This is a genomic window from Mucilaginibacter sp. P4_C11 (assembly GCF_056402115.1).
On sequence record NZ_JBFUIA010000015.1, the window covers coordinates 57672 to 173014 of the forward strand.

A 115343-nucleotide genomic window follows, 5' to 3' on the forward strand; every position below is an offset into this window, starting at 1 on the left:
CTTACGCGCCGTTCCCTAAGTTCAACAGCACTTATTTAATTGAGGATGATTTTGCTTACCCAATATCTATCAACGGTAAAATGAAAATGAACCTTAACATCCCGCTAAGCCTGGAAGTAAAAGAGATAGAAGAAACCGTATTGGCCAACGCAGATGTGCAAAAATACCTTGACGGCAAAGCCCCTAAAAAGGTGATTGTTGTTAAAGGCCGGATTGTGAATATGGTGGTGTAGGTCCCCTTTAGATGTGCAGATGTGCAAATTTCAGATGTGCAGATGACGGATTAAAATGGGAATAAAAAGAGAATGTCATCGCGGCTTGAGCTACGATGACATTCTCTTTTTTATGTCATCCTGAGTGGTAAAATTTCGCGAAATTCCGAAGGAGAAATGACATACTAAAGAGCGTTGTCATGCTGAGCCTGTCGAAGCATGGCGGGCAAAGGCCTCTCCGCGCGACCCTTCGACAGGCTCAGGGTGACAGGCCTACGCACCTCTAAAAGAAAACATATCATCGGTAGGCATAAAGCAATCGCGAACTATGCATATCCAAATGAATAGTTCAAGATTGCCGCGCCACGCTGCAATGACATGCTTTTTTCAGCTTTCAGCTTTACGCCTTAAGCTTTCGACTCTTACAAAACATCGCCCCAGGTGCTTTTGTCTTTCAGCATAATTTCTCTTAGCATACCAATTTGCGGCATACCGTGGTCAAGTACGGCATCATGGAATTTTTTGAGGGAGTAATTTGCGCCCTCCTGTTTTTGGTAATCATCGCGAAGTTTCAGGATTTCCAGCTTGCCAATGGTGTAAAACAGGTAGCCCGGGTCAAAGGTACCGCGTATGGCCTCCTGGCGCGATGGTTTATCGCCCTGGTACCAGTTGTTCATGAAAAACTTGGTGGCATCATCTACATTCATGCCCTGGGTGTGGGTTTTGATGGATACGCATAACCGGCAAAGCCTCAACAAGGCATCGCCCGATTGTGCCAGCCGGTATTTGGCTGCCTTTACCGGGTCGCCGTTGTGTCCGTAGCCTTCGTCGGCCATCATTTTTTCGCAATAGTGTGCCCAGCCTTCCACGAAAGCGTAGCTGCCGAAGATCTTTTCAATTTTGGTTGCCGATGATGCATTCAGGTGCAAAAACTGGGTATAGTGGCCCGGGTAGGCTTCGTGGATGGTTACATTATCGGTGGTGTAATAGTCAAACTGTTTCAGCCAATCTTCTTTTTGCTGGGCTGTCCATTTAGGGTCAACCGGGGTTATATAATAATAGGCCTCGGTAGCGGTAGTTTCAAACGGGCCGGGCGTATCCATTGATGCGGTGCCGGTGGCTCGGGCGTATTGCGGTGTTTCCTCAACCTTCACCCGCACCTGCGACGGCATGGTAACGATGTTTTTATCTATCAAAAACTGACGGATCTGCTCCAGGTTCTTTTTGGCATCCGGGATCAGGCTTTCGGCAGTTGGGTGATCCTTTTGCAGGTCGTGGTACACATCAACCGGCTTTTTATTGGGGTTGATAATCCTGGCCGCGGCATTAAACGAATCCTGTTCTTTTTTTAACTGGGCCAGGCCAATTTCCAGCACCTTATCAGGCGAAAGCTTTATTCCCTCACTGTATAACAGCATTTTTTGGTAGCTGGCTGTACCAATGGCGTATTTGTTATTGGCTTTGGGCAATTTTACTTTTTTCAGATAAGCGGCAAAGTCATTTACTGCTGCTATGGCTGCTGCGTTAACCTTGTTGAAGGTTTTCAAGAGCGTATCGTTCTTTACATCTTTTAGGGCCACCTTCAGGTCCCCGCCCAAAAAAGCAGCCGAGCCTTCTGCTATCTGTATAGCGGTTTCTACGTACGGTTTCGCCAGGGTATCGTTCAGATTTAGTTTGGCATCGGCCATCATTTTAGGGGCCTGTTTTTCTATGGCGATGATGGATTTTACCCTATCGGCTATCGGTGCAAAATTGCGCTTTACATAAATACTTACATCAACCGCGCCGGCATAGGTCATGGGGTTTTTAGTAAAAGTACCCAGGTCTTCAAAAGTCCAGAGTTCCTGTTTAATAGCCGAGCGTAAAATGCGGTAATCGTAAAATATTTTAGGGCTAAAGGATGCCGTATCGGCTGAGTCCAATTTAGCAGCAAAATCTTTTAACCGCGCCAGTTCTTTTTCGATAGAGGCCTTACTGATATCGGTAACCTTGCCATCGTATTGGTGATACCCAAGGGCAACGCCATTGGCCGGCCGCCAGGCCAGGTAACCGTCGAGGTAGTCGTCGGCAATTTTTTGGAAAGCAGCATCGCCGGATACTGTATCACTGTTATTAGCTGCGGGTTTAGGCTTGCAACCGACGAGGATGCAAAAAGGAATAATCAGCAAGGATATTTTTTTCATGATGACTGTATTGTAAAAACCTAAGTTAATGGTTTTGAAAACAATTAACAGCCAACTTGTATTATAACTGTAAAACATACCACTATGAAAAAGAAATTCACCGGCATACTGTTGCTTGCAGCAATGGTTGCCACCTTAGCTACCAGCTGTGCTCCGCCAAGGAACATGCCGCATCCGCCAACGCCGCCAAAACCGGCAGCGCCATAATAAAAAAAGCCTTTAACTGTAAAAAGTTGAAGGCTTTTTTGCAGTGCAAACGTATATAATTGGGTTAACATAACTTAACACATTTCAGATAAAATATTTACAAATACTTAATAATCAATATTTTATACTTTAATCATGGTTAACACTAAACTGATAGCGCAATTTAGGCGCACCCAATTATTTGTGCCTGTTGTTGGCCAACACAAGTCCCTTCGGTACCTCAATCATTTTACCAGTATCAGGCAATAAAAACAAGGTGGGCTTTTAACATGGCAACCTGCTACAAAAACACAGGCAACCTGGCCGATTATAAAACCTGATGCTGAAAGCCAAAGAGTTTGCCCTGCCCGAATCGCCCTATTACCAGCAGATCATCAACGCGGTTTTTTAATAAAATGCCACCCCGGTTAATCCTTTTCAAAAACAAATCGTCATACATATGTACGTTGTTTAATTAACAGCTACCATTAAAATTAAACACCATGAAAAAGAGATTTGTTGCATTTGCACTATTAATATCAGCAGTAGTAGTATCGGTATCATCGGGTTGTGTGGTACGCGATGGATATGGAAGAGGGTATCATAACGGCCGCGGCCACGACCGCGATCATGACGACCACGGACGTGGCCACGACCATGATTACAACCAGGGTGGCTATAACCACTACTAAAAAAAAATATTGTTTTGAGTGATTGTTTGTGAGTGATTGATGACAAGGCGGTGAGTAATCACCGCTTTGTTTGTTTGATGCTTTTGGGTTTTAACGTAACTTGCTTTAAGTTTAAACCCGATATGATTACTTATTTCCCCTTGGACAACCATCACACACCTTTATTTGCTGAAATTGGCCAGGCTATCAAAAACCTCTATCCTATTGGGCTGCATGTAGATGACCCGCAATACAACGAGTATCCTGGCATAAAAAAGATTGCTGCTGTTATTGAACAGAACATGACAGATAATAAGCGTTTTAATGAACCATGGAAGGCATTTTTGAAACAATTAAAAAGCACGGCAAAAAAGAGGGTACAAAACTGTGGCTATGCCCATGAGCTTGCATTTAGTGGCGAATTAATTTTAGAACGATACCAGGATAAATCTTTTAGCAGAACAAAAAAGATAGTTTTTTCGGTCAGCCTTATATCACCATATTATACTATCTATGGGCTTGACGAAACCGGCATAAAAGATATTTTGCGCGAAAGACCAGTTGAATATCGGGCAATAAACGTGATCACAGTATCGCCTTACAAGGAATTTGAAGACAAATTCAATTTTTTAAAATCGGAAATCGAACAGTGGTTTTCAGGGTACAAATTTATTCCCGTAAGAATTTGTTTTTCTTATATAAAAGAGCTGCGAACACCTTCCAGCTATCCTAATGAGTGCACCGTTCATAATGCGCTGTTTAATAATCCTTTTGATTATTACGATAAGCCTCATTTTCGCGGTGAGATATATTATGGAAGCGAATAAAGAATATTATTGAGGTCGAGTTACCACGCACTTATTTAAAACACCACGAAAATCAAACTAAGATTTTCGATTATATAGCCCTCTTATTTACCCAAGCCCCGCAATAGCGATGGACGTGAATACCGGCCAATGTGGCTAAGGCCGGTGCAGTATGAACAAACAGCGCGGGCCGCAGGCATTGCCATTATTTAGATAAAGGGCTTTTTTCTTTATATATTATTTTAGATATAGTAGTAACGAGTAGTCAACTTGGTAATTGCCTCTGCACATCGGGGATTGCTTCGTTCCTCGTACCGACGGTAAGTTTTGAATATTTGATTAACTACATTTATTGCACGTCACAAGGATTTTTCCAGGTTTCACCTGATGGATACACAGCCACGACGATGCTACGAACAGCGGTTTCAATAAGTCGCTATAACGCCTAAATTATCAACCAATTATCCCTCAACGCCCCCTTCCATCCTCCAAACCAACCCTTTACAAAACTTTTTCTATCCAATCCCTTGAAAATCAAAAAATACTCCGTACCTTTGCAGTCCTTAAAATAAGGATAAAACTGTAAATACAAAAAGGAAAAAATGCCTACTATTCAGCAATTAGTTAGAAAAGGTAGAGTAGCTCTGGTTGACAAGAGTAAGTCGCCAGCGTTGGACAGCTGTCCACAGCGAAGAGGAGTATGCACACGCGTGTATACCACTACCCCTAAAAAACCAAACTCAGCAATGCGTAAAGTTGCCCGTGTGCGCTTAACCAATGGTAAAGAAGTAAATGCTTACATACCAGGTGAAGGTCACAACTTACAGGAGCACTCTATTGTTTTGATCCGCGGTGGTCGTGTTAAGGATTTACCAGGTGTACGTTACCACATCATCCGTGGTGCTTTGGATACATCGGGTGTTGCCGGCCGTAACCAACGTCGTAGTAAATACGGAACAAAACGTCCTAAACCAGGTCAGGTAGCTGCACCTACTAAGGGCGCACCAGCTAAGAAGAAAAAATAATTAAGGAGGATAGAAAGCAATGAGAAAGTCAAAACCAAAAAAGAGAATTATCCTTCCTGATCCAAGGTTCAATGATACCCTGGTTACAAGGTTTGTAAATAACATGATGTATGATGGTAAAAAATCTACTGCATACTCTATATTTTATAACGCAGTTGATATTGTTGAAAAGAAAACCAGCGAAAGCGGTTTAGAAACCTGGAAAAAGGCTTTAAACAATGTAATGCCTGCAGTTGAAGTTAAAAGCCGTCGTGTTGGTGGTGCTAACTTCCAGGTACCAACCGAAGTTCGTCCTGAGCGTAAAATCGCTTTAGGCATGAAATGGTTAATCAGCTATGCCCGTCGTCGTGGTGAAAAAACCATGATGGAGAAATTAGCCGGCGAGATCATATCAGCAGCTAAAGGTGAAGGTGCAGCAGTTAAAAAGAAAGAAGATACGCACAAAATGGCTGAAGCCAACAAAGCGTTCTCTCACTTTAGATTCTAATTAGTGAATTATTGAATTAGTGAATTATTGATTAGATAACATTATGCTAATCAGTAATTCATTATTTCGCCAATCACTTTCTAAAAATATAAGTGAATGACTTAATTAGTGAAATTCAATTAAATCACTAATTCAATAAATCAATAACTCAATAATTACCATGTCAAGAGATCTAAGATTTACAAGAAATATAGGTATTGCCGCTCACATTGATGCCGGTAAAACTACCACAACCGAGCGTATACTTTACTATGCTGGTGTAAGCCACAAAATTGGTGAAGTACACGAAGGTGCAGCTACCATGGACTGGATGGCACAAGAGCAGGAACGTGGTATTACCATTACATCTGCTGCTACCACAGTTAACTGGAACTACAGAGGTCAAAAATACCATATCAACATTATTGATACACCGGGCCACGTGGATTTTACCGTTGAGGTAAACCGCTCGCTACGTGTATTAGATGGTTTGGTATTCCTTTTTAGCGCGGTTGATGGTGTTGAGCCACAATCAGAAACCAACTGGAGACTTGCAAATAACTATAACGTTGCCCGTATAGGCTTCGTAAATAAAATGGACCGTAGCGGTGCCGACTTTTTAAATGTTGTAAAACAGGTAAAAAGCATGTTGGGCAGCAACGCAGTGCCTTTGCAATTGCCAATTGGTTCTGAAGAGAAATTCCAGGGTGTGGTTGATTTAATTAACTGGAGAGGTATTGTTTGGAATGAGCATGATAAAGGTATGACCTTTACTGAAGTGCCTATCCCAGAGGATATGATCGAGGAAGCTACAGAGTGGAGAGAGAAATTGCTTGAATCAGTAGCTGAGTATGACGAAAGCCTGATGGAGAAATTCTTCGATGCTCCTGAAACAATTACTGAGCGCGAAGTACTTGATGCATTGCGTAAAGCAGTTTTAGATGCTAAAATTGTTCCTATGGTTTGTGGTTCATCTTTCAAAAACAAAGGTGTACAAACTATGCTTGATTACGTGATGGAATTATTGCCTTCGCCAATGGACGTTGAAGGTATTGTAGGCCACCACCCTGATACAAACGAAGAAATTTTACGTAAACCATCTGAAAAAGAGCCATTTGCAGCATTGGCGTTTAAAATTGCAACCGATCCTTTCGTAGGTAGGTTGTGCTTTATCCGCGTATACTCGGGTAACCTTGAGGCTGGTTCATATGTGCACAACATGCGTTCAGATAACAAAGAGCGTATATCACGTATCTTCCAGATGCATGCTAACAAGCAAAACCCTATCCCTAACGTGGGTGCAGGTGATATTGCTGCGGTAGTAGGCTTTAAAGATATTAAAACAGGTGATACCCTTTGCGATGAGAAATTCCCGATCATCCTTGAATCGATGAATTTCCCTGACCCGGTTATCGGTTTAGCTATTGAGCCTAAAACTCAGGCTGATGTTGATAAATTAGGTATTGCTTTAGGTAAATTATCTGAAGAAGATCCAACCTTCCACGTAAAATCTGACGAAGAAACCGGTCAAACCGTTATTAGCGGTATGGGCGAGCTTCACTTAGATATCATCATGGACCGTTTGAAACGTGAGTTTAAAGTAGAGGTTAACCAGGGCGCGCCACAAGTTGCTTACAAAGAAGCAATTACAGGTACTGTTCAGCACCGCGAAACTTACAAGAAACAAACCGGTGGTCGTGGTAAATTTGCCGATATCCAGGTTATACTTTCACCAAATGACGAAGGTAAAGAAGGTTTACAGTTTGTGAACGAAATTAGCGGTGGTTCAATCCCCCGTGAGTTTATCCCATCTGTTGAAAAAGGCTTTGCAGCTTCAATGGCAAACGGTGTATTAGCCGGCTTCCCTTTAACCAGCTTAAAAGTACGTTTAATCGATGGTTCGTTCCACGCGGTCGATTCAGATGCGCTATCTTTCGAGTTAGCAGCTAAGATGGCTTACCGTGAGGCATTGCCAAGGTGTAAACCAGTATTGCTTGAGCCAATCATGAAAATCGAGATCCTTACCCCTGAAGAAAACATGGGTGATGTAATCGGTGATATGAACCGTCGTCGTGGCCAGCTGTTAGGTATGGATTCACGTGCAGGTGCACAGGTAATTAAAGCTACTGTACCACTTTCAGAAATGTTTGGCTATGTAACCCAGTTACGTACCATCACATCTGGCCGTGCTACTTCAACCATGGAGTTTGATCACTATGCTGAAGCACCACGTAACGTACAGGAAGAAGTAGTTGCCAAAGTAAAAGGCAAAAAAGCTGCTGCAAACGCATAATTAAGTTGAATGGTTGATTGAGTGAGTGGTTGATTAAGTTTTAAAACCTAATCAACTTAATCTAACTCAATCAACCTAATCAACAAATAAATAAACAATCAATTACCCTAATAAATAGCTCTTAGGGTGGTTAAAATCAAATTAACATGAGCCAAAGAATCAGGATCAAATTAAAATCTTACGATTACAACCTGGTAGATAAATCTGCCGAGAAAATCGTAAAAACAGTAAAGCCAACAGGCGCTGTTGTTAGCGGACCACTTCCGTTACCAACCGAAAAGAAAATTTTCACCGTTTTACGTTCACCACACGTAAACAAAAAGGCACGTGAGCAATTTCAATTATGCTCATACAAGCGCTTATTAGACATTTACAGCTCGAACTCGAAAACTGTTGATGCCCTGATGAAGCTTGAGTTGCCAAGCGGCGTTGAAGTTGAAATCAAAGTTTGATAGATGCCCGGCCCACTGAAAGGTGTGGGACAACATAAAAAAACACCATCCGGTTTCGGGTGGTGTTTTTTTGTTATATAGTTTTTTGGGAAGGTTCGCTACCCTTCCACATCCGTTATTGCGAGACACGAAGCAATCCCTAACTGTACACGTCGAATCTGCAAAACTGCTCTGAAAGTCGGGGGATGCTTGGTATCTACCCATTACATATTCAATTTCCCTGTCATCCTGAGGAACGAATGATTTATTCTACGGCCATGAATTGCCGCCCTGTAAAGTTTGCGAATAGATGCTTCGTTCCTCAGCATGACAGTTTCTTATTGTCTGTCATTTTCCCTTCGGAGCGCCAGAATTTACCCACTCAGYCAATGACGCGAGGGTATTGACGATCAAAAAATCTTACTACTTGATACTAATTACTTACTACTAAAAGGGCGATGCCTGCGGCCCGGGCTCTATGCTCATACTGCACAGGCCTTAGCCACATTGGCCGGTATCCGCGCCGATCCCTATCGCGAAATTTTGTCTGAACCGGAATTTTCAGAATTAAAGAATTAACAGGATTTTATACTCTTAATTCTTGGCTCTAATCTCTTGACTCTGCTCAGCCCGGCAGCTGGCTCATGTCCATGTACGCAAACTCCCATAGGTGGCCGTCAAGGTCCTGGAAACCCCAGCCGTACATCCAGCCATGGTCTTGCTTGTCGTTTGGTGTGGTAGCACCCGAAGCAACGGCTTTGGCTATCATTTCGTCAACAGCTTCGCGGCTATCTAAGGAGATGCAGTTGATAGTTTCAGTTACTTTAGTTGCATCAGCAATTTCCTTTTTGGTAAAAGTTTTAAAAAAGGGCTCGGTTACCAGCATAAAGAAAATAGTATCGCTTATCACTAACGAGCCGGCTACTTCGTTGGTAAATTGTGGATTGAAAGAATAGCCCAGGCTGGTAAAAAATTCGATGGATTTGTTAAGGTCTTTAACCGGTAGGTTTACAAAAATTTGAGTTGCCATGATAGTTTGTTTGTTATTGTTATGATACAAATGTAGCACCCCAATGTTAAAACAATGCGGTGCAGATACGACAATTAAAGGGTGTTTATTCCCCGCCTGTATGAAGTTGTTTTTTTACCCTGGCCGGCAGTTTATCAGCTATAAGCCGGTACGATTGTTTGATATAAAACTCCCAGGCGCTTTCACTGAGGCAATTGATATCAGCTATATGCACCCATTTATAGCGCCCAATGTAAGCTTGTGGCGAAAAGCATTCCTTTTGCAGGGTTTCTTCAAAGTCCTCATCCGGCACTTTAACCGATGCTGTTACCGGCACCGAATCGGGACCGGTAAACAGGAAGGTTTTACCGCCAACGTTAAAACACAGGTGATGATCCAGTTTGATATCCTCGGTAACACCGGGCAATTGATGGCAAATAGATTGAATGGTTTCTATGTTCATGCTGCGATGTTAATCTGTATCATAATTATATTTTATAAACCTCTGCTTGTCAAACGCGGCTTTATGATACACGTCTTGGGTGTATTTTTTGTCTTCCTGAACATCGTCATAAGACACCCCGGCATCACGATGCAGTACAAAATCTTTTTTTACCAAATCATATTTAAACGTCGTGATCCGGTTCCAGCGGTAGCGGCTGCCGCCATAATACTCCAGCGAAAAATATCGCCCTTTAATGGTTATACCTTCAAAGGGATCGCCAAACATGCCGCCGCAGCCTTTACAAAGCACCGCACTATCGTTACGGGCATAAAGCGACAAGCCGCCACCTTTTTTACCAAAAAGTATCAACAGCGGCCTTGCTGTTTGGGCGCTGTCTGTTTCGTGGTTATATTTTAAAGCTAATACAACATCAGGGTAGGTATCCTGGTTAAAGTCGCCGGTTTCATAGGCCAGTACCGAGTAGTCTTTCGCTATAAATGGCCTCAACTTAGCAGCGACAATCTTTTTTGATTGAGCGAAAGTTGAATTACCTATTATCAATAACACGGATAATATAAGTAGCTTTTTCATCTTACTTTTTATACAATTCAATTTTCCGGCCATCGGGGTCAATAACAACGCTCATAAAGCCAAATGCTGTTGATACCGGCTGTGATACAAATACAGTGTTATTCTCCTTTAACAGTTCAATGGTTGTATCAAAATTATCAATCTCAAAACCTAAGCGCAAGCTTTTATCGGCCTCGGTTTGGCTTTTTGTAAGCGGATAAATTTCAATAACGGTTTCACCAACGGTAGCTAAATAATGATAAGGAGCATCGCCGTGCTTATGATAATCGAAAGCAAAACCTAACAACTCATAAAACGTGGCGAGCTTTTGCATATCGCCTGTTCTGATTACCAATAGTTTTATTTTCATGATGAATTACTCCCTCCGCCCTTGTAGTAAGCAATTACGCTCGTCGTGAATTTATAAATCGACCCATATTTTTACATTTGCCGGCGGCCGCCGGCTCTTTTTATGCTCCATATATGCCTTTATTTCCGCGGCGTCTTCGGCATCGGGTTGCAGCCTTAAATACACCTGGTAACTGGCAAACATCTGGTCGGTCTCGGCATATGTTAATCCTTCTGTTTTTAGCAGGTTGGCGTAGCATTTACCTATATACCAGTTGGCCGAGTAATACTGCCCACTCAGCTTATCAATCAAGGGTAAGGCCTTTAAAAATTCATTAACCGATTTTCTGTCCTGCGCATTTTCAAAATAACCTATTCCGCTGTACCAACGGGCTGCTACATTATTTGAATCTGCTTTTAAAACCTGTTGAAGCACGATTTCTGCTGCTTTGTACTTTTTTTGCTGAATCAGGGTAAGCCCCAGCTGGCATTGATAAATAAGGTTTGCCGGTTCGGCCTTGATACCATCCCTAAACACGCCTTCGGCCTTTCTTAACTGGCCCTTATCTAAAAAGGTATTGCCTTTTTCCAGGTAATCTTCCTGCGCTAAACATCTTATGGTAGCAGTGATTAAAATCAACGTCAAAAAGGTATATTTTGCAAGGCTTTTCATCTGATAAAATTTGGTTTAACGGGGATATTTTTTTTGAGCTATTATGATGTAGTGAAGCCCCCTCACTCTTTTTGTAGTTCTTTACCGCCTCATCGAGATATTTTGGTGTACCCATTTTGCCTCATCTTCGGGCGTCACTTTGTCTGCAGAACTATTTGTTCTGCTGAATGTGGCCTGTGCAAAATGATAAGGCTCACTATCGTCAAAAAACGGACCGACAACACCCAGCATCCATCCATTTTTTGCGGCCCAGTGRGGGACATCAACCCGATATTTAAACACCTCATAGTGTACAAAATTGCTGTTTCCGTCAAAATCAATTGTAACCCGTTTTATATGTTCAATTTCGTCGGGGCAGGCATCAAGTTCTGTCGGAAACTCGAGCCAGACTGCCAGGGCGCTTTCTGCACCCTTTAAAAGCGTAAAATATTCTGCGGGGAAAAGCGCGACCTTATCATATTTTTTTAAAAGATGATAAGCATCATGCCTTGAGAGGATGTTTTGTGCAAATGGCAAAATATCATCTGTTGATATCTCGGTTTCGCTGTTCAACTGATCAAAAAGTGGCTGGATTCTGTTAAACCGGAGGCTTTCGAGTTTTTTTCGTTGAGCCCTTACTTTTAAAAATCGGTATGCAACAAAACCGATAAGGGCAAAAACAACAGCTGCGATGATGATAAATAGCATTTCCATTTTAGTATGAATATAAATTTAAAAAATGAATAATTTATATCGGGAAAGCATATCTTTCTACCTAAAAACCGCGCGGCCTTAAACTCCAAAATGCCCGCGGTTTACAATGATGTTAACAGACATTAATTACCGTAGATTACAAACTAAACAACACACAAATATGACTACACAAAATTTAAAGGATGGAGACGACTGCAAAGTTATCGGCGGCACCCATGCCGGAAAATGCGGCAAAGTACGTGATATAAACACAAGCAAAACCGGGCACATTACCATTACCGTTGTACAAGAAAACGGCGACCGGTTTAAAACATTAGGAAAGAATGTAGTTGTGGTATCTAAAGAAAATCCCTGAAATATAGCCCCAATTCTACCCCATCAACATTTTGACACTCCCCTCACCCATCGTCAGTCACAAAATGCCTATCTTTGCCCCTATTAATTGACGACCCATTATGCTTAAAGGATTTTTTAATGTCCCGGCTCCTGTAAACGAGCCGGTTTTAAACTATGGACCCAGAAGTTTAGAGCGTGTAGCCCTCAAAGCCGCTTTAGACGAGGCCCGCGCACAACAGTTAGATATACCTATGTACATTGGCGCACAGGAAGTACGCACCGGCACCAAGCTGGAAATTCGTCCGCCGCATGATCATAAACACCTGTTAGCTACATTTAGCGAAGGTGATGCCAGCCATGTAACCGCTGCCATTGATGCAGCCCTTGCCGCCAAAGCCGACTGGGAAAACCTACCCTGGGAGCAACGTGCCGCCATATTTTTAAAAGCTGCAGATTTAATTGCCGGCCCGTACCGCGCTACCATCAACGCGGCTACCATGCTTGGTCAATCAAAAAACGCTTACCAGGCCGAGATCGATTCGGCTTGCGAACTGATAGATTTTCTGCGTTTTAACGTAGAATACATGACCGAAATTTACAAGCAACAGCCACCTGTATCGGGCAAAGGCGTTTGGAACCGCTTAGAGCAACGCCCGCTGGAAGGCTTTGTGTTTGCATTAACCCCGTTCAACTTTACAGCAATTGCCGGTAATTTACCTGCATCGGCTGCTATGATGGGTAACGTTGTAGTTTGGAAACCTGCTTACCCGCAGATTTACGCTGCCAATGTGATCATGAAAATATTCAAAGAAGCCGGTGTACCCGCTGGCGTTATCAACCTGATTTATGTTGATGGCCCGGTTGCAGGCGAAGTGATTTTTAACCATCCCGATTTTGCAGGAATCCACTTCACCGGATCAACCAAGGTTTTCCAGAACATCTGGCAAACTATTGGTACCAACATCCACAAATACAAAACCTACCCGCGCATTGTAGGCGAAACCGGTGGTAAAGATTTTGTACTTGCCCACCCAAGCGCCAATGCCGACGTGGTGAGCACAGCCCTTGTTCGTGGTGCTTTTGAATACCAGGGACAAAAATGCTCTGCAGCTTCAAGAGCTTACGTCCCAGCTTCGTTATGGCCAGCGGTAAAAGCAAACATGCAGCGCGATATCACCTCATTTAAAATGGGCCCGGTTGAGGACTTTGAAAACTTTATCAATGCCGTTATTACCGAAGTATCTTTTGATAAACTGGCCAAATACATTGATGCTGCTAAAACAGACGAAGGTGTTGAAATTGTTGCCGGTGGCAGCTACGATAAAACCAAAGGCTGGTTTGTGGAGCCAACTGTATTAAAAGTTGATGACCCTTACTACGTAACCATGTGCGAAGAGCTGTTTGGCCCCGTATTAACCATTTACGTATACGAGGACGATCAATTTGATGAGGTACTTAACATTGTAGATAAAACATCCATCTACGCGCTTACAGGCTCTATTATCTCGCAAGACCGTTATGCCATTGCCAAAGCAACCCAGCACTTACGCAACGCCGCAGGTAACTTTTACATTAATGATAAACCTACAGGTGCCGTTGTTGGCCAGCAGCCATTTGGCGGCGCCAGGGGATCGGGCACTAATGATAAAGCAGGCTCCATGATTAACCTGTTGCGCTGGGTTTCTCCTCGCACTATCAAAGAAACCTTCGATCCGCCGAAAGATTACAGGTATCCGTTTTTGGCTAAGGAATTGTAGAAGAAGCCCCACCCAAACCCTCCCCTGAAGGGAGAGGGCTTAAAAAAAACAAGAGGTTGTATCTTTCGATGCAGCTTCTTTTTGTATTATGTTTTATGTTTGAATATTGCCGTAGAAAGGCGCTTACTGCAACTTCTTCAAAATATTTATCCCGACCATATCTACTGTTTCACCGCAGTTTGATAGCACCACTACAGCAAGATTCTTCTCGCGGTTAAAAGCTAAAAACGAACTGCTGCCAAACGTACCACCGTTATGAAAAATGTACTCTATACCGTTAACGGTGATAATATGCCAGGCCAGGCCCAGTTTAGCGTCCTTTTTAAAAGTTAACTGATGGGTTAACTCCATAGCCCTGCCCAATTTATCGTCGGGCGGATCCATATTGGCTTTAACATAGGTCAGCAAGTCGTTAACCGACGAATGTAAAGCTCCACAGGGTGCCAAAGCGTCAAATTCCCATAAAGGCGTTACATTACCCTCGCCGTTATAAACAATAGCTTCACGGGCCTGCAACGCAGCTGTTAAATACTGTGCTGTACTCTCCATTTTTAATGGTTTGCAAATCACATCGGCCACCAGCTGATTGTAAGTTTTACCGCTTACCTGCGCAAGTATGGTTCCTAACAAGCCCACTGCCAAATTGGAATACGCATACTGTTCGCCCGGCACACTGTTTAGCTTACAGGTTTTTAGATAAGCGAACAGGAACTTTTTATTGTATAGCTTATAGGGATTAAGAGGATCAGTGTTGGCTGGCAAATTATCGGGCATCCGTTCCAGGCCAGAAGTGTGGTTGCTTAAAGTAAGCAGTGTAATACCCTTTAAATTGGGATTGGCCGCCACAGAATCGGGCAGGTATTTGGTGATGGGGTCGCTCAGTTTTAACTTGCCTTCATTTACATAGTAGGCCAAAATAACCGATGTAAAAGTTTTGGTGATAGAACCAATCTCGAAGATGGTGTTGGCGTCGGGCAGGTTACTTTTGCCTTTGGCTGTTTCGCCATACCCGTAAGTGCTAATGTTATTATCTTTTAAAACACCAATACTGAGGCCGGCGGTATTAGCCTGCTCAATGTAAGGGGAAACAGACTCTGCTACCGCGTTATCTATAATGGTAAGCATTTTGTTCGACGTTGCAGCCCGTTCTATCCTGTGGGCTGTAGCCTCTTTAAATGGCTGAAAAAGCAAAATATCAATCTTGTTAGCCTGGTCAAGGCCTATCAGCAATTGTAACGTAACGCTGTTGAAGATCACTTTATAGGTAGCTACCTTATTATTTACAAAACTGACCAACGATGATCCCCTGATCTCGCCCAGCGGAAAAAGCTGTTTCTCGCTCACATTCCCAAAAGCCGTGCGGCTTAGCTGCGCTTTGAAGCTATCGCCAGCAAGGGCATATATGGAATCGGCCTGTTTGGCATTAAAGTAGTGCTTTACCAAAGCGAATACCGAATCGGTTTTGCGTTGCTGGATGCTTTGGGCAGATGCGGTAGACGAAATCATCGAAAATACGATGAATATAATTAAACAATGAAGCGATTTGGATTTCATCTGCGAATTTTTAGTCGGGTTCCTGGAGTGTCTTTAATGAGGACTCATGATTTAACGGATCTGTTAACCTGTTAAACCTGCGCTCTTTTTTTGGCCAAGCTATCCTGTATATGATAACGGAAATAACAGTAGCCAAAATATAAGTAAAACCAATAAATTGGAACATGATTGCAGGGCTTTCCTCCACCCATCCCACAAAGTTGAACACCAGCAGAAATGCCAGCAAGCTTAATATCAGGAACAATATCGATCCGCAAATTGCAGCTCCGTCTTTGAGACAATAACCCCAAGGACCTTTTTTACGGGTTTCCTGCCACTTCTTTACAAATTTTATATTGTCGACATCATCGAGTGTGAGGCATTTTCCCTTAAGATCAAAAGCCCGACGTTTTCGGTGCCGTATCCCAGCTATAATCCAGAGTACAAAAACGGCACTGAAAATGACATTTTCCTGCAACCTTGTATACCTGATGAACATGCTGGCCAAAAAAGCGACGTTAACAAAAGCCATTATCAATTCAAAAGCACTATTTTTTACAAATACAATAGCTTTTTTCATGACATTTTTATGGCGTTTGTCCGGCCAGCAAATACAGCACGGCCATCCTCACGGCCACACCATTCTCTACCTGGTCTAATATAATAGATTGTTTGCTATCGGCTACATCACTTGTAATTTCCACCCCGCGATTGATCGGGCCAGGGTGCATTACCGTGATCTCTTTATCTAACGAATCAAGTATCGTTTTATTGAGTCCGAAAAGCATGGTATATTCCCTTAAAGATGGAAAATATTTAATATCCTGGCGCTCCAGCTGAATGCGCAGCATGTTGGCTACATCGCACCAGTTAAGGGCTTTGATCAGGTTATGCTCCACTTTAACACCTAATGAGCCAATATATTTAGGGATCAGCGTTGTGGGCCCGCACACCATAACCTCGGCACCCAATTGCTTAAGGCAAAGGATGTTTGATAGGGCAACCCTTGAGTGCAAAATATCGCCCACAATTACCACCTTTTTGCCGGCTACGTCGCCATATTTTTCGCGGATAGAAAATGCATCCAGCAACGCCTGCGTAGGGTGCTCATGTGCGCCATCGCCTGCGTTTACTATCTGGGCTTTTACGTGTTTAGACAAGAAGATGCCTGCACCTGCATAAGGATGCCGCATTACCACCATATCCACCTTCATGGCCAGGATGTTATTCACGGTATCAATTAGCGTTTCGCCCTTACTTACCGACGAAGATGATGCCGCGAAGTTCACCACATCTGCCGAAAGGCGCTTCTCTGCCAGTTCAAACGACAAACGGGTACGAGTGGAGTTTTCAAAAAATATATTGGCAATGGTTACATCGCGTAAAGAAGGCACTTTCTTTATCGGTCGGTTTAAAACGGATTTAAAGGTATCGGCGGTTTCAAATATCAACTCAATATCTGCCCGGTTTAAATCTTTTATGCCTAATAAGTGCCTTGTGCTTAGTCCTGCCATGATTTTTGATTTCGGATTTCGGATGTTCGATTTCGGATTTTTTTATTTTTGATTGTCCGATTTCTCATTCTCTGATTTCAGAATTTATTTTTTGATTTCTAATTTATTAATCCGCTGTTTCTCTTTTGCAGTTTTACCAATTGCGGTAAATATTGCTGTGAGTTCATTAGCTTCTTTCTTTAATGCTGTTATACTGTTTGGATCTATAAGCGCTGATTCTTCCATTAATTCTAACCAGTAGATAGACTCGTCTGCCTCTTCTTCAACTATAACTATCTTATTTATAAAATCAGCTGTTGATTTCCCTCTGCATGCCGACCTGTAATTTGCCCCAACAGATGTAGCGCATCTTATCAGTTGGTTTGATAAAATATCCAACGAACGATTTCGGGGAAGTCCTTCTATAAACTTGATAACATCGATAGAAAATTTACTTGTCCTTCGTTTTAGTTCTATTTTATCCATGCATACAAATCAAAAATCTCTGCTCCCTTAAATCCGAAATCGAACATCCTAAATCCGAAATACCTATTGTGCTTCCGATACCAGCACAATCTTATCCTCGCCATCGGTATCTTTCCAGCTTACCACCACCTTTTGACTCGCAATAGAATCTACTTCAATTCCTACGTAATCTGCCGCTACCGGTATATGTCTTGAATATCGCCTGTCAACCAATGCCAGCAGTTCTACCTTCTCGGGCCTACCAAATGCTTGCATGGCGTCCATGGCTGCACGGATGGTACGGCCTGTCCACAGTACATCGTCCATCATGATCACTTTTTTGCCTTCGATAATAAAATCAATTTTAGTTTGATTGGGCACCAATGGCGATCCCTGGCGGCGGAAATCGTCGCGGTAAAAGGTGATATCCAGGTCGCCCTGCATAATTTTACTTTCGGGGAGGATCTTGCGGAGCTCTTCGGCAACCCGGCGGGCCAGATAAATGCCCCTTGGCTGAATACCAATCAATACAGAGCCCGAAAAATCGTTATGATTTTCAATTAACTGGCGGCACAAACGTTGTATGGTGATCTGAAATTTCTGTCCGTCGAGCAGCGTTAGATTTTGCATCGTATGGGTGGATTTGGGCAAAAATAGTAAATAGTTTTGAGTTTTGAGTGATGTGTTTTGGAAGTGGATGTTGCTGCAATAGATTGGCCATTGCTTTGTTTCTACTCATGACAAAGCCTATCACGTCATTTTTTAATTCAGATGTCGCGGATAGTAGTATCCTTTGTTTTATTGCTTTGCCAATTGCTTCAAGGCCTCCATTGCCCGTTCTGCATCCTTTTTAGCTACAAAAATATGGTCGTGATAATAGGCGGCAACTACGTTACAGCTAATTCCTTCTTTGGCCAAAGCGGCAGAGAAAGCGGCGGTAAGGCCGGTGGCTTCTAAGGAAGAATGGATAGTTAACGTAATCCAGGCGGCAATGTATTCGTATTTTAAACCCAGTTGGTCGGCAATTTCCTTTTTAAGGATAACTGTAACGGCTTCCTCTTCTTTAAAAATACCCAAAACGTTTTTGATATCAATAGTATCAATATCGGTAACAGTACAATAAACATAATCCCCCTCATTCAATAAGGGAGTCATATTTCTCAATAGGTTGTCGAGGTTGGTTTCTCCGGCCATGGTTTAAACTACTTTTGTTCAATTTTAAGATATTTAACCGGGATATTGGTAGTTAGCCAAACGTTCTCGCTTGTTTGATAAAACACCCACCCGTCGGCCGATAAGGCTGCAGCATCAATTTCTATAAGCAAGGGCTTGCCGTGCCTTTTTCCAACCGACACCGCTACTTCCCTATCTGTTGATAAATGTACAAACTGTCGCTGCATAGCAAGCAAGCCATTTTCGCTGATAGCGTCAAACTTATTTGACGATGTACCATGATAAAGCAAAGCAGGCGGCTTAACAGCCTTTTCATCCAAAATCACTTCGATGGAATGGCCGTGCGTAGCCCTTATCTTACTGCCATCGTCACTAAATTCCCACCTCACTTTATCAAATGATTTGCTTAGTTCCACAATTTCGGCATGGGTAAAAACGTGGCCCTTTGTGGCGAGTGCTTTAATCAGCTCATCAACCGACGCCCAGCCAAAATCGTCTATGCTGAGGTTGCCATCTTCAGGGTGATGCCTGAGCCAGTAGCTAATGAGCTTACTGGTTTGTTTTGTATCCTTCATTGGTATTTAAGGTTATAAAAAAAGCCCTTCCGAATAATCGGAAGGGCTTAAGAATTGCTTAGTTTAAAAGCTTATGCTTCTTCGCCTTCAGATTCTTTTTTAGCAGCAGGGGCTGGCGCAGCTTTACGGGCTTTGCTTTCAGCACCTTCCATTTGCTCTTTTAACTGAGCTAATACGCTAAGGTCGCCTAAAGTTGATTTTTCAACTGATTCTTTCACTTTTTTAACCGCGTTGCTTGCAGATTTTGCTTCTTTTTTGCGGTTTTCAAATTCCTGAACACGAGCGTCAGCGCGAGCTTCTTCCCATATACGTGAGTGTGAAATTACGATACGTTTGTTTTCTTTGTTAAATTCAATGATTTTGAATTCAGCAGCTTCTTCAGCTTTAACGCTTTTGCCATCTTCTTTAACCAGGTGTTTGGTTGGCGCAAAGCCTTCAACACCGTAAGGTAAAGCTACGATAGCACCTTTGTCGGTTACTTTTAACACGGTACCTTCATGTATTGAATCAATAGTGAAGATGGTTTCAAAAGTATCCCAGGGGTTTTCTTCAAGCTGTTTGTGGCCTAAGCTTAATTTACGGTTATCGATATCAAGCTCTAAAACAACCACGTTTAATTTTTCACCAACTTTAGTGAATTCATTAGGGTGGTTAACTTTTTTAGACCATGATAAGTCGCTGATGTGGATTAAGCCGTCAATTCCGTCTTCCAGTTCAACAAACACACCAAAGTTGGTCATGTTTTTAACTGTAGCAACGTGAGTTGTGCCGATAGCGTATTTCTCGCCAGCGTTTTGCCATGGATCAGGAGTTAATTGTTTAACACCTAAGCTCATCTTGCGTTCGTCGCGGTCAAGTGTTAACACTTGTGCTTCAATCTCGTCACCAACTTTCAGGAATTCCTGAGGGTTACGCAGATTTTGTGACCATGACATTTCTGATACGTGGATTAAACCTTCAACACCAGGGATGATTTCAAGGAATGCACCGTAATCAGCAACAGTAACAATACGTCCTTTTACTTTCGAGCCTACAACGATATTCTCGTCAAGCGACTGCCAAGGGTGTGGAGTTAATTGTTTCAAGCCCAGAGCAATACGTTTTTTCTCGTCATCAAAATCAAGCACAACAACGTTGATTTTTTGATCCAATGCAAGAATTTCGCGCGGATGCTCAATACGGCCCCATGAAATATCAGTAATGTGTAATAAACCATCAACACCACCAAGGTCAATAAATACACCAAAGTCTGTAATGTTTTTAACAGTACCTTCCAATACCTGACCTTTTTCAAGGCGGGCAACGATTTCTGTTTTTTGGTTTTCCAAATCGTCTTCAATCAGCACTTTGTGCGATACCACTACGTTTTTAAACTCGTGGTTGATTTTAACAACTTTGAATTCCATTGTTTTACCAACGTACACATCGTAATCCCTGATAGGTTTGATATCGATTTGTGAACCTGGTAAGAAGGCTTCAACGCCCATGATATCAACAATTAAACCACCTTTAGTTCTGCTCTTCACAAAACCAGTGATGATCTCATCATTATCAAGTGCTGAATTAATGCGCTCCCATGATTTTTGAGTTTTTGCACGTTTACGTGAAAGTACTAACTGACCGTTAGCATCTTCTTGTGACTCTACAAATACGTCAACTGAATCACCGATCTTAAGATCAGGTGTATCACGGAATTCTGAAACTGAAACTAAACCGTCTGATTTAAATCCTACGTTCAGAACTACATCTTTGTTGTTAACGTTAACAACAATACCGGTGATGATTTCGCCTTTGGTGATAGAGCTGAAAGTTCCATCATACAATTTCTCAAATTTTTCACGGTCGCTATCGCTGTAGTTACCAAATTTTTTGTCGTCTGCATCCCAGTCGAAATCTTCGCTTGGTGTAGCTGCAATTTTAGATTTGATCTCTTCGATCGAGATTGAATCAGCTTCTGATTCAATAGTTTCTTTTTCGCCAGATGCGGTAACTGTACCCAGTTCAGCTTCTTTCGCTTTTAATTCTTTTTCTGCTTCTTGTTTTTTTGCCATTAAATAATTTATCTCCTTTTCCCAATTTGTTAATTGGGACTGCAAAGGTAAGGACATAATTTTATTAAAAAAAGAATTATTTAATGTTAATTGCTGATATTTAAGCCTTTTTGAGCCGATGGATTCATTTTTTGAGCAGGCGATTAAAGCAACGGCATCTTTTTTATTGAAAACGCGTTACATCAACCTGTTAGATGCGTTATAATTTGGCCTCTATCTCGGCAAAGATTGTCATAAAGTTACCTTCCAGGTAATCGCGGTATATACCTAACACGTCATTCATCGCCTCTTCCTGCTGCGGCGTAAAAGGATCTTTCCATACCCGCATACAAATACGCTTAAGCGCATAGGCTATCTGGTGGGTTTCGGCATAGGTATGCAGGTATTTGCTCGCTTTAAATTTTTCGTAAAATTTAAAAAACACTTCAGTGTTTTTCAGACCGGAAAAGGTCAGGAACTCGTTTATAGTTTCTGTTTTACAGCCGGATAGATGATCGTAAAACTCATCAACCTTTACTTTGCCCGTGGTTAATAGCAAATTATCAATAATAAGCTCCAATGCTATGTGGCCCAAAAAGAAAGGCTTTACCGGCGAGTCTTCGATAGCAGGGCGCAGGAGTTTTTTTAACTCGTGCGAGTGGGTTGCAAAAAAGTCAGAAGAGTGAAAATACCTGTCGACAGCCAGGTGCTTATTCCAGCCTACTATAATAGAATTAACATCGCTATCAGGGTGTTGCAGTTTTTCGGGGTGCAGGATAATGTGTTTATCAGCATTCTTCAACAGGTCGGGCAGTACCGTTCCCAATACGTGGTAACAGTTGCTGGTATCCCTGTCGAAATAATAATGCGATAAAAAATTCATAAGCATTGAGTTGCAAAATACCCCGTTTTGCTCAAGATACAAAGAATAAGTAATTATTTGAAATAGATTTTACGTGTAGTTAACGGTTGACAAAAAGTTTCCTAAAGTTACATTTTGGTAACTTTGTGCTTTAGCTTTATATCTTTGCAACCTTTGAAACAACACTTAATATGAATTTTGTTGAAGAACTAACCTGGCGCGGCATGCTGCATACCATTATGCCAGGCACCGAAGAAATGCTTAATAAAGGTATGGCTTCGGGATATATAGGATTTGACCCAACTGCAGATTCGCTGCACGTAGGCCACCTTACACAGATCATGACCCTGATCCACTTTCAGCGCGCGGGCCATAAACCATTCGCGCTGGTTGGCGGTGCTACCGGCATGGTGGGCGACCCTTCGGGCAAATCGCAGGAACGCAATTTATTATCTGAAGATGTTTTGCAACATAACCTGGAGGCTGTAAAGGCGCAACTTACCCGTTTTCTGGATTTTGACAGCGGCATGAACAGTGCCGAAATGGTGAACAATTACGATTGGTTTAAGAATTTTACTTTCCTCGATTTTATCCGCGATGTTGGAAAGCACATCACCGTAAACTACATGATGGCCAAAGATTCGGTTAAGAAACGCCTGGAAGGTGATACCGGGATGTCATTCACCGAGTTTACTTATCAGTTGGTGCAGGGATATGATTTTTATTACCTATGGAAACACCATAATTGCACCATACAAATGGGTGGCAGCGACCAATGGGGCAATATTGTTACCGGCACCGAGCTGATTCGCAGGAAAGATGCAGGCGAAGCTTTTGCACTTACTACCCAATTAATAAAAAAAGCAGATGGGACCAAATTTGGCAAAACCGAAAGCGGCGCCGTTTGGCTTGATCCGGAACGTACATCGCCTTACCAGTTTTACCAGTTTTGGTTAAACACTACCGATGTTGACGCGAAGGCCTACATCAGGATATTTACCTTGTATGATCGCGAAGTGATTGAAGCCTGGGAAACCGAGCATGATGCAGCACCACATACCAGAGTGTTACAAAAAGCATTGGCAAAAGATATTACCATTCGCGTGCATGGCGAAGCCGAGTATGAAAAAGCGATTAAATCATCAGAGTTTTTATTTGGGAATGTTGGCATAGAGTTTTTAAGCGAACTAAACGATGCCGAGGTATTGGCTTTATTTGCTGGTGTACCCAACTTTGCAATTTCGTTAACTGAATTACACGAGGGAATCAGCATTACCGATTTGTTAGCTGTTAAAACCACCATCTTCCCATCAAAGGGCGAAGCAAAGAAAACGATTGTTGGTGGTGGCGCATCAATAAACAAGGTAAAGATTGCAACGGCCGATGACGTTTATAATGCAGATGCTCTGTTAAACGGAAAATTTATAGTGGCGCAGAAAGGGAAAAAGAATTACTTTTTGATAGTGGCCGAATAAGCACATGATCAGGCTTGCGAAGTTTTTGAAAGTTCACAAGTCTTCTATTAAGTAAAGAAGCGATGAGTCGAAAACTCATCGCTTTTTTATTGACTAATATTTGTATATACGACAAATGGTAATTATATTTGTATATATGTCGTACAAAACAAAAAAAGAAACGCAAAACGTGCTCCACGAGCCTATGGTAGCCTATGGCAGCATGGGTACTATGCATTCGTTTTATAACTTGCTTGGAGGTACAAAAGCATTAACGCTCAACTCCGATTTTGACATCATTAACCTCGCTCGCCAGGGTTTCCCTAAAAGTGCGCTACTTTCACTGGCAAAAAAAATATCTTTAACTCTACAGGAGTTAGCCGTTATCTTACACATTAGCGAACGTACTTTACAGCGTTACGAAGACGATGCCATTATTAAAACTGAATACGCCGAAAAAGCCGTTGAGCTTGCCCGCCTTTATACCCGTGGGCAGGAAGTTTTTGGTTCGATGGATAAATTCAAAACCTGGATAAAAACTCCGTCACTTATATTCAAAGGCGAAGCCCCGGTTACCATCCTGGATACATCCGCAGGTTTTGATATGGTTTTTAAAGAATTGGGGCGAATTGAGCACGGTATTTTTGCCTGATGACAGTTTACCGCATTGCCAACTGCAACTATGCCGGTGATTTAACAGGCACAGGAGCCCATTTATATGGAGGCCGCTGGAACAGTGAAGGTAAATCGATGCTTTACACGGCTTCATCACGGGCGCTGGCGGTGCTTGAAGTATTGGTCCATTTGCCTCCCCTATTAGTACCTGACAATTTTTGCCTTGTAGAAATTGAGATCCCCGAAGATAATATCTATACCCTAAACCCGGCATTGTTGCCCCCACACTGGCGGGATATACCTGCCCCGGTGGCATTACGTCAATTGGGGGATGAGTTTTTAAAAAAACGCGAATACCTGGTAATGAAAGTTCCCTCATCCATTGTGCCTGCCGAATATAACTACCTTATAAATCCATTACATCCGGCTGCATCAGCGGTAAAACTAACAAACACAGAAACATTTAGCTTTGATGAGCGGCTTTTAAATTAGCTATTACTTTTTTAGCTGATTAAATACTTTAAATATCCCTAAATAAAACTGTACCCTATAGTTGGTTTTAAAATCTCGCCTCCTACTGTATTAGCACTCGGTCCCCTACCCTCTGGCAAACAAACTCAAATAAAAAAACCAATTATTTTATCTTTTACTACAGGTAATTGTAAAAACACTTGCAATTACTATAACTAAAATATTAGTTTTACAAAACCTCGAAACAAATTATAATAACCGATATGAAAACCTTTACAGTATTACTCATAAGTATATGCTTTTCAGTTTACAATGCATTGGCCCAAACACCGGATTTGGCAATTGCAAAAACCACTTACGAGTTTACTCATATAAGGGATACAACTAACCGCACCAAGCCCTATAAAGAAACTATGGTTTTACTAACTGGCCGGAATGCAAGTGTTTACCGAAGCCTTACCAAGCAACAACAGGAAGAAAAAATGGCCAACGAAATTGCAAACCAGGTTAAAGGGGCCGCCGACCCTAATCATCTTTCTTTAACTATTACCGGAGGCGGCGTGATAAGCAATGAGGAGTACTACCAATACACGGCCCCAAAAAAGCTATACACCGAAGAAAAGATTATTAACTTTTATTTGACAGAGGAATCACTGCCCGTTATTAACTGGACGATACAAAATGACACTTTGAACATCGGCACACTACATTGCCAAAAGGCTACTGCTCATTTTAAAGGGCGCGACTATGAAGCATGGTTCTGTGCCGACATTCCGTTTAAAAACGGCCCATGGAAACTAAATGGTCTCCCCGGTTTAATTGTACAGGCAGCTGACGTAAAAAAAGAAGTTGTTTTTAAATTTATGGGTTTTGAGGACATTAGCCAAAGCAAGCAAACCATACAGCCCCCCGCTGATGACATTAAAACACAGTCAAAAGAATTAGCCCGGCTAAAAGAAGCGAGGGACAAAAATCCGCAAGGGTTTATGAAAAGCGCACATGGCAATGTCAGCGGTGGTTCAAGAAACACAGGGCCGTCCCTTGCTAATATCGACCCTAATAAAATATCGTCTATAAATATTACCAGGGGCGACAATTTAAACTCCAAAACAAACAACAACCCGATAGAATTACCGGAAAAAAAGTAAACCTGCGTTAGGCAGGTTTACTTTTTTTTTAAAAATCGCTTAACAAATCAAGCTTTTTGGCATTGTACTCTTCCTGCGATATCAGCCCATTATCAAAAAGCATTTTAAGCCTCTTTAGCTTTTCAGTAAGTTCATCCGGTTTTGGGGCGGCAGCTTGTTGTACAACAGGCTCAGGAGCTGGAGTTGGAACGGGCGGAGCAACTGGCGCCGGCGTTGGTATTTGTGGCACGGCTACCGGTGGCTGGGCAGCAAACACCTGCTGAGTGGGTGCTGTACGAGCAGCGTTGTCAAACTGAACAGCGCCAGATTCTGCGCGTTTTTGTTCAAGGTCGCGTTGGCGGCGGGCTTCGCGTTCAACTTCTTTACGTTCCTGGGCGTACTGGTATAACTTACGGCCCTGCACTTTAGGCAGGTAATCAACAGCCATTTCGGCGCCGTTTGTGGTTTTTACGCTGAATATAGCGCCAATAATTTCTTCTTTTGTATATACATCAACAATATCCTTCCATACAAAATCAACAAATTTGATGGACAGGCCCAGGTTGGCCGGGGTAAAAAATAAGATACGTTTATTGGTTATGGCAATGCAATCCGGAAATAAATTCACCAATGGCTTTTTCTGAACCGCTATGTAAATGATCTCTTCACCAGAAGAAAGCAGGTCGACCAGGCGGAAATAAACTTTCTCAACCGTTTTTGGATCTTGTTCCTCGTTTAAAAATTTCTCAATCATGTTTTCAGCATTTATGATGCGTGCAAAAATAACAATAATACTTAAGTTGGCTATAAGTTTTAAGCAATCAGCAAATTACACCCACGAATATCGCTTTGATCAAACCGACCCAACACCTCAAACGAGCCATCGGCATAGGTTTTACCCAAATCCTGGGTGGCTATAAACGAGCAGGAATTGATATTGGCCAGGTCGATCACGTTAATTCCACCTGTTTTTCCATTGCTTAACGTAGTGATAGGATCGTTAGTATCGCGGATGATGATTTGCATCCAGGGCGGGCAATCAAAAATGCCATCGCCTTTTGAGTAAGCTTGTGATAACAATTCCGTCATCCCGTATTCGGAATGTATAGTACTTACTCCGAACCCTTTACACAAAACCTGGTGCAACTCCTCGCGGATCATCTCCTTGCGGCGGCCTTTCATTCCCCCTGTTTCCATTACAATCAATTCGGGGAAATGAATATTGTACTGCTCAATAAAGTCAAGCAACCCAAAGGTAACCCCTATTAATAAAGTAGGCTTTTGAGCTTCCTGTTGTTTTATAAGCTGTTGATAAAGTTCATCGTGGTTATACAAAAAAAAGCCACTATCCGGGTTATCAGACTGTTTTATCAAATCATCAACCATATAAATAAGCGATGAGCCTTCACGCTCCAGATAAGAAGGCAACAGCGCTAATACCGTATAGTCCTTAATATCACCATAAAACAACCTGAAGGCATTCCTGAAGCTATCTTCATACCACGTTTTATCAGTTACATGATGGCTACTGGTTATCATACCCGTAGTGCCCGAACTGGTAAAGGTGACCTCAACTGGGTCATTTGAACTAACAATGGCATGCGATTTAAAAAACTCAATGGGCAAAAAAGGAATTTTTTCAACCGTATCAACCTGCACTAAATCGATTTTTAAACCTTCGATAAACTGCCTGTATATGGCGCAATTTTGGGCCTGGTATTTAAAAACCTGCAGAGCTGTTTGCTCAAACTGCTCTTTACTATTTATCGAAAAAACCTGTTGTTTACCGGGCATCGTCATCAGGCGCAAAGATATGGAATCGGATGGGCAGATTTCAAATTCAAGATGTGCAGATGTTTTTATCTATCTATAATCGTTAAACTGCCCAACAAAATGGGACGAATGATCTGCTCATCTGGAATCTACACACTTGCACATCAATTTCCGCAAGTTCCGGGTTTTAATCCGCTGCTCTTAGTACCACCTTTGATCTAAATAAAAAAAACGCCATGAACAACTTTAAAATCGTGCCGCTATCCAAAGCGTTCGTCCAAAAAATAAAAACAACCATGACCGATGATTTTGGCAACCCCGTTGTTGAACAACCGGCAACCGGCCTGGGCCCCTGCCGCATCTCCTTAAAACCGTTTAACAAAGGGATTGACAAACGGTTATTATTTAAACACTCGCCCTTTGAACTTGAGAATGCTTACAACCAACCCGGGCCGGTATTTGTGAATGCAGAAGACGTAGAAGAGTATACCGACATATTCCGCTTCCCGCCCGAGATTAAGGCGAATAAACAAAGCTTCCCGCTATCACTTATTGGGTACAATAAAGACCAGATGATGGCCGTGACCCGTTTGGTTGGCGATGCTGACGTGGAGGAATTGATAAACGAGTTATTTGACCAGTATCCCAACATCGAATACCTGCATGCGCGCAACGCCCAGGCCTGTTGTTTTATATGCAAAATTGAACGCAGATAACAACACAGTTAAATAATTTAATTTAAAAACAACCAATGGGGTATATGGGTTGATAATACATCAACAATAACATTAAAAACCATACCCCATGAAAACATTAAAATTTTTGGCTATCCCATTGATGCTTGGCCTATTCTTTGTATTGATATCGGCAAAAGCCGGCGACAAGGAAAACGAACGTGTGCACAGCGCTTCAAACGTATTAAAAGACTTTTCTAAAATGAAGGAAAGCATACCGCGCCAACTGCTTCAACAATATGAGGGCATCGTAATTATACCCAAACTAATTAACGCTGGCCTGGGCATAGGCGGCAAGCGTGGTAAGGGTATAGCTATGGTAAAACTGGCCGACGGTAAATGGAGCAACCCCGTTTTTGTTACTTTAACCGGTGGCAGTTTTGGTTTGCAAATAGGCGTACAATCAGTTGACCTGGTTTTGGTATTCCGTCATAAAGGAGTGCTGACTAAAGTTAAGAACGGCGACTTTACCATTGGTGGCGATATCTCGGCAGCAGCCGGCCCGGTTGGCCGCAGCTCGACAGCCAGTACCGATTACAAACTGGAAGCCGAGGTATACTCCTACTCGCGCAGCCGGGGCTTATTTGCGGGCATTACCATCAATGGCTCAAACCTTGGTATCGACAAAACGGCCAACGCTAATTTTTATGGAAATAACGATTCGTCGAAAGATATTTTCGCTATGTCTAACAGTAAAAAAGAGTCGGTTGTTGTGTTAAAGGAAACTTTGAGCGCTTTTTAAGCATCGAAATTTCAGCAAAATGCCTGATCGTTTTTCCGCTAAAAAAAGCAACTGCGTTAGTTTTTAGCTAAAACAAATCAATGGCGATGAGTTATTTAACATCATCGCCATTGATTTATAAGCTACAGTTTTATTTACCGCTATTTCCCCGTAAGTCATACAAAGGTTAATAAATAACACAAACAACTGCACGTTTTATGAGTTGCTTACGTTAATTGCTAACATTGCATTTAATTTACACACCCCATGAAAACGTTAAAACTGTTAAAATTCCCGTTAATATTAAGCCTGTTTTTTGTGCTGATATCGGCCAAAGCCGATGATAAAGAAACGGAGAGGATCCAAAATTCGGCCACCGTGCTCAAGAACTTTGCCGAGATGAAAGAAAGCATCCCGAGCGAATTGATGAAAAAATATGAAGGCATCGTAATTATACCAAAATTGATTAATGCAGGCCTGGGCATTGGCGGTAAACGCGGCAAGGGCGTGGCTATGGTGAAGCTTGCCGATGGTAAATGGAGCGACCCGGTTTTTGTTACCCTTACAGGTGGTAGTGTTGGTTTCCAGATAGGTGTACAATCTGTTGATCTGATCCTGGTGTTCCGTCATAAAAGTGTGTTAACCGATATCAAAAAAGGCAATTTTACTATCGGTGGCGATATATCTGCTGCAGCCGGCCCGGTTAACCGCAATAAATCGGCAACTACCGACTATAAACTGGAGGCCGAAATTTATTCCTATTCGCGTAGCCGTGGTCTTTTTGCAGGCATCAGCCTGAACGGCTCGGGCCTGAATATCGATAACAATGCCGACGAAAACTTTTACGGCAATACCGATTCTTCGCAGGACATTTTTGAAAGCGCTAAAAACGATTCGGAAGAAGTTAAAGACTTGAAAGATGCTTTAAAAGATTTTAAATAGTCTCAAGTTCTAAGTCTAAAGTCCGAAGTCTTAAGTTTAAAGTCGAGAAAACAAATCAGACTTTAGACTTCGGACTTTAGACTTAGAACTATTTCTTCTTCAGGCTTAGTATCGAAAAATCGTCCTTAGCCTTTGTGATTATATTACCAAGCATACCCAGGCCGGTAACTTCCATTTCTACCAGGTCGCCATCCTTTAGCCACTGAGGCTGATACGACGGATCATTTGCCCCCCCCGTTCCGTTAAGTTCCAGGAAACAGCCGGTACCAACCGTTCCGGATCCTATTACATCGCCGGGCAACACATCGCATCCATAAGCGCAACGTTCGATGATCTCGGCAAAGGTCCATTCCATATCAGCCATATTACCTGCCGATACTTGTTTACCGTTTACCACACATTTCATGTCCAGGTTATAAACATTACCCGTATGGCCTTGTTTAGCCGGTACCTTATATTTTTCCAGTTCATCGGGCGTTACCAGCCAGGGGCCAATCACGGTCGAAAAATCTTTTCCTTTTGCGGGCCCAAGGTTTAGCAGCATCTCTTCCATTTGCAGGGTGCGGGCGCTCATATCGTTCATGATCATGAACCCGGCAATAAAACTATCAGCATCTGCCGCCCTGATGTTGCGGCCTTTTTTATTAAGCGCAACCGCCACTTCCAATTCAAAATCAAGCTTATCAAAATGATCGGGCATGCATTCAATTTCGCCGGCGCCTTGTATGGCGTTATGGTTAGTAAAATAAAATATAGGGTATTGATCAAATTCCGGGATCATGGCAACACCCCGGTTACGGCGGGCGGTCTCAACATGCTGCCTGAAAGCGTAGGCGTCGCGGCATGATGATGGATGAGGCACGGGGGCCATTAACTCAAAAAACAATTCTTCTTTTGCTTCCATACTACCGCTACTGATTGCGGCGTGTACCCTGCGTGCGTGATCCATCAGCTCATCGCCGCCCCACAAAAACTCGTTCATATTATCGGGTATCAGCTTATCGCAGGAGTTGAGGTTATAAATATGGCCGTTTACAAAAACGCCCAAATGCTCCCGGTCTTCGGTTTTGTAGGATACTAATTTCATGGATTTTTGGTTTTATAAGTGGTTAGAAAGGTCTTTCGGAGATATAACAAATGAAACATCACATTGCAGGTCGCTATGGTGAGTAAGGCAATGCCTAAATCCAATATCAAACAGGGCGCAGAAAAATATTCATGATACTGATGATCAACTGTTTTTGCACCAAGCTTCCAATAAACAAGCCAAGGGAAGCCCATTGATGTTACACCATCAACGGGAGCGTTATTTTTGGAGTAAAATACGGTCAAAAAAACAAAAACTAAGATGGCAAGTAACGTGGGTATTACTCTTATCCTCATGTTTGGCTGATTTTATAAACGGTTATATCAAAGCTAATGAATTTTAATGAGGGATTAACAGAAGGATACCGCTTTGATAAATTTTATGATGAACAGCGTTTTTTGGCCAATCGCAATTTCTACCCAATTAAATAATATAAGCACGGAAAACTACAATCTTATTTTAGGCGTTGATGTTTCTTACCGGCACCCTTATGAATTTCGATATAGACAGGCAAACGCTCAATGATTTGGCAATTTTTCAAAATAACAATTCCCGCCAATCTATATATAATCTTTTCAGCCAAACCAATACAATTGGTGGCAGCGAAGCGCTGCATGACATGTTCAACACTCCGCTTACCAATCCTGTTCAGATAAGAGAAAGAATCGAGGTGTTTTTATACATAGCAGAACACAATATTACCATCGACCAGAATAGAAATGATTACGATTTTGTAGAATTTTATCTCAAAAAGCATTATCATGCCAAGCCATTTTCAGTTATAACCGGGTTTTTAGAAAAAATCATCCACACATTCAATAACAATAATGATTACTATATAATTCAAACCGGCATAGAAAGTACGCTGGCAATACTCCATAGCTTAATAAATTACGCTGACGCGCTACAGGGGCATTTGCCTAAAAAAATACAGGAATTCCGCTCCACTATTTTAAACACTTTCCAGCCTGAAGAACTTGTATGGCTCAAACAACTGATAAAGAAACCTAACCGCAGCGCTACGGATATGGCAAAGGCAGACCGCCTATTCAGGCAACTAGCGTACGACAAAATGAAGGCTTTGTTACACGTTGCCTATCAGTTAGATGTTTACCAATCCGTTAGTTTAAGCGGCAAAAAGCTTGGCTTCACGTTGCCGATGATTAATGAAAATAATGCAAGAGGGTTAACTATCCAGGGATTGTTCCACCCGTTTATTGCCAGTCCTAAAAGTAATGACTTAGCATTCAGTGCCGACAAGAATGTTTGCTTTATTACCGGAACCAATATGGCGGGCAAATCATCGCTGCTTAAATCAATTGGAATTGCTATCTATTTATCCCAAATAGGCTTTCCTGTACCTGCAAAACGTATGGTCACCCCGACCTTTAATGGACTCATTACAACTATAAACCTGGCCGACGATGTTGAACAGGGACATAGCCACTTTTATAAAGAGGTTTTGCGGGTAAAGCAGGTGGCCGAAAAATTAAATCAGTCAAAAGGTATCTTCGTCATTTTTGACGAGTTGTTCAGGGGTACAAATGTTAAAGATGCCTATGATGCCTCCCTGGCTATAATTGCTGCCTTTGCAGAAGTAAAAACCTGTTTCTTTTTAGTTTCTACGCATATTGTTGAGGTTGCCCATGAATTATCGTCCATCGAAAATATTAATTTCAGGTATATGGAAACTATTTTTGAAGATACCAACCCGGTAAACACTTATAAACTAAAAGAGGGCATTACCGAAGAGCGATTAGGCATGTGGATTGTAAAAAATGAACGGATCCTGGAAATAATAAAAAATGCTTTAAAAACTTAGGGTTCAATTTTAGTGCCTGTGTGATTTGGGTAGATGATTTGTAATCGGTTTACCTATCGTGAAGATGCGGGGAATATTAAAATGAGCCGTGTCGATGGCACTCAAACACTATTGTTTATATATCCAACGAGTTGAAACCCGTTGTTACAAAATGTGTCAGTGATACGCCCTTGAGAGATTAAACGGGCATGCAAGGGTTCAAAATTTGCAAAGCCATCATCTACTCTAATTCTAAAACAATTGCCGAATGCTCACACAAAGTAATAGCCCGCCAGTCGGCCAGCGCTTGTTGTACAGTCTGGTGGTTTGTTGCGGCAAGGCCAATGTATCGCCCACTATCCTCATCAACTTGTAAATCATGGTCATGATCGGTGTGCGCAGTGCCTTCGCTGCATTGTTTACAAAGCATCCTCACGGTCGACCAATCTTCCATCTCAACACCGGAATTGCGACACAACTCTCCCAGCTTATTGATGTCATCCACGGTGTTGATATAAGCGCTAACCGAAAAAGTTTTGTATGCGGATTTAGTTAAAAGCTGAAGTTCATTAAATACAGGCACGTCGGTTCCATCTTCCAGCTTTCGATACCCTACGGCAGCGCCATCGTTAAGTAACATATCACCAAACCTGTGGCCTGATTTACCTAAAGGAATATTTTCAATGACTGTTCTTGCCGGGTCTATGCGCTTGCACCAAACAACCTCGCCATCGGTATCGGGGTTTAATCTTATAGGTACCGCGCCTAATACAAGATCAGGTTCTTCGTCGTTAATTTCTACTTTGACACCAAATTTACTCCAGGATGTTCTTGCGGTTTCCCAATCATGCAATGCAGTTGCGGCTATACCCAGGTTCCAAATCGCGGCCTTGTCATCTTCATCCAGTTCAACTGCAATTTTATTATGCTCATATGATAAATGCCAATTGCACTGATATTTGTATAACAGGCCGAGATTATAATGAGGTACCGCCCAACTTTCGTCGGCCTTAATGACCCGATGATAACAAGCTATAGCATCGGCCGTTTCGCCACGTTCTTCATGGGCAATAGCAATTTTTAATAATTGTTGTGCCGAATTTTTAGATATACTAATATTACGCTTCAGATAATTTATTAATCCCATAAACTTACGCGTGTATATCGGCCTCCTTTTCAAAAGCCTTTTTTACCAGCAACCCCGATAAAGCAGCAAACCCTGCCATCAAACCACCAACGATACCCGTGATAACCAATATTAACCACCACGATGGCAAATGGAACAGCGCGGCTATGCGTTTGGCCAGGATATGATCGTTAGGGATACTTTTAAACAGGGCCAGCACCACCCAAACAATAAACACAGCGCCAAAGCCCGAGATAAAAGCCTGCCTGGCTGTTTTGCCGGCAAACAGCGCGGCCAAAAAAGCGGCTATGGCCACTACCCACCAGGGTAAAAAGAAACCGCTTGCAAAGGATAATATGAGGATAATGAGGAATAACATAAGCTTATTTTTGATTGCTGATGGTTAGGGTTGTTTTAATACGGCTCGATTTTTCGGCAGGCGATTGCATAAACAGCAACTCCTTCAACTCTCCATTTTGCCAGGTTTTGAGCATATCATCGTAATAAAAGCTGCCGGGGTTGCCGCTTTCGCCGCCAGGGAAAATACCGTAGCCTTTTACAGTGGGCCCCATTTGTACTACCATACGCCATGACGGGCCGTGCCCGTTATTTAAGGCGTTGATGGTTGATCCTGTTCCGCCCGATTCAAAATTGCCCGAGCTTAGGGCTTCCTGGTTGGTAAGGTGGGCTATCTCCATTTTCTTAACCTTCCCCCACTCCCATGCCTGGCCGGGTTGGCCATATTTGTGCACCAAATCATCAACCACGTTGGTAAATGCCGCGTTGATGATCTCGGTACAGGTTTCTTTAACAGGCGTGCGGGTATCGTCAAACCATTTGGAGTTGGGTTCCTTCGCTATCAGTTTTTCGGTACGGTCCATTGATGGGTAATTGTCCCGCAGGTTTTTGGCGGCAAAATCATCACTCCATATCATATCATATATTTTAAGCCACCACGCGTTAAAAATGCTTGCACCTACTGAGTTTACAGAGAAGTTTTTATCCCAGTTTTTTACTGTGTTATAAGCTATGGTTTGGGTTTTATCCAGTTTAGTTGCATCAAGATATTTGAGCAGCACGGGCATCATATCCTGGGCACGGATGCTGTATACGTCCGTCTGTAATATCCGCATACTATCTACAGTGGCGTTGTGCATCACGCTAAGCCTGTCGTTAATTCGCTTGCCACGCTGGTATGGGGCAAACTGCCAGTTAATATAGTACGGGTAGGTTTGATCTGTTGATGATTGGTTGGCCGAACTTACAAACCCCCGGGGCGGATTTTTAACCGTTGGGTTTTGATCAAACGGAATCCAGCCGTGCCAGTCATCGGCCGGGTCGGTGCCATCCAATATAAACTTTCCCTGGTCTTTATATTTCAGCGGGAATTTACCGTTGGGGGTTATAGCTATGTCTTTATCGCGGCTGGCAAATACAAAGTTTGACGCAGGAGCATTAAAATAAGTAAGCGCCTTGCGGTAATCATCGTAATTTTTACCGTGGTTCAGGATGTACATGGTCATCAACTCGTTTGATTGGTCGTGCGCTATCCATCGTAAGGCATCGCCAATGGGCACAAAGCCGGGCGTATGCGCGGTGGTTTTACTTTTATCTTCGTAAACTACCGGCCCATGATGGGTGTAAATAACGGTATCAATTAATGATTTTTCGCCGCGGATATTAATCACCTCTACCCTGCGGGTGGTTTTGTTCCACCGGTTATTGTACCAGTACTCGTTCTTTTTATCATCTTTAAATTTAACCTGGTACCAATCAAGCACATCGGCATCTACGTTGGTAATACCCCAGCTAATGTTGTTGTTAAAACCCAATATGATGCTGGGCGCGCCCGGCAAACTTACACCATACACATTTATCCCCGGCGCCGAAAGCTGCAGCTGGAACCAGATGGATGGATAGGTTAAATTTAAATGCGGGTCGTTAGCCAAAATAGGGTAACCATTAGCAGTTTTGCTGCCTGCAACCGCCCAGTTGTTACTGCCAATACCTTCCTCTTTTACTACGCGTTTGGCGCTATCATTCATAGCTGCCAAGAAACTGCCGGATGGTTTTGGGATAGACAACGGCTTAAAGTTCCATTTGGTACCTGCGGGAATAATAGGATCTTCGCGCATCGGATAATCCGGAAACAGATCGTTAGTGGCGTTGGCGCCAAACTTTTTAAGCACATTGCTCATGGCAAACTCGTTGGAGCCGCCCGCCAGCGTTTCGGACATTAGCTTCAGTAAAAACGCGCAGTTAATGGGTTTAAAATCTTCAGGGGCGTAGTCCAGCAATTTAAACTCCAGCGGGTATTCGCGCGGCCCAAGCTGATGTATGTAAGCGTTAATGCCATCTGTATACGCTAAAATCATTTCGCGAATGGGTTTGGCGGCCATCATTTCTTTCAAAGAATTTTCGGCACCGTAAACCATCCCCATGCGGCGGTGGTAGCGGTCAATCTCCAAAGCCTGCGGGCCTGCAATTTCGGCAAGGCGGCCTGCGGCACTCCGGGTTTGTATGTCCAGTTGCCAAAGGCGCTCCGTAGCGGTTACATAACCCTGGGCGTAGTACAAATCATGTTCGTTATCAGCAAATATGTGGGGGATTCGGTTTTCATCGTACTTAATAATAACCTTCCCGGTAAGGCCAGGAAGATTTAATGTACGCGAAGCCAAAATATGTTTGCTCTCGGCATTTTGCCAAAAACCGTCTGCGGGGCTTAAAAACCTCCCTACCGGTGGTACCGGGCCGTGTTTGGTTTGCAATAACCAGATAAGGGCAAGGGTAAAGGCTATGGAAAAAAAGGCTTTTATAAATTTCATCAGTCAAATGAGGGGGATATCGACTATAAAGTTAAGGTTTTAATATGCTTCTTCAAGCTTTGCCTTACGCTTGCGATAATGTTTTTTTGGTTTTTGCTGCAGGCTGTCAGGTTGGGCTGTCAGAGCACCCGCTTTTTTCTCGCGCCTGTACTCCCATGGCGGTGTCGGGTTGCCATCGGCCCAAAGGCCCAGCCTGCTTTGGCGGGCTTCCTGCTCATACCCGGCCAGCTGGGCACTTTGCGAATATTGTTTGTACTGCCAGGCGTAACCGCTTTTTACCAGCTGGTAATTTACATTGGTGCCATCCTCCAAAATAACCAATGCTACGGTGCGGCCATAACGGTCATGCACGTTACCTACCAGTTTTACATACTTGCCAAAGCACAAATCCGAAGTAAACTTTTTAGCCGCCTGCCCAAAGGCCTGTGTTTTTTCGGGGCAATCCACTTCGGCCAGCCTTACTGTCACTTGTTGGTTATCGCTGCTCARCAAACCTATGGTGTCGCCATCTTTAATTTTCACCACTTTATACAGGTAGTCGGGCTTGGGGTTACAGCCCCAGAGCAGGACAACAATGACAAGGAATAGCGAGGAATATTTTTTGAACATGAAAATTGGATGTGCAGATTTCAGATGTGCAAATATGCAGATGATGAGCGTATTTTTTTACCGATTTTGATTTTTTGTCTGAGCCGGAATTCATCGAATTCAGGAATTTTTAGAATTTTGCTAATTCATCAATTCCATAAATTCCGGTTCAGAAACATTTGAATTTTGATCGGATAACTATGTTCTTATGAGGATAATCTTTTATCGGTTTTGAATTTAACTTTAATTAACTATATCTTTAGTTAATATGAAAACATTAGCCCTTCTACTCTTACTTTGTGGATGCTTTGATCTCCCTTCATCAGCCCAAACCAGCAAATTGAACCCTGCATTAATTAAAAAAATTGACTCGATGTTTAAGGACGACCAATTTTGGCGGGTAGAAGATCAAAAACTGCAGCGAAATCAAAAATCGGCTTACAGCGCCGAAACTATCCAGCAAAAATGGGCCGAAACAGATAGTATCAATGAGGTTAAAGCAAAGCTCATCATCAAAAAATACGGTTTCCCCGGTTACGACCAGGTTGGCGAAACAAGCAACCATTTTTGGGCAATAGTACAGCATTGCGATGATGATATTGCTTTCCAGGAAAGGGTACTGATACTACTAAAAAAAGAAGTGGATAAAAACAATGCCGACAAAAGCAACTACGCTTTGCTAACCGACAGGGTATTGGTAGGCAGAAATCAAAAACAAATTTACGGTACCCAAATAAAGCGCGACCCTAAAACAGGAAAATCGGCACCCTTCCCGTTAAAATACCCTAAAATGGTCGACAAGCTGAGGAAGCAAATGAATTTAGGGCCGCTGGCCGATTATGTAAAGCAATTTAACAGATGATAATTCCGATAGTCAACAATTAATATAATTTACCTAACTTATCTGCTATTTTGCCAATGAACCAATGAACCAATGAACCAATGAACCAATGAACCAATGAACCAATGAACCAATGAACCAATGAACCAATGAACCAATGAACCAATGAACCAATGAACCAATGAACCAATGAATAATTTCTAAAACAATTTCACAGTTAATATCATTTTAATATCTGCTATTCGTTTAGTAACGTTGTATACATCTTTCTATAGCTTAAATGGCTTTAAAACACAGTTCTGCATTACCCCCGGAAATGTTAAGGGTTTTTGAGACCTTACCTCAACCCTATCTCGTACTCTCGCCTGCGTTATACATGCTCGCGGCCAGCAATGTTTACTTGCAGCTTACCAACAAAACCCGTGTTGAAATTGAAGAGCAATATCTTTTTGATGTATTCCCAAAAATTCCGGATTGGTCGTCAGAAGAAGGCGGGATTGCGCTTTCGCTGAGTAAAGTATTGGAAACCTTACAGCCACATCAGCTGCCTGTGATGCGGTTTGATATACCAACTCTTAATGATCCGCTGCAGGTAGAAGAGCGGTATTGGAAAACGTCGCATACACCGATTTTGGATGCCGAGGGTGAAATTTGTTATATCATTCATCATACCGAAGATGTTACCCAGCAGGTGCTTGCCGAACGCGCTTTAAAAGACAGCCTGGATAAAGAAACCCAGGCAGCCGCTACAGCCGAAAGATTAAGCAGGCAAATTGAAAAACTTTTTGCCGAAATTCCGGCCCAGATAGCGATAGTTACCGGGCCCGACATGGTGTACGAATTTATAAACCCACGCTATAAATCGGAGCTTTTTCCCAATCGGGAAGTATTGGGTAAGCCCTTATTATATGCCCTGCCCGAAGTGGCCGGTCAGCCAATTTGGGATATCCTCCAGCACGTGTACAAAACCGGCGAAACCATTGCAGGTAACGAGATCAATATCCCGCTGGCCGATGAGCCGGGCGGCCCGGTTAAAGAGCATTATTTTAATTATGTATACCAGGCCGTGCGCAATGACGATGGCGAAATAGCATCCGTTTTAAGTTTTAAATATGAAATAACCGACCTTGTTTTGGCCCAAAAGCGCCTGGAGCAAAACGAGGCAGAATTATTAGCTTTAAACTATGGTTTGGCCAATGCCCATGAAGAAGTACAGGCCAGCAATGAGGAGCTACAATCGGCAAATGAAGAGTTACACACTACCAACGAAGAGCTTTTCAAGGCGCAGCAAAATATACAGCTGCTTAATGATGAATTGGAAGAAAGGGTTCAGCAGCGTAATATAGAACTGTTTAATGCCCAGGCCGAGGCCGCCAGGGAGCGCGACCGGCTGAAACGTTTTTTTATGCAGGTACCAACCGGCATTTGTGTACTTGACGGCCCCGAAATGGTATTTGAACTGGTAAACCCTCCTTATCAGCAGCTTTTCCCGGGACGCGATTTATTAGGAAAACCCATTAAAGAGGCACTGCCGGAGCTGAACGGCACCCCCATTATTGACATATTAAAAAGTGTGTATTACACCGGCAATACTTTTGAGGGCAAGGAGCTTTTAGTACCCCTGGCACGCAAGGCCGACGGCAATATTGAAGATCGTTATTTTAATTTTATTTACCAGGCCAGGTACGATGGCGACGGTGTTGTTGACGGTATTTTAGTTTTTGTTTTTGAGCTGACCGAAACCGTACTTACCCGCCAAAAAGAGAAGGAAAACGAACAACGTTTTCGCTTTTTACTTAACGCCATGCCTCAACAGGTTTGGACAGCCCGGCCAGACGGCTCGCTGGATTATGTAAACGAAGTGGTTTGCGACGATTTTGGCCAAAGCATGGACCAGATATTGGGTCGCAGCCTGCAGGAATTTATCCATCCCGATGACAGGCAGCTCAGTTCGAAAAGATGGAAGGCCGCGCTGCAAAGCGGCACTGAATTTATGGTGGAGTTTCGCCTCAAGTTTCACGATGGACAGTACGTTTGGCATTTGGCCCGTGCGCTTCCGCTGGTGGAGAACGGACAGATCAGGTTATGGCTGGGTACAAATACCAATATCGAAATTCAAAAAAATAACGAACAAAAGAAAGATGAATTCCTATCTATTGCCAGCCACGAACTAAAAACGCCGCTTACCAGCATCAAAGCGTTTAACCAATTGATGCAGCGTACGGCAGACCCGCAGAAGCTTGGCAGCTTTGTTCAAAAATCTGCTTCGCATGTATTACGGTTAGAGAAGCTGATTAATGACCTGTTGGATGTAACCCGTATCAACGCAGGCAAAATAAAGTATACGATGGAGCCCTTCAACTTCCTGGAGATGCTTAAAGATAGTATAGAGAGTGTGCAGCAGGCTACCACATCGCACCGGATCATTCTTGAAAAAGCTGACGATGTAACTTATACCGGCGATCGTTTCCGGCTGGAACAGGTGGTAAATAATTTACTGAGCAACGCCATCAAATATTCGCCCGAAGGCGAAAAAGTATTGGTTAATTGCAGCGTACATTCCGATGGCAGCATTATAGTTTCTGTAGAGGATTTTGGCATCGGCATCGAAGAAAAGAACCTGATGCGGCTGTTTGACCGTTACTACCGGGTTGATAACACCGCTATGCGTTTTGAGGGGCTTGGCCTTGGCCTGTTTATATCGGCCGAGATATTAAAAAGGCATAATGGCAGCTTTTGGATTGAAAGCACTCCGGGTAAAGGCTCAACTTTCTTTTTCAGGCTGATACCTGATACGGTTACCAAAACAAAGCCCCTTGCAGATAACGATACCCATTACCAGGATGATACCATTACCATCAAATTAAACCCGCAGCATAGCCGACTTGATGTTGATTGGATAGGGTTCCAAAACCTCGAATCGGTACAGCACGGCTGTTTAAAAATGCAGCATATGCTTGTTAAAAACAAAGTAAGCAAAGTACTCAACAGCAACATTCATGTTTTGGGCAACTGGTCGGAAGCATCTGACTGGGGAAATACCGAATGGTTCCCTGACATGGAGAAGGCAGGATTACGTTATTTTGCCTGGGTACACTCGCCAAGTGTTTTCAGCCAGCTATCTGCCCGTAAAAGCATTTACACACTAAAAGGCAAATTAGTGATTGAGTTTTTTACAGATGTTAAATCGGCAGCGGAATGGATAGAAAGCGTGTAATGTTAAGACTTTCGACTAAAGACTTCCCTTCAAAGGCTCATGTAACCCATCAATTCGTCCTGTAATTCCTTTGCCTGGTTTAATAGGGATTTATCAGTAATATATGGGTTTATATCAATATCCTGGCCTATCAGGTTCTCTTTAAACACATCCTTAAATTTTGAATAGGTTAACGAAAAATTCCATTTGTTTTGCAGGTGCCCAAAAACACAAGTATCCTCTTTGCTCAACATATCGTAATTAACTACAACAAAAGCCTCGGGAGCCAGCTTTTTAATGCACGCTAAAATATCACTGGTATAGTTAATCCAAACTTTTAAATAGGCTTCGGTATTTATCCGGTAAAAAGCATTTTTTCTGCGTGCCCGTCTAAAAATCAGCCATATTAACCTCGATAGGTATTTACGGCCGAGGTACTTTCTGTCAACAATTTTAAACTCCCGCCGCAACAATGAACTGGTTACCGCCCGGTAATCGCGTACAATAACCAAATAGCAGGCATCCGGGATAAGTTCCTTATAAACATCAAGAAACATACACGTGCGGGGGTCTTTCCAGCCCCATTGATCGTACAGCTGTTGCTTAACCCTGATAACGCTTTTAACTTTCTCTTTCTCGTAAATAGAAAAAGCATCAACATGCCCGTCTGTTAACCCGGTTTTGGGCAGGTTATTACTGGCCAGTATCTCTTCGTGCATTTTTAAAAACTCCACATCTTCAAAATGCCCATCGGGGTTCCCGGGCCCTGGTTCAACCAGCTTCTCGCCCAGTTGCATACCACATTTGGTAAGCCAGTGCGCTATAAGCGAGGTTCCGGAGCGGTGCATACCGGCTATAATAAGTGTTCGTTTCTGCATAATGAGTTTTGCAATAAATAGTAGCTACCTACAGATTTTAACTATCATGGGCTACTTTTTTTTCAACCCTATCAACCGGATGAAGATTATTCAGGATAAAATAAAGCAAAGAGGAAGTGCTTTGTATAACTGTGTTTTGGCTGGTATTTATGTATAAGTCGGGAGCATATGGAACATCAAACTGCGCGTTAATACCTGTAAGGTTGCTCAGTTTATCGGGGTGCCCGTCGGGTAAAAATGCTTTCCTGTAAAGCCCTTTGGTATCGCGGCTGATGAGTTTTTTTACCGGGCAATCAATATGCACAATGTTTACATGTTCATATTTTTCGGCTAGCTCGCGGCGCATTTCGTCATAGGGGTTTATAGCGCTCACGATAGTTACAATACCATGAGCCGAGAAACGGCTGGCAATAAAGCCCAGCCTTCGGATATTTTCACAGCGATCTGCCTTACTAAAGCCCAAATCGCGGCAAATTTCGTTGCGATACTCATCGCCGTCAATTATTTCAGTTCTTATCCCCAGTTCGGTTAATTCATTTGCAACATTTTTAGCCAATGTTGTTTTACCAGCCCCAGATAATCCGCAGAATAGAAGTATCATATTTCAATAATTTATGTTTATGATCAGGCCCAAAAGCACTGCAGGTTGCCTTTGATGAGGTGAACATAATAAATTAAATTACCGGTTAATTTTATTACAATGTAAATAGTTAATTACATTGTAACAAGCCCCGTTACCATGGAGATAAAAAACCCTTAAATTAGGCTAAAAGGGCATTTTTGCATGAAACACCAGCGCTACGGACAAACACAGGCGCATGCTACACCTAACAAAAATGTTACCTGATTAATATAGTAATACAGAAGTATTTTAGGGAAATAATGGCTTAGTGCAGTATTTTAAACATCAGTTCTTTCATCAATTCGCCATGGGGCGCGTTTGATTCAACACCTTTGCTTTTCAGGTCATATTCGCGCAGATAGCTAATGATTTGCATTGTTTTGGGGTAATTGTAACTGCGGCCGGCCAACTCATAATCCTTCACAAAATAAGGATTCACCCCTATCTCTCGGGCTACGTTCTGGGGCGATTTATCTTTTACATAATGATAGGCCAACACCTTGCTGAAAAAGTTATTCAGGTTGCCCAGTACCAGCACAATAGGATTTGCTTTGGGGTTTGCCTCAAAATAATTAATAATCTGGTTAACCTTTAAAACATCCTTTTTGCCAAGGGCGGTTTGCAGCTCAAACACATTATACTCTTTACTGATACCTATATTATCCTGCACCAGTTTCAGGGTAATTTCTTGCCCGGCTGCTATGTTAAGCATTAGCTTCTCCAGCTCATTAGCTATTTTAGATAGGTCGTTGCCCAGGTATTCAGATAACATGGCCGATGCCTGCTGGTTTATTTTATAACCTTTATCGCTTATAAAGCTCTCTATCCAGGCCGGTATCTTACTATCATATAAAGGTGCCGACTCAAAAATAAGCCCGTTTTTTTCTATCGCTTTGTAAGTTTTCTTGCGCTTATCAAACTTGCCATACTTATAACAAAACACAAGTATGGTACTTGGCAGGGGCTTTTCTAGGTAGCTCAATAAAGGGTCGATCCCTTTTTTGCTGTCATCATCCTTGCCCCATTTCATATCCTGAGCTTCTTTTACCATTACTACCTGGTAATCGGCCATCATGGGGTAACGTTTAGCCGCGTTAAGCACAGTCATCATCTCTGTATCCTTACCGTATACCACGGTTTGGTTAAAACCTTTCTCGGCCTCGGACAGCAGGTGGTGTTCAATGTAGTTGCTCACCACATCAATAAAATAAGGCTCTTCGCCGTGCAGCAGGTACAGGGGTTTGTATTTACGGTTCTTTATATCCTTTACTATATCGGCGGCTCCCATAAGTCAAAATTCAAAAGTCAAAATTCAAAAATGAATTCCTGGCTGAACATTCAAAATTAAAAAAATCAAAGCGGTAATGCCGCATAATGATGTAAATGTGGAAAGTAATATTTTGAAAAGTGCCGGGTTTGTGGCCATATGCCACACTTCCTTTGTTGAATTTTTAATTAAGCAATAAAACAGGCCGATGTTTCAGATATTCCTTTTTACTTTTGGCTTTTTAATTTTGAATTTTGAATTTACCTCCTCTCAATCTCCCCCCCTATCCTTTTAAAATAAGCGACGATAACGGGCAGTTGAGCTTGTTTGACGAGATCCGTAAAAAAAACATCATCCTTACCCCCGAAGAGTGGGTACGGCAACATTTTGTACAATACCTAATCAGGCAAAAAGGATATCCACGGTCACTCATCCGGCTCGAGGGTGGGCTGAGGCTTAACGGGTTGCAGAAACGTACAGATATAGTAGTATTTAACAGCAGCGGGCAACGGATTTTGATTGTAGAATGCAAAGCGCCATCCGTTAGTATCGATCAAAAAACTTTCGACCAGGTGGCCCGGTATAATATGGTGCACAAAGTATCGTTATTGGCGGTAAGTAACGGCTTGCAGCATTATTATTGCACAATCAATCACCAACTAAGAAACTATCAGTTTATTGAAGAACTGCCGGTTTACAGCAAACCGGTTTAAGCTGCGTGTACCAGCAGCTGCATTTTTTCCAGCAATTCATCGGGCTTAAATGGTTTTGAAATATAATCATTCATACCTGCCTCAAAAATTTTCTCTTTAATATCCAGCAACGCCGAAGCCGTAAGGGCGATAATTGGAATAAGCGACTTTTTAGGATCGGCCATTTTCCTGATTTCCATGGTAGCGTCAAGCCCGCTCATCACCGGCATCTGCAGGTCCATCAATATAATATCAAAGTTACCGTATTGCATCAGTTCAACCGCGCGCAAGCCGTTTTCGGCAACGGTTGGTGTTATATTCCATTTAGATAATAGCTTTTTCATCAGCATAACATTTACAAGGTTATCTTCGGCAATAAGCACGCGGATACCCGATATAACATCGGTTTTTTCCTGCGGCTGTACCAACGGAGCTATCGCTTTTTCAATAGCCACTTCTGTTGATACCGGGAACTCCATATTAAACGAAAACTCCGAACCTGAGCCGGGTTTGCTGGATATGTGCATATGCAGGCCCTGCAAATCAAGTAAGCGTTTCACAATAGCCAAACCCAGGCCGGTGCCACCGTACTGGCGGGTTGTTGTTAATGATTCCTGGGTAAACGGTTCAAAAATACTGGTAAGGTTGTGCTCCTCGATACCAATACCTGTATCCTTTATCGAAAATTTCACCGTAACCCTATCGTGCCTGTCCTCAAAACAGGTAGCCTTAACCCATATATTGCCGGTTGCTGTAAATTTTATAGCATTACTCACCAGGTTATAAATAATCTGGGTAATACGGGTGGGGTCGCCAAAAATTATCTTGTTGTTCAGCGTGCTATCCACATCCAGCTTAAACAACAGTCCTTTTTCCTCGGCCTTAATTATTTGTGCGCCGCAAATATTATTCATCAACTCAACCAGGTTAAACCTGATATTTTCAAAAACAACCTTGCCCGATTCTATCTTATTAAAATCAAGCACATCATTTACTACCGCTAATAGATTATTGGCCGAAAATCTCAGTATCTCCAGGTTTTCTTTCTGATCGGCCCGCGGGTTGCCCATCATGAGCAGGTTGCTCATGCCAATTACCGCATTTAAAGGCGTGCGGATCTCGTGCGACATGGTTGATAAAAATTCAGATTTGGCCTGGGTTGATTTCTCGGCTTTGCTTATTGCTTTTTCGAGTTGGGCGTTTAGCGCAACCTGATCCTCGCCGCTTTCTTTCAGCTGTTTTATATTTTTTAAAAACGCCGTATAAAAATGGCTGTGTATAAATATCAACAGGATAAAGTTGGCAAAAAGGGTAATAATAATAGTTGATTGATCTATCCTGTCTGGCTTAATTCCGATAACGTACCCCTTTGTAAATTCAATAATCATGAAAATCAACACAGGTACTGTGTTTAACAACGAGTAAATCAGCCCGCCCGTTTGCCCAAGCATATAATAGCTAAATACGATAACCAATATAATTACCTGTACCGTAACTATATTCACGGTTTGCAACGTAATATAAACTATGCTAATGTTAACAATAGTGCCTGCACTAAGCAGTAAATGAGATATTAAACGCCATTGAGGCCGGTATGTTAAAAATTTAAACAGTGCGGCAACACAAACCATTAATGCGCCTGCCGTATAAGCCAGCATAGTTTGCCCCTGGAAATAAACGCTCATCAAAACGGCCCCTAAGGCAATGAAAACCAAAGGAAACCCAAAATACAGCAAGCGGATACGCGCCTGATCAAGAAAAGACTGCTCCTTTGATAAAATGCTAAAAATTGAAAAATTGAAAAAGTTTACTCCCTTACTCATGATTAAAGCACATTGCTAATACCAAACGCTATAGCCAGTCAATTAAGATTGAAAGCTATTTTAGTTTTGTATTTCGCAGCTTCTCATTCATGCAATTAGCAAGCCAAATCAATCATATTTTGTTCAATGATGGCTAACTTGGCTTCGGCATCGGCCTTTTTGCGTTGCTCAATCTCAATAATTTCGGGCTTGGCATTGGCCATAAAGCGCTCGTTACCAAGCTTTGCGTTAACAGATTTTAAAAAGCCCAACAGGTATTCCTTCTCTTTTACAAGCCTGGCACACTCGGCAACCGGATCAAGATTTTGACTTAACGGAATAAAAAATTCATCGGTTGAAGCAATAAAATTAACTGCCCCTGAAACTTTATCGGTAACCATAGCAAACTGGCTTATGTTTCCCAATTTGGCTATAATAGCCGCGTACTGGCTGTAATTTATACCCGAGTTTGATTTACATGAAAGCTCCAGCGCCTCTTTAGGCGAAATTTCATTTTTATTGCGAATGTACCTGATTTGCGTAAGGACAATTTTTATGATCTCCACTTCCACAAGTAGCTGTGTATTTATTTCCCCAATATTTGGCAATTGAGCAACAATGCAACAGTCTTTTTCGGCTCGTTCGCCAAATATTTCATCATGCCATAATTCTTCGGTGAGGAATGGCATAAAGGGGTGCAGCACTTTCAAAATATTTTCAAAATACTGAACAGTAGCGGCATAGGTAACTTTATCAATAGGTTGCTGGTAAGCGGGCTTAATCATCTCCAGGTACCAGGCGCAGAAATCGTCCCATACCAGCTTGTAGGTAGCCATTAACGCTTCTGACAAACGGTATTGCCCAAAGTTATCTTCAATCTCGCCCAGGGCCTGGTTAAAACGGCTGCCAAACCATTCAATCGCTATCTCATTAGGATTTTCAAGGCTGTTATCTACTTCCCAGCCTTTTATCAGCTTAAAGGCATTCCATATTTTGTTGGCAAAATTACGGCCCTGTTCGCAGTAACTTACATCAAACATTAAATCGTTACCTGCAGGCGAGCACAACAGCATACCCACACGTACGCCATCGGCGCCGTATTCATTCATCAAATCAATAGGATCTGGCGAATTGCCCAATTGCTTCGACATTTTGCGGCCCAGCTTATCCCGTACAATACCGGTAAGATATACGTTTTTAAAAGGCAGCTCTCCCCTAAACTCATGCCCGGCCATAATCATCCTGGCTACCCAAAAAAACAGGATCTCGGGTGCGGTTACCAGGTCGTTAGTTGGATAATAGTAGTTAATATCCGCATTATCAGGGTCTCTAAAACCATCAAAAACAGATATCGGCCACAACCACGATGAAAACCAGGTATCAACCACATCTTCTTCCTGCGTCAGGTCTTGAGTTGTGAGTGACGAGTTTTGAGTGATGAGTTTAGCTTCAATTAAAGCTTCATCAATATTTTTAGCAATAACATATTTACCGTTTGGCATATACCAGGCGGGAATTTGCTGCCCCCACCAAAGCTGCCGGCTAATACACCAATCCTTCACGTTTTCCATCCAGTGGCGGTAGGTGTTCGTGAATTTTTCTGGTATCAGTTTTATGTCGCCATTCAATACATAATCCAAAGCTGGTTTGGCCATCTCGTCCATTTTGCAAAACCATTGCATCGATAATTTTGGCTCAATAACGGCATCAGTACGTTCGCTGAAACCAATTTGCGATTTATAGTCTTCCACCTTAGCTAAAGCGCCGGCTTCCTCCAATAAAACGGCAATTTTTTTACGGGCGATAAAACGATCCTCACCTACCAAAATCTGCGCTTTCTCGTTCAGCGTACCGTCATCATTTAAAATATCAATAACAGGCAGGTTATGTTTTTGGCCGAGCTCATAGTCATTTAAGTCATGGGCCGGGGTAACCTTTAAACAACCGGTACCAAAATCCATGGTAACATACTCATCCAATATTACCGGAATCTCGCGGTTAATTAACGGAATAAATACCCGTTTGCCATGCAAATGAAAATAGCGTTCATCGTTGGGGTTAACACAGATTGCAGCATCGGCCATAATTGTTTCCGGGCGCGTGGTGGCAATGGTTAAGTAATCAGTATCAAGTATCAAGTCGTCAGACTTTTTTTCGTCTGTTTCATTGACTTGATACTTGATACTTGATACTTGATACTTAATATAGTATAGCTTTTGATTTACTTCTTTACGGATAACCTCCTCATCGCTTACCGCCGTTTTCCCCTGTGGGTCCCAGTTTACCATGCGTACGCCACGATATATCAGGCCTTTTTTGTACAGGTGGATAAAGGTATCTATTACCGCTTCAGACATTTCGGGGTCCATGGTAAATTTGGTACGGCCCCAATCGCATGATGCGCCTAATTTTTTAAGCTGATCGAGGATGATGCCACCATATTTTTCTTTCCACTCCCAGGCATAAGTTAAAAACTCGGGGCGGGTAAGGTCTTTTTTGCTGATGCCGCGCTCTTTAAGCATGGCCACAACTTTGGCCTCGGTAGCTATACTGGCATGATCGGTACCGGGTACCCAGCAGGCATTTTTGCCTTTCATACGGGCGCGGCGTACCAGCACATCCTGTATGGTATTGTTTAGCATATGCCCCATGTGCAAAACACCGGTAACATTTGGCGGCGGAATAACTATAGTATAAGGTTCGCGCTCATCGGGCACCGATTTAAAAAAATCGTGCTTTAACCAGTAACTGTACCATTTATCTTCGGTTTCTTTAGGCAAATATGTTTTAGCAATATTCATAACGCGCAAAAATACGATAGTTAGGGGTTCATAGCAAATAGGTTTTTGCGGTTCGGGTTGCGAGGTTCGGGTTGCGAGGTTCGGGTTGCGGGGTTCGGTGTTGGAGGTTTGGGGCTGCGCGGTTTGAGGGCCAGGCTATCGAAACAAAGTTTAGATAACCGATGCGTGTAACCGGCAACAGATTCAAGCTATAATTTATCCACATTTTAACCGGCAACAGGCAACCCGAACCACGCAACAGATTCAAGCTAATTTGTCCACATTTTAACCGGCAACAGGCAACCCGAACCACGCAACAGATTCAAGCTAATTTGTCCACATTTTAACCGGCCACAGGCAACCCGAACCGGGCAACAGAAACACCTCACAATATTTTTACAATTAAAAAGTTATTATACTACGCAAACATTATTAGTCATGAAATCACTGCATATACACCGTTTTTGGCTCGATGTTTTAAAAAGGTCAAAACTGGGCTTTGTTATAAACTGGTTTAACCGTTAAAAGGTCCGGGCCATCGTTCTGTACATCTTTGCTGTAATTTACTACCTTTAATTTTCAAATAATAGCTATGAAATTAAAGTTCTGGTGTTTCATGTACATGGGTATTTTGTCACTTTCGGTAAATGCACAAACAGCTCATAAAACAAAATCCCAAAAACAAAAACACCAGGCTACCGCACCAACAAAATTCATCGATCCGGCCAATATGGATATATCCGTGAAACCCGGGGACGATTTTTTTGAGTACGCCAACGGCAACTGGATTAAAAACAACCCCATACCGGCCAAAGAAAACCGTTGGGGCAGCTTTGCCATACTACGGCAGGAAAACACCAAAAAGCTTTTGGCCCTATTGGACAGAGTGAGCCGCCAATCTATAACCGAACCTAAAGGCAGCATTAAACAACGCGTTGGCGACCTTTACGCCAGCGGTATGGATAGCCTCACTATCGAAAAGCTGGGTTATTCGCCAATAAAGCCCGAACTGGAGCACATCGACAAAGTCAAAAATCTTGATGACCTTATTAACGAACTAGCTTTTGATCGTGTTAATGGCATATTCGCCCAGATATTCCGGCTGGAGGTTGACCAGGACGATAAAAATATATCAAAGTATATTGTTCGCATCAGCCAGGGAGGCACTACACTACCTGATCGGGATTTCTATTTAAAAAACGACAAGCGATCAAAAAATGCCCAGGACGCTTTAAAAACATTCGCAGCAACGTTGTTCACCTTAACTGGCAGCACAACCAGTGAAGCTGAAAAGAATGCGGCAATAGTTTATAACATTGAAGCTGCTTTGGCAAAAGCGCAGCTTAGCCGTGTGGCCATGCGCGACCCGCATGTTATCTACAATAAATTCCGGTTGGCCGATTTTACTAAAGTTACCCCACATTTAAATTGGACCACACTATTGCCAAAGCTAAATGCCCCTGGCCAGGACAGCATATTAGTTAGTCAGCCGGCATTTTTCAAAGCCGCCGATTCGTTATTGGCGGCCACACCTGTTGAAAACTGGAAAATATATTTTAAATGGAATATATTAAGAGCTGCTTCAGTAAGCTTAAGTTCGCGTTTTGTACAGGCTAGCTTTGCTTATAACAGCGCCTTAACCGGCGAAAAAGAACAAGCACCACGAAACGAGCGGATGAGCTATGTTGTTGATGCAACACTTGGCGAATTATTGGGACAACTGTTTGTAGAAAAATATTTCACCCCGGCTGCCAGGCAGCACATGATAGCGCTTGTAAACAACCTGAAAACAGCCATGGGCGACCGAATTAAACACCTGGATTGGATGAGCCCTGAAACAAAGGAACATGCGTTAAAAAAACTGTACGCCTTTACAGTAAAAATAGGGTATCCTGATAAATGGGAAAAATACAGTGGGGTAGTTATAAACCGTGATAACTATGTAGCCAACTTGCGCAGCGTATCCAAATGGCGCTACAATTTCATTGTTAGCCACCTGGGCAAACCTATTGATAAAACCAGTTGGGGAATGACGCCGCAAACCGCGAACGCTTACTACTCTGAAACCAACAACGAAATTGTTTGCCCGGCAGGTATGCTGCAATTCCCTTTTTTTGATTTAAGGGCCGATGATGCCATAAACTATGGTGCGATAGGAGCAATAATGGGCCACGAAATAACGCACGGGTTTGACGATAAGGGCCGCCAATATGACGCCGACGGCGCACTGCGCGATTGGTGGAAAAAAAGCGATGCCGAGAAGTTTAAAGCGCTTACCAACCGGCTGGTAGTGCAATACAATAAACTTACTATATTGGATACCCTGCGTATAAATGGCAAACTCACCCTTGGCGAAAACCTTGCTGATTTAGGAGGCTTAAACATTGCCTATGAGGCTTTCCTGAAAACAAAACAAGGCCAATCGACCGATACGATAGACGGTTTTACACCCAAACAGCGTTTCTTCCTGTCATGGGCACAGGTATGGCGCAGTTTGCAACGCCCCGAAGCAGCAGCCAAGCGCATCCTTTCAGATCCGCACTCGCCCGATAAGCACCGCGTTAACGCCACCTTAACCAACATTAGTGCCTGGTACCAGGCCTTTAACATTAAGCCGGGGGATAAAATGTACAAAAAACCAGATGACAGGACGGAGATTTGGTAACTTTTTTAGTAGCAAGTAGCAAGCATCAAGATAGGGCCCCTGCGGACAACACCTCCTTAATAAATATTTTTTCAAGCTTTAAAGGCTAAATCATAAAACTATTTTATACCTTGATCACCTAATAAATAACTTTTTTACCTTAAACCTGATTACAATATGGGACTCGGCGCACCTGAAATCATTTTAATTATTATTGCATCGCTCATCTGGCTTATTCCTGCAATTTGGGGGTACAACGCGGGTTCAGCAAGAACCATCGGGTCAGTTGGCGGGTTGTTATTAGGTTTGTTTTTTAGCATATTAGGTGTAATTATAGTTTATTGCACCAGGCGAATAGATGAAAAACCATTTTATGGCTTCCCCAATCAATCGCCAGCCGATGAATTGCAAAAGTATAAGCAGTTGTTAGATAGCGGCGCAATCACAGAAAACGAATATAATGTTCAAAAGGGCAGAATTTTAAATTCAAACTGAAAAGCTTTCGGGCAAAGTGGCCTCCCAAACTTTACAGCCTCCAAACATTTCAACCTTAAAACATCCCTGCCAAACAGTTATCTTTGCGGCTGTTATGATTATCCAGCAGTTCTACGACAAAGGTTTGGCGCATGCATCGTACGCCGTTATCCGCACAGGTAAAATGATCCTTATTGATCCGGCACGCGATCCTTTGCCATATTATTCCCTTGCAGCCCAGCACAATGCCGATATCGTTGGCGTTATTGAAACCCATCCGCATGCCGATTTTGTAAGTTCTCACCTGGAAATTCACCAGGTTACCGATGCCGTTATTTATTGCAGTAAGCTTACCGGCGCCACCTATCCCCATGAAACTTTTGACGATGGCGATGTTATCCAGCTGAATGATGTAAAGCTGAAAGCCATAAATACCCCCGGCCACTCACCCGATTCTATTTGTATTTTACTGGTAGACGAAGAGGGTAAAGAAACAGCCGTTTTTACCGGCGACACCCTTTTTGTAGGTGATGTTGGCCGCCCCGACCTGCGCGAAAGTGTGGGCAACATTACAGCTAAAAAAGAGGAACTGGCCAAACAAATGTACCTGAGCACCCGCCATAAGCTAATGACGCTACCCAAAAACGTTATTGTTTACCCGGCACATGGCCCCGGATCATTATGCGGCAAAAACATGAGCACCGAACTGCAAAGTACCATCGGCCGCGAAATACAGGAAAACTACGCCCTGCAACTGATGGACGAGGCAACCTTCATCAAAACCCTTACGGCCGACCAGCCTTTTGTACCAAAATACTTTGGTTATGATGTGGAGTTAAATAAAACCGGCGCCGCTAAATTTCAGCAAAGTATTGATAACATCGTAAAATTCGAGGCCGATATTCAATTACAGGAAAAAATCGCGGTTATAGATAGCCGGCCTAAAACACTTTTCAAAGCCGGCCACATTCCAGGCGCTATCAACCTGCAGGATGGCGATAAGTTTGAAACCTGGTTAGGCTCGATACTGCAGCCCGACGAAAAATTTTACCTGGTTGCAGAAGATGACGCTACTGCCGATTTACTGGTAAAAAAAGCTGCCAAAATAGGTTACGAAACCAACATCATGGCTATACAGCTATCGCCCCAAAATACAAGCGATAACCTCCTCAACCTGGATATTGAAGATTTTAAGGCCAGGCCCGAAAATTACACCATCATAGATGTCAGGAATACCAACGAAGTAAACGACGGCAAAATATTTAAACAGGCTATAAGCATCCCCCTTCCCGAACTGCGGGAGCGAATTGACGAAATACCTGTAGATAAACCCATTGTTGTGCACTGCGCAGCGGGTTACCGCTCGGCTGCCGCAACAAGTATTGTAGCAGGGGCCATAAGCGAAGTTCCTGTTTATGACCTTGGCGAAGTTGTGACAGCGTTTAACCCCACCCAATCCACTCCGCTGGTAAGCGGAAGGGCTTTGGATCATGCAGGAAAAGTCTCTCCTACAGGTGGAGATTTAGAGGGGGCCGAATGAACCATCAACTCTCAATAGTTACAACCGCCGATGGTTCAAAAACCATTTACAACGCCGAAGTAGGCGAGCTTTACCACTCGCGCAACGGGGCGCTGCAGGAGAGTCTGCACGTGTTCATAAACGCGGGGCTTAACTATTTTCTTGATCAAAATGATACAACAGGGGTAAGTATATTAGAAGTTGGCTTTGGTACAGGGCTCAATTTTTTATTGAGCGCAGATGCTTGCACAACAAAGCAAATCGATCTTAACTACACCGGTATTGAAGCATACCTGCTTACAGCACAAATGATGAGCCAGACCGGTTATGATGATTATACCCCTGCCGAATTGTGGGAGTCGTACTTAACAAATTACCGCGCGGCTTTAACCGGTTCTGTAAACATTAACGATAATTGCCGGCTACAAATAGCCAACTGCAAATTATTGAATTTTCCATCCGGCCGGCAATATGATATCATTTATTTCGACGCTTTTGCAGCATCCCACCAGCCCGAAATGTGGGAACAGCAAGCCATTGGCCATGTTGCCGGTTTTGTAAAGCCCGGCGGTGTATTTGTTACCTATGCCATAACCGGCAACCTTAAACGGATGCTTAAAGCGCTTGGTTTTAGCATACAAAAGGTACCGGGCGCCGCAGGCAAACGCGAAATGCTGCGGGCAATAAAACTCCGTTAAGTCAATAGTACTAAGTCGTAAGTCCAAAGTTGATTTTTTTGACTTGGAACTTAAGACTTTGGGTTAAAGACTATCCGTCAATTTATCGATGACACGACACTACCAGCTTACATAAACCGGAAACCTACATTAAATTTAAGGGTAAAACCATTATTGGCCGGTAGCTCGCGGTAAGCAGAAAACTGGCCCTGGGTGTTGGCGCTCCGGGTAGCATATATAATAGGCCCGCCGCAAAGGGTAAAAGCAAAACGCGAATTTGTTGGTGCATAATTAATAGATGGGCCAACCATTAAACGGGCACCGCCTTCGGCCTCATCGGTTTCCCAAAAGCCTTCTAAGTCCTGCCCTACCGCTTCAAAGCCACCAAAAAACTGGCCGGTAATATGCCTGTGTACACCAACGCTTGTAACAATATCAAGGCCATCGCGGTTGGTAGCAAAGGCTTTTTCTAAGCGAACGTTAGCCCCTATCTTCCACCGCGTAACGTCGTAGGCGGCGGTTATCCTGCTAAATGCCACGTTATCGTTATTAAACTCATGCCTGAAACCCAGGCCTGCCCCTATACGGAAACCCATAGGCTGGTTACCGCCTATAAAATCGCGCAGCAATTCGGCCTGCTCCAAAGTATGCACGCTGCCATTGTTGCTAAAACCGGTACCTAAAGTGGCCAAAAAGGTAAATTTTGCCCCTAAATAGCCTTTTGCAGATATATTTTGGTCAACCCCGTCAAAACCCAGCGGTGTAACGGTATGCTCGCCGTAACCGCCCGAGTAATTCACGCTCCAGTTTCGCCCCGATGGGTTTAAGGTGTTAATGGTATATAAAAATGGCTGCGGCTGTTCAAGCGTACTGTTTTGCGGCGAGGTTTGCATCAATTGCTGTGCCTGGCAGCATTCAATTATCAGCATTAAAAAAAACACAGAAAGGTAGATTTTCTTGATCATGGTTTTACAGTTATGAGTTGGCCAATAAAGTTAATTAATATTACCTTTAAATTAATACCGGGATAAGTTTGCATTAAAGATGTTATCATACCTTTGCAAAAAACACCGCACCATACTATGCCTTTAAAAGCCCCTGAAATTGCACCTACCTCAACCATCGCCTTTCAACGCCTGCTTATTATAATGGACGACCTGCGGGCCAACTGCCCCTGGGACAAAAAGCAAACGCTTGAAAGCCTCAGGCACCTCACTATTGAAGAAACCTACGAGCTAAGCGATGCCATTTTGGGCGATGATAAGCAGGAAATTAAAAAAGAGCTGGGCGACATTATGCTGCACCTGGTTTTTTACTCAAAAATAGCTTCAGAAACCAATGATTTTAACATCACCGATGTATTAAACGGGGTTTGCGATAAACTCATAAACCGTCATCCGCATATTTATGGCGATGTGGAAGTACAAAATGAGGAAGACGTAAAACGTAACTGGGAGCAAATTAAGCTGAAAGAGGGCAATAAATCGGTTTTGGGTGGTGTACCATCCTCATTACCAGCATTGGTAAAAGCATCGCGCATACAGGAAAAAGCCCGGGGCGTGGGTTTTGACTGGGAAGAGAAAAACCAGGTATGGGCCAAGGTAGAAGAAGAACTGCAGGAATTTAAAAATGAGTTTAACGCCGAAGACGAAACCACCATTGATCATGAAAAGGCCGAGGGTGAATTTGGCGACTTGTTATTCTCGCTTATTAATTATGCCCGCTTTATTAATATTAACCCCGAGAACGCGCTTGAAAAAACAAACCAGAAATTTATAAAACGTTTTCAATACCTGGAGTTAAAAGCCAAAGAACATGGCAAGCAGCTACAGGATATGAGCCTTGCCGAAATGGATATTTTTTGGAACGAAGCAAAAAAACTATAAAATTTCGCATCCGGCTGTAGCGTTTATATGCTTATATTCGTAATGACAACAAATAACAAAAATATGAAGCGTAATTTATTTTACTTACTCCCGCTGTTGTTAACCTTACTTGCAGCCTGCGCCAAAAACTCAGGAACATCAGTTGTAGTATCTGCACCGGTAGGAACTTTTAACGGCCAGTTTAGGCTCCTGACTAAAAACTCCACCGGTAAATATGATACCTTGAAAGATTCGATAATCTTGAAAATGACCAATGCATATCATTTTGCGGTAACAGCCGATACCATCGTAAAACATGCAGGCAGCCACGGTACTTTTGCTTTTGATGGTTACTACATCCAGTTTAACGATAGCACTTTTAAATCGGGCGTGCCACGTACCAAAAATCATTTGGTAGGCGTTTACCAATATATTTACGATGGCACCAACTTTAAAATGTTACGTGCAAGCTCATCTACCAGCCCAGATACTATAGGCCGTTATGACCTTGTAAAAACTGCAAACTAATTATTATTGTTTTTAACTGAAACGCCGTCGCCCATATTTTGGTGGCGGCTTTTTTGGTAAGTCGGGGTAACCCGGTTTAATAATTAGCTACTACTATTGATGCCTGTATATGGGGTTAATAGAAGTTTAAAGCAGAATGCACAAAGCTTAAAGCTAACACATTGATTTTCTATCGCTAAAAGCAATATATGATGAAATTAATTAATAGATTCTATATAACAGGAAAATCTTTTTTATTTGTATCAATAGGGTTGTTTATTGCGTAAGTACATAAAAAACAACACAATATTTAAGCGGAATTAAACACACTTAATGCATCCACCCAAAGGCATTACTGAAGAAGAAATTATCAGCCAATGCAAAAAAGGCAGCCTTAAATACCAGGAAATGCTGTATAAGCAGTTTTATGGCTACGCCATGGGTATAAGCCTGCGTTACAGCCTTAACCGCGATGACGCTTTGGAGGCTGTAAATGATGCTTTTATTAAAGTATTTAATGCCGTGCATAATTACAATACAGACAAACCCTTTAAAGCCTGGCTACGTACAATTGTAGTGAACACCGCTATCGACCGTCGGCGCAAGGATCTGAAATTCCAGTTAAATGTTGAGTTGGATAATGCCGCGCCCATAAGCAGTAATATGGGTACGGTTGATAATTTAAATGCACAAGACATATTAAAGATGATGAACGAGCTGCCTGCCATACAGCTTACCATTTTTAACATGTATGAAATAGATGGTTATAATCATGATGAAATTGGCAATATGTTAGCTATCCCGGCAAGCTCATCGCGCGTTTATTTGAGCAGAGCTAAAGAACGATTAAGAAAAATATTAAGGCAAGAAGCACAAAACCATGGATGATCAGTTGGATAACGACTTAAAGAACCGCATCAGGGAGGTGTTTGATAATTACGAAGACACCACCGCCGACGAGGGCTGGCTGCTGCTCAGGGAAAAATTCCCCGAGGAGGAGAAAAAGCGCCCTATGGTTTGGCTGTGGTGGGCAAGCACAGCAGCCGGCCTGCTGCTATTTTTAGCCATTGGCGTATGGATGCTAAACAACAAACAAAAAGCAAACAGTACTAATACCGCTGTTATAAAACCGGTTAAGCAAAATACCCGGCATCAACAAGCCGTACAAATTGATAGCGTTAGCCGCATAGCGGCTAACACGGGCTCAGGTAATAGTAATTCTGCTGATACTACAATATCAGCCCAAAACAATATTGCCCAAAATCAGAACAATCCACGTAAAAAGCCGGCAATAAACAACCCGGCTGTAAATGCCGCTGCCGGTAGCCAAAATAGCGTGGCAGCTTTCACACCATCAACCAAAATACCTGTAAATGCTCCTGCGGTTAAACAGCCACAGGTTAACCCAAATAACAGGACAAACAGCACGGTTAACCAACTTGCTGCCCAACAGCCTGCTGCTGGCAATAAACAACCCGTTATTGTAGCCACACCAGGCACTAAAGCAGATAGTATTAAAACCGTTGTTACTAATGCAGGCAAGCAGCAATATGCAGCAAATCCGGTTGTTGCACCAGCTACCAAAACTACTACCACTAACGTAACACCCAATGCGGCAAACCAGCAGCCTACGCAGGCCAAGCCATCATCGGCCAATGCCATGGCTACAATGCTTGCTGCCGATAATTTGCAAACACCAAAGGCAAAAGACAAAGCTGCCGATGATAAAAAGGTAAAGTTTGGCATTTACGCAGCCACCTTTTTTAACTATGCCAAAGGGAGCGCCAACCAGGTAAATGCCGGGGCTGGTTTTACATCCGATATCAGGCTTAGCAAAAACCTTAAACTTTCTACAGGGGTTGCCTTAGCGCAAAACACACTTAAATACAACAGCAGCGTACCGCCAAACCCAAGCGCAGCCAATGCGGTAACATTTGCTGCTGCAGCACAGGATAACAAGCTGGTACCGGCTTCTTCGTTCCCGGTATTTAAAAATTATAATGCCAGTTTGGTAGGCCTTGATGTACCTATCAATTTAAAATACGAGTTTAACCCCGAAAAAACAGATGCTTATTTCTCGGCTGGTTTAAGTTCGGGTACGTTTATTAATGAGGCTTATACCACCAGTTATGGCATCCCACATAATTCGTTGCTAGGCGGCGCAACCCAGCAAACATCCGAAGAAACAAACCGCCAAAGTTTCAATGGTTTCTATTTTGCCAGAACGCTGAATTTATCGGTGGGCGTAGGCACAGCCTTAGGCAAAAACCGCTTAATTATTGAGCCATTTTTAAAATATCCGCTGCAGGGAATGGGCGCACAGCAGATAAAATTTGGCGCAGGCGGCTTAAATTTGAAGTTTAATTTTGCGGGAAAACGATAGAAAGGTAATTATTCCGGATAAAATATTGGTCTATTTTTTGTATATTTGAATATACCCCGGCAGGGCGGCTATCAAACACAGATAGCCGCCCTCATTTGTTAAAAAAGGAAAACAAAAACATACGAATATATATAAACATTTATATATAAGATAGTTAACTACTATACAAAGTATAAAAAAATATAAGAAAAGTATCAAAGAGTATCAGAAAAGTGCATAAAAAGTGGGAGAAAAGTATGTCAACAGTATGTGTAAAGTGTAGTGTTTAAATGATGGACAAACCAGTCAAAAAATTACTTAAATCTGATAGCCTTCACCGGCGAAATCCGGCTCACGAGCATCGATGGCACAAAAAGCACCAGCAGGCAAATTACCAATGTACCCAGGTTAAGCAGCAATACGTCCCATAAACCAAATTGCACAGGTACAAAGGTCATATAATACGAAGCCTGGTCGAGTTTAAAAAAATGGGTTTGCTGCTGAAAATAGCCCAAACCAAGCCCAAGCGCATTGCCTAACAACAAGCCGAGGCCTATCAGGTAGGTGGCATTATATAAAAATATTTTCCGGATGTTCCAGTTGGATGCACCCATGGCTTTAAGCATACCAATCATGGCTGTGCGTTCTAAAATCATGATCAGCAGGGCCGATATCATGTTGATAACCGCGACAACAACCATCAACACCAGCATCACTACCGAGTTTACATCCAATAATTTCAACCACTCAAATATGTTAGGATAATCCTCCATAACCGTTCGCGATTTTAACCTCACCGGTAAAATTTGATCCAGTTTATCTGCAGCAAAATCCACCTGGTCAAAATCGACTACACGCAGTTCGTACTGCCCTATTTCACCGGGTTTCCAATCGTTCAGCCGGTTTATCAGCGATAGCGAACCTATTACAAATGTTTTGTCAACCTCCTCTACCCCGATATTAAAAATGCCCTTTATTTTAAACTGGCGCTTACGCAAGGGCTCCTGTACAAAATACATCAACAACTTGTCGCCCACCTTCAGCTTTAACCGGTTGGCGGTTTGTTGCGATAGCATGATCTCTTTTTGGGCTTCAACAGAATCTTTAAAGTCGATCACATCGCCGGCAACCATCATCTTTTTAAAGTATGACCAGTCGTACGTTTTATCAACGCCCTTTAGTACCACGCCCTCAATTTCGTTATTAGCTTTAATAATTCCGGGCTTGGTAGCGGTTGGCATTACATGGGTAATCAGCGGGCTTTTACGCATCCGCGCTACAAAACCAGGGTCTTCAACAATAGGCGAGCTCTCGTATGAACTGTTCAGATCGAACTTAATGACGCGTATGTCACCGGCAAAACCGCGAACCTTTTCGCGAATCTCGTGTTTAAATCCTTTTACAATGGCCAATGATAATATCATTACCCCCAAACCAAGCATAATACCAATAATGGCAATACGTACAATCAGTTTTGAAAATGTACGCTTTGACTTGAATGTTATACGGGCTGATATAAAGGAGGCGAAACTCAATGCAGAATGATTTTTAGTACCTTCGCAAATATGCGGTTTTGCTATTAAACCTGCTACTTTTTAAATTGTTTCAAAACAATATTCTATGAAAATTATACCTGTTTTTTTACAAAGCGCTTTAATAGCAGTATTAAGTGTACATACGGCCTGCGCCAATCCGGCTTCTAATTCTAAAACCTCGCTGGCCGAACGAAAAAACGGTAAAAAAATTAATACAGAAATATTGACCGGCGCCGATCAAATTCCGCTGTATTTTGACTATCTTAAGGGAAAAAATATCGGGATGGTTGTTAATCAAACTTCTGTTATTGGCAAAACCCTTACACCCAGTGTTGATAGTTTACTAAAACGTGGCATCAGCATCAAAAAGGTATTTGGGCCCGAACACGGTTTTCGCGGCAATGCCAGCAATGGTGCCGTAGTAAACGATGCCGTAGATGCCAAAACAGGCTTGCCCATCATCTCGCTATATGGCAACAAACATTACAAACCAACGGCCGACGATCTGAAGGATATAAACCTGATGGTATTTGATATACAGGATGTTGGAGCAAGATTTTACACCTATATATCAACCCTGCATTATGTAATGGAGGCTTGTGCCGAAAACAATATCGAACTGATGATACTGGACAGGCCAAACCCGAATGGCTACCTGATTGATGGCCCCATACTGGATACCGCTTACCATTCCTTTGTGGGCATGCATCCTATCCCCATAAGCCATGGCATGACCATTGCCGAATATGCCAAAATGATAAACGGCGAACGCTGGCTAAAAAACGGCGTGCAGTGCAAGTTAAAAATAATAAAAGTGGCCAATTACAGCCACAATATGCCTTATAAGCTGCCTGTAAACCCATCGCCCAATTTAAATACCGAACAATCTATTTTACTTTACCCCAGCACCTGCTTGTTTGAGGGTACAACATTTAGCCTGGGCAGGGGAACTTACTTTCCATTCCTGGTGTTGGGGCACCCCCTGTTAAAGGGCATTTATACTTATTCCTTCACTCCTGTTGGCATCCCCGGCATGAGCGAGAACCCTCCGCAAAAAGATAAACAATGCTTCGGCATGGACCTTAAAAATTACACGCCGAACCAAATAAGAGCTAGCGGGCATATTAACTTATCGTGGCTTATAGAACTTTATAAAGCTTTCCCGGATAAAGAGCATTTTTTTAATGCATATTTTAACAAGTTAGCAGGCGGCAAAGAATTGCAGAAACAGATTGCCGATGGCAAAACAGAGGCCCAGGTCCGCGCAAGCTGGGAACCGGGTTTAAAGCAATTTAACAAAACACGTAGCAAGTACTTATTGTACAATTAATAAACGAAGCAAATAAAACAGCATATACCATGAGAATTGTATTTATGGGCACCCCCGATTTTGCAGTTGCATCGCTTGATGCTTTAATAAAAGCCGGCAGCGATATTGTTGGCGTTGTCACCGCCCCGGATAAACCCGCAGGGCGTGGGCAAAAACTGAACGAATCGGCAGTGAAACAGTATGCGGTAGCCAATGGACTAAAAGTATTACAACCTGAAAAGCTGAAGAATCCCGAATTTTTGGCCGAACTTAAAGGCCTTAAGGCAGATTTACAGGTGGTTGTTGCCTTCAGGATGCTACCTGAAGCTGTTTGGACAATGCCTGCCAAAGGAACCATTAACCTGCACGCTTCGTTGTTGCCACAATACCGTGGCGCTGCACCTATTAACTGGGTAATTATAAATGGAGAGAAGGAAAGCGGCGTAACTACTTTTTTCCTGAAACATGAAATTGATACCGGTGATGTATTGTTTACCGAAAAAATAACCCTAACCGGAACCGAAACAGCCGGCGACTTGCACGACCGGCTGATGAACAAAGGCGCAGGCCTGCTGGTAAAAACAGTAAAGGCGGTTGAAAGCGGCCGTTATCATGAACATCCGCAGGTACAGTTGTTAACCGGTGAAGAGCTTAAACATGCCCCTAAAATATTTAAGGAAGATTGTAAGATAGACTGGTTGCAACCGGCTAAAGCTGTATATAACAAAATCCGTGGCCTAAGCCCCATCCCTACCGCCTATACCGACTTGAACGGTAAACTATTAAAAATTTACGCATCAGAACTTTTGATTGATGAACCGGCGATACAACCCGGGGGCTTCCTTACCGATGGTAAAACATTTTTAAAGTTTGCCGCCAAAGGAGGTTTTATCAGTGTAAAAGACATACAGCTGGAGGGCAAAAAACGTATGGGTATTGAGGATTTTCTGAGAGGGGTAAAATTGTGATGGATCAATCATTAGAACAAGAAAATCCTGACTGGCTTTCATTAACAGAAGAACAGCGAGAAGGGGGGTACTTAAAGCCTATGAAGAAAGTGAGGATGAAGCAAACCTCATTCCGTTGGAGGACATAATTGCGAAATACGCAAAGTGGCCTTTTCTAACTTAGAGTCAAAAACATATTACTTTTTCTGATACTTCCTTGCCAGCTGCATTGTTTTAACCCTTAAATGTTGCGCCTCATTGGCAAGATTGGCCGTACTTGTAATATCGGGCATGTTTTTGTCCTGATACTTTTCAATAACGGGCAGAGTTGCAACTATTTTCAACACAGCATGATAGTCGCCAATTTTTATCTGATTACTATCAATGTGCGCTTTTAAACTGGCAAACCTGCTTATTTTATCCATATATTTCAATTTACTATCGGCTATTAATGCACTAAGCTGCGCCCGCAACACGGTATCTTTTATAGCTGTTAATGATTCGTTTGCCGAAAAGTAATAACCATCTGATTTTGCAGCATAATTGTTAAACGCCTTTAAACTATCGGCTATGCCGCCGTTAAAATGGGTTAGCTGTTCTTCCAGCCTTTGGAGTTGCGGATCTTTTTTTGCCAGGTCGTCATAAATCTCATCCATTAACGAACCCGAAGGCATCCTCTTCAGGCTAAAGTCTGATTTCTCGTCCTTTAACGGTTCGGGCACGTCGGTTTTAGGAGCAATATCTTTCGAAGGAGTGGAGTTACATGCCGAAAAAAACAGGATGATGAGCAGGATTGATAATAAGGCGGTTGCTTTCATAATTGATTATATTTAATAGGATAAGGAATATTTAGTATTGTTACTATTAAGGCTAATGATATTCCAATCAAGCCAAAGTCAAAAATTACAACTTAACGTTTTTTAACACCTGTTATTGCTACTTTTGCGGCCATAAAATACGGAGTACCCGATGGCAAATTACAGCGAGCGCATAGCACTACTAAAAAAACAGATCCAGCCTCTACGCGATCAACTAATTCAACACGAATTATATAAAAATATTAATTCTTTGGATGAATTAACCGTTTTTATGGATCACCATGTGTTTGCCGTGTGGGATTTTATGTCGCTGTTAAAATCGTTGCAACAAAAGCTTACCTGTACTGCCACACCCTGGATGCCAACCGGTAATGCCAATACCCGCTACCTGATCAATGAAATTGTAACCGGCGAAGAAAGCGATGTTGACGAACAAGGCAACCGCACCAGTCATTTTGAACTATACCTGCGCGCTATGCAGCAGGCCGGTAGCGACGCTATTGCTATTAACAATTTATTTCATGAATTAAACTTCGGCAAACATATCGACGAAGCTTTAATTATTGCTGATATCCCGTTGGCGGCCCGCAATTTTATGCTGCATACTTTTGATGTTATCGGCACCAACAAAAACCATGTGCAGGCTGCGGTATTTACCTTTGGCCGTGAGGATTTAATCCCCGATATGTTTGTGAGTATTGTTAAAGAACTCAGCCGCCAACTGCCCGGCAAGGTTGATATTTTGCTTTACTACCTGGAGCGCCACATTGAAGTTGATGGCGACCACCACTCCCACCTGGCCTACGAAATGACCGCCGAACTTTGTGGTAACGACGACTCCAAATGGGAAGAAGCCACCGAAGCCGTACAAGAGGCATTGCAAGTAAGGATCGCCCTTTGGGATGGAATATTGGCAGCTATTAAAGCGCCGGTAGCCGTACAGTAGTGATGTGAGATCATCGCCACTAAAGACATTCATCATTATTACTGCATGCAGTAGCAGGGTCAATATCAACATCAAATCAATCTTGATACTTGATACTTACTACTTGATACTTTTTTACAACTTATTCAGTTCATCCATCAAAACCTTACTTACCCGGTTAAAATAGCGCCTTACGCCAAAGCCCATTACAGTCTGGATGCCGCGGGTGGCATTGGTTAAAAACACTTCATCGGCTTCGTAAAGGATGTCGGGATTTATCTGGGCTTCTGTAATATCTATGTTATTATCCTGGGCAAGCTTTATCACCACCTGGCGCATTACACCTTCTACACAGCCTTCGCTTAGTGCCGGCGTGTACAGGTGGTTCTGGTAATGGATAAATATATTCGAACTGCTGGCCTCGCATAAAAAGCCGCTTTGGTTCAGCAGGAATACATCATCAAGTTTGTTTTGCGTTTTATAGATACCCGCCATTACATAAATAAGCGAGTTACAGGTTTTGATGTTGGATAGGTAATTGGATGGCTTGGGTAATTCGGTAAATACATCCATGATCAACCCCTTCTCGTTCAAAAAGTACCTTGGTTCGTCAGATGCTGTAAGCTCCAGGCAATAGCCCATTTTATTTTGGGTGGGCGTATACAATCCCTCGGCATCCCGGTAAACCGTCAGGCGCAGGCGGCCGTGCCGTACTTTGTTGCGCCTGGCAAGCTCTTCCACAATATCTTTTAAAAACCAGGTATCCATTTGCGAATAGCCATCAATTTTAAGCGCTTTCATGCCGCGTTGCAGGCGGTCGGCGTGCAAATCGGCAAATTTAAGCTGTCCTTTCATCAGGCGCATACTCTCAAACAAACCGTCGCCATATTTAAATGCACGGTTTGCTACGCTAAGCAGCAGGCTGCTTTGAGGGAGTATTTGTCCGTTAAAATTGATTAACACTGGTGTCATTTTCAGATGTGCAGATTACAAGTGTGCAAATGTGCAGATTTTAAAACCGGATTGATTTATAAATGCCGTCTGCTTTATTAAAACTTAAACTACTGGGGAAAAATTATCCATTTAGCCACAAATCATTCTTAATTACTCCTCACTATTAGTATTGGCCTGGTTATCAGCCGCAGTATACCTGCGCCATTTTAGCAGCACGCTTTCAAAATCGGGTGGCAGGGGCGATTCAAACAGTACCTGCTTTTTCTGGGTTGGGTGTAAAAAGCCCAGGGTTTGGGCATGCAGTGCCTGGCGGGGCATCAGCTCAAAACAATTCTCTACAAATTGTTTGTATTTACTGAATACGGTTCCTTTCAAAATCTTATCTCCGCCATAGGTGGCATCGCTAAACAAGGGATGGCCAATATGCCGCATGTGCGCGCGAATCTGGTGAGTGCGACCGGTTTCCAGCTGGCATTCAATCAGGGTAACATACCCCATACGTTCCAATACCTTGTAGTGCGTTACCGACCATTTGCCTTTCTCCGGGTCGTCATAAATAGACATTACCCGCCTATCGGCAATACTGCGGCCAATATAGCCCGTTACGGTGCCATCTTCAACCAAATCGCCCCAAACCAGGGCTATGTATTTGCGGGTAATGGTGTGGTCAAAAAACTGCTTGGCCAGCCAGCTCATGGAGCGCTCATTTTTGCTGATGAGCAGCAGGCCCGAGGTATCTTTATCAATACGATGAACCAGGCCCGGCCGGCCATCGTTACCCGGTAATGTTGGCAATTGCTGAAAGTGGTAAACCAAAGCATTTACCAATGTGCCGGTATAATTATTATAACCGGGGTGTACCACCATACCAGCGGCTTTATCAACCACCAGTACGTCATCATCCTCGTAAACAATATTAATAGGGATGTTTTCCGGATAAACCTCCGCGTCGCGTGGCGGATGGGGTAATACAACCGAAATTACATCCAGCGGCTTTACGCGGTAGCTGCTTTTTATAGGCTTATCGTTTACCAGCACATTTCCCAGTTCAATGGCATTCTGGATGCGGTTGCGCGAGGCATTCTCTACCCGGTGCATCAAAAATTTATCAATGCGCAGCAGCGACTGACCCTTATCAACCACAACGCGTAAGTGTTCAAATAAATCCTGTTCTTCCTGCTCTATCAGCTCGGGTTCGTATGCCATTTGGGCGCAAAAGTAATCGTTTTTTGTGGTAGGTTAAGCGTAATATTGCAATAGCATTAAGGGCAGGTTATTTTTATGAATATTGATCTCGAAATTTTTAGTCCGGTACATCAAATTGCAAATCCGTTGTTTGATGCGCACGAGGTTAAAGTTTTTTTGAAACGGGATGATCTCATTCACCCCATGATATCGGGCAATAAATGGCGCAAGCTTAAATACCTGCTCAAATCGGCTCAAAACCAGCACAAAAATCATTTGGTAACATTTGGCGGGGCATATTCCAATCACTTATTGGCAACAGCGGCGGCGGCAGCTAAATTCGGCTTCAAATCTACAGGCATTGTACGTGGCGAAGAGGTTGACAACAACACGCTGTTTTTATGCAAACTGCACGGCATGCAACTGTTATTTACCGATAGGATTAGCTACCGGGATAAACCCGCATTATTCCAAAAACTTTTTGGCGATAATGAGCAGGCTTTTTTTATTGACGAAGGCGGCTCATCTACAGAAGGCGCCCAAGGCTGCGCCGAACTGGTAAACGAACTTACCGACAGCTACGACCATATTTTTTGCGCCTGTGGCACCGGAACCACCGCCGCAGGCATTATTAACGGTTTAACCAGCCACCAGCTTACAACAAAATTCAACGCAATACCCGTGTTTAAAAACGGAGGTTTTATCAGGAATGAGATTAACCGGTTTTTAACCGCTCCCGCCGATTATGTCCTGCATACCGACTACCATTTTGGTGGATATGGAAAAGCAACCGATGAACTTATTGGTTTTGTAAAGCATTTTGTTGCTGCCACCGGCATTGTTATTGAACCTGTATACACCGGTAAAATGATGTACGCTTTATACGACCTGATTGGCAAAAACCATTTTAAACCCGGAAGTAAAATACTGGCCGTCCATAGCGGCGGCATTTGGGGATTATTGGGAATGAAGGATAGGTTTTAAGGAAAGATGGCTAAGAAATTAACTATCCTCACGGCACCTTAACCGCCTGCCGGGCCAGCAATTGCCATTCTTTGCCATTTTTAACCCAAACCAACAAAACACCCAGCTTAACTGCGCCCGGGCCCTTGCCTGCATCATTGGTAGCAGCCGACAATATGTGCCTAACAATAGCGATATTACCCGATATCGTAATTGTTTGCCCCGTAAAATCAATAGCTGTAAAAACTGATGCGCCGCTGGTAAAGCTGTGTATAAACTCCTTTTTGTTTTGCACTTTGCCACTGGAGTGACCGTAGCTCAAGCTATCAGCCGCTATTTTATCCAGGGATAAGCTATCGGCACTTATCATTGTAAGGCGCAAGCGTTCAACTGCATTGGCAACTTCTTTAGTATGCGGATTCTGTTGGGCATCCGCGGCCCCCGGGGCAATAACACTCATAATTATCAACAAAAACAGGATTTTAATGGCGTTAAATATTTTCATGATTTTCAGTTTAGCTGTACAGTACCTCACTTAATTATTTCTTTTGTTTAACCTGGGCCAGCAACCAGGCCGATATATCATTTGCGGCTTTATCATTTTCATATCCCGCCGGTAAACGACCGTTGGTATACTCGTTGTAAAGCCATGGGTCGGCAATAGCCAGTACAGTTCCTTTGCCAAATTTAGCCTGGGCTATCAAGGTTATTCCGTTTTTTACCAAAGCGGGCTTTGCCGGTAAAGTTGTACTTATGGAGCACACGTCTTTCATAAATATTTTTTGCGCGGTTTTAAAAAGCGGGTTGCCGGTGGTCATGATAGCGCCATCCTCAAAATGGCTATCGTCAATTACATGGTTCTGCAGGTCGTTATTAAAATTCATTCCGAATTTATTGGCCAGTATATTAAAGTGAGGCAGTTCAACATTGGCGCTATCATTCGCAAGCATTACCAATACACCACCAGCTTTTACCCATCGGGCAATTGCACCGGCATCTTGTTCGGTTATGTAGTTTGGTTTTGGGCTCTCTTTTTTAGTATCGGGATCTACAATAATATAAATAGACGTACCCTTTAAATTATGTGCTGAAGGAGCCGCTGGAAGCGAATCTAAAGTAGCGCCGCATTTTTTGAAAGCATCTCCCCAAATAGAATAACCGGTATTTTCCTTTTCGTCCCATAAATAATGGAAACGCTTAGCCTCGCCAGCAACGGTATGCACTTCGCGATTAAAAAAGTAATCTAACCGCACAACCTGCGCTGTTGTTTTGTAGCCCTGGCAAAGCATTAATACACCTATTAAACTTTTTGCAAATAACCGGTAACGCATAATTACATAATTTAAGAGCCAATATAGGTACAAGTATAACTGGTTTTCAAATGTATTGCCGAACAGGCAATTTTATTCGATACCGTAGAGAAATATTTACTACATCGATATAGTTATATCGAAGCTAAAAGCAAAATGCATAAGGCTTAAACCAATAATAAAAGTTAGCGGCCAGGCCGTGATGAATCGCGGATGCAAACCTGGGTGGGTAAAACAACCGTTTCAAATTCGGTTACAGGCCTGCGGCTCTCAATCAAACTGATAAGCATTTCAGTAGCTTTTTTACCTATTTCAAATCCAGGCTGGTAAACTGTGCTTAACGATGGGTTTAAAACATCGGCCAATTGGGTATTGGTAAAGCCAAGCAAGGCAATATCGGCAGGTATTTTAAAGCCCAGCTTATGCAGCAACATCAAGGTTGTGGTAGTTATCCTGTCAGATGCTGTAAAAATAGCGTCGGGGCGATTGGGCGAAAGGAGTAATTCGTTAAGCGCGTTTTCAATCTCAATGAGGTCTTTACCACCGTGAAGGCAATATTTTATAAACCCGTCGTTTTGCTCCAGGTTGTTTTGGGCAAGGGCAGCCTGGTATCCTTTTAAGCGCTCGGCCGTGATAGATACATTTACCGAACTAGTTATATGGGCAATTTTGCGATACCCGGCCTCAATTAATGATTGTGTTGCTTTAAAAGCCCCCTGAAAGTTATCGGCAATCACTTTGTGCGTATCAATTTCGTCGCTTACACGGTCAAAAAAAACAATAGGCAGACCCTTTTCGTGAAGATCTTTGAGGTGGGATATATCGGCAGTTTCTGTTGATAAGGAGATAAGCAAGCCATCAATTGCGCGGTACATCAAATGGCTTACGTTTAATTTTTCAAGCTCATACGATTCATGGGTTTGGGTAATAAACACATTATAGCCACTGGCGTGGGCAACAAACTCGATGCCGTTAATCACCTGCGAAAAAAAATGATTATCAATCGTTGATACAACTATACCTAAAGACTTGCTGTTACCCTTTTTTAAGCTGCGGGCCATGTGGTTGGGCTGATAGTTAAGCCTTTTTGCACACTCGCGCACAAGTGCTTTGGTTTTTTCGCTTATTTCATAACTATCCTTGAGCGCTTTAGATACCGCCGATGTGGAAATCCCCAGCTCTTTAGCAATATCCTTTATGGTAACAACCGCGAAATTCATATCCCTTTTTAGCTTTAATGGCAAGTTTAGCTACAATTGTAATTTATTGCAGCTAACAAACCTAAGATAAGTGAGATAAATTTCGGTGAAAAGTAGCGCGATTAAATTGTTACACGCCGCCAAAAATAGAAAAGCCACCATCCACACAAATCATAGACCCGGTTACAAATTTAGATGCATCGCTTAGCAGCCATACTAATGCGCCAATCAACTCATCCGGGTGGCCAAAACGTTTAAAAGGCGTTTGCTTTATCACCAGCTGGCCACGGTCGGTATAGCCCCCTTCGGGTTTGGTCAGCAGGTTCCGGTTTTGTTCTGTCAGGAAAAATCCAGGCGCAAGGGCATTCATCCTGATGGCATCGCCATAACGATTAGCCAGCTCAACGGCAAACCATTGGTTGTAACAATCAACAGCCGCCTTGCCTATATTGTAGCCCAATACTTTGGTAATAGCCCGCTTTGAATTCATTGATGAGATATTAACAATACTGCCTTTACCAGTTTGCGCTATGGCCTCGCCAAATACTTGTGTGGGGATGATGGTGCCCCAGGTATTTAAATCCATTACGGTTTTCATGCCGGCTATATTCATTTTAAAAATGTCTTCATCGGGCTGTAAAACACCTTGCGGCATGTTACCCCCTGCCCCATTTACCAGGCCATCCAGCCTGCCAAACGTATCCATCAGTTTGGTTTTAGCGGCTTGCAGTTCTTCTTCGTTTAAAACATCGGCAACCAATGCTACCGCTTTGCCGCCATTTTGATTGATGGCATTGGCACGCTCTTCGGCAACCTGGGCATTGCGGCCCAAAATACCTACGGCGCCGCCTGCTTCAACAATACCGTTTATAAAGGCGCTGCCCAATATGCCCGTTCCACCTGTTACTACAATTACTTTACCGGCTAAAGAGAAATTATTTTCCAATGTATATTATTTTATTGATGGTGATTACCTGAGATCTGTAATGGCAATGGGGTCCATATCGGTATAGTCAAGGTTCTCGCCTGCCATACCCCAAATAAAGCTATAGCTTGCCGTACCGCTACCCGAGTGGATGCTCCATGGCGGCGATACCACGGCATCGTAATTATTCATAGTGATATGGCGGGTTTCGTTGCCCTCGCCCATGTAATGGAATATCTTTTGCCCCTCGGGAACATCAAAATAAAAATAAGCTTCCATCCGTCGGTCATGTACATGCGATGGCATGGTATTCCATACGCTACCCTCGTGCAAAATGGTAAGCCCCATAACCAGCTGGCAGCTTTTGGTGCCTTCCAGGTGGATGTATTTATTAATAGTACGATGATTTGCTGTTGATGCCGAGCCAAGAGTGACTTTTACAGCATCGGCATGGGTTAACAAGGTTGTTGGGTAGGTTGCATGGGCCGGGGCCGAAAGCAAGTAGAAAACTGCCGGCTCATTGCTGTTTTTACTGGCAAAATGTACGCTTTTAGTGCCCTTGCCAATGTACAGGCAATCAAGTTTTTTTACATCATAGGTAATGCCATCGGCAATTACAACGCCATCGCCCGCCACGTTGATAATACCAATTTCGCGGCGCTCTAAAAAATACTGCGCACGCAGGTTTGGATAATTTGGCAGCAGCAGTTGGGTATCCGTTGGATTGGCAAAGCCAACTATCATACGGTCATAGTGGGTATAAGTACAATTGATTGCACCTTTTTGTACCTGCTTATCTATCAAAAAACGCGACCGTATGGTAGCAGTATCATATCGCTTAAAATCCTCCGGATGTACACTTTGTATTACTTTCAATGGTATCATGTATTAAGGTTAATCCATGCAATTCTACAACCCGCGCTATTAATTAAAAAGATATCCTTCGCTTATTTTTACTTCAACGTTGTAGTAGCTGTAGTAAAGGTATAAATATTATCATTTGTCGTTGAGCATAGTTGCAAAACCAGCATGCACCGTGTGAATGTAATGCTTATAGCTTCATACTTGCAGACCCATTAAAACCCATAAAATACCTTTTACAATAAAATATATCTCCTTAATAATTAATAATTTAAATAAAATGTTTCTGTAGCAGAAAACTTTTTTCAAAAAAATGAGTTTTTAGCATTAAATCATTAAGATTCTTAATGACGTTTATTAATAAATTAAAACTATGAACTATTCTACATTGAAGAAATCAGCCGCGTTGTCGTTTGCATCTTTGATGGTTGTAGGTATGGCTAATGCTCAAACCGATTCCACCAAAACAGCAACTACTACCACGACTGAAGCCTCTACCGCCAAGGTATTTGGTGGTATTGGCCAGTACAACACATTCAGTATTGGCGTTAGCGCCGGTATCACTGATGGGCTTGTTCCGTTTACCATTAACACTACCAACAAATTTAAAGCTGATTTGGGTTATGGTTTGTATTTAAGGCAGCAGCTATCGCACACATTCAGCTTGCAGTTAGACTATTTAGGTGGCAAGGTGCATGGCATAGACGAAGCTGGTAAGCCTAAGTTTGGCATTACCGAATACAAAACCAGTTTTAACTCTGTGGCTTTAAGCGGCGTGTTCAATATTGCAAGTGTTAGCTTTTTACACCGCAAAAACAGCGTTAACTTTTATGGTTCTGCAGGTTTAGGTTTAGACATGTACAAACCTAAAATGTATGTTACGGATGCAGGTGCCACAGTGAATGACCCTTACGGACACACCGTAAAAGAATTATACGCACCTGTTGGCGCTGGTGTAAAATTCAGACTATCTGATGCGGTAGCCCTGAACTTAGGCTACACTGTCAGCTTTGTACAAGGTTATAATTTTGCAGGCAAAAACACCTACCCAACTTTCAGCCACTACTCTTATACCTATGGTGGGTTAGAGTATACTTTTGGCCCAAAATCAAAACAGAACTTAACATGGGTTAACCCGGTTGCTCAAATGTATGATGAATTGTACGATGCAGCCCTACGCCAGGAAGTTGAAGCTTTAAAAGGCCGTGTAACCAATGTTGAAACCGCGGTTAGCGACCTGAAAAAAGATTCAGATGGTGACGGTGTTGCCGATCAGTTTGACAAATGCCCGGGTACTGCTGCAGGCAGCGTAGTTGATGGTTCTGGTTGCGTTATTGTATTCCCCAAACCGGATTCTACTTTGAGCGCTAAGCCTATTGCCACTCCTTACTCAAACATCCAGTTTGAATTTGACAGCTCGGTATTACGTACTTCATCTTACCCGGTATTAGATGCCACATCGGCTGATCTGCGTGCTTCTGGTAAAGGTGTTGAAGTTGATGGCTTTGCTTCAGCTGAAGGTACAGCGGCTCACAACCTTTCATTATCAAAAGACCGCGCTAACTCTGTAAAAACTTACCTGGTTAACTCTGGTGTTGATGCCAAGAAAGTAAAAATCAAAGGCTACGGCGAAACTAAGCCAATTGCTGATAACTCAACAGAAGATGGTCGTGTATTAAACCGTCGGGTTCAGTTCAAACAAAAATAATTGTTAATAAAAACATTATTTGCGAAAGCCCCGGATAACCCGGGGCTTTTTGTGTTTAAACACGATTTAAGGATTTTACAGGATTAACAGGATTTTTTCTGTAAAATCAAGTATTCACAATTTGGCTGTAAATATTTAAACAGATTATATTTAGTTTAAAACTTAAATACACCACATTGTCTTACGCTGTTTCGGGCAGATTAAAATAGGATCAAGCGATTTAAAATCAAAAAAATGTAGTCTATGCCCCTATACTATTTTCGGCTTTGGTACAAAAAGTAACTTTAAACAATTTAAACATACTTTTCACCCAATCGGTTCAAAAACCGCCTAAATTTTGTTTTTTGGGGCTTTTTAGTAGATTTGTATAAACCAAAATTGATATGTACAACCTACTTGTTTCACCCCAAAACGTTCAGGCTTCGTTGCAGAAGCATGTACTTGCCGATGGCTTCGATCTCACTTTTGATATGGAAAAAAGTAAGGGCGTATATATTTACGATTCGAAGAACAACCGGACACTACTTGATTTTTTTACCTGCTTCGCCTCGGTACCTTTAGGTTACAATCACCCCAAAATGGTGAACGACGAAGAATTCAAAAAAAACCTGATGCTGGCGGCCTTAACCAACCCGTCCAACTCCGATATATATACTACCCAATACGCGCAATTTGTTGAAACCTTTTCAAGGGTTGGCATTCCCGATTATTTACCGCACGCTTTTTTTATAGCAGGCGGTTCATTAGCCATAGAAAACGCGCTAAAGGTTGCCATGGACTGGAAAGTGCAAAAGAATTTTGCCAGGGGCTATACCAAAGAGCGCGGCTTTAAAGTGATACACTTTGAACACGCGTTTCATGGCCGCTCGGGCTATACCCTGAGCCTTACCAATACGGTGCCCAATAAAACCAAATGGTTTGCCAAGTTTGACTGGCCAAGGGTATCTGTACCCTATATGAATTTCCCGTATAGTGACGCCAATCATGAAGATTTGCTGCAACGCGAGCAATTGTCTGTAGCCCAGATCAGACAAGCTTTTGAAGATAATAAAGATGACGTTTGCGCTATTATTATTGAACCCGTACAATCAGAAGGCGGAGATAACCACGTACGTAAGGAATTTTTAGAAAAACTGCGCGAGCTTGCCGATGAATATGAGGCTATGCTCATTTATGACGAAGTGCAAACCGGCGTTGGCCTTACAGGTAAATTTTGGTGTCATGAGCATTTTGGCCCCAAAGCACGGCCAGACATTTTGGCCTTTGGTAAAAAAATGCAGGTTTGTGGCATATTGTGCAGCAACCGGGTTGACGAGATTGAGAATAATGTATTCCATGTATCATCGCGCATTAACTCAACCTGGGGAGGTAGTTTGGTTGATATGGTACGGTCATCAAAAATAATGGAAGTAATAGCCGAAGATAATCTTTGCCAAAATGCCGCCGAAATGGGCGACTATTTGCAAAACCAGCTCAGCGATATTTCGGCCAGGATGCCTGTCATCGGCAATGTGCGTGGCAAGGGGCTGCTTACAGCCTTTGATTTTCCCGACAAAAACAAGCGCGATAATTTCATCAACAAAGGGTTGGATAATAATATCATGTATTTAGGCTGCGGTGATAAAAGTATCCGTTTTAGGCCAGCGCTTATTATTGAAAAAAGCCATATAGATACCGGACTTGAAATGCTGGAGAAAATAGCTAAAACCCTATAATCGACAATAACGTATTTAAAAAAACAGCTGAACTACAAACACCGTATCCTAATATTTAATATATGTTTTAGGGATTGTTGAGTCCAAAAAGGGTTGAAATATTAACATAAGCTATTTTTTTACCAAAATACGCTATATTTTTAATTATTATTCCCGTTAGATTTGTCCATTCCTGTTAGAATCAAATCTAGTTCATCATGAGCAAACATATAGAGAAATTAAAAAAACAACTTGTTGAAGTTGCAGAAGTTGTTAACTCATTTCAGTCAGAAGCCGTGCAGGTACGCATCATTGATAGGCTGCTGGATGTAATGATTGAGTCGGAGAGAGCAGATGCCGATGGTTCTGAAATTTTTAGTAAAAAAGGCCGTAAATTACGCTTAGACGATGAAAGTTCTGCCGCTGGGGGGCGTAAAAAGCCAGGCGCAACAAAAATATTGAACCAATTGCTAAGCACCGACTTTTTTGATGAACAGCGTTCCATCTCATCAATAGCTAGCTATTGTAAAGAGCAATTTGATTCGGATTTCAAAACTTCGGAGTTATCGGGCATCCTTTTAAAATTGGCAAATGAAAATAAACTAAGACGGGAAAGAAGCAATGAAAACAATCGTTTTGAATACATCAAAGCTTAAATAGACAAACCAATATTATAAAATAAGCCGCTATTTGTTTAAAATAGCGGCTTATTTTATTTTCAGTTAAATAATATATTATTTTAAAGCAAATAAATTATCCACGCCTAAAATTTTCCTACTGGTATAGCCTTCAGCATATTTAGCGCCAATGCTTTTACCAAATTCGCTGGCACGCGCAGCAACTACGTTAATAAACTCTGGGGTAGATATATAAGTTTGGGGTTCATTTTCCCATTCGGGGTTGTAAAACTGCGAACCATAAGCGTAAATACTCTCCACCTTTTTATCCCAGTATTCGGTAATATCAATTAAAATATCTGGTTTAATATAGTTATCCTGAATAAAGTGCAGCACCATTTCTGGCCGCCATGCCTGTTGCGTTTCTCCATTCTCAAACGTCTCTATCTTGCGCAAGCCCGCTAAAAACGCAGATGCCTCTACCAGCTCATTAGCGCGGCCATGATCTGGGTGCCTGTCATGATAAGCGTTGGTAATTACAATTTCAGGCTGATATTTACGAATAGCGGCAATTATCTTTAACTGATACTCCCGCGTATTTTCAAAAAAACCATCCGGAATAGCCAGGTTATCTCTTACCGCAAGACCCAGTATTTTGGCTGCGGCGGCGGCTTCCTGCTCTCGTATCTCGGCCGATCCGCGGGTACCTAATTCACCGCGGGTAAGGTCAACAATACCTACCTTATAACCCAAGGCAACGTGTTTTAAAATGGTGCCCGAGCATCCAAGTTCGGCATCATCAGGATGTACCGATAAAACTAAAATATCTAACTTCATTGTTGTGTTTGTGTTAATGAGTTGCCGCCAAAAGGCGCTCAATCTTTTTCCGGATTTTTGACGATGTGGGCTTGGTAAACGGAAAGTAAAAGTCGGTAACGTGTCCGTCCCTATCAATCAAAAACTTATGAAAATTCCATCTGGGTACCGATTTAAGTTTTCCGTTTGCTTTTTTATCGGCAAAAAATTGGTATAGGGGATGTGCAAAAGGCCCGCGCACCCTGATTTTATCAAATACCGGGTAGTTTGCACCAACGTTTTCGCAAAAAGCAGCTATAGCGGCGCCTTCCAAAGGCTCCTGGCCGCCAAAATCATTTGAGGGGAAGGCCAATATCTCGAAATCAGTATCCTTGAACTGGTTTTTCAATTCGGCCAAATCTTTAAGCTGTGGTGTAAAGCCACATTGAGAGGCGGTATTAACAATTAAAAGTACCTTACTTTTATAAGCCGACAGGCTAATATCATCACCGTTTAACTTTTGAACGTTAAACTTGTAGACGCTTGTGTTGTCCATTATCAGTAGTTAGTGGAATTATATCCGGCCTGGGTAAGTATGGCCTCGATATCTCTCTGCTCGTCGGGGTCGTAAGTCTCCTTAAGGTTATGGCCAAATATGCTGGCTACAGACTGAAACATAAATGCCTTAAAACCACCCTTAAGTTCCTTAACCATAGTATAGCTGGTTTGCCCGGTTTCGCGGTCAATCAGCTTGATCAAAACTTCACCCTGACTAATTGTCAGATTTTTAATTTCCTTATCAAACAATGTTTTTATTTCACCTTCGCAGGTGCTTATCAATTCTTTCTGTTTTTTCTTATCCCCGGTAAGGGCAAGGTCGCGCTGCAATTTTGCGTACCGCTGGCCTGCAAAACGGGCGTAAGGTAACACCTTCATTACGTTATAACGCAACCGGCGGTAATTATCCCTATCGGCATCGTTGGCAAATATGCGGCTATCTACAATTCTAATAGGCGGGCAAACTACCCAGGGTATTAATTGTCCGTCAACATCGGTTACGGCCACCCTTATGGTATCATTTTTGCCCAATACCATAGGTGCAGGTTTATCTGTCTGGGCACTTACCTTGCCCACTAAGCAACAAAACATCAACAGAAAACCAATAAATTTCATATTTTTACTTAAAACAAAATTAAAGGAAATTTTTGTGGTATTTTAATATAATCTGTAATAATAATTTTCAGTTACAAGTTTATCTTATTTATACCGTCTATATCATATATGAAAGAGATAGAGATTGATCTGGAAGCCGAGAAGAATGAGATACTAAAAAGATATCGCGCATTGCTGCGCGCCTGTAAATCGACCCTGCAAAAGGGCGATAAACGCATGATACGCAAGGCGTTTGATATGGCGCTTGAAAGCCATAAAGATATGCGCCGTAAAAGCGGCGAACCCTATATATACCACCCTATTGCAGTTGCCCAGATAGCCGCCGAAGAGATTGGCCTGGGTACCACATCAATAGTGTGCGCCCTGCTTCATGATGTGGTAGAAGATACCAACATGACGCTTGACGAAATTGAGATGGAGTTTGGTAAAAAGGTGGCCAAAATTATTGATGGCTTAACCAAAATATCGGGCGTATTTGATACCAACAGCTCGTTACAGGCCGAAAACTTCCGTAAAATGCTGCTTACCCTGGCCGATGATGTGCGGGTAATACTCATTAAACTGGCCGATAGGCTGCATAATATGCGCACCATGGAGTTTATGCCGCGCGATAAGCAGCTTAAACTATCGTCAGAAACCGTGTACCTGTACGCCCCGTTGGCCCACAGGCTGGGTTTATATGCCATAAAATCTGAACTGGAAGACCTATCCATGAAATACATGGAGCGCGAAACTTACCAGTTCATCAAAAAGAAACTAAACGAAAAGAAAGCTGAACGAGAACGGTTTATCCGCGATTTTATTGAGCCTGTTAACAAAGCGCTACAGGCCCAGGAAATTCATGCAGATGTGTTTGGCAGGCCAAAATCTATCCACTCCATCTGGAATAAGATGAAGAAAAAATCGATCCCTTTTGAGGAGGTGTATGATCTTTTTGCCATCAGGATAATTTTAGATAGCGCCCCCGACCAGGAAAAAGCCGATTGCTGGAAGGCCTACAGTATAGTTACCGACCAATACCGTCCCAACCCCGACAGGCTGCGCGATTGGATTTCGTCGCCCAAGGCAAATGGATACGAATCATTACACACAACCGTTATGGGGCCGCGCGGGCAATGGGTTGAAGTGCAGATACGTACCAAACGCATGAACGAGATTGCCGAGAAAGGTTTTGCCGCGCATTGGAAATACAAGGAATCATCAACCGATAGCGGGCTTGATCAATGGGTGCAAAAGGTAAGGGATATGCTTAAAAATCCCGACACCAACGCCCTGGATTTTATCGACGACTTCAAGATGAATTTATTCAGCGATGAAATTTTCATTTTTACCCCAAAAGGTGCGCTTATCCAGTTGCCGCTTAATGCAACTGCCCTGGATTTTGCATTTGAAATACACACCGATGTGGGCGCCAGTTGTATTGGCGCCAAAGTGAACCATAAACTGGTGCCATTAAGTTATAAACTGCAAAATGGCGACCAGGTAGAGATTATCACCTCGGGCAAGCAAACCCCTAAAGAGGATTGGCTAAATTTTGTGGTTACCGCAAAAGCTAAAGCCAAAATAAAATCGGCTTTAAAAGAAGAAAAGCGAAAAATTGCGGAGGACGGCAAAGAGATTCTGGAGCGTAAAATGAAATCGCTTAAAATCACTTACAACTCCGAAAATCTGCACAAACTGAGCTATTTTTTCAAACTGCAATCAACCCAGGACCTGTTTTATAACATTGCCAAGGGCGTGATAGACATGAAAGACCTGAAGGAATATCAGGCCTTTGAAAAGAATGTTGAGAACAAGCCCCAGGATAAAATTGAACAGGAACAAGTTCAAAACCTCATTCGTAACCTGAAATCGAAAGACAGCGATATGCTGCTGATTGGTGAGGACATGCAGAAAATTGACTATAAACTGGCCAATTGCTGTAACCCTATCCCCGGCGACGATGTATTTGGCTTTGTTACCGTGAGCGATGGCATTAAAATACACCGCACCAACTGCCCCAATGCCGCCAAACTGATGGCTAACTATGGCTACCGGATTGTAAAAGCCCGCTGGACCAACCAGCAGGAGCTTGCATTTTTAACCGGGTTAAGAATAACCGGTATAGACGAAGTTGGATTAATTAATAAACTCACCACTGTTATATCAACCGATTTTAAGGTAAATATCCGCTCCATTACGGTTGATAGTGACAACGGAATTTTTGAAGGATCGATAATGGTTTACGTAAACGATACCAACCACCTTGACAACCTGATCAAAAAAATAAAACTGATTAAAGGCGTTACCGGCGTTAACAGATTTGATTCGGTGATTGAAAAAGCGTCTTGAAAAAGAATCAAGAATTAAGAGTCAAGAATCAAGATGGAGAAAGTCTTGATTTTTTTATTCTTGTCTGAAACCAGTTACAGATGACAGAAGGAGTCGCCAGGCGAAACACAAATTTTTCTTAATTCCTGATTCTTGACTCTTGACTCTATCTTAACCAAATTATTAATAACTTTGCCTGCTTAACAGACCATTATGGCCCAACCGGATACTATAGCATTGGTTAAAAAAATTTTTGAGGCTTACCTTGAGAATAAAAACCTGCGCAAAACGCCGGAGCGTTTTGCAATACTCGAAGAAATTTACTCGCGCTCAGATCACTTTGATGTGGAATCCCTTTATATCCACATGAAAAATAAAAAATACCGTGTTAGCCGCGCTACGGTATATAACACGCTTGAACTGCTGGTATCATGCGACCTGGTAACAAAACACCAGTTTGGCAAAAACATGGCCCAATTTGAAAAATCATACGGCTACAAACAGCATGACCACATCATTTGCATCGACTGCGGCAAAGTAGTGGAGTTTTGCGACCCGCGGATTCAGCAGATACAGAGTATGATGGGCGATATTTTAAAATTCGACATTAAACACCACTCGTTAAACCTTTACGGTAACTGTGCCAAATTACGTGAAGGTAATTGCGACAGAAGGGTATAACCATGAACAAACCTATTTTAAGCAAACAGGCATTTTGGGATGTTGATATGGATAATATCGACTATGAAAAGAATGCGCGTTTTGTTATTGAAAAGGTTGTTGACCGCGGATCTTTTGAGGACTTTATCGCTCTAAAGAAATTTTATGGTGATGATAAAATCAAAAAAGAAATTGTAAATGCTAAGTGGATTGGCGACAAAGAAATTTATTTTTGCTGTGCCATTTTCGATCTTGAACCTAAGGACTTTAAATGTTATATAAAGAAACAGTTGAACCCGCAACTTTGGGTTTACTGACAGAATTAATGACTCTGCCAGAACTGGAGCAATTCAGACTGGTTGGTGGTACAGCGCTATCTTTACTTTTAGGTCATCGGGCATCTATCGATCTTGATCTTTTTACCGACGAACCCTTTGATAGCGATTTAATTAACTTTAAGCTATCCGGCAATTTTCAATTTTTCTCAAAAGAAAGAACCAGCCCCCGTTTGTTGTTCACTTATATAAATAACGTAAAAGTAGATTTTGTACATACGTTTGAAAAGTTCACTTTTGCCAGTAATAATATAGAGGGTATTAGGTTTGCCTCCCTGGAAGAAATTATTGCCCTGAAATTAAACGCAATAGCAGGACGAGGGGCAAAAAAGGACTTTTGGGATTTACACGAGTTATTGGAACATTTTTCGTTTGATCAAATGTTTTCATTTTATCAAGCCAGGTATCCAAATAATTCAACGATAATGATTATTAAATCTATCACTTATTTTGTTGAAGCAGATTTGGATTCAGATCCTTATAGTTTTAAAAAATTAAAGTGGGATAAAATCAAAAAAGATATCATACAAAAATTTAATAGATATATTCAAACGATAAATTAATGGCTGTTGACGTATTATTAGGCCTCCAATGGGGCGATGAAGGTAAAGGAAAAATTGTTGATGTGCTTAGCGCAGGTTACGACCTGATTGCACGTTTCCAGGGCGGCCCAAATGCCGGGCATACTTTGGAATTCGACGGTAAAAAATTCGTTTTGAATACTATTCCTTCAGGTATATTTTTTGAAAATACCATGAACCTTATTGGTAATGGTGTAGTGATTGACCCTATTACCCTTAAAAAGGAAATAGATAAACTGAAAGATGCAGGGCACGATCTGTTGGCTAAAAAGAACCTGCTGATTGCCAAAAAAGCGCACCTGATATTGCCTACCCATCAACTGCTTGACGCCGCATCTGAAAAGAAAATGGGCGAAGGTAAAATCGGCTCGACTTTAAAAGGTATCGGTCCTACTTATATGGATAAAACCGGCAGGAACGGTTTACGCATCGGCGATATCACCCTGCCCGACTTTAAAGAACGTTACCAGAAACTGGTTGACAAACATACTTCAATGCTTACAGCCATGTACGGCGAGGTTGCCGATTTTTCTGAACGCGAAGCTTTGTTTTTTGAAGCCATTGACTTTATCAAGCAATTTCCACTGGTTGATTCGGAGCACCTGGTGAACGACTATATTAAAAAAGGCAAAAAAGTTTTGGCCGAAGGCGCTCAGGGCGCCATGCTGGATATTGATTTTGGAAGCTATCCGTTTGTTACTTCGTCAAATACTACGGCTGCTGGTGCATGCACCGGCTTAGGAATAGCTCCACAGCAAATTGGCGATGTGATAGGTATTTTTAAAGCTTATTGTACCCGTGTTGGCGGCGGCCCGTTCCCTACCGAACTGGAAGACGAAACAGGCGAAGAATTACGCCGTATAGGCCACGAATTTGGCGCCACCACAGGAAGGCCCCGCCGTACCGGCTGGATTGATCTGCCGGCTTTAAAATACGCTATAATGCTTAACGGTGTTACCCAGTTGGTTATGACCAAGGCGGATGTATTAAGCGGCTTTGATAAAATTTATGCTTGTACCCACTATAACTATTTAGGCGAAACTATTGACTATATGCCTTATGATATCTGCTCGGTAAGTCCGGTGCCGGTTTTGAAGGAAATTAATGGCTGGAACGAAGATTTAACAGGTATTACTGAGTTGTCTGAAATCCCTGCCAAACTGCAATCATACATTGATTACCTGGAGGCGGAATTGGGCGTACCTGTAAAATATTTATCTGTTGGGCCCGACAGGAAGCAGACTTTGGTGCTGCACTAAAAGTAAACAATCTGTTTTAAAACAAATATTATAAGGGCCGAATCAAATCGGTCCTTTTTATTTATATTAGCTTTTGATATTTTATTTATATCGTAACCTTATCATATAATGTTTAAACCCTCCACTCTAAAAACTGTATCGTACATTGCATTGGTGTGCTGCTCATTAAGTTTGTTATTGACTATTTACGGCGCTGTTGTTGTTGGCCAGTGGCAAATGTATTTAAGCATAGTATCATGGGCACTGCTTATTTATTCAAGCTACTTAGGCACCAAGCTGGCAACATATGAATTATATGATGAAGACATCAAAAAACTTGGTTACTATATTTATGGCATCCTGGTAGTTTTTGTTTTTTTCCTGTGTTTTAATATTTCTTTAGGGGTGTTATTGGCAATATTTCTGGCAATCACCCTTCATAATCAAAAAACAGGTTTTGATAGTTGGATGCGGGAGAAAAACAATGAAATATAAGTTATTAATCTTGTATTGATCATATAGTATTTAAAGGCCGGCTACCCGGTCTTTTTTAATTAACTTGGTTATTTTTGCAGGGTGATAGTACAGGTAAATGATCTGCAAAATTTCAAGCTTAAAGCCCTGCAATGGGCATCGTCATACAATTCGGCATGTTACCTCGACTCGAATGGCTTTGATGACCCCTACACCAAATTTGATACACTGATAGCCATTAACAGTAAGGCACAAATAAAGGCGAGCACTGGTTCTGCATTTATTGACCTACAAAACTTTCGTACCAATAATCCCGGTTGGCTTTGTGGTTTTTTGGGCTATGATCTGAAAAACGAGGTAGAAAAATTATCCTCACAAAACTTTGACGGCGTCGATTTTCCCGACCTGTACTTTTTTGCACCGGTACATCTGATCATTATTAAAGACAATAAAGCGGAGATTATTAGCGACGAGCCTCAACATGTTTTGAGCCGGATTGATGGGCAGCAGCTAATTAAGGATGGTGACGAGCCATCAATAAATTTAAAAAGCAGGTTTACAAAACAGGAATATATTGATGCAGTAACCGCCATACAGGAGCATATTACCAGGGGCGATATTTATGTAACCAATTTTTGTCAGGAGTTTTATGCTGATGATGTACATATTGATCCGTTGAGCGTATTTACGCAGCTTAACACTGTGTCGCCCAATCCATTTTCAACTTTTTTTAAATGGAATAAYAATTACATACTGGGCGCCTCGCCCGAACGTTTTTTAGCAAAACGAGGCACTAAACTCATATCGCAGCCCATCAAAGGGACGGCCAAAAGGCACGACGATTTAGAGGCCGATGAACTGGTTAAGCAGGAATTACGCAACCATCCCAAGGAGTTGCAGGAAAATGTAATGATTGTTGACCTGGTACGCAACGACCTTACCAAATCGGCCAAACAGGGGACAGTTGCAACCGAAGAGCTTTTTGGCATTCATAGCTTCCGCCATGTACACCAAATGATATCGACCGTTGTATGCGAGTTACAGGAGCATTTACCGCCAATACAGGCCATTAAAAACAGCTTCCCTATGGGCAGCATGACTGGTGCCCCCAAAATAAGCGCCATGCAATTGATGGAACAATATGAACGAAGTAAGCGCGGCATTTATTCCGGGGCGGTGGGGTACTTTAGCCCGGATGATGATTTTGATTTCAACGTAGTAATCAGATCGCTGCTTTATAACGCTGATAAAGGATACATATCATTCCATGCCGGGAGCGCTATTACTTATCATGCTGACGCAGAGAAGGAGTATGAGGAATGTTTATTGAAAGCGAAGGCGGTGCTGGAAGTTTTGGGTGGCTAGCATCTTAACTTTACTATTTTACCACAATCTTATCCCCCATCCTCACCTTAATATCAGATCCAACGGCAAAAAACGCCGAAACCGGCTCTTTCACTAAATAAGGCTTAAATGCTTCACCATATAACCCTGCCACATCAGCATCAAAAACATAATCTTTAACCTTACCAGTTTGCCATGATATATGTTCAACCTGGTACTCCATAGTGCTTGTGGCCGAAAGTTTATTGTATCCCCAATAATGCTCAAAAATAAACTCTTCGCCACTACCAGGTGTTATATCCAGTAATTGATTGCTGGCGGTTGCGCCAAGCTTATTCCATTTGCCTTTAAACTTCCACTCGTATAAAAACTGGGTGTGGTCTCCGGCTTCCAGTATGCTGTGGCGCATGGGCATGGCACTATAATGTTCTTTGTATAAATTGTTAGCAATAACTGCTATTATTGGTTTAGGTACTATTTCACTTACAAAAACGGCTCCACGCTTCCATTCTGTTCCGTTAAAGTGCCTTACGTAAAAACGAAGGTTCACTTCCTCAAAATCCACATGCCATGGCCATTTGATGCCCAATACCTTTGTATCTAAAAACATAAAGCCTACCATGCTTACCAAAGCCTTGCCCTGCCATAAGTCAAGCTCGGTGCCGGGTGGTAAATAGGGATCGAGAATAGTGGGATCCACCTCGTAATTTATCATTACCAGGTTTTTCCACTGCGCTTTTAAGAATTGAGGTTTGGGCATAAATTAAATGATGAGGTTTAAGTGTCGAGTAGTGAGTTCATCGACATTTGTAGCATGCCATAAATTAACTCAAAACTTACTACTCATAACTCAAAACTATTTTTTATAATACTTCATAGCCTCGGGTATCAGGTTTTGAATGTTGGCTATGCGGGTAGCATCAGAAGGGTGTGTACTTAGCAATTCGGGGGGCGAGCCGCCTTTGTTTTGAGYGGCCATACGTTGCCAAAACGCAACTGCATTGTGCGGATCGTACCCGGCCATTGCCATAAATGTCAAACCCAGGCGATCTGCTTCCGATTCCTGGTCGCGCGAGTATTTCAACAAAACAACCTGGGTACCTACACCATAAGCCTGGCTAAAAAGGCTTTGCATTACCTGCGATTGCTTTGCCACGGCAACGCCGGCCAGCGAACCGCCGAATTGCGCCAATGTTTGCTGCGAAATGCGCTCGGCAGAGTGCCGGGCAATAGCGTGTCCAATTTCGTGCCCCATAACCACTGCCAGGTAAGCATCGGTATTGGCCACCGGCAATAAACCACTATATACAGCTACTTTACCGCCAGGCATACACCATGCGTTTACCTCGGGGCTCTGGATGAGGTTAAACTCCCATTGAAAGCTGTATTGATCGCCGTACCCGTTGCTTTTTAAATAGGCTTCGATAGCTACGGCAAGGTTATTACCAATGCGTTTGATACGTTGCGCATCGGTTCCGCCATTAATTACTTTGGTTTTAGGATCTGATAATAATTGACTGTAACTGGCGGCTGCCGATTGGTTTACTTCGGCATCGCCAACCAACTTTAATTGTTTACGGCCGGTAAGCGGCACAGTTGAACAGGAGAACAGGGCAACAACCAGTGTTGTTGCTAAAAATGCAGGCAGGAATTTTTTCATAATGGTCAGGCAGCTTTTTTCTTTAAAAAATTAACTTTCGATTCGGTGCCCTTTAATAAACGTTCGATATTCTTTTGATGCGTTACCAGGATGAGCATGCAAATACACATTCCGTATATAACAACCGATCTTATAGAGGTGGGAAAAACAAACGAGACCCCTATAGGATAGGTAAAGGCCGCAGCAATGGAGCTAAGCGACACATACTTTGTAAGTAACAACACCACAACAAATACCAACACGCACAATAAAGCGGCGTGCAAATGTATAGCCAAAATCATTCCAAATAAAGTGGCAACACCTTTACCGCCCCTAAAACCGGCAAATATCGGGAACAAATGGCCCATAACTGCAGCTACCCCTAAAGCCAGCGCGTAGTTCATATAACTCGCAGAATTGTAAGCCCCGGTAGTAGATACCCCGATAAAAAAAGCAAGGTTAGTAGCCGTCCAACCTTTCAAAATATCAAGCAGCATTACAGGGATACCAGCCTGTTTGCCCAGTACCCTGAAGGTATTGGTTGCGCCTGCATTGCCACTGCCATACTCTCTTACATCGATATCATAAAACGCAAGGCCAATCCAGACAGCTGTTGGGATAGACCCGCAGAGATAAGCAAGGATGAGCGCCGAAACTGAGTATACGTTGATCATTTACCTGCAATATTACAAAATTGATACCGTACTAAAACGCTAATCATAATTTAAACGCTTGCTTTAATAGCTAGATTCCGACAGCCCGGTCTTAACTCAAATGTTAAAACAAGGATGCACCATAAATTTACTTTACAGCCTTTAAACTAAGGTCGAGGCTTTTTACCGAATGCGTGAGCGCTCCAACAGAAATATAATCAACCCCGCAATCCGCGTATTCGCGTATTGTATCAATTGTTATACCACCCGATGCCTCAGTTATAAACCGGCCGTTAATAATATTAACTGCCTGCCGCAGTTCGGCAAAGTTAAAGTTGTCTAACAAGATACGGTTTATGTTGCCGGTTTGCAATACCTCGTCCAATTCTTCCAGGTTACGCACCTCAATTTCGATGGCAAGCTTTTTATGATTATCTATAAGATACTGATTTGCACTTTCAATGGCTTGCCTTATCCCCCCGGCATAGTCAACATGATTATCTTTAATTAATATCATATCATACAAACCAAACCGGTGATTAACGCCGCCGCCTATTTTTACGGCCCATTTTTCAAGGTAGCGTAAACCTGGGGTTGTTTTACGGGTATCTAAAACTTTTGTATTGGTGCCTTTCAACAAATCAACTATCTCGCGGGTTTTTGTAGCAATTCCCGACATTCGTTGCATACAATTCAGTACCAAACGCTCGGCAACCAGGATACTGCGGGCGCTGCCCTCTACTTCAAACGCCACATCTTTGTACTTAACAACAGCGCCATCCTGTAAAAAAATGGTCACTTTAAGGTCGGGGTCAACCACTTTAAATATCTCAATAGCCAATTCAACACCGGCCAAAATGCCTTCGTCTTTTACCAAAAGTTGTGCTTTGCCTGTTGTTTCGGCGGGAATGGTTGATAGGGAGGTATGATCACCATCGCCAACATCCTCTTGTAAAGCATTAATTATAAACTGGTCAACAAGTTCTTTATCCAAGATAATTACTTTTTTAAGCCCCAAAAGTAACGTTTTTTTTAATTTGAGAATTTGAAGATTTGAGAATTTGAAAATGAAAAAAGAAAATTTAGAAACCAATCAATTTCAGGCTTTCAACTTTATTTTGTTTAGTGATAGAAATCAACGAGTTATTTTAACAACTTATCACAAAATGTAATTACAAGCCAATCTGCTTAACCCAGGTTCGGCAACTCTTCCAAATTTTCAAATCCTCAAATTTTCAAATTGCTTTATCCTCAAATTCAAAAGTCTACTTCACCTTCTCGTCCTCAATCCCCAATTCGATGATGCGCATGGTACCACCTACATCTTTCAGGGTAAAGGCGATGCGGTATTCCTGTTTATCGGCAGTGGTTAAAATATATACACCAAGTTGAATGCTGGCGCTGGAGTTTACTTTGTGGAGCAGCTTTATTGTTTGTGGCTTATGTTTAGTAAAAAAATCGCTGAGAACAGATGTGGCCTGGGTTTGCGAATATGATTGCTCTTCGGCCATTACAGTCATCTCTACGGTTGGGGCAAACAGCTTGCCTATTTCTTTACTATTACCCTGTTTTATCAAATTAGCCACATTATCCATGGCATCGGCCGCTACCATGCCAGGCATCAGCAACAAAACTATAAACGACGACAGGTAAAGTAACCTCATATCATAAATACGTGAAAAAACGGTTTAAAGTTACACCAGACAAAAAAGAGGAGCTTTTTTTAGCGTAATGTTCAGATATAACTGTTTTTGCCCTCAATTATTATCTTAACAATCAGCACGGTGTAAGTATAAATCTAAATTCAAAATTTATAGCCATAAGTACATTGTTGCATTTATATTTGCAATGTGGAAAATAAAAAAAAACTCGCATTAATTATCCTCGATGGCTGGGGTTACGGCCGTAACGATCAATCGAACGCTATACTTGCCGCCAACACACCTTTTGTTGACATGATGCTGCAAACTTATCCAAATTCCAAACTGGAAGCATCTGGTATGGCGGTAGGCTTGCCGGCCGGGCAAATGGGCAACTCCGAGGTTGGGCACATGAACCTTGGCGCAGGCCGCGTGGTTTACCAGGAATTGGGCCGCATTCATAAAGCTGTTGATGATAATGAATTACCTACCATCCCGGTTTTAAAAGATGCTTTTGAATACGCCAAACAAAACAACAAGGATGTTCACTTCATCGGTTTAGTGTCTGATGGCGGTGTTCACTCACACATCAGGCACGTAAAGGGCCTTTGCGATGCAGCAAAACAGCTGGATGTAAACAATGTATTTATCCATGCCTTTTTAGACGGACGCGATACCGACCCTAAATCGGGCTTAGGTTTTATTACCGAACTGGAACAACATATAGCAGGCACATCTGCACAAATAGCTACTGCCATTGGCCGTTACTATGCTATGGACCGCGATAACCGCTGGGAACGCGTTAAACTGGCTTATGACCTGATGGTCAACGGCGAAGGTGAAGCCACGCAGCACATAACCGACCTGATCAAAAAATCGTACGAAGATGGGGTTACCGACGAATTCATTAAACCAATAGTAAGGGTTGATGCTGATGGTAAGCCTTTGGCAGTTATAAAAGATGGTGATGTTGTTATATGCTTTAACTTCCGTACAGACAGGGGCCGCGAGATTAGCCTGGCGCTAACTCAAAAGTCGTTCCCGGAATACAACCTGCACCCGTTAAACATCCGTTACATCACCATGGTACCCTATGATGAAACGTTTAAAAATGTACAGGTGGTTTTCAATAAAGAAGACCTGACCAAAACATTGGGCGAAATTTTGCAGAATGCAGGCAAAACGCAGATCCGTATTGCCGAGACCGAAAAATACCCACACGTAACCTTCTTTTTCTCGGGCGGGCGCGAGCGTGAGTTTGATAACGAGAAACGCTTGCTGGTACCATCGCCTAAAGTGGCCACTTATGATCTGCAGCCAGAGATGAGCGCGGCAGGTATTCGCGATGCCATCATTCCTGAACTGGAAAGCGGCTGGCCCGATTTTGTTTGCCTGAACTTTGCCAATACCGATATGGTTGGCCACACCGGTGTTTTTAGCGCCGTTGTTAAAGCTGCCGAGACGGCAGATGCCTGTACAAAAGCAGTTGTTGAGGCTGGTTTAGCCAATGGTTATAGCTTTATCATCATTGCCGATCACGGTAATGCCGACTACATGATTAATGATGATGGCACACCAAACACCGCTCACACCACCAACCTGGTACCTTGTATCATAATAGACAAAGATGTAACCCGTGTAAGCGATGGCAAACTGGGCGACATTGCACCTACCATTTTAAAAATACTGGGGGTTGATATCCCCGCGGAAATGACCGGTAATGTATTGGTATAAACTGAAACTAACATATAATGCCACCCTATTGGGTGGCATTTTGCTTTTATCGGGTTTACAAGCCTGCAGGCCCGATAAAACGCAATCAAACGGTACCCTGAAGTATTTTGATATAGCTGGGTATTTTAAAGCCGACACGGCCACGCTAACCAAGCTAAATCCGCAGGTTGACAAAACTGTTACCCACAACGGAGTAACAGAAAACAAAACCGTACAAATTGCCAACTGGGGGCAGGAATTTAACCTATTTATCCTTTCAGACATTAACCGCCCGGCCTGGAAAAACAGCTACAGCATTTTAAACACCGATTCGCTTATTATTTACCGGGCTAAAACACCTGATTTGCGTACCACCGAGGTGATGATTAAAAAAGACGGCGATAAAGTAAAATGGATTGTAATATTCAATCATACCAAAAACCTGCTTTATGAAACCCGCGAAAAATTAAGCTACTTCCCAGATTCGGTTTACCAGATAGAAAAATCGCAGCAGGTGAGGCTGATGGGGAAGAATTTATATAGGATAAAGGGAGTTTTAAAGAAGTAGGCTTTTATTACAAGCTTTCTATTTCTTCAATCGACAGCCCGGTACCCCTTGCAATATTTTCAGTGCTCATTCCAATTTTTTTACATGCACGGGCAATTTCCAATGCTTTTTTACGCTCGCCTTTCTTTATGCCTATTTCCATGCCTTTCTCAACGCCTATCTCCATACCTTCTCAATTCCAATTTTCATCCCTTTCTCCATACCTTCTTTCATGGCATAGTCACGCACATTCTTATTATCCCATTTGTATTTTAGGCTGCTATCGTACATGCAATTATAACTCGTTTATTTCTGCTATTGACAAACCGGTACCCTTGGCGATATCCTCTGCGCTTAATCCCATCTTTTTAAACTCACGGGCAATTTCCAATGCTTTTTTATGCTCGCCCCGCTCCATACCTTCTTTCGTGGCATAGTCAAGCACATTCTTATTATCCCACTTGTATTTTAAGCTGCTATCGTACATGTTTTTTTCCTCCTTTGTCAGGTTAGTATATTCGGCAATGTTAAATAGTTTTTCAAATACCGGCTTCCGCAGGTAAACCGGTATCTTATCCATCTGGCTCATATTTTTTAATACATACAGCCATCTGTCTAAATCGGTTTCCAGTTTGGTACCGTCTTTAACAAAATTACGTAATTCAATATACGTATAACCCAATTTATCGTAAAATATTTCTCCTGTATCCCTGTTACATAAACTAATATCGTGCAGGTATGCGGTTGAATTACTTACTTCGAGTGTAAAATCTTCCAATAAGGCAACCAGGTAAACCCCGGTTAGGTTATAAGCCCAGTCGCTGCGCCTGCCTTTGGGCGCTTGGTCGCTTATCAGGCGGCTGGTATAAAACAAAGCCCTTTCTTTAAAATAACCTTGCCTGCCCCTTTGCACCTCAATTATAAAGCGCTCATTATTGTCACCGGTGCAAAGCAGATCAAATATAGCACCGCCCTCATCACGTAAATCGCCGGGATGCTCATTTTTATTGTAACTCAGATCGACGATATGTTTGCTGCCTCTGAAAACCTCGTTTAAAAAAGCAATCAACAGGTCTTTATTAGGCTCACTGCCAAAAATCTTTTTAAAAGCAAAATCAACTAAAGGATCGATGTATTTACCGGTAACAGGCAGGTTATTGTCAGGCATAGCCAAATATAAAGCTTATACACCAATTTTAATGCTTGGTAGCCGCGGTTAAGCTTGCCTGGGTCAGTTTTTCTTTAGACTGATCAATGAGTGCGGCGATATCATTTCGGCCGGGGTTGGCATTCAATATCTTTTCCAGATCGGCAACAGAAGCTTTTAATGAATTTATACCGCGGCTTCTGTCATAAAAGCGGGAATTTGTTTGAAGCTTGAACATACCATAATCGCGGTAGGCTATACCCCTGTTTTGGTAGTATTTACTATCACCCGGATCATCGTTGATAGATATGGCTTTGGTAAGGTCGACAATCGCTCCCAATAAATATAGCTCTTTATCGGCATCCTTAGTCTGGTTATCTTTACCCAAATAGCTTTTTGCGCGGGCCCTGTAATAGTAAGCAGTAGCATCAGCCGGTTTTATGGCAATTACGCGGGTATAGGCTGCTATTGATTTTTTGTAGTTATCGCTGTGATAGTAAGAATAGCCCAACATCCACAAGGCATTAGCATTGGTCGAATCGGTAATGCAGGCTTTTTCAAGGTGTGCAACTGCCGATCTGAAATCGCCGTCCATAACAGCTTGCTGCCCCATTTTTACATAAGCACTCTGCGCCAATGTAGTTTCAATGGTTGACAGTAGCAGGAACGGTAAAATGACTGAAAGCCTCATCAACGGATTAATGGTGAACAAATTGTATATCATTAACTAACATTACCTCGAATTATTATGCCAAAATTAAATTTATTAAAAATAATTACATCGGGCAGCTCAATCGGGAAAGCGATACTATGACTTTTTTTCATCTTTAACAACAAAATCATGTTTATTTAAAAAATTGGTGTTAAATTTACAATTACCACATAATCAAAACATTACAGCACCAAATCAATTGTTATTTGTTATTAACATAACTTGGCACAGCTCTTGAAACATAATGCAGCACAGGTTTTAACCATCAATTACCTGTATATTACAAGCCCTGCAATTTTATGGGCTGACAACATGACGTTATTTTCTACACAAAAAATATATTAATGAGTTTCGATCCATTCGATTTTAAAAACGCTTTACCGGTTATAAACGAAGACTCTGAGTTTTTTCCTTTAATGTCTACCGAAGACGAGGAGGAAATGAACAACGAGCAATTGCCTGATATACTGGCTATTTTGCCGCTGCGCAATACGGTGCTGTTCCCGGGGGTTGTAATCCCGATAACCGTTGGCCGCGACAAATCAATCAAACTTATTCGTGATGCCAATAAAGGCAACCGGATGATTGGGGTGGTTGCGCAACAGGATGTGGGTATTGAAGACCCCAATTTTAGCCAGTTAAACAAAGTAGGTACCATTGCGCTCATCATCAAAATGCTGCAAATGCCCGATGGTAACACCACCGTTATTCTGCAGGGTAAAAAACGTTTTGTTTTAAAGGATGAGGTTCAGTCAGAACCTTATATTAAAGCAACCGTTGAGCCTTTTCACGAAACCAAAATAAAAGAGGACAAAGAGTTTAAAGCCATGGTATCGTCTATAAAAGACATGGCCATGAATATTATCCAGCTATCGCCTAATATCCCCAGCGAAGCCGGCATTGCTATCCGTAATATTGAAAGCACTTCATTTTTGATCAACTTTATATCATCAAACATGAATGCCGATATGGCGGCCAAGCAACGCCTGCTGGAGGTTGCCAGTTTGCGCGAAAGGATTAACCTGGTACTGGAACACCTTACACTTGATTTGCAGATGTTGGAGTTAAAAAACCAGATTCAAAGCAAGGTACGTGTTGATTTGGATAAGCAGCAACGCGATTATTTTTTAAATCAACAGCTTAAAACCATACAGGAAGAGTTGGGCGGTAATTCCCCTGATTTAGAGATAGACAGTTTACGCCAGCGTGCCCTTAAAAAGAAATGGGCAAAAGAGGTTAAAGACCATTTTACCAAAGAGCTGGAAAAACTTGCCCGTACCAACCCTGCCGCGGCAGATTACTCGGTACAGATCAACTACCTGGAGTTGTTGCTCGATTTACCATGGAACGAGTTTACCAAAGATAACTTCGACCTGAAACGCGCCCAAAAGGTTTTGGATAAAGATCATTTTGGACTGGATAAGGTTAAACAACGCATTATTGAATACCTGGCCGTGCTTAAGTTAAAGCGCGATATGAAAGCGCCTATCCTTTGCCTGGTTGGCCCTCCCGGAGTTGGTAAAACCTCGTTGGGTAAATCTATCGCCAAAGCTTTAGGCCGCAAATATGTGCGCATGGCTTTGGGTGGTATCCGCGACGAAGCCGAGATTCGTGGTCACCGTAAAACTTATATTGGCGCCATGCCGGGCCGCATTATCCAATCGGTAAAAAAAGCAGGCGCAGCAAATCCTGTTTTTATTTTAGACGAGATTGATAAAGTAGGAAACGATTTTCGCGGAGACCCATCTTCGGCTTTATTGGAGGTGCTTGACCCCGAACAGAACAGCACTTTTTATGACCACTATGTAGAGATGGACTTCGATCTTTCAAATGTAATGTTCATTGCAACTGCCAACTCCCTGAGCAGTATCCAGCCTGCGCTATTAGACAGGATGGAGATTATTGAAGTGAACGGTTACACCATTGAAGAAAAAATAGAAATTGCAAAACAACACCTTGTACCCAAACAACGCGAGGCCCATGGCTTAAAATTAAAAGACATTGCCCTTAAAAGCGATATCCTCGAAAAAATCATTGTTGATTATACCCGTGAATCGGGCGTACGTGCGCTGGAGAAAAAGATTGGTTCGGTAGTGCGTGGTATTGCCAAAAACATCGCCCTGGAAGAGCCTTACAGTCCCGCAGTAAATAAAAAAGACATCGAAAAAATATTGGGCGCGCCAATATTTGACAAAGACCTTTACGAAGGCAACGATGTAGCCGGCGTTGTAACAGGCCTGGCCTGGACATCGGTAGGCGGCGACATTCTGTTCATCGAAGCAAGCTTAAGTCCCGGTAAAGGCCGTTTAACGCTTACCGGCAGCCTGGGCGATGTGATGAAAGAATCGGTAACTATTGCCCTGGCATATTTAAGGGCACATGCCGGTTATTTTGACATCAACCCAAAACTTTTTGACCTTTGGGATGTGCATGTGCACGTGCCGGCAGGTGCTACGCCTAAGGATGGCCCATCGGCAGGTATAACGATGCTTACAGCCCTGGTTTCGGCGTTTACGCAACGTAAAGTAAAACCCAACCTGGCCATGACAGGCGAGATAACCTTACGCGGCCGAGTTTTGGCCGTTGGCGGCATCAGGGAAAAAATACTGGCGGCAAAGCGCGCTAATATTAAAGAGATCATCCTTTGTAAATCAAACCAGAAAGATATCCTGGAAATTAAAGAAGATTATATAAAAGATTTAAATTTTCATTATGTAACCGATATGCGCGATGTGATTAAGCTTGCGTTACTGGAAGAAAAAGTAACCGAACCGCTTGACCTTACGATTAAGGAAGAAAGCAAGCCGGTTTTAAATTAAAACAAAAATTACAAAAAAAGGCGCCTGATATGGCGTCTTTTTTTGTTTGTATAAGCTATACATTGTTAAAATCAATTAAATAGGCCCGGCTGATGTTTATTTTAATCGTGATTTATTTAACTGATAATCAAACCAACACCACTGCCTAAACCGGCAAACAATCATTTTTGAAACCTTTTATTGCCCGTAAGCGTAATACAACATGAATTGTATATTAATTCTACTTACCTAAAGAATGAAGAAATTTTTTACTCTTAACGGAATAATTCTGACTCTGCTCCTATTGTCCGGGCTTGGGGCATCAGCACAAATTGTTGAGCCTAATATGACGGATACTGTTAAAAAATCGCATCCAACAGGCACCAAAAAGATTGTTATAGATACCACCAAGGTTGATTCAACCAGTTCTGAACCGGAAGGCGACCGTGCCCAAACCGCTTTTTTTGAGGTTGGCGGGCCTGGCCTGGCACTAACAGTAAATTACGATATGCGCTTTGGCCACAGGCGCAACGGCCTGGGCTTTAGAGTTGGTGCCGGTTACTTTGCTACCGATGGCAATAACGTTTTTTCGGTACCGATACAAATCAATTACCTGTTTGGAAAAGGTAACAGCCTGATTGAACTCGGCGGCGGTACTACCTTTTTAAACTCGCACGGTAACAGCAATGGCAAAACCTTCATTTTCGACAGGGTTACAGGCTTTATTGGCACCGCAACAATAGGCTACCGCTACCAACCCCAGGAACGGGGCATCAACCTGCGAATAGGGTTTGTACCTATATTTTACGACGAGGGCATTATTGCAGCCGGCGGCATTAGCGTAGGCTACACCTTTAAATAAATTTTTCAGGGCAACGTCAAAAATATCATCCAGATTATTTCAGGATCCCGCAGGACAGCAGACATACTGCCCAAATTTGCATATAGATCAGCAAGTAGGATACCGGAAACACGTCATCCATGATATATTCTATTTTCCTGTCATCCTGAGTATTAAAATCCGAGCAATTCTGAAGGAGGGATGACATCATAAAATAGGCTGTCATGCTGAGCCCCGTCGAAGCATAGTGGGCAAAGGCCTCTCCGTGCGACCCTTCGACAGGCTGCCATTGATACATTTGTAACTTACTGATTATCAATTAAAAAAAACATCATTTGCAACGCGATCATTGTGCACAAATAAAGGTTACTTAGGATGACAGTGTTTTATTTTTGAATATCAACCCGTTCAGAAGCCGCGAATTTTACTACTGAGCATAAAAAGCCTGGAAGGAATGCCATTATCCAAACCCGTAAGGAATGCAGACAGTAGTTATTTACCTCGCCATCCTGCTAACAATCTCTTCCGCAGTTAATTTCTCCTGCACACCGCTGGCCATATCTTTGAAAGTTAATAAACCGCTTTGCATTTCATCGCCACCGATAACTACAGTGTAGGGGATATTTTTATTATTGGCATAATCCAGCTGTTTCTTGATTTTGGCGCCGGCCGGGTAAAGTTCCGTGTTAACATTTTGGCGACGCAATTGCTGCAATAATGGCAATGCGTAGGTTTCGCCCTCCTTATCAAAGTTACATATCAGCACCTGGGTGCTTTGGTTGGCCGCGGTTGGGAAAAGATTTAGCTCTTCCAAGACATCATAAATTCTGTCGGCACCAAAGGAGATACCTACGCCGGTAAGGCCTTTGAGGCCAAACATACCGGTAAGGTCATCGTACCGGCCGCCGCCGCCGATGCTGCCCATGGCTGCCTCGTTTGTTTTTACCTCAAATATGGCCCCTGTGTAATAATTTAGGCCACGGGCAAGGGTTATATCCAGTTCAAGTGTTGCGGTTTGCAGCGGGCAGCTTTCAATGTATTTAAAAACAATTTCTATCTCGTCGCAACCTTTAAGGCCCATCTCTGACTGGGCCAGTGCCTCGCGCAGGCTTTGTAGCTTTTGGGTGTTTGAACCCTCCAGCAAAATAACCGGTTTTATTTTTTCAATGTCGGCCTCGGTAAAGCCACGGTCTATCAATTCTTTGGTTACACCATCCAGGCCTATTTTGTCCAGCTTGTCGATGGCAACGGTAAGGTCGATAATGTTGTCGGCCTTATCAATGATCTGGGCTATTCCGGTCAGGATTTTGCGGTTGTTGATCTTGATGGTAAAATCTTTAAGTCCTAATTTGCCTAAAGCTTCGTCATATATCAGTATAAACTCTGCCTCGTTCAGCAAAGAATCCGAGCCAACCACATCAGCATCGCACTGGTAAAATTCGCGATAGCGGCCACGTTGCGGCCTGTCGGCACGCCAAACGGGTTGAACCTGGAAGCGTTTGAACGGGAAGGTAATCTCGTTCTGGTGCATTACTACGTAACGTGCGAAGGGCACGGTTAAATCGTAGCGGAGGGCTTTTTCAGAAATATCTGCGGCCACAGCATTCGAGTTAAGCACCGCCAGCTTTTCGGGATTTACTTTGGCCAGATAATCGCCGCTATTCAATACTTTAAAAATCAGTTTATCGCCTTCCTCACCATATTTGCCCAGCAGCGTTGATGAGTTTTCCATCGTCGGGGTTTCTATCTGCTGATAGCCGTATTTACGGAACACGCTTTTAATAGTATCGAAAATGTAGTTACGCTTCACCATTTCAACAGGTGAAAAATCGCGGGTGCCTTTTGGTACGGATGGTTTGATGGATGCCATGCGGCAAATGTACAAAAAAGCAAATTATACGTTTTGCAAAGTTGGATGTAGGCACGCGGTTACAGGCTGCCCACAAAAACACAAAAATATCCTTTTGAATGCCATTGAATTTTCAACTGCTGGCAACAACTTTTGAATGCGTTTAATCAGGGAAAACAACAGATTTTGTGTTAACCATGAAAAAAGTACAAACAATTGATTATCAAGTATTTATTATATAATATTTCTAAAAAGTGTTAAGTTATGTTAACCCAGTTTGAATATATGGATACTATACAGGGCACCGGCCCTTGAAGACGCCGGATCGTCAACCCTTAAACCTGTGCAATACCTGATCGAATATTCAGTCAAACGATCTGCATCCTTTATATGACACTCTTTTTACCATCCGCAATGCCAACCAATGCCCAATTACCATATTTTTGAAGGCCATGAACATTATCACACAAACACCCCGCTTGCTGATCCGCGAATTTACTGCTACCGACGAAGCCTTATCCCTTGTTATGGACGAGGACGAACGCCTTACGCAATACGTAAAGAAGCGCACCCCGGCCGAAAGCAAGCAGGTGTTTAAGGATACCCTAAAGGATTACAAAAACAAAACCGGCCTGGGCCGCTGGGGAATTTTCAACGTAGCCGATAATGATTTCATTGGCGTATGCATGCTAAAACCCAGCGAATCGGAAGGTGATAAAATTGAATTGGGCTACCGCCTGCATTTCAAATACTGGGGACAAGGCATTGCCACTGAACTTTCAAAAGCTTTAATTGACTACGGTTTCAATAAAGTTGGATTGACTGAAATTGCAGCCGTTACCCATCCCCAAAACGCGGCTTCACAAAAGGTTTTGTTAAAAGCCGGCATGCAACGTTTTGGTGAGGCTTTTTGGTATGGAGAGGATTTGCCGTTTTTTAGGGTGAGAAAAGGCGCGATTTAATTACTACATTGCTTTAGGGAGTACAACGAGATTTTTTTGTAATAATTGACATCGGCCCGCTCATTCGCCGCGGGAGGGCTTGTTACTTTGTCTTGATACAAAGTAACCAAGACCGAGCATAGCGAGATAATGAGCACCAAAAAAAAACAAATAATAAGCGAATAAATCAAGTCAGCAGAAATGCTTCTTTGCGCTCAAGGCCTTTGCCCGGCAAAACGGCCAAAACCTGGGCTGGAATTATTTTGCCCTCACCCACATAGACCCACACACGTGCAAAAACTTCCTATGCCCTGCAGCCGCACGGCCCCGCATTGTTTTGACCGTTTTCACCCGAAGCTGTTCTGCTGACACATTGGGGAACACGAAAACTAAATAATAGGGAAAAGCCGCTGTTAAGTTTCGTGAATTCGAAAAATTACGAACAGATAAACGACGAGACGATGTACAGCTAAATTCTGTTTATTCTTTAATTCTAAAAATTCAGGTTCAGACAAACGCGATAGGGATCGACGCGGATACCGGCCAATGTGGCTAAGGCCTGTGCAGTATGAGCAAAGAGCCCGGGCAGAAGGCATCGCCATGGGATAAGTCGAAAGTCAAAAGTCAGAAGTCGGCAGTCAAAAAATTTGGAAAAACGAATTAATAATCAGCAACGATGCCTTAATTTTTCCCCGTCAACTCCCTTATAATATCCTTACAGCCACCTTCTATCAATTCAAACACCGGCTCAAACTGGGTATCGTCGTGGTATGGGTCGGGTACAATTTTATCGCCTAAAAGGAGCTTTACTTTTTGCGCATGTTCATCGTTACGGGCCATGTTCAGGATGTCGCTGAGGTTATATTTATCCATCACGAAGATATGATCAAACTCGTCAAAATCGCTTTGCCTGAACAGGCGGCAAATTTGGTTGCTGATATCAATGCCGTGGTTTCGGGCCGCGCGGGTCGACCGCCTGTCGGGTCCCTCGCCTACGTGCCAGTTACCGGTACCTGCCGAATCTACCTGCCAGCCCAAATCCTGCTCATCGCTCAGGTGCTGCATTATCCCCTCGACCAGCGGCGAACGGCAGATGTTACCGAGGCATACCATTAGTATTTTCATTCTCTTTAAGGTAAAGGGTGAAAGGTAAAAGGCGAAAGGTTTTTTGGATCGGGCTGCCTAACCTTTTGCCTTTAACCTTTTACCTTTCGCCTCCAAAATCAACCAAACAACTGATTCAACACACCGGCCAGGCGGATGCCGGCTTTAAGGAGTTGTTGGTTCAGGGTGGCTATGTGGTTAAAGTTGTATTTGTAAGTAAGGTTATCGCCTGGTTTAATGTCGGCGTAAAACTTTTCGGCCAGTTGGTTGCTTTCAAACAGCCATTGGCTTATGGGGTCTTTTTGCAGGGCTACGCGCTGGGCGGGGGTGCTGTGGTTTATCCAGGTGGCATATTCAGTATAGCTCAATTGCTGGTTATCTATCAGCTGGCTATCCCAAACCGAGTGCAGGTTGCTGTCCTTGCCAAACCATTGTACTTTAAAGTCGTTACCGCCTTTGTCGCTGGTGTGGCCGGTGTGAAATGGCTGGTGCACATCCTCAACAATATGAATCAGCATGCGCAGGTAAAGCAGTTTGTTGGCTTTGGTTGTGCTTTTATTTTTAAGGCCGGCTATCAAAAAATTCATTTTGGTATAGGCATCTGTAGCTGTGTCGGCCTTTAAATAGGTTTGTAATTCGGGGTAGGTATAAGCCTTATCCAGATCGATAAAATGCCAGTTGTACAGGTAGCCATACGCGGGATCGGATTTAATAAAATCGGCCCAGTTGCTGGTAATCGCTATCGATTCGTCGCCTAAAATGGCCTGTATGGCTTTGCGTGCCTTGGGCGTTAAATAGCTATCGGCTATCTGGCCGCAAATGCGGTGGCCATTGGTACCCCATGCCATGCTTTGCACCGGGATGTAGCAAATGGCTACAAAAAAAAAGAGTTTTTTAAAGATTGATGTTTTCATTATAGTGGTTTTGGGATGCAGCTTGCTCGTTTAACCAAACGCGCCTGTATAGGGATTACGCTTGATGTGCTTGTAAATTGAATGAGCGAATCTTTAGGTTGTTTTACTTTAAAAAACTCCTCGTAATCGCCCCACCGGAAACAGGTTTTCTCGTCCTTATAACTCAGGTTGGCGTTGCAAAATTCGCCTTTAAGATGCAGGGTATCCTGCTTTTGCGAATAGGTGCCGCGAATGTACTCGTCCCAATGGCCTTTATTCATACAGGTATCTGCGCCGTAGTTTACCTTGCTTACGGTACTTATCTTCATCACAAACGAATCGCAGCTAAATTTAATGTGGTATAGCGAATAGGTAACTAAACGCTTCTCTGCCGGAACCGAATCCTGCTTCCACTCGCCCTGCAAATAAGTTAATCCTGGCTTTTGCATGTTAGGGTTCATACTACATGAGCCAAAAGCGAAAAGCAGAAAGCAGAAAGCGAAGAAGAAAAAAGCTTTTTTGCTGAAAGTTGAAGGCTGAAATCGAAAGGCCTGTTTTGGGGTAAAAGCTGGAAGTTGAAAGCTAAAAAAACGGTTTGGCATATTTGAACTTGCTATTCAAAAGCAGTAAATCAAAAGCCCCTCTCCTGAAGGAGAGGGGTTTGGGGTGAGGCTTCTTATAAGCTACCTATCATATTTTCGGGTATAACCCATTGGTCAAACTGCTCGTTGGTTAACAGGCCCAGGCCAATAGCGGCTTCGCGCAGGGATTTGTTTTCCTTTAACGCGGTTTTGGCAATTTTGGCAGCATTTTCATAACCAATGTGTGGGTTAAGCGCGGTAACCAGCATCAGCGAGTTTTCGAGGTGTTTTTTGATACCGGCATAATTTGGCTCGATACCTACAGCGCAATGATCATTGAACGACACGCAGGCATCGCCAATTAACCTTGCCGACTGCAGGAAGTTGGCAGCCATAACCGGTTTAAAAACGTTCAGTTCGTAATGACCGTTTGAGCCGCCGATAGAAATGGTTACATCGTTACCCATTACCTGCGCTGCTACCATGGTAACAGCTTCGTTTTGGGTTGGGTTAACCTTACCGGGCATAATGGATGAGCCTGGCTCGTTATCCGGAATATGGATCTCGCCAATACCCGAACGCGGACCAGAGGCCAGCATCCTGATATCGTTGGCTATTTTCATTAACGATACGGCTATTTGTTTAAGCGCGCCATGGCTCTCTACAATAGCATCGTGTGCGGCCAGGGCCTCAAATTTATTTTCGGCTGTGATGAATGGCAGGCCGGTAAATTGGGCAATGTATTCGGCCACTTTAACATCATAACCTTTTGGGGTGTTGATGCCGGTACCTACTGCCGTACCGCCAAGGGCAAGCTCGGACAGGTGATCAAGTGTGTTACGCAGGGCTTTAAGGCCGTGGTTTAGTTGTGATACATAGCCAGAAAACTCCTGACCTAACGTAAGCGGCGTAGCATCCATCAGGTGGGTGCGGCCAATTTTTACTACCGATTTAAAAGCCTCTACTTTTAATTGCAGGGTATCGCGCAGTTTTTCAACACCGGGAATGGTTACATCCATCAGTATTTTATATGCCGCAATGTGCATGGCAGTTGGGTAAGTATCGTTTGATGATTGCGATTTGTTTACATCATCATTTGGATGGATGAACGTTTTACCTTCGCCCAGTTTGTTGCCTTGCAATACGTGGGTGCGGTTGGCCACAACCTCGTTTACATTCATGTTTGATTGTGTGCCCGAGCCTGTTTGCCAGATAACCAGCGGAAACTCTGTTGCCAGCGAGCCTGTCAAAATCTCGTCGCAAACCTGTGCTATCAGGTCGCGCTTTTCGGCAGATAGTACACCTAAGTCGGTATTGGTATAAGCGGCAGCTTTTTTCAGATAGGCAAACGCGTCGATGATCTCTTTGGGCATAGATGCCTCCGGACCAATTTTAAAGTTGTTGCGTGATCTTTCCGTTTGTGCTCCCCAGTATTTATCGGCAGGTACCTGTACCTCGCCCATGGTATCGTGTTCGGTCCTAAAACTCATGATGTTAAATTTTGCAGGGGCAAAGTTATGTTTTTATCTGATGCGGGAGATGGAGAAATGGTAATCTTTTTGTGATGGAGGGGCAACATCGGTGGTTGACGTATAGACCGCCGGCTCTGTTTTAATTTCAATTATTTTATCAAGTGACGCTACTGCCCCATCAGGTCGATTTTACAATCATGTTACTATTACGATAAGATCTCCCGAACCTTAGAAATATAGGACCTGCCAATTGGAATCTCTTTATCTCCTATAGTTATCTCGCTGTTGTTATGACTTTCAATCTTATTTACAGCAACAATAAACGACCGATGTACCCTTGCAAATAGTACTCCCGGCAATTTATCTTCCAGTTCTGATATGGATGAGTAGGTTTTATAGGTTGCGGTTAAGGTAAAAATAACAAGGTAGTTGCCCTGTGCTTCAACATAGCATATATCGTTAAATTTAATTTTTACTATCCGGCGTTCGCATTTAACCGAAAGAAAGGCATCTTCATCACCAGGAACTATCAACACATGCTCAATGGGACCTTTTTCAACCGCAATTTGCAGAGCCTTTACTTTTTCTGAATGTAATAGCTGGTATAATTTAACGCAAAAAGGTACTGTGAGCACAAACTGAAGCTTAATACAATTATATAAAAAGGGGGCAATACTCAATAGAGGCTCTTTTGTCCAGGCGGTCAAAAAATATTTTAGAATAACGTAATTATCTATCAATCGTAACAACAGTGCGAATACCGCCATTAACAAAACATACACAGCTATAAAGCGGATAAGTTTTTGATGAAAAAGCAAATCTGCCATCAACGTTTCTACAACTATGGCAACAAAAAAAACCTTGGGGATTAAACTAAAGAACTCGTTTCTAAAAACGGTAAAGAAGTCGCTGGCCGAAAGCCCCTGCAGAATTGTAAACAGCAATAAGTAGCCAACCCAGTACAGGGTATACAATTCTATCCTCTTCAATTTCCTTTTAGCTATTAAGCGTGGCACGTTTTAAAAGTAATAAAATTAGCAGGGCCAACATAAAAGTATTGCGCATTTACTTTTAAACTACGCGGCCTTAACTGTCGTTCGCCCTCCTTTTTCCGCTGTCTGCATCAAAAATTGGTGTATTTCAGTTCAACATTTACTTTGCCCTTCCAATTAATAATCTCATTAAATCATCATGAAGAAAAATCTTTTAACCTTATTATTTATTACCATACTCGGATATTTAAATCTGTATGGGCAGCAAACCAACATCTACCCTACCAATTGGTGGGTTGGCATGAAAATGAACCATGTTCAATTATTAATCAGAAGCGAAAACAAAACTTTATCTCAGCAAAAAATCAAAATCAATTACCCTGGTATCACCGTACTCCAAACTCATCATTTCCCCAACCTAAAATATACGGCCGTTGATATCTCTATCAGCCCTGCCGCAAAGCCGGGATTGGTAAAAATCGTTTTTGGAGATGGTGTTAATTCTTCGATATTACCATGGCCGCTATTAGCACCCCCCCTGGGCAACGGCAGTAGCTATGCGCAGGGGGTAACTTCGGCTGACTTTATAGATCTGCTGCTGACAGACCGGTTTAGTAATGGCGATACAAAAAATGACAGAATAACCGGAATGAGGGACCAATCGCTGAACCGCGATTCGATGTACTTAAGACACGGCGGCGACTTTCAGGGTATATTAAATCATATCGACTATTTTAAAAGCCTTGGCGTAACCGCTTTATGGCTTACGCCGGTAATGGAAAATAACATGCCCAACCGCACCGAACACGGTTATGCCATTACCGATCATTATAAAATTGATCCCCGCTATGGAAGCGACTCTCTTTATGCACAATTAAGCAATACGCTGCATAAAAACGGGATGAAACTGATCATGGATGTGGTATACAACCATACCGGCCTTTACCATTTTTTGGAGCAGGATCCTCCGGCAAAAGACTGGATGCACCGTTGGCCCCAATTTACCCAAACGAATTACAGGGAACAAACCCAGTTTGATCCGTACGCGGCACCATCAGATAAAAAGAAAATGACAGATGGCTGGTTTACCGCCGAAATGCCGGATGTTAATCACTCTAACCCATTTATGGCAAACTATATGATCCAAAATATCATCTGGTATGTGCAAAAGTTTGGAATCGACGGGATAAGGATAGATACCTATACCTACAACGACATGGATTTTGCTAACCGGTGTAACCAGGCAATAATGAACGAATTTCCTAAGCTTACTTTATTTGGCGAAACAAGGGTATTTGGCGTTGCCAATCAATCGTATTTTAATCAGAACAATTTCAATTTACCTTTCAAAAGTAATTTGCAAGGCTCGGTGGATTTTCAATGCCTGTATTTTGGCATTATCCCGGCGCTGATGCAGCCATTTGATTGGACGGATGGAGTTAATAAATTGTATTATACCTTAAGCAGCGATTTTTTAAATAAAGATGCAACCCATAATGTGCTTTTGCTGGATAACCATGATGAGCCCCGTTTTTTTTCGGTTGTGGGCGAGGATGTTGAAAAGCAGAAAATTGGCTATGAATGGTTATTAACGTGCAGGGGTGTTCCGCAGTTATACTACGGATCGGAAGTGCTTTTAAAAGGCTTTACCAACCCCGATGGTTTGGTAAGAGCTGATTTTCCTGGTGGATGGACCACGGATAAAAAAAACGCATTTACCGGCGAAGGTCTTACCGCCGATGAACTCGCCGTTCAAAATATTGTTAAAAAACTGGGCACTTTCCGGAAAACCTCATCAGCATTAAAAACCGGAAAAATGATGCACTATATACCGGTTAACGGACTATATGTCTATTTCAGATATGATACCAAACAAACGATAATGTGTATTATGAACACTGCAAAAAAGGAAAATACAATTGATTTTGGCAAATATATTGAAAGGACAACAGGGTTTACCAAAGCCCAAAATGTAATAACCGGCAACTTGCTAAACACAACCGAAAAAACTACCATACCTGCAATGCGTATGTGGATTTTAGAGTTGAGTAATTAGTTTGATTTTAGCAGGTGCCAGGCACCTGCTAACACTTTCGGGTAAATCGTTAAACTTAGTGCAGTTTATAACCCTTAAAAAAAATAGCATTGTCACAATCTTATTCATTTTGCGGGCGCTAACGTTGAGTTAATATGCGTGGGGTAGTTTGCCGCCCAAACATACTACCCTTTAATCATTTGATATGACTTTTAACAATTACAAAAAAACGACGCTGGTAAATGCTTTGCTGCTTATCATCGGCACATTTGCCTGCACTGCAGCATTAGCCCAGGCACCCCACATCAACCCCTGGGCAGCAACCGAAGTTGGCCAGCTGCCGCCAATTGCCAGCCTGAGCAAGGGCGTTTGGCTCAAGGGCGAACTGCATGTGCACTCGCGGCATAGTACCGAATCGTCCAATAACCCCATCGCCAAAATCATCGCTTTTTCTAAATCGGCGGGGATTGATTTTGTGGCCATTACCGATCATGATAACCATGTAAACGGCGATGTAGCCCATCACACCTGGGCCGACCCTGAATTTAAATCAGATTCGGTACTGTTGCTTTACAGCGCCGAGTGGACAACAACCCGTGGCCATGGTAATGCCTTCTCTGCCGTGCCTTATGATCATCAAAAGCTATATGACGTGCGCGATCAGCGCGATGTGGTGGTAGGCGCCGTAAAAAAACAGTTGGGCATCCACCTATCGGCCAACCACCCAAGCGGGAAAGATCATTTCGGGTATTCGTACGATATAGTTAATTCAATCGAGGTGTGGAACTCGGCTATCTGGTCGAAAAATGCCAATGCCATCATGATCTGGGACGACATGCTGTCATCCGGCCGCAAGCTTACCGGCCGCGGCGGCAGCGACGCCCACCATGGCGTTCCCGATTCGCCGGATAAGGAAACCAAAAACAGCTACCAGGCCAAGGCCAACTATGTGGGCACTCCGACCACCTGGGTATTTGCCACGGCACGCACCACGCAGGCGGTTATTGACGCCCTTACCAACGGGCGGGTATGCATCAGCCAGAATCCGTACGCCCCAAGTGTTGAATTTTATGCCGATATAAACCAGGATGGTAAAATGGATATGATGATGGGCGATAATGCCAAAGCCACAGGCAAGCCGGTGAAATTCCGCGTGCAGCTAACCGGCAAAGTGCCTGCCGATGGGGAGTACACCATCAACATCATAAAAAATGGCAATCCTTTTAGCAGCTTTAAAACCACGGGTAAAACGCCGATGATTGAGTTTACAGATTCGCCGACAACTGTCGAGCGGAGTTATTACCGCGTAGAAGTACAAGGCACACCTACACCCTACCCGCAGGTTCCCGGATCAGTGGCCCTGAGCGGTAATATGGTTGGCTTATCAAACCCGATATTCTTTAATTTTGATCCTAATTTTTGATGGGGAAAGCGGGTCTGTGATAAATATGCCTGCATATGGTGTAAAAACAAACTTACACCATGTGCAGGCATTATGCTATTTTGTGTAATAAGCCCTGCCATTAAATGCGGGCTCTTTTTCATTCACTATCAAAACAAGTATTAACAGTACAAAACTTGTTATAGCAGCTATCTTACAAAAAACAATGGTGTGCAATATGCTTATTTGCTCTTCATCCAACCCGGCAAAAGCATCATTACCCTTAAGCTGAAAATCCTGTACCTGGTATTTGTAACTCACCATGTTGTTTACCCAACCATAGGCAAAAAACAAGGTCAATACCGCAAGCACAATCAGCGTTACCGAAAGCATCCGTTGGCTTATCCTCATTATCAAAACTCCCTTTTTGTAGCTGTTACCCAGGCATCCAAGGCTGATAGTTTGGCGTTGTTATCTTTAAACCATTGCAGGTTTTCTTCCTGGTTTGCACCCAGGCTAATCAGGCGGGCAAAGGCGGGCATATTATCCGTCTCGGAAAGTTTTTTAAAATAATCACCCAGGAAGTTCTTATAAAAAGGGTCGCCTTTCTTGTCTTCAAAAGTATTGGCAATACTAAAAATCGCCTTGAGTTGCAGGGTAAGAGAATCAGTTTCAGTTAGATCTTTTTTGCCCGATGTGGCGTTAACTATAGCCATCGGCATCAGTAAATTGGCGCCGCTTAAATCATCAGTTGATATATTAATGGTCACGTTTTTTTCGCCCGTTTGCTTTACACCATAATTGATGATATACTGAACATACCGGTATGCCTCGGCCGACCTTTTGGTTTGTGGTTCAAGCATTAAAAAACTAGACCATGCCAAAAGTGACACTCCGCGTTTGTTTTCATAAAAAGTAGCCATAGCATGAGCGCGCTGGCTGCTGGCATGCTTTGGATCGAGCTTAATAGCCTCCACCGCATAATTTTCGGATTCGGCGTATTTTTTTTGACGCAGACAGGTTATCGCCAGGTTATAATGCAGCCGCTGATATTGCGGATCGACGGCTATCCCTTTTTTATAATATTCAATAGCCTTATCGGGCTGCTTGTCATCGTCATAAATACTGCCCAGCATATCATAAGCACCACCGGATTTTGGATCTAAAGCGAGCAGCTTTTCGAGGTAAGCTATAGCCTCCTTTCCCCTGCCCGAACTAAAAAGGCTGTAACTAATTTCGTGGTAGGCGCTTGAATATTCAGGATCTATTTTTAAAGCCTCTTTATATTTGGCAATAGCTTCATCGTATTTGCCGGCATCGTGCAGGGCAATACCTTCTTTTACCAAAGCTTTGGCATCGTCCTTAGTCTGCCCGAAAGCCACCGGCCCGTAAGCAATAAACAAAATAATCAGCAGGAATTTGTGATAGGTTTTCATGCCTAAATTTAGGCAGCAGTTTTAATTAAAAGAAGGATTTTCAAAACTTTCTTTCCGTCGCCGCTACCCATGCATCCAGCGCTTTACGCTTATCCTCATTTTGCTGCAGCCACTGTTTGTTAGCTTCCTTATCTGCGCTTAAACCCATCTGCCTTGCAAACGCGGGCATATTGGTGGTTTTACTAAGGCTGTAAAAAAAATCCGCATAGTTATGTCTGAAAAAATCATTCCCTACCTGCTTTTCGGCCAATTGCCCAATTGCTTCAAAAATCGACTTTAGCTGATTTTCCAATACATCGGCAGGGGTTAAACCTGGTTTTGCTTTTGCAATGGCAGCATTCAAGGCCCTGTTCAAGGCTATGGTTGATGCCTCCGCTTTGGCGTCCTCTGTTTTAAGCGTGCCGCCTTTTAAAATGCTTTGCATATTGGTATAGGCCTCATCGCTGCGCGGGCCTTCGGGTTCCAGGAGTAAATAGCTGCAAAAGCCCATCAGCGCTGCTGCCCTTTTATTTTGGTGGAAAGTTACCAGGCCGAACAGCCGCTGGCTGTTGGCATGTTTGGGGTCGAGTTTTATGGCTTCTATGGCCGCCTGCTCGGCTTCGGCAAATTTTTTGGCGCGGAAATAGGCTATGCCAAGGTTAAAATACAAAGGCTGGTAGTCGGGCTTTATTTTCAGGCCTTCTTTATAAGCATCAATGGCTTGTTGGGGTTGGTGGCTGCTGTCATAAATACCACCTAACAGTTCAAATGCCGGGCCGGTAAAATTGGAGTTGGCTTTGGTTACTTTAACCAGGTAGGGGATTCCGTCGGTACCCTTACCCGATGCATTCAAGCTGAATGCTATCTGATAATTGGCCCGTGCATTATCAGGTTCGGTTGTTAAAGCCAGTTTATATTTTTCGATAGCACCGGCATAATCATGCTGATTATTGAGCTGGATGCCTTGTTTTATCAACCCCGCAACATCGGTATCCTGGGCCTGAACAGCAACCGAAAATAGTAAAACGGACATCAACAGACTGAGTTTTTTAACAATATTCATACATTAAACATACAAAGAGTATGAAGTAAACGAAAAAAATAAAAACTTTAATGTTAACCTGCTGTATAATTTCTAATTTTCGCATTCGTTTTAAGTGTGAGATTCTGATCTATGAAGTTATTGTACAAGAGTACCCTTTCGTTCGCGTCCTTACTGCTGATTTTAACAGCCTGTTCGTCAAAAAATAAAGATAAAGCGCAAAGCGCCGCCGGCCCTGCCACCGCCAAACCACTGGATACGGTTACCTTGCTGGCCTACAACCCCAAAAACGCCGATAAAAAAATAGATGCGGTGATGCAGGAGTTGCACCGTACCCGTGCATTTAACGGCAATGTGCTGGTAGCCAAAAAAGGAAAAATCATTTACGAAAATGCTATTGGCTGGGCCGACTACCTGCACCGCGACAGCCTGCAAATAGGCTCGCAGTTTGAACTGGCCTCGGTTACCAAAACCATGACCTCAACAGCCATTTTGATGCTGATGGAACGTGGCAAGCTAAAACTGGATGATGATGTAAAAAAGTTTTTTCCTGATTTTCCGTACGATGGGGTTACCATTCGTTTGCTGCTTGCGCACCGCTCGGGTATGATGAATTATGTGTATTTTATTGACGATATATACCGAAGCCAGCATCTGAATCAAAGGAAAGGCCTTACTAATATGGATGCAATGAAAATGATTGCCGATTACAAACCGCATCCATTCAATGTACCCAACAAGCGCTTTTTGTACAATAATTCAAACTTCATGGTGCTGGGCTCTATTATCGAAAAAGTGAGCGGCGTATCATATGCCCAGTTTATGAAAGATAATGTATTTAAGCCGGCCAGTATGCTGCACACTGCGGTTTACTCCAAAGCGGTTTATGATAAAATACCGGTACACGTAGTTGGGCATGACCGTGGCCAGTGGAAGTACTCGGTAGCGCAAAACTTTTTAGATGGCCCGGTAGGCGATAAAGGTATATATAGTACCGTTAAAGATCTTTTCCTGTTTGACAGGGCGCTGCGTGCCGGTATATTGCTGAAACAAGCCACGCTCGATTCGGCCTACGTGCCGCGTAATCCAATGCTGCACGGCCACTTTAGCTATGGTTACGGCTGGCGCACCTTTACGGCACCAGGCCAGCAGGTTATTTACCATACCGGCTGGTGGCATGGTTTCAGGCACATTTACCTGCGCGATATGAAAAACGATATCACTATTGTTTTGTTATCAAACTTAGCCAATGGCAGCCTGCTAAAACTTGATGACCTGTTTAAAGCCGCCGGCATGCCTATTGTACGTAAAAGCGCGTACAACGGTAATGGTGATACGAGTGATGATTAGGTCATTGGTCATTGGTCATTGGTCATTGGTCATTGGTCATTGGTCATTGGTCATTGGTCATTGGTCATTGGTAGGAATCGCTTTTTGAGTATCTTGTTTTAAAAATTGTAAAAATCAGGTATCAATAACATTTAAATAATTGTTCATCTGCATATTTGCACATCTGAAATCTGCACATCTATAAAGTTATGTTTGATAAAATAATGGAAGCCCAGCAAAAGGCTGGCGAATCGAAAAAACGCCTCGATGCTATTACGGTAACAGGCAGCGCCGAGGGCGGCAAAATTGTGGTAACGGCCAATGCCAACAAAGTGGTAAAATCAATCAATATCAACCCCGATTTTTTGGCTGATGCCGACAAGGAAGAACTGGAAGAGTTATTGGTTGTAGCTTTTAACAAAGCCATGGAACAAGCCGATAACGTAAGCCAGGCCGAAATGGCTGCCATGACCAAAGATATGTTTGGCGGAATGCCGGGTTTAGGAAACTTGTTTGGAAAATAGTTCTGAGCCTTGAATTCTGAGTTTTAAGTTTTTTCTCATTAACTCAAACTGCCGACTCATTATTTAACTCAACACTCATCACTTAAAACTCAAAACTAATAAAAATGAAAACTACCTTTTACGGACAATCAACTGTCGGGATAGAATTGAGTACCGGCACCAAACTTTTGTTCGACCCATTTATAACATACAACCCATTGGCCAAGGATGTTGATTTGCAAAGCCTGAAACCAGATTATATCCTGGTATCACACGGACATGGCGATCATGTTGCCGACCTGATAGAGGTGCAAAAAAACAGTGGCGCCAAAGTTATCTGCATCGCCGAAATTGCCAACTGGCTTAACGGCAAAGGTATTGACAACGTACATGGCATGAATATAGGCGGTGGTTTTAACTTTGATTTTGGCCGGGTTAAAATGGTGAACGCCGTGCACTCCAGCACTATGCCTGATGGCGCCGCAGGTGGCAACCCCGCAGGTTTTTTGTTAACCATCGACGGTAAAAAAATCTATTTTGCGGGTGATACAGCACTTACTTACGATATGAAGCTGCTGGAAGATGAAAACCTTGACTGGGCTTACTTCCCCATCGGCGATAACTACACCATGGGCGCCGACGATGCTATTAAAGCTGCAGGTTTTATTAACTGTAAAAACATCATAGGTATTCATTACGATTCTTTTGATGTTATTAAAATTGATAAAGACGAGGTAAGAGAAAAATTCATCAAAGCCGGGTTAAATTTAAAGTTGCCGGCTATTGGCGAAACTGTTGATTTGTAGGTAAACGAGTTTTCTTTATTTATGTCATTGAACACCAACTTTGTCAATCTTAAATAAACGTCTCACAAATAATCTTATTTTTACCCTATAACTAAAGGCAAATAAATATCAATGTCAACAAAACCAATAGTAACCGGGCTTATGGCCTATGGTATGTCGGGCCGTATTTTTCATGCGCCGTTTTTATCAACCAATCCTGGCTTTACATTTAAAGCAGTTGTAGAACGCCATGAAAAAAAGGCGGGTAAAGTATATCCTGATGTAGTTAGCTACAATACTGTAGATGAACTGCTAAATGATGACGAACTTGAGTTGATTATTGTTAATACGCCAAACAACACCCACTTTGACTATGCCACGCGTGCATTAAATGCTGGCAAACATGTGCTGATAGAAAAACCGGCAGCGGTTACTTCGGCCGAAGTGAAGGCGCTATTTGATTTGGGCAGGCAGCTTGATTTAAAAGTAATGATTTACCACAACCGCAGGTATGATAGTGGTTTCATCTCCGTAAAAAAGGTGATTGAAAGTGGTCGCCTGGGCGAGCTGATAGAGGTACATTTCAGGCTCGACAGGTATCGTATGCCTATCGGTGTAAAACAATTCAAAGAGACTAAAGACACGCCCGGTAATGGCTTAACTTACGATTTGGGGGCACACCTGGTTGACAACGCCATTAGTATTTTTGGCCGGCCGTTGAGTTACGTAAAAACAACGGCCATACACCGGCCCGGATCGCAGGTAGATGATTATTTTCACATTCACCTAAGCTATCCCAATCAATTAAACGTTTATCTAACGTCGGGCCTGTTGATTGCCGAACATTTGCCGGGCTTTGTTGTACATGGCACATTGGGAAGTTTTGTAAAGTTGCGTACCGATGTACAGGAGGCACAACTTGACGCCGGAATAATGCCCGATGCAGCAGGTTTTGGTGTTGAACCCGAAGGTAGCGAGGGTAAACTGGTGTTGATGGGACTTGATAATGAGAAAACAGTAGAATGGGTTCCGTCAGACAAAGGTAATTATAATGGTTTATTTGATGCCGTGTATCATACAATACGCGAAAATGCGTTATTCCCGGTAACCGAAGAAGATATAGCCTGGCAGATAGAATTGCTGGAAAGCTAAAAATATCGTAACTATGCTTTAATGAAAATTTATATCAACATAATGAAAAGAATATGTTTGTTGCTTTGCCTTATTGTGGCGGCCGGCTGCAGCCAGGCGCAAACCATGCCTGCCAATAGCAAAATTGCACCATACCACATATTAACTACCGACAGCGTTTACGTAACGCCTGCCGACCTGAAAAAGAACAGGCCGGTGATGGTGATTTATTTCTCGCCGGATTGCAGCCACTGCCAGCACCTGATGTATGATTTAAAACCCGAACTGGATAAGCTAAAAGGGGTACAAATTGTAATGATCACTTTTGTGAACCAGCTAAAGGCCATACAGGTATTTCAGCGCGATTTTGATTTGGCTAAGTATCACAATATTATTATAGGTACCGAAGGGTATACTTACGTAGTGCAACGCTATTACCACGTGCAAACCACACCGTACATTGCCATTTATGATAAAAACGGAAAACTTGCCCAGGCTTATGATAAGGTGCCCAAAATTCCCGTGCTGATGGATGCCATTAAGAAGGTGTGAAATTAGATGTGCAAATATGCAAAATTTCAGATGTGCAGATGATTTTTTGATTTGGGAGATTTCAATATATCTAAAAATCTGATGCAAATAACAAAGCCTTGCGGTGTTAAACTCGTAAGGCTTTGTTGTTTTTAATGAGGTAATGATGCCAAAAATAGTTGGT

Annotated in this window: 114 protein-coding genes (1 of these 114 only partly in view); 55 read left to right on the plus strand and 59 right to left on the minus strand. The window is 42.7% G+C overall.

Going from position 1 to position 115343, the window contains the following annotated elements:
• Positions 1 to 233: the 3' portion of a leucine--tRNA ligase gene (gene leuS, locus AC1DU2_RS15250; protein WP_477385173.1), read on the plus strand. The gene continues 2641 nt to the left of window position 1, outside the view; the window shows 233 of its 2874 coding nt (coding positions 2642-2874); its start codon lies off the left edge, out of view; the stop codon is at positions 231 to 233.
• Positions 234 to 634: 401 nt separating this feature from the next.
• Here the strand turns inward: leuS and AC1DU2_RS15255 are convergent, their stop codons facing one another.
• Entirely contained in the window at positions 635 to 2395 is a 1761-nt protein-coding gene (locus AC1DU2_RS15255) for a DUF885 domain-containing protein (RefSeq protein WP_477385174.1), read from the minus strand.
• Positions 2396 to 2479: 84 nt separating this feature from the next.
• Between AC1DU2_RS15255 and AC1DU2_RS15260 the strand changes: the two genes are divergently transcribed.
• From AC1DU2_RS15260 to rpsJ, 7 genes are all read left to right on the plus strand, one after another.
• Positions 2480 to 2602, plus strand: a complete 123-nt coding sequence (locus tag AC1DU2_RS15260; protein ID WP_255369811.1) for a hypothetical protein — start codon at positions 2480 to 2482, stop codon at positions 2600 to 2602.
• A gap of 482 nt (positions 2603 to 3084) precedes the next feature.
• The gene (locus tag AC1DU2_RS15265; protein WP_477367667.1) at positions 3085 to 3273 is read left to right on the plus strand and encodes a hypothetical protein; all 189 of its coding nucleotides are present in this window, start codon (positions 3085 to 3087) and stop codon (positions 3271 to 3273) included.
• Positions 3274 to 3395: 122 nt separating this feature from the next.
• Positions 3396 to 4079 carry a hypothetical protein gene (locus AC1DU2_RS15270; protein WP_477385175.1) on the plus strand — a complete coding sequence of 228 codons (684 nt, stop codon included), beginning with the start codon at positions 3396 to 3398 and terminating at the stop codon, positions 4077 to 4079.
• Between the two features lie 581 nt (positions 4080 to 4660).
• The gene (gene rpsL, locus AC1DU2_RS15275; protein WP_090645085.1) at positions 4661 to 5083 is read left to right on the plus strand and encodes a 30S ribosomal protein S12; all 423 of its coding nucleotides are present in this window, start codon (positions 4661 to 4663) and stop codon (positions 5081 to 5083) included.
• Between the two features lie 19 nt (positions 5084 to 5102).
• Complete coding sequence (gene rpsG / locus AC1DU2_RS15280) at positions 5103 to 5570, plus strand: 30S ribosomal protein S7 (RefSeq protein WP_076377343.1); 468 nt, start codon at positions 5103 to 5105, stop codon at positions 5568 to 5570.
• A gap of 160 nt (positions 5571 to 5730) precedes the next feature.
• Positions 5731 to 7842 carry an elongation factor G gene (fusA, locus tag AC1DU2_RS15285; RefSeq protein ID WP_090645079.1) on the plus strand — a complete coding sequence of 704 codons (2112 nt, stop codon included), beginning with the start codon at positions 5731 to 5733 and terminating at the stop codon, positions 7840 to 7842.
• 146 nt (positions 7843 to 7988) lie between these two features.
• Positions 7989 to 8294 carry a 30S ribosomal protein S10 gene (gene rpsJ, locus AC1DU2_RS15290; protein WP_022830652.1) on the plus strand — a complete coding sequence of 102 codons (306 nt, stop codon included), beginning with the start codon at positions 7989 to 7991 and terminating at the stop codon, positions 8292 to 8294.
• 604 nt (positions 8295 to 8898) lie between these two features.
• Here the strand turns inward: rpsJ and AC1DU2_RS15295 are convergent.
• The 6 genes from AC1DU2_RS15295 to AC1DU2_RS15320 all read right to left on the minus strand — a co-directional run bounded on the left by AC1DU2_RS15295 (position 8899) and on the right by AC1DU2_RS15320 (position 12011).
• Positions 8899 to 9303, minus strand: a complete 405-nt coding sequence (locus tag AC1DU2_RS15295) for a VOC family protein (RefSeq protein ID WP_477385176.1) — start codon at positions 9301 to 9303, stop codon at positions 8899 to 8901.
• Between the two features lie 85 nt (positions 9304 to 9388).
• Positions 9389 to 9745, minus strand: a complete 357-nt coding sequence (locus AC1DU2_RS15300) for an MmcQ/YjbR family DNA-binding protein (RefSeq protein ID WP_477385177.1) — start codon at positions 9743 to 9745, stop codon at positions 9389 to 9391.
• 9 nt (positions 9746 to 9754) lie between these two features.
• Positions 9755 to 10318: a hypothetical protein gene (locus AC1DU2_RS15305; protein WP_477385178.1), complete on the minus strand. Its 564-nt coding sequence runs from the start codon at positions 10316 to 10318 to the stop codon at positions 9755 to 9757.
• 1 nt (position 10319) lies between these two features.
• Complete coding sequence (locus AC1DU2_RS15310) at positions 10320 to 10667, minus strand: VOC family protein (RefSeq protein ID WP_477385179.1); 348 nt, start codon at positions 10665 to 10667, stop codon at positions 10320 to 10322.
• A 51-nt stretch (positions 10668 to 10718) separates the two neighbouring features.
• Complete coding sequence (locus AC1DU2_RS15315; protein ID WP_477385180.1) at positions 10719 to 11318, minus strand: tetratricopeptide repeat protein; 600 nt, start codon at positions 11316 to 11318, stop codon at positions 10719 to 10721.
• An 81-nt stretch (positions 11319 to 11399) separates the two neighbouring features.
• The gene (locus tag AC1DU2_RS15320; RefSeq protein ID WP_477385181.1) at positions 11400 to 12011 is read right to left on the minus strand and encodes a hypothetical protein; all 612 of its coding nucleotides are present in this window, start codon (positions 12009 to 12011) and stop codon (positions 11400 to 11402) included.
• A 160-nt stretch (positions 12012 to 12171) separates the two neighbouring features.
• Here AC1DU2_RS15320 and AC1DU2_RS15325 point away from each other — a divergent pair, with 160 nt between their 5' ends.
• Together AC1DU2_RS15325 and pruA are read left to right on the plus strand one after the other, a co-directional pair.
• Positions 12172 to 12366 carry a KOW motif-containing protein gene (locus tag AC1DU2_RS15325; RefSeq protein WP_477367636.1) on the plus strand — a complete coding sequence of 65 codons (195 nt, stop codon included), beginning with the start codon at positions 12172 to 12174 and terminating at the stop codon, positions 12364 to 12366.
• Between the two features lie 100 nt (positions 12367 to 12466).
• Positions 12467 to 14104 carry an L-glutamate gamma-semialdehyde dehydrogenase gene (pruA, locus tag AC1DU2_RS15330; protein WP_477385182.1) on the plus strand — a complete coding sequence of 546 codons (1638 nt, stop codon included), beginning with the start codon at positions 12467 to 12469 and terminating at the stop codon, positions 14102 to 14104.
• A gap of 123 nt (positions 14105 to 14227) precedes the next feature.
• On the opposite strand, the gene AC1DU2_RS15335 is transcribed toward pruA, so the two are convergent.
• The 9 genes from AC1DU2_RS15335 to AC1DU2_RS15375 form a co-directional block, all read right to left on the minus strand.
• The gene (locus AC1DU2_RS15335; protein WP_477385183.1) at positions 14228 to 15658 is read right to left on the minus strand and encodes a serine hydrolase domain-containing protein; all 1431 of its coding nucleotides are present in this window, start codon (positions 15656 to 15658) and stop codon (positions 14228 to 14230) included.
• 10 nt (positions 15659 to 15668) lie between these two features.
• Positions 15669 to 16217: a hypothetical protein gene (locus AC1DU2_RS15340; protein WP_477385184.1), complete on the minus strand. Its 549-nt coding sequence runs from the start codon at positions 16215 to 16217 to the stop codon at positions 15669 to 15671.
• A 7-nt stretch (positions 16218 to 16224) separates the two neighbouring features.
• A complete protein-coding gene (locus AC1DU2_RS15345; RefSeq protein ID WP_090467170.1) occupies positions 16225 to 17151 on the minus strand; it encodes an aspartate carbamoyltransferase catalytic subunit in 927 nt (308 codons plus the stop codon).
• Between the two features lie 84 nt (positions 17152 to 17235).
• Positions 17236 to 17616, minus strand: a complete 381-nt coding sequence (locus AC1DU2_RS15350; protein WP_477385185.1) for a four helix bundle protein — start codon at positions 17614 to 17616, stop codon at positions 17236 to 17238.
• Between the two features lie 63 nt (positions 17617 to 17679).
• Positions 17680 to 18225, minus strand: coding sequence for a bifunctional pyr operon transcriptional regulator/uracil phosphoribosyltransferase PyrR (gene pyrR / locus AC1DU2_RS15355; protein ID WP_477385186.1), 546 nt, complete (start codon positions 18223 to 18225; stop codon positions 17680 to 17682).
• 168 nt (positions 18226 to 18393) lie between these two features.
• The gene (locus tag AC1DU2_RS15360) at positions 18394 to 18789 is read right to left on the minus strand and encodes an ACT domain-containing protein (protein ID WP_477385187.1); all 396 of its coding nucleotides are present in this window, start codon (positions 18787 to 18789) and stop codon (positions 18394 to 18396) included.
• Positions 18790 to 18797: 8 nt separating this feature from the next.
• Positions 18798 to 19343, minus strand: a complete 546-nt coding sequence (locus AC1DU2_RS15365; protein ID WP_477385188.1) for an RNA 2'-phosphotransferase — start codon at positions 19341 to 19343, stop codon at positions 18798 to 18800.
• Positions 19344 to 19414: 71 nt separating this feature from the next.
• Positions 19415 to 21394 (minus strand): 30S ribosomal protein S1, encoded by a 1980-nt coding sequence (gene rpsA, locus AC1DU2_RS15370; protein ID WP_477367608.1) that lies wholly within the window; start codon positions 21392 to 21394, stop codon positions 19415 to 19417.
• Between the two features lie 199 nt (positions 21395 to 21593).
• Complete coding sequence (locus AC1DU2_RS15375) at positions 21594 to 22256, minus strand: ACP phosphodiesterase (protein WP_477385189.1); 663 nt, start codon at positions 22254 to 22256, stop codon at positions 21594 to 21596.
• A 170-nt stretch (positions 22257 to 22426) separates the two neighbouring features.
• On the opposite strand from AC1DU2_RS15375, the gene tyrS reads away from it, so the two are divergent.
• The 4 genes from tyrS (at position 22427) to AC1DU2_RS15395 (ending at position 25923) form a co-directional block, all read left to right on the plus strand.
• The gene (gene tyrS, locus AC1DU2_RS15380; protein ID WP_477385190.1) at positions 22427 to 23710 is read left to right on the plus strand and encodes a tyrosine--tRNA ligase; all 1284 of its coding nucleotides are present in this window, start codon (positions 22427 to 22429) and stop codon (positions 23708 to 23710) included.
• A gap of 136 nt (positions 23711 to 23846) precedes the next feature.
• The gene (parS, locus tag AC1DU2_RS15385; RefSeq protein ID WP_477367599.1) at positions 23847 to 24341 is read left to right on the plus strand and encodes a type II RES/Xre toxin-antitoxin system antitoxin; all 495 of its coding nucleotides are present in this window, start codon (positions 23847 to 23849) and stop codon (positions 24339 to 24341) included.
• Entirely contained in the window at positions 24341 to 24796 is a 456-nt protein-coding gene (locus AC1DU2_RS15390; protein ID WP_477385191.1) for an RES family NAD+ phosphorylase, read from the plus strand. The genes parS and AC1DU2_RS15390 overlap by 1 nt, the downstream gene beginning before the upstream one ends.
• A 242-nt stretch (positions 24797 to 25038) precedes the next feature.
• A complete protein-coding gene (locus AC1DU2_RS15395) occupies positions 25039 to 25923 on the plus strand; it encodes a GLPGLI family protein (protein ID WP_477385192.1) in 885 nt (294 codons plus the stop codon).
• Between the two features lie 28 nt (positions 25924 to 25951).
• On the opposite strand, the gene AC1DU2_RS15400 is transcribed toward AC1DU2_RS15395, so the two are convergent.
• A complete protein-coding gene (locus AC1DU2_RS15400) occupies positions 25952 to 26656 on the minus strand; it encodes a PH domain-containing protein (protein WP_477385193.1) in 705 nt (234 codons plus the stop codon).
• A 59-nt stretch (positions 26657 to 26715) separates the two neighbouring features.
• Positions 26716 to 27702, minus strand: coding sequence for a LuxE/PaaK family acyltransferase (locus tag AC1DU2_RS15405; RefSeq protein ID WP_477385194.1), 987 nt, complete (start codon positions 27700 to 27702; stop codon positions 26716 to 26718).
• A 209-nt stretch (positions 27703 to 27911) separates the two neighbouring features.
• Between AC1DU2_RS15405 and AC1DU2_RS15410 the strand changes: the two genes are divergently transcribed.
• The 3 genes from AC1DU2_RS15410 to AC1DU2_RS15420 all read left to right on the plus strand — a co-directional run bounded on the left by AC1DU2_RS15410 (position 27912) and on the right by AC1DU2_RS15420 (position 30072).
• Entirely contained in the window at positions 27912 to 28391 is a 480-nt protein-coding gene (locus AC1DU2_RS15410; protein WP_477385195.1) for a DUF1203 domain-containing protein, read from the plus strand.
• Positions 28392 to 28479: 88 nt separating this feature from the next.
• Positions 28480 to 29151 (plus strand): lipid-binding SYLF domain-containing protein, encoded by a 672-nt coding sequence (locus AC1DU2_RS15415; RefSeq protein WP_477385196.1) that lies wholly within the window; start codon positions 28480 to 28482, stop codon positions 29149 to 29151.
• A gap of 246 nt (positions 29152 to 29397) precedes the next feature.
• Positions 29398 to 30072 carry a lipid-binding SYLF domain-containing protein gene (locus tag AC1DU2_RS15420; protein ID WP_477367577.1) on the plus strand — a complete coding sequence of 225 codons (675 nt, stop codon included), beginning with the start codon at positions 29398 to 29400 and terminating at the stop codon, positions 30070 to 30072.
• A gap of 88 nt (positions 30073 to 30160) precedes the next feature.
• Here AC1DU2_RS15420 and AC1DU2_RS15425 read toward each other — a convergent pair whose 3' ends face one another.
• Positions 30161 to 31159, minus strand: coding sequence for a fumarylacetoacetate hydrolase family protein (locus tag AC1DU2_RS15425; protein WP_477385197.1), 999 nt, complete (start codon positions 31157 to 31159; stop codon positions 30161 to 30163).
• The gene (locus AC1DU2_RS15430; RefSeq protein WP_477385198.1) at positions 31156 to 31455 is read right to left on the minus strand and encodes a hypothetical protein; all 300 of its coding nucleotides are present in this window, start codon (positions 31453 to 31455) and stop codon (positions 31156 to 31158) included. The genes AC1DU2_RS15425 and AC1DU2_RS15430 overlap by 4 nt, the downstream gene beginning before the upstream one ends.
• A 194-nt stretch (positions 31456 to 31649) precedes the next feature.
• Here AC1DU2_RS15430 and AC1DU2_RS15435 point away from each other — a divergent pair, with 194 nt between their 5' ends.
• Positions 31650 to 32981, plus strand: a complete 1332-nt coding sequence (locus AC1DU2_RS15435; protein WP_477385199.1) for a MutS-related protein — start codon at positions 31650 to 31652, stop codon at positions 32979 to 32981.
• Between the two features lie 220 nt (positions 32982 to 33201).
• On the opposite strand, the gene AC1DU2_RS15440 is transcribed toward AC1DU2_RS15435, so the two are convergent.
• The 4 genes from AC1DU2_RS15440 to AC1DU2_RS15455 are packed head-to-tail and all read right to left on the minus strand — an operon-like array spanning position 33202 to position 37520.
• On the minus strand, positions 33202 to 34107 hold the full coding sequence (locus tag AC1DU2_RS15440) for a tetratricopeptide repeat protein (RefSeq protein ID WP_477385200.1): 906 nt from the start codon (positions 34105 to 34107) through the stop codon (positions 33202 to 33204).
• Between the two features lie 4 nt (positions 34108 to 34111).
• A complete protein-coding gene (locus tag AC1DU2_RS15445; protein ID WP_477385201.1) occupies positions 34112 to 34465 on the minus strand; it encodes a hypothetical protein in 354 nt (117 codons plus the stop codon).
• A gap of 4 nt (positions 34466 to 34469) precedes the next feature.
• On the minus strand, positions 34470 to 36911 hold the full coding sequence (locus AC1DU2_RS15450; protein WP_477385202.1) for a penicillin acylase family protein: 2442 nt from the start codon (positions 36909 to 36911) through the stop codon (positions 34470 to 34472).
• Between the two features lie 39 nt (positions 36912 to 36950).
• The gene (locus tag AC1DU2_RS15455) at positions 36951 to 37520 is read right to left on the minus strand and encodes a thermonuclease family protein (protein ID WP_477385203.1); all 570 of its coding nucleotides are present in this window, start codon (positions 37518 to 37520) and stop codon (positions 36951 to 36953) included.
• A 319-nt stretch (positions 37521 to 37839) separates the two neighbouring features.
• Between AC1DU2_RS15455 and AC1DU2_RS15460 the strand changes: the two genes are divergently transcribed.
• Both AC1DU2_RS15460 and AC1DU2_RS15465 read left to right on the plus strand, forming a co-directional pair.
• Positions 37840 to 38361 carry a DUF6624 domain-containing protein gene (locus AC1DU2_RS15460; RefSeq protein WP_477385204.1) on the plus strand — a complete coding sequence of 174 codons (522 nt, stop codon included), beginning with the start codon at positions 37840 to 37842 and terminating at the stop codon, positions 38359 to 38361.
• A gap of 295 nt (positions 38362 to 38656) precedes the next feature.
• Complete coding sequence (locus tag AC1DU2_RS15465) at positions 38657 to 41557, plus strand: PAS domain-containing protein (RefSeq protein ID WP_477385256.1); 2901 nt, start codon at positions 38657 to 38659, stop codon at positions 41555 to 41557.
• Positions 41558 to 41586: 29 nt separating this feature from the next.
• On the opposite strand, the gene AC1DU2_RS15470 is transcribed toward AC1DU2_RS15465, so the two are convergent.
• From AC1DU2_RS15470 to holA, 3 genes are all read right to left on the minus strand, one after another.
• On the minus strand, positions 41587 to 42414 hold the full coding sequence (locus tag AC1DU2_RS15470) for a sulfotransferase (RefSeq protein WP_477385205.1): 828 nt from the start codon (positions 42412 to 42414) through the stop codon (positions 41587 to 41589).
• A gap of 37 nt (positions 42415 to 42451) precedes the next feature.
• Positions 42452 to 43015, minus strand: a complete 564-nt coding sequence (gene cysC / locus AC1DU2_RS15475; protein ID WP_477385206.1) for an adenylyl-sulfate kinase — start codon at positions 43013 to 43015, stop codon at positions 42452 to 42454.
• Between the two features lie 286 nt (positions 43016 to 43301).
• Entirely contained in the window at positions 43302 to 44324 is a 1023-nt protein-coding gene (holA, locus tag AC1DU2_RS15480) for a DNA polymerase III subunit delta (RefSeq protein ID WP_477385207.1), read from the minus strand.
• A gap of 230 nt (positions 44325 to 44554) precedes the next feature.
• Here holA and AC1DU2_RS15485 point away from each other — a divergent pair, with 230 nt between their 5' ends.
• A complete protein-coding gene (locus AC1DU2_RS15485) occupies positions 44555 to 45016 on the plus strand; it encodes a type I restriction enzyme HsdR N-terminal domain-containing protein (protein ID WP_477385257.1) in 462 nt (153 codons plus the stop codon).
• Here AC1DU2_RS15485 and AC1DU2_RS15490 read toward each other — a convergent pair.
• Both AC1DU2_RS15490 and AC1DU2_RS15495 read right to left on the minus strand, forming a co-directional pair.
• Complete coding sequence (locus AC1DU2_RS15490; RefSeq protein WP_477385208.1) at positions 45013 to 46818, minus strand: ATP-binding protein; 1806 nt, start codon at positions 46816 to 46818, stop codon at positions 45013 to 45015. The genes AC1DU2_RS15485 and AC1DU2_RS15490 overlap by 4 nt on opposite strands.
• A 95-nt stretch (positions 46819 to 46913) precedes the next feature.
• Positions 46914 to 49598, minus strand: coding sequence for a valine--tRNA ligase (locus tag AC1DU2_RS15495; RefSeq protein ID WP_477385209.1), 2685 nt, complete (start codon positions 49596 to 49598; stop codon positions 46914 to 46916).
• A gap of 571 nt (positions 49599 to 50169) precedes the next feature.
• Here AC1DU2_RS15495 and AC1DU2_RS15500 point away from each other — a divergent pair.
• The 4 genes from AC1DU2_RS15500 to mnmC2 all read left to right on the plus strand — a co-directional run bounded on the left by AC1DU2_RS15500 (position 50170) and on the right by mnmC2 (position 54912).
• Positions 50170 to 52242, plus strand: coding sequence for a M13 family metallopeptidase (locus AC1DU2_RS15500; RefSeq protein WP_477385210.1), 2073 nt, complete (start codon positions 50170 to 50172; stop codon positions 52240 to 52242).
• 156 nt (positions 52243 to 52398) lie between these two features.
• Entirely contained in the window at positions 52399 to 52716 is a 318-nt protein-coding gene (locus AC1DU2_RS15505) for an SHOCT domain-containing protein (RefSeq protein ID WP_477367777.1), read from the plus strand.
• 94 nt (positions 52717 to 52810) lie between these two features.
• A complete protein-coding gene (locus AC1DU2_RS15510) occupies positions 52811 to 54235 on the plus strand; it encodes an MBL fold metallo-hydrolase (protein WP_477385211.1) in 1425 nt (474 codons plus the stop codon).
• Entirely contained in the window at positions 54232 to 54912 is a 681-nt protein-coding gene (gene mnmC2 / locus AC1DU2_RS15515) for a tRNA (5-methylaminomethyl-2-thiouridine)(34)-methyltransferase MnmC2 (RefSeq protein WP_477385212.1), read from the plus strand. The genes AC1DU2_RS15510 and mnmC2 overlap by 4 nt, the downstream gene beginning before the upstream one ends.
• Before the next feature lie 107 nt (positions 54913 to 55019).
• Here mnmC2 and AC1DU2_RS15520 read toward each other — a convergent pair whose 3' ends face one another.
• Entirely contained in the window at positions 55020 to 55856 is an 837-nt protein-coding gene (locus tag AC1DU2_RS15520; RefSeq protein WP_477385213.1) for a hypothetical protein, read from the minus strand.
• 117 nt (positions 55857 to 55973) lie between these two features.
• Between AC1DU2_RS15520 and mazG the strand changes: the two genes are divergently transcribed.
• The 4 genes from mazG to AC1DU2_RS15540 all read left to right on the plus strand — a co-directional run bounded on the left by mazG (position 55974) and on the right by AC1DU2_RS15540 (position 59646).
• Positions 55974 to 56777: a nucleoside triphosphate pyrophosphohydrolase gene (gene mazG / locus AC1DU2_RS15525; protein ID WP_477385214.1), complete on the plus strand. Its 804-nt coding sequence runs from the start codon at positions 55974 to 55976 to the stop codon at positions 56775 to 56777.
• Between the two features lie 63 nt (positions 56778 to 56840).
• The gene (locus AC1DU2_RS15530; protein ID WP_477385215.1) at positions 56841 to 57284 is read left to right on the plus strand and encodes a hypothetical protein; all 444 of its coding nucleotides are present in this window, start codon (positions 56841 to 56843) and stop codon (positions 57282 to 57284) included.
• Positions 57285 to 57596: 312 nt separating this feature from the next.
• A complete protein-coding gene (locus tag AC1DU2_RS15535; protein ID WP_090652815.1) occupies positions 57597 to 58151 on the plus strand; it encodes an RNA polymerase sigma factor in 555 nt (184 codons plus the stop codon).
• Positions 58144 to 59646 carry a hypothetical protein gene (locus tag AC1DU2_RS15540; RefSeq protein ID WP_477385216.1) on the plus strand — a complete coding sequence of 501 codons (1503 nt, stop codon included), beginning with the start codon at positions 58144 to 58146 and terminating at the stop codon, positions 59644 to 59646. The genes AC1DU2_RS15535 and AC1DU2_RS15540 overlap by 8 nt, the downstream gene beginning before the upstream one ends.
• 293 nt (positions 59647 to 59939) lie before the next feature.
• Here AC1DU2_RS15540 and AC1DU2_RS15545 read toward each other — a convergent pair whose 3' ends face one another.
• Positions 59940 to 61160: an ABC transporter permease gene (locus AC1DU2_RS15545; RefSeq protein ID WP_477385217.1), complete on the minus strand. Its 1221-nt coding sequence runs from the start codon at positions 61158 to 61160 to the stop codon at positions 59940 to 59942.
• Between the two features lie 85 nt (positions 61161 to 61245).
• On the opposite strand from AC1DU2_RS15545, the gene AC1DU2_RS15550 reads away from it, so the two are divergent.
• Together AC1DU2_RS15550 and fmt are read left to right on the plus strand one after the other, a co-directional pair.
• The gene (locus AC1DU2_RS15550; RefSeq protein ID WP_477385218.1) at positions 61246 to 62490 is read left to right on the plus strand and encodes an exo-beta-N-acetylmuramidase NamZ family protein; all 1245 of its coding nucleotides are present in this window, start codon (positions 61246 to 61248) and stop codon (positions 62488 to 62490) included.
• Between the two features lie 29 nt (positions 62491 to 62519).
• On the plus strand, positions 62520 to 63437 hold the full coding sequence (gene fmt / locus AC1DU2_RS15555) for a methionyl-tRNA formyltransferase (RefSeq protein ID WP_477385219.1): 918 nt from the start codon (positions 62520 to 62522) through the stop codon (positions 63435 to 63437).
• 176 nt (positions 63438 to 63613) lie between these two features.
• Here fmt and AC1DU2_RS15560 read toward each other — a convergent pair whose 3' ends face one another.
• Positions 63614 to 64234, minus strand: coding sequence for a hypothetical protein (locus AC1DU2_RS15560; protein ID WP_477385220.1), 621 nt, complete (start codon positions 64232 to 64234; stop codon positions 63614 to 63616).
• Positions 64235 to 64505: 271 nt separating this feature from the next.
• Here AC1DU2_RS15560 and AC1DU2_RS15565 point away from each other — a divergent pair, with 271 nt between their 5' ends.
• A complete protein-coding gene (locus AC1DU2_RS15565; RefSeq protein WP_477385258.1) occupies positions 64506 to 65180 on the plus strand; it encodes a DUF3050 domain-containing protein in 675 nt (224 codons plus the stop codon).
• A gap of 114 nt (positions 65181 to 65294) precedes the next feature.
• On the opposite strand, the gene AC1DU2_RS15570 is transcribed toward AC1DU2_RS15565, so the two are convergent.
• Positions 65295 to 66131, minus strand: a complete 837-nt coding sequence (locus AC1DU2_RS15570) for an aminotransferase class IV (RefSeq protein WP_477368338.1) — start codon at positions 66129 to 66131, stop codon at positions 65295 to 65297.
• A gap of 132 nt (positions 66132 to 66263) precedes the next feature.
• The gene (locus AC1DU2_RS15575) at positions 66264 to 67319 is read right to left on the minus strand and encodes an RluA family pseudouridine synthase (RefSeq protein ID WP_477385221.1); all 1056 of its coding nucleotides are present in this window, start codon (positions 67317 to 67319) and stop codon (positions 66264 to 66266) included.
• A gap of 75 nt (positions 67320 to 67394) precedes the next feature.
• Between AC1DU2_RS15575 and AC1DU2_RS15580 the strand changes: the two genes are divergently transcribed.
• Positions 67395 to 68282 carry a 1-aminocyclopropane-1-carboxylate deaminase/D-cysteine desulfhydrase gene (locus AC1DU2_RS15580; RefSeq protein ID WP_477385222.1) on the plus strand — a complete coding sequence of 296 codons (888 nt, stop codon included), beginning with the start codon at positions 67395 to 67397 and terminating at the stop codon, positions 68280 to 68282.
• A 28-nt stretch (positions 68283 to 68310) separates the two neighbouring features.
• Here the strand turns inward: AC1DU2_RS15580 and AC1DU2_RS15585 are convergent, their stop codons facing one another.
• The 5 genes from AC1DU2_RS15585 to kduI all read right to left on the minus strand — a co-directional run bounded on the left by AC1DU2_RS15585 (position 68311) and on the right by kduI (position 72580).
• Positions 68311 to 68766: a nuclear transport factor 2 family protein gene (locus AC1DU2_RS15585; protein ID WP_477385223.1), complete on the minus strand. Its 456-nt coding sequence runs from the start codon at positions 68764 to 68766 to the stop codon at positions 68311 to 68313.
• A 34-nt stretch (positions 68767 to 68800) separates the two neighbouring features.
• Positions 68801 to 69592, minus strand: a complete 792-nt coding sequence (locus AC1DU2_RS15590; RefSeq protein ID WP_477385224.1) for a DUF4350 domain-containing protein — start codon at positions 69590 to 69592, stop codon at positions 68801 to 68803.
• A 164-nt stretch (positions 69593 to 69756) separates the two neighbouring features.
• The gene (locus tag AC1DU2_RS15595) at positions 69757 to 70791 is read right to left on the minus strand and encodes a LacI family DNA-binding transcriptional regulator (RefSeq protein WP_477385225.1); all 1035 of its coding nucleotides are present in this window, start codon (positions 70789 to 70791) and stop codon (positions 69757 to 69759) included.
• 109 nt (positions 70792 to 70900) lie between these two features.
• Positions 70901 to 71716: an SDR family oxidoreductase gene (locus AC1DU2_RS15600; RefSeq protein WP_477368321.1), complete on the minus strand. Its 816-nt coding sequence runs from the start codon at positions 71714 to 71716 to the stop codon at positions 70901 to 70903.
• A gap of 24 nt (positions 71717 to 71740) precedes the next feature.
• Positions 71741 to 72580 (minus strand): 5-dehydro-4-deoxy-D-glucuronate isomerase, encoded by an 840-nt coding sequence (kduI, locus tag AC1DU2_RS15605; protein ID WP_477368318.1) that lies wholly within the window; start codon positions 72578 to 72580, stop codon positions 71741 to 71743.
• A gap of 349 nt (positions 72581 to 72929) precedes the next feature.
• Between kduI and AC1DU2_RS15610 the strand changes: the two genes are divergently transcribed.
• The 3 genes from AC1DU2_RS15610 to AC1DU2_RS15620 all read left to right on the plus strand — a co-directional run bounded on the left by AC1DU2_RS15610 (position 72930) and on the right by AC1DU2_RS15620 (position 76614).
• Complete coding sequence (locus tag AC1DU2_RS15610; protein ID WP_477368315.1) at positions 72930 to 74264, plus strand: OmpA family protein; 1335 nt, start codon at positions 72930 to 72932, stop codon at positions 74262 to 74264.
• Positions 74265 to 74647: 383 nt separating this feature from the next.
• A complete protein-coding gene (gene lat / locus AC1DU2_RS15615) occupies positions 74648 to 75979 on the plus strand; it encodes an L-lysine 6-transaminase (RefSeq protein ID WP_477385226.1) in 1332 nt (443 codons plus the stop codon).
• Between the two features lie 197 nt (positions 75980 to 76176).
• The gene (locus AC1DU2_RS15620) at positions 76177 to 76614 is read left to right on the plus strand and encodes a hypothetical protein (RefSeq protein ID WP_477385227.1); all 438 of its coding nucleotides are present in this window, start codon (positions 76177 to 76179) and stop codon (positions 76612 to 76614) included.
• Positions 76615 to 76692: 78 nt separating this feature from the next.
• On the opposite strand, the gene bshB1 is transcribed toward AC1DU2_RS15620, so the two are convergent.
• From bshB1 to AC1DU2_RS15635, 3 genes are read right to left on the minus strand one after another with little or no spacing between them, the layout of a single operon-like run.
• On the minus strand, positions 76693 to 77412 hold the full coding sequence (bshB1, locus tag AC1DU2_RS15625) for a bacillithiol biosynthesis deacetylase BshB1 (RefSeq protein ID WP_477385228.1): 720 nt from the start codon (positions 77410 to 77412) through the stop codon (positions 76693 to 76695).
• 13 nt (positions 77413 to 77425) lie between these two features.
• Positions 77426 to 77926 (minus strand): glutathione peroxidase, encoded by a 501-nt coding sequence (locus tag AC1DU2_RS15630; protein WP_477359329.1) that lies wholly within the window; start codon positions 77924 to 77926, stop codon positions 77426 to 77428.
• Positions 77927 to 77928: 2 nt separating this feature from the next.
• Complete coding sequence (locus tag AC1DU2_RS15635) at positions 77929 to 78543, minus strand: DUF4294 domain-containing protein (protein ID WP_477385229.1); 615 nt, start codon at positions 78541 to 78543, stop codon at positions 77929 to 77931.
• Positions 78544 to 78651: 108 nt separating this feature from the next.
• Between AC1DU2_RS15635 and AC1DU2_RS15640 the strand changes: the two genes are divergently transcribed.
• From AC1DU2_RS15640 to AC1DU2_RS15670, 7 genes are all read left to right on the plus strand, one after another.
• Positions 78652 to 80874: a RelA/SpoT family protein gene (locus AC1DU2_RS15640; RefSeq protein ID WP_477385230.1), complete on the plus strand. Its 2223-nt coding sequence runs from the start codon at positions 78652 to 78654 to the stop codon at positions 80872 to 80874.
• A gap of 192 nt (positions 80875 to 81066) precedes the next feature.
• Positions 81067 to 81534, plus strand: coding sequence for a Fur family transcriptional regulator (locus tag AC1DU2_RS15645; protein ID WP_477359319.1), 468 nt, complete (start codon positions 81067 to 81069; stop codon positions 81532 to 81534).
• A gap of 2 nt (positions 81535 to 81536) precedes the next feature.
• Entirely contained in the window at positions 81537 to 81830 is a 294-nt protein-coding gene (locus tag AC1DU2_RS15650) for a DUF6922 domain-containing protein (protein WP_477359316.1), read from the plus strand.
• The gene (locus AC1DU2_RS15655; protein ID WP_477385231.1) at positions 81785 to 82411 is read left to right on the plus strand and encodes a nucleotidyl transferase AbiEii/AbiGii toxin family protein; all 627 of its coding nucleotides are present in this window, start codon (positions 81785 to 81787) and stop codon (positions 82409 to 82411) included. Before AC1DU2_RS15650 ends, AC1DU2_RS15655 begins: the two co-directional genes overlap by 46 nt.
• Positions 82411 to 83688: an adenylosuccinate synthase gene (locus tag AC1DU2_RS15660; RefSeq protein ID WP_477385232.1), complete on the plus strand. Its 1278-nt coding sequence runs from the start codon at positions 82411 to 82413 to the stop codon at positions 83686 to 83688. Before AC1DU2_RS15655 ends, AC1DU2_RS15660 begins: the two co-directional genes overlap by 1 nt.
• A 108-nt stretch (positions 83689 to 83796) precedes the next feature.
• Positions 83797 to 84162 (plus strand): hypothetical protein, encoded by a 366-nt coding sequence (locus AC1DU2_RS15665; protein ID WP_477385233.1) that lies wholly within the window; start codon positions 83797 to 83799, stop codon positions 84160 to 84162.
• Positions 84163 to 84243: 81 nt separating this feature from the next.
• Positions 84244 to 85506 carry an anthranilate synthase component I family protein gene (locus tag AC1DU2_RS15670; protein ID WP_477385234.1) on the plus strand — a complete coding sequence of 421 codons (1263 nt, stop codon included), beginning with the start codon at positions 84244 to 84246 and terminating at the stop codon, positions 85504 to 85506.
• Positions 85507 to 85519: 13 nt separating this feature from the next.
• Here the strand turns inward: AC1DU2_RS15670 and AC1DU2_RS15675 are convergent, their stop codons facing one another.
• The 5 genes from AC1DU2_RS15675 to AC1DU2_RS15695 form a co-directional block, all read right to left on the minus strand.
• On the minus strand, positions 85520 to 86245 hold the full coding sequence (locus tag AC1DU2_RS15675; RefSeq protein ID WP_477385235.1) for a YqjF family protein: 726 nt from the start codon (positions 86243 to 86245) through the stop codon (positions 85520 to 85522).
• A gap of 96 nt (positions 86246 to 86341) precedes the next feature.
• A complete protein-coding gene (locus AC1DU2_RS15680) occupies positions 86342 to 87145 on the minus strand; it encodes a M48 family metallopeptidase (RefSeq protein WP_477385236.1) in 804 nt (267 codons plus the stop codon).
• Between the two features lie 5 nt (positions 87146 to 87150).
• Positions 87151 to 87798 (minus strand): glycerol-3-phosphate 1-O-acyltransferase PlsY, encoded by a 648-nt coding sequence (gene plsY / locus AC1DU2_RS15685; protein WP_477359295.1) that lies wholly within the window; start codon positions 87796 to 87798, stop codon positions 87151 to 87153.
• A gap of 127 nt (positions 87799 to 87925) precedes the next feature.
• Positions 87926 to 88771, minus strand: a complete 846-nt coding sequence (gene nadC, locus AC1DU2_RS15690) for a carboxylating nicotinate-nucleotide diphosphorylase (protein WP_477385237.1) — start codon at positions 88769 to 88771, stop codon at positions 87926 to 87928.
• 271 nt (positions 88772 to 89042) lie between these two features.
• Positions 89043 to 89441, minus strand: coding sequence for a DUF4783 domain-containing protein (locus AC1DU2_RS15695; RefSeq protein WP_477385238.1), 399 nt, complete (start codon positions 89439 to 89441; stop codon positions 89043 to 89045).
• Between the two features lie 186 nt (positions 89442 to 89627).
• Here AC1DU2_RS15695 and gpmI point away from each other — a divergent pair, with 186 nt between their 5' ends.
• Together gpmI and AC1DU2_RS15705 are read left to right on the plus strand one after the other, a co-directional pair.
• Positions 89628 to 91151: a 2,3-bisphosphoglycerate-independent phosphoglycerate mutase gene (gene gpmI, locus AC1DU2_RS15700; protein ID WP_477385239.1), complete on the plus strand. Its 1524-nt coding sequence runs from the start codon at positions 89628 to 89630 to the stop codon at positions 91149 to 91151.
• Positions 91138 to 91698 carry a hypothetical protein gene (locus tag AC1DU2_RS15705; protein WP_477359282.1) on the plus strand — a complete coding sequence of 187 codons (561 nt, stop codon included), beginning with the start codon at positions 91138 to 91140 and terminating at the stop codon, positions 91696 to 91698. Before gpmI ends, AC1DU2_RS15705 begins: the two co-directional genes overlap by 14 nt.
• A gap of 7 nt (positions 91699 to 91705) precedes the next feature.
• Here the strand turns inward: AC1DU2_RS15705 and AC1DU2_RS15710 are convergent, their stop codons facing one another.
• The 3 genes from AC1DU2_RS15710 to AC1DU2_RS15720 all read right to left on the minus strand — a co-directional run bounded on the left by AC1DU2_RS15710 (position 91706) and on the right by AC1DU2_RS15720 (position 93515).
• Positions 91706 to 91864 carry a hypothetical protein gene (locus tag AC1DU2_RS15710; RefSeq protein WP_477385240.1) on the minus strand — a complete coding sequence of 53 codons (159 nt, stop codon included), beginning with the start codon at positions 91862 to 91864 and terminating at the stop codon, positions 91706 to 91708.
• A gap of 108 nt (positions 91865 to 91972) precedes the next feature.
• Positions 91973 to 92845: an Rpn family recombination-promoting nuclease/putative transposase gene (locus AC1DU2_RS15715; RefSeq protein ID WP_477385241.1), complete on the minus strand. Its 873-nt coding sequence runs from the start codon at positions 92843 to 92845 to the stop codon at positions 91973 to 91975.
• Positions 92846 to 92873: 28 nt separating this feature from the next.
• A complete protein-coding gene (locus AC1DU2_RS15720; RefSeq protein WP_477359274.1) occupies positions 92874 to 93515 on the minus strand; it encodes a tetratricopeptide repeat protein in 642 nt (213 codons plus the stop codon).
• Positions 93516 to 93880: 365 nt separating this feature from the next.
• Between AC1DU2_RS15720 and lon the strand changes: the two genes are divergently transcribed.
• Positions 93881 to 96355, plus strand: coding sequence for an endopeptidase La (lon, locus tag AC1DU2_RS15725; RefSeq protein ID WP_477385242.1), 2475 nt, complete (start codon positions 93881 to 93883; stop codon positions 96353 to 96355).
• 235 nt (positions 96356 to 96590) lie between these two features.
• Entirely contained in the window at positions 96591 to 97196 is a 606-nt protein-coding gene (locus AC1DU2_RS15730) for a hypothetical protein (RefSeq protein ID WP_477359268.1), read from the plus strand.
• A gap of 475 nt (positions 97197 to 97671) precedes the next feature.
• On the opposite strand, the gene hisS is transcribed toward AC1DU2_RS15730, so the two are convergent.
• Complete coding sequence (hisS, locus tag AC1DU2_RS15735; RefSeq protein WP_477385243.1) at positions 97672 to 99045, minus strand: histidine--tRNA ligase; 1374 nt, start codon at positions 99043 to 99045, stop codon at positions 97672 to 97674.
• 431 nt (positions 99046 to 99476) lie between these two features.
• On the opposite strand from hisS, the gene AC1DU2_RS15740 reads away from it, so the two are divergent.
• On the plus strand, positions 99477 to 99986 hold the full coding sequence (locus AC1DU2_RS15740) for a GNAT family N-acetyltransferase (RefSeq protein ID WP_477385244.1): 510 nt from the start codon (positions 99477 to 99479) through the stop codon (positions 99984 to 99986).
• 660 nt (positions 99987 to 100646) lie between these two features.
• On the opposite strand, the gene AC1DU2_RS15745 is transcribed toward AC1DU2_RS15740, so the two are convergent.
• The 5 genes from AC1DU2_RS15745 to AC1DU2_RS15765 form a co-directional block, all read right to left on the minus strand.
• Entirely contained in the window at positions 100647 to 101090 is a 444-nt protein-coding gene (locus AC1DU2_RS15745; RefSeq protein ID WP_477385245.1) for a low molecular weight protein-tyrosine-phosphatase, read from the minus strand.
• A 98-nt stretch (positions 101091 to 101188) separates the two neighbouring features.
• Positions 101189 to 101983 (minus strand): S1/P1 nuclease, encoded by a 795-nt coding sequence (locus AC1DU2_RS15750; protein ID WP_477385246.1) that lies wholly within the window; start codon positions 101981 to 101983, stop codon positions 101189 to 101191.
• Entirely contained in the window at positions 101983 to 102411 is a 429-nt protein-coding gene (locus tag AC1DU2_RS15755) for a hypothetical protein (protein WP_477385247.1), read from the minus strand. The genes AC1DU2_RS15750 and AC1DU2_RS15755 overlap by 1 nt, the downstream gene beginning before the upstream one ends.
• A gap of 227 nt (positions 102412 to 102638) precedes the next feature.
• On the minus strand, positions 102639 to 104033 hold the full coding sequence (fumC, locus tag AC1DU2_RS15760; protein ID WP_477385248.1) for a class II fumarate hydratase: 1395 nt from the start codon (positions 104031 to 104033) through the stop codon (positions 102639 to 102641).
• Positions 104034 to 104221: 188 nt separating this feature from the next.
• The gene (locus AC1DU2_RS15765; RefSeq protein WP_477385249.1) at positions 104222 to 105004 is read right to left on the minus strand and encodes a LytR/AlgR family response regulator transcription factor; all 783 of its coding nucleotides are present in this window, start codon (positions 105002 to 105004) and stop codon (positions 104222 to 104224) included.
• A gap of 202 nt (positions 105005 to 105206) precedes the next feature.
• Here AC1DU2_RS15765 and AC1DU2_RS15770 point away from each other — a divergent pair, with 202 nt between their 5' ends.
• A complete protein-coding gene (locus tag AC1DU2_RS15770) occupies positions 105207 to 107063 on the plus strand; it encodes an alpha-amylase family glycosyl hydrolase (protein WP_477385250.1) in 1857 nt (618 codons plus the stop codon).
• A gap of 184 nt (positions 107064 to 107247) precedes the next feature.
• Positions 107248 to 108465 carry a CehA/McbA family metallohydrolase gene (locus tag AC1DU2_RS15775; protein WP_477385251.1) on the plus strand — a complete coding sequence of 406 codons (1218 nt, stop codon included), beginning with the start codon at positions 107248 to 107250 and terminating at the stop codon, positions 108463 to 108465.
• Between the two features lie 75 nt (positions 108466 to 108540).
• On the opposite strand, the gene AC1DU2_RS15780 is transcribed toward AC1DU2_RS15775, so the two are convergent.
• The 3 genes from AC1DU2_RS15780 to AC1DU2_RS15790 are packed head-to-tail and all read right to left on the minus strand — an operon-like array spanning position 108541 to position 110871.
• Complete coding sequence (locus AC1DU2_RS15780; RefSeq protein WP_477359236.1) at positions 108541 to 108834, minus strand: hypothetical protein; 294 nt, start codon at positions 108832 to 108834, stop codon at positions 108541 to 108543.
• Positions 108835 to 108836: 2 nt separating this feature from the next.
• Positions 108837 to 109859 carry a tetratricopeptide repeat protein gene (locus AC1DU2_RS15785; RefSeq protein ID WP_477385252.1) on the minus strand — a complete coding sequence of 341 codons (1023 nt, stop codon included), beginning with the start codon at positions 109857 to 109859 and terminating at the stop codon, positions 108837 to 108839.
• 40 nt (positions 109860 to 109899) lie between these two features.
• Positions 109900 to 110871, minus strand: coding sequence for a tetratricopeptide repeat protein (locus AC1DU2_RS15790; protein WP_477385253.1), 972 nt, complete (start codon positions 110869 to 110871; stop codon positions 109900 to 109902).
• A 141-nt stretch (positions 110872 to 111012) separates the two neighbouring features.
• On the opposite strand from AC1DU2_RS15790, the gene AC1DU2_RS15795 reads away from it, so the two are divergent.
• The 5 genes from AC1DU2_RS15795 (at position 111013) to AC1DU2_RS15815 (ending at position 115180) form a co-directional block, all read left to right on the plus strand.
• The gene (locus tag AC1DU2_RS15795; protein ID WP_477385254.1) at positions 111013 to 112230 is read left to right on the plus strand and encodes a serine hydrolase domain-containing protein; all 1218 of its coding nucleotides are present in this window, start codon (positions 111013 to 111015) and stop codon (positions 112228 to 112230) included.
• Between the two features lie 188 nt (positions 112231 to 112418).
• The gene (locus tag AC1DU2_RS15800) at positions 112419 to 112733 is read left to right on the plus strand and encodes a YbaB/EbfC family nucleoid-associated protein (protein ID WP_147052802.1); all 315 of its coding nucleotides are present in this window, start codon (positions 112419 to 112421) and stop codon (positions 112731 to 112733) included.
• 104 nt (positions 112734 to 112837) lie between these two features.
• Complete coding sequence (locus tag AC1DU2_RS15805; protein WP_477359224.1) at positions 112838 to 113518, plus strand: metal-dependent hydrolase; 681 nt, start codon at positions 112838 to 112840, stop codon at positions 113516 to 113518.
• A 111-nt stretch (positions 113519 to 113629) separates the two neighbouring features.
• Entirely contained in the window at positions 113630 to 114649 is a 1020-nt protein-coding gene (locus AC1DU2_RS15810) for a Gfo/Idh/MocA family oxidoreductase (RefSeq protein WP_477385255.1), read from the plus strand.
• A gap of 42 nt (positions 114650 to 114691) precedes the next feature.
• Positions 114692 to 115180 carry a TlpA family protein disulfide reductase gene (locus AC1DU2_RS15815; protein WP_477359218.1) on the plus strand — a complete coding sequence of 163 codons (489 nt, stop codon included), beginning with the start codon at positions 114692 to 114694 and terminating at the stop codon, positions 115178 to 115180.
• Positions 115181 to 115343: the final 163 nt, after the last annotated feature.

Coding starts and splice junctions, on each gene's coding strand:
- AC1DU2_RS15255 (WP_477385174.1), bottom strand. CDS start 2,395: ATGAAAAAAATATCCTTGCTGATTATTCCTTTTTGCATCCTCGTCGGT.
- AC1DU2_RS15260 (WP_255369811.1), top strand. CDS start 2,480: ATGAAAAAGAAATTCACCGGCATACTGTTGCTTGCAGCAATGGTTGCC.
- AC1DU2_RS15265 (WP_477367667.1), top strand. CDS start 3,085: ATGAAAAAGAGATTTGTTGCATTTGCACTATTAATATCAGCAGTAGTA.
- AC1DU2_RS15270 (WP_477385175.1), top strand. CDS start 3,396: ATGATTACTTATTTCCCCTTGGACAACCATCACACACCTTTATTTGCT.
- rpsL (WP_090645085.1), top strand. CDS start 4,661: ATGCCTACTATTCAGCAATTAGTTAGAAAAGGTAGAGTAGCTCTGGTT.
- rpsG (WP_076377343.1), top strand. CDS start 5,103: ATGAGAAAGTCAAAACCAAAAAAGAGAATTATCCTTCCTGATCCAAGG.
- fusA (WP_090645079.1), top strand. CDS start 5,731: ATGTCAAGAGATCTAAGATTTACAAGAAATATAGGTATTGCCGCTCAC.
- rpsJ (WP_022830652.1), top strand. CDS start 7,989: ATGAGCCAAAGAATCAGGATCAAATTAAAATCTTACGATTACAACCTG.
- AC1DU2_RS15295 (WP_477385176.1), bottom strand. CDS start 9,303: ATGGCAACTCAAATTTTTGTAAACCTACCGGTTAAAGACCTTAACAAA.
- AC1DU2_RS15300 (WP_477385177.1), bottom strand. CDS start 9,745: ATGAACATAGAAACCATTCAATCTATTTGCCATCAATTGCCCGGTGTT.
- AC1DU2_RS15305 (WP_477385178.1), bottom strand. CDS start 10,318: ATGAAAAAGCTACTTATATTATCCGTGTTATTGATAATAGGTAATTCA.
- AC1DU2_RS15310 (WP_477385179.1), bottom strand. CDS start 10,667: ATGAAAATAAAACTATTGGTAATCAGAACAGGCGATATGCAAAAGCTC.
- AC1DU2_RS15315 (WP_477385180.1), bottom strand. CDS start 11,318: ATGAAAAGCCTTGCAAAATATACCTTTTTGACGTTGATTTTAATCACT.
- AC1DU2_RS15325 (WP_477367636.1), top strand. CDS start 12,172: ATGACTACACAAAATTTAAAGGATGGAGACGACTGCAAAGTTATCGGC.
- pruA (WP_477385182.1), top strand. CDS start 12,467: ATGCTTAAAGGATTTTTTAATGTCCCGGCTCCTGTAAACGAGCCGGTT.
- AC1DU2_RS15335 (WP_477385183.1), bottom strand. CDS start 15,658: ATGAAATCCAAATCGCTTCATTGTTTAATTATATTCATCGTATTTTCG.
- AC1DU2_RS15340 (WP_477385184.1), bottom strand. CDS start 16,217: ATGAAAAAAGCTATTGTATTTGTAAAAAATAGTGCTTTTGAATTGATA.
- AC1DU2_RS15345 (WP_090467170.1), bottom strand. CDS start 17,151: ATGGCAGGACTAAGCACAAGGCACTTATTAGGCATAAAAGATTTAAAC.
- AC1DU2_RS15350 (WP_477385185.1), bottom strand. CDS start 17,616: ATGGATAAAATAGAACTAAAACGAAGGACAAGTAAATTTTCTATCGAT.
- pyrR (WP_477385186.1), bottom strand. CDS start 18,225: ATGCAAAATCTAACGCTGCTCGACGGACAGAAATTTCAGATCACCATA.
- AC1DU2_RS15360 (WP_477385187.1), bottom strand. CDS start 18,789: ATGGCCGGAGAAACCAACCTCGACAACCTATTGAGAAATATGACTCCC.
- AC1DU2_RS15365 (WP_477385188.1), bottom strand. CDS start 19,343: ATGAAGGATACAAAACAAACCAGTAAGCTCATTAGCTACTGGCTCAGG.
- rpsA (WP_477367608.1), bottom strand. CDS start 21,394: ATGGCAAAAAAACAAGAAGCAGAAAAAGAATTAAAAGCGAAAGAAGCT.
- AC1DU2_RS15375 (WP_477385189.1), bottom strand. CDS start 22,256: ATGAATTTTTTATCGCATTATTATTTCGACAGGGATACCAGCAACTGT.
- tyrS (WP_477385190.1), top strand. CDS start 22,427: ATGAATTTTGTTGAAGAACTAACCTGGCGCGGCATGCTGCATACCATT.
- parS (WP_477367599.1), top strand. CDS start 23,847: ATGTCGTACAAAACAAAAAAAGAAACGCAAAACGTGCTCCACGAGCCT.
- AC1DU2_RS15390 (WP_477385191.1), top strand. CDS start 24,341: ATGACAGTTTACCGCATTGCCAACTGCAACTATGCCGGTGATTTAACA.
- AC1DU2_RS15395 (WP_477385192.1), top strand. CDS start 25,039: ATGAAAACCTTTACAGTATTACTCATAAGTATATGCTTTTCAGTTTAC.
- AC1DU2_RS15400 (WP_477385193.1), bottom strand. CDS start 26,656: ATGATTGAGAAATTTTTAAACGAGGAACAAGATCCAAAAACGGTTGAG.
- AC1DU2_RS15405 (WP_477385194.1), bottom strand. CDS start 27,702: ATGACGATGCCCGGTAAACAACAGGTTTTTTCGATAAATAGTAAAGAG.
- AC1DU2_RS15410 (WP_477385195.1), top strand. CDS start 27,912: ATGAACAACTTTAAAATCGTGCCGCTATCCAAAGCGTTCGTCCAAAAA.
- AC1DU2_RS15415 (WP_477385196.1), top strand. CDS start 28,480: ATGAAAACATTAAAATTTTTGGCTATCCCATTGATGCTTGGCCTATTC.
- AC1DU2_RS15420 (WP_477367577.1), top strand. CDS start 29,398: ATGAAAACGTTAAAACTGTTAAAATTCCCGTTAATATTAAGCCTGTTT.
- AC1DU2_RS15425 (WP_477385197.1), bottom strand. CDS start 31,159: ATGAAATTAGTATCCTACAAAACCGAAGACCGGGAGCATTTGGGCGTT.
- AC1DU2_RS15430 (WP_477385198.1), bottom strand. CDS start 31,455: ATGAGGATAAGAGTAATACCCACGTTACTTGCCATCTTAGTTTTTGTT.
- AC1DU2_RS15435 (WP_477385199.1), top strand. CDS start 31,650: ATGAATTTCGATATAGACAGGCAAACGCTCAATGATTTGGCAATTTTT.
- AC1DU2_RS15440 (WP_477385200.1), bottom strand. CDS start 34,107: ATGGGATTAATAAATTATCTGAAGCGTAATATTAGTATATCTAAAAAT.
- AC1DU2_RS15445 (WP_477385201.1), bottom strand. CDS start 34,465: ATGTTATTCCTCATTATCCTCATATTATCCTTTGCAAGCGGTTTCTTT.
- AC1DU2_RS15450 (WP_477385202.1), bottom strand. CDS start 36,911: ATGAAATTTATAAAAGCCTTTTTTTCCATAGCCTTTACCCTTGCCCTT.
- AC1DU2_RS15465 (WP_477385256.1), top strand. CDS start 38,657: ATGTTAAGGGTTTTTGAGACCTTACCTCAACCCTATCTCGTACTCTCG.
- AC1DU2_RS15470 (WP_477385205.1), bottom strand. CDS start 42,414: ATGCAGAAACGAACACTTATTATAGCCGGTATGCACCGCTCCGGAACC.
- cysC (WP_477385206.1), bottom strand. CDS start 43,015: ATGATACTTCTATTCTGCGGATTATCTGGGGCTGGTAAAACAACATTG.
- holA (WP_477385207.1), bottom strand. CDS start 44,324: ATGGGAGCCGCCGATATAGTAAAGGATATAAAGAACCGTAAATACAAA.
- AC1DU2_RS15490 (WP_477385208.1), bottom strand. CDS start 46,818: ATGAGTAAGGGAGTAAACTTTTTCAATTTTTCAATTTTTAGCATTTTA.
- AC1DU2_RS15495 (WP_477385209.1), bottom strand. CDS start 49,598: ATGAATATTGCTAAAACATATTTGCCTAAAGAAACCGAAGATAAATGG.
- AC1DU2_RS15500 (WP_477385210.1), top strand. CDS start 50,170: ATGAAATTAAAGTTCTGGTGTTTCATGTACATGGGTATTTTGTCACTT.
- AC1DU2_RS15505 (WP_477367777.1), top strand. CDS start 52,399: ATGGGACTCGGCGCACCTGAAATCATTTTAATTATTATTGCATCGCTC.
- AC1DU2_RS15510 (WP_477385211.1), top strand. CDS start 52,811: ATGATTATCCAGCAGTTCTACGACAAAGGTTTGGCGCATGCATCGTAC.
- mnmC2 (WP_477385212.1), top strand. CDS start 54,232: ATGAACCATCAACTCTCAATAGTTACAACCGCCGATGGTTCAAAAACC.
- AC1DU2_RS15520 (WP_477385213.1), bottom strand. CDS start 55,856: ATGATCAAGAAAATCTACCTTTCTGTGTTTTTTTTAATGCTGATAATT.
- mazG (WP_477385214.1), top strand. CDS start 55,974: ATGCCTTTAAAAGCCCCTGAAATTGCACCTACCTCAACCATCGCCTTT.
- AC1DU2_RS15530 (WP_477385215.1), top strand. CDS start 56,841: ATGAAGCGTAATTTATTTTACTTACTCCCGCTGTTGTTAACCTTACTT.
- AC1DU2_RS15535 (WP_090652815.1), top strand. CDS start 57,597: ATGCATCCACCCAAAGGCATTACTGAAGAAGAAATTATCAGCCAATGC.
- AC1DU2_RS15540 (WP_477385216.1), top strand. CDS start 58,144: ATGGATGATCAGTTGGATAACGACTTAAAGAACCGCATCAGGGAGGTG.
- AC1DU2_RS15550 (WP_477385218.1), top strand. CDS start 61,246: ATGAAAATTATACCTGTTTTTTTACAAAGCGCTTTAATAGCAGTATTA.
- fmt (WP_477385219.1), top strand. CDS start 62,520: ATGAGAATTGTATTTATGGGCACCCCCGATTTTGCAGTTGCATCGCTT.
- AC1DU2_RS15560 (WP_477385220.1), bottom strand. CDS start 64,234: ATGAAAGCAACCGCCTTATTATCAATCCTGCTCATCATCCTGTTTTTT.
- AC1DU2_RS15565 (WP_477385258.1), top strand. CDS start 64,506: ATGGATCACCATGTGTTTGCCGTGTGGGATTTTATGTCGCTGTTAAAA.
- AC1DU2_RS15570 (WP_477368338.1), bottom strand. CDS start 66,131: ATGACACCAGTGTTAATCAATTTTAACGGACAAATACTCCCTCAAAGC.
- AC1DU2_RS15575 (WP_477385221.1), bottom strand. CDS start 67,319: ATGGCATACGAACCCGAGCTGATAGAGCAGGAAGAACAGGATTTATTT.
- AC1DU2_RS15580 (WP_477385222.1), top strand. CDS start 67,395: ATGAATATTGATCTCGAAATTTTTAGTCCGGTACATCAAATTGCAAAT.
- AC1DU2_RS15585 (WP_477385223.1), bottom strand. CDS start 68,766: ATGAAAATATTTAACGCCATTAAAATCCTGTTTTTGTTGATAATTATG.
- AC1DU2_RS15590 (WP_477385224.1), bottom strand. CDS start 69,592: ATGCGTTACCGGTTATTTGCAAAAAGTTTAATAGGTGTATTAATGCTT.
- AC1DU2_RS15595 (WP_477385225.1), bottom strand. CDS start 70,791: ATGAATTTCGCGGTTGTTACCATAAAGGATATTGCTAAAGAGCTGGGG.
- kduI (WP_477368318.1), bottom strand. CDS start 72,580: ATGATACCATTGAAAGTAATACAAAGTGTACATCCGGAGGATTTTAAG.
- AC1DU2_RS15610 (WP_477368315.1), top strand. CDS start 72,930: ATGAACTATTCTACATTGAAGAAATCAGCCGCGTTGTCGTTTGCATCT.
- lat (WP_477385226.1), top strand. CDS start 74,648: ATGTACAACCTACTTGTTTCACCCCAAAACGTTCAGGCTTCGTTGCAG.
- AC1DU2_RS15620 (WP_477385227.1), top strand. CDS start 76,177: ATGAGCAAACATATAGAGAAATTAAAAAAACAACTTGTTGAAGTTGCA.
- bshB1 (WP_477385228.1), bottom strand. CDS start 77,412: ATGAAGTTAGATATTTTAGTTTTATCGGTACATCCTGATGATGCCGAA.
- AC1DU2_RS15630 (WP_477359329.1), bottom strand. CDS start 77,926: ATGGACAACACAAGCGTCTACAAGTTTAACGTTCAAAAGTTAAACGGT.
- AC1DU2_RS15635 (WP_477385229.1), bottom strand. CDS start 78,543: ATGAAATTTATTGGTTTTCTGTTGATGTTTTGTTGCTTAGTGGGCAAG.
- AC1DU2_RS15640 (WP_477385230.1), top strand. CDS start 78,652: ATGAAAGAGATAGAGATTGATCTGGAAGCCGAGAAGAATGAGATACTA.
- AC1DU2_RS15645 (WP_477359319.1), top strand. CDS start 81,067: ATGGCCCAACCGGATACTATAGCATTGGTTAAAAAAATTTTTGAGGCT.
- AC1DU2_RS15650 (WP_477359316.1), top strand. CDS start 81,537: ATGAACAAACCTATTTTAAGCAAACAGGCATTTTGGGATGTTGATATG.
- AC1DU2_RS15655 (WP_477385231.1), top strand. CDS start 81,785: ATGTTATATAAAGAAACAGTTGAACCCGCAACTTTGGGTTTACTGACA.
- AC1DU2_RS15660 (WP_477385232.1), top strand. CDS start 82,411: ATGGCTGTTGACGTATTATTAGGCCTCCAATGGGGCGATGAAGGTAAA.
- AC1DU2_RS15665 (WP_477385233.1), top strand. CDS start 83,797: ATGTTTAAACCCTCCACTCTAAAAACTGTATCGTACATTGCATTGGTG.
- AC1DU2_RS15675 (WP_477385235.1), bottom strand. CDS start 86,245: ATGCCCAAACCTCAATTCTTAAAAGCGCAGTGGAAAAACCTGGTAATG.
- plsY (WP_477359295.1), bottom strand. CDS start 87,798: ATGATCAACGTATACTCAGTTTCGGCGCTCATCCTTGCTTATCTCTGC.
- AC1DU2_RS15695 (WP_477385238.1), bottom strand. CDS start 89,441: ATGAGGTTACTTTACCTGTCGTCGTTTATAGTTTTGTTGCTGATGCCT.
- AC1DU2_RS15705 (WP_477359282.1), top strand. CDS start 91,138: ATGTATTGGTATAAACTGAAACTAACATATAATGCCACCCTATTGGGT.
- AC1DU2_RS15710 (WP_477385240.1), bottom strand. CDS start 91,864: ATGGAGATAGGCGTTGAGAAAGGCATGGAAATAGGCATAAAGAAAGGC.
- AC1DU2_RS15715 (WP_477385241.1), bottom strand. CDS start 92,845: ATGCCTGACAATAACCTGCCTGTTACCGGTAAATACATCGATCCTTTA.
- AC1DU2_RS15720 (WP_477359274.1), bottom strand. CDS start 93,515: ATGAGGCTTTCAGTCATTTTACCGTTCCTGCTACTGTCAACCATTGAA.
- lon (WP_477385242.1), top strand. CDS start 93,881: ATGAGTTTCGATCCATTCGATTTTAAAAACGCTTTACCGGTTATAAAC.
- AC1DU2_RS15730 (WP_477359268.1), top strand. CDS start 96,591: ATGAAGAAATTTTTTACTCTTAACGGAATAATTCTGACTCTGCTCCTA.
- hisS (WP_477385243.1), bottom strand. CDS start 99,045: ATGGCATCCATCAAACCATCCGTACCAAAAGGCACCCGCGATTTTTCA.
- AC1DU2_RS15740 (WP_477385244.1), top strand. CDS start 99,477: ATGAACATTATCACACAAACACCCCGCTTGCTGATCCGCGAATTTACT.
- AC1DU2_RS15745 (WP_477385245.1), bottom strand. CDS start 101,090: ATGAAAATACTAATGGTATGCCTCGGTAACATCTGCCGTTCGCCGCTG.
- AC1DU2_RS15750 (WP_477385246.1), bottom strand. CDS start 101,983: ATGAAAACATCAATCTTTAAAAAACTCTTTTTTTTTGTAGCCATTTGC.
- AC1DU2_RS15755 (WP_477385247.1), bottom strand. CDS start 102,411: ATGCAAAAGCCAGGATTAACTTATTTGCAGGGCGAGTGGAAGCAGGAT.
- fumC (WP_477385248.1), bottom strand. CDS start 104,033: ATGAGTTTTAGGACCGAACACGATACCATGGGCGAGGTACAGGTACCT.
- AC1DU2_RS15770 (WP_477385250.1), top strand. CDS start 105,207: ATGAAGAAAAATCTTTTAACCTTATTATTTATTACCATACTCGGATAT.
- AC1DU2_RS15775 (WP_477385251.1), top strand. CDS start 107,248: ATGACTTTTAACAATTACAAAAAAACGACGCTGGTAAATGCTTTGCTG.
- AC1DU2_RS15780 (WP_477359236.1), bottom strand. CDS start 108,834: ATGAGGATAAGCCAACGGATGCTTTCGGTAACGCTGATTGTGCTTGCG.
- AC1DU2_RS15785 (WP_477385252.1), bottom strand. CDS start 109,859: ATGAAAACCTATCACAAATTCCTGCTGATTATTTTGTTTATTGCTTAC.
- AC1DU2_RS15790 (WP_477385253.1), bottom strand. CDS start 110,871: ATGTCCGTTTTACTATTTTCGGTTGCTGTTCAGGCCCAGGATACCGAT.
- AC1DU2_RS15795 (WP_477385254.1), top strand. CDS start 111,013: ATGAAGTTATTGTACAAGAGTACCCTTTCGTTCGCGTCCTTACTGCTG.
- AC1DU2_RS15800 (WP_147052802.1), top strand. CDS start 112,419: ATGTTTGATAAAATAATGGAAGCCCAGCAAAAGGCTGGCGAATCGAAA.
- AC1DU2_RS15805 (WP_477359224.1), top strand. CDS start 112,838: ATGAAAACTACCTTTTACGGACAATCAACTGTCGGGATAGAATTGAGT.
- AC1DU2_RS15810 (WP_477385255.1), top strand. CDS start 113,630: ATGTCAACAAAACCAATAGTAACCGGGCTTATGGCCTATGGTATGTCG.
- AC1DU2_RS15815 (WP_477359218.1), top strand. CDS start 114,692: ATGAAAAGAATATGTTTGTTGCTTTGCCTTATTGTGGCGGCCGGCTGC.